This window comes from Streptomyces sp. NPDC008313 (genome assembly GCF_042956125.1).
GTDB lineage: Bacteria > Actinomycetota > Actinomycetes > Streptomycetales > Streptomycetaceae > Streptomyces.
Window position 1 is genome coordinate 1 of record NZ_JBIBFR010000031.1, and the last position, 85,518, is coordinate 85,518.

Annotated in this window: 63 protein-coding genes, 4 tRNA genes and 5 pseudogenes; 36 read left to right on the plus strand and 36 right to left on the minus strand. The window is 71.0% G+C overall.

The features are described 5' to 3' along the window. Positions 1-163 precede the first annotated feature (163 nt). The 3 genes from ACFY93_RS30805 to ACFY93_RS30815 all read right to left on the minus strand — a co-directional run bounded on the left by ACFY93_RS30805 (position 164) and on the right by ACFY93_RS30815 (position 3,888). Positions 164-565 (minus strand): helix-turn-helix domain-containing protein, encoded by a 402-nt coding sequence (locus ACFY93_RS30805; RefSeq protein WP_391365103.1) that lies wholly within the window; start codon positions 563-565, stop codon positions 164-166. Positions 566-1,134: 569 nt separating this feature from the next. Further along, positions 1,135-2,571 (minus strand): insulinase family protein, encoded by a 1,437-nt coding sequence (locus ACFY93_RS30810; RefSeq protein ID WP_391365105.1) that lies wholly within the window; start codon positions 2,569-2,571, stop codon positions 1,135-1,137. A 3-nt stretch (positions 2,572-2,574) separates the two neighbouring features. Continuing rightward, positions 2,575-3,888 (minus strand): insulinase family protein, encoded by a 1,314-nt coding sequence (locus ACFY93_RS30815; RefSeq protein ID WP_391365108.1) that lies wholly within the window; start codon positions 3,886-3,888, stop codon positions 2,575-2,577. A 193-nt stretch (positions 3,889-4,081) separates the two neighbouring features. Here ACFY93_RS30815 and lxmK point away from each other — a divergent pair, with 193 nt between their 5' ends. From lxmK to ACFY93_RS30840, 5 genes are all read left to right on the plus strand, one after another. Beyond that, entirely contained in the window at positions 4,082-5,218 is a 1,137-nt protein-coding gene (gene lxmK / locus ACFY93_RS30820) for a class V lanthionine synthetase subunit LxmK (protein WP_391365110.1), read from the plus strand. Next, complete coding sequence (locus tag ACFY93_RS30825; RefSeq protein WP_391365112.1) at positions 5,215-6,189, plus strand: T3SS effector HopA1 family protein; 975 nt, start codon at positions 5,215-5,217, stop codon at positions 6,187-6,189. The genes lxmK and ACFY93_RS30825 overlap by 4 nt, the downstream gene beginning before the upstream one ends. An 18-nt stretch (positions 6,190-6,207) precedes the next feature. Beyond that, complete coding sequence (locus tag ACFY93_RS30830) at positions 6,208-6,540, plus strand: hypothetical protein (RefSeq protein ID WP_391365114.1); 333 nt, start codon at positions 6,208-6,210, stop codon at positions 6,538-6,540. A gap of 268 nt (positions 6,541-6,808) precedes the next feature. Then, positions 6,809-6,997, plus strand: coding sequence for an LxmA leader domain family RiPP (locus tag ACFY93_RS30835; protein ID WP_391365116.1), 189 nt, complete (start codon positions 6,809-6,811; stop codon positions 6,995-6,997). 288 nt (positions 6,998-7,285) lie between these two features. Then, positions 7,286-7,486, plus strand: coding sequence for an LxmA leader domain family RiPP (locus ACFY93_RS30840; RefSeq protein WP_391365118.1), 201 nt, complete (start codon positions 7,286-7,288; stop codon positions 7,484-7,486). A 68-nt stretch (positions 7,487-7,554) separates the two neighbouring features. On the opposite strand, the gene ACFY93_RS30845 is transcribed toward ACFY93_RS30840, so the two are convergent. The 3 genes from ACFY93_RS30845 to ACFY93_RS30855 all read right to left on the minus strand — a co-directional run bounded on the left by ACFY93_RS30845 (position 7,555) and on the right by ACFY93_RS30855 (position 8,926). Continuing rightward, on the minus strand, positions 7,555-7,938 hold the full coding sequence (locus tag ACFY93_RS30845) for a transcriptional regulator (protein ID WP_391365120.1): 384 nt from the start codon (positions 7,936-7,938) through the stop codon (positions 7,555-7,557). Beyond that, complete coding sequence (locus ACFY93_RS30850) at positions 7,935-8,405, minus strand: hypothetical protein (protein ID WP_391365122.1); 471 nt, start codon at positions 8,403-8,405, stop codon at positions 7,935-7,937. Before ACFY93_RS30850 ends, ACFY93_RS30845 begins: the two co-directional genes overlap by 4 nt. A gap of 200 nt (positions 8,406-8,605) precedes the next feature. Beyond that, a complete protein-coding gene (locus ACFY93_RS30855; RefSeq protein ID WP_391365124.1) occupies positions 8,606-8,926 on the minus strand; it encodes a hypothetical protein in 321 nt (106 codons plus the stop codon). A 538-nt stretch (positions 8,927-9,464) separates the two neighbouring features. Between ACFY93_RS30855 and ACFY93_RS30860 the strand changes: the two genes are divergently transcribed. The 5 genes from ACFY93_RS30860 (at position 9,465) to ACFY93_RS30880 (ending at position 15,189) form a co-directional block, all read left to right on the plus strand. Then, positions 9,465-11,183, plus strand: a complete 1,719-nt coding sequence (locus tag ACFY93_RS30860) for an ABC transporter transmembrane domain-containing protein (protein WP_391365126.1) — start codon at positions 9,465-9,467, stop codon at positions 11,181-11,183. 377 nt (positions 11,184-11,560) lie between these two features. After that, on the plus strand, positions 11,561-12,478 hold the full coding sequence (locus ACFY93_RS30865) for a hypothetical protein (protein WP_391365129.1): 918 nt from the start codon (positions 11,561-11,563) through the stop codon (positions 12,476-12,478). Between the two features lie 129 nt (positions 12,479-12,607). After that, entirely contained in the window at positions 12,608-13,387 is a 780-nt protein-coding gene (locus ACFY93_RS30870; RefSeq protein ID WP_391365131.1) for an HAD-IIA family hydrolase, read from the plus strand. Positions 13,388-13,605: 218 nt separating this feature from the next. Next, positions 13,606-13,971 carry a hypothetical protein gene (locus tag ACFY93_RS30875; RefSeq protein WP_391365133.1) on the plus strand — a complete coding sequence of 122 codons (366 nt, stop codon included), beginning with the start codon at positions 13,606-13,608 and terminating at the stop codon, positions 13,969-13,971. Positions 13,972-14,172: 201 nt separating this feature from the next. Next, positions 14,173-15,189 carry a glycoside hydrolase family 6 protein gene (locus tag ACFY93_RS30880; RefSeq protein WP_391365135.1) on the plus strand — a complete coding sequence of 339 codons (1,017 nt, stop codon included), beginning with the start codon at positions 14,173-14,175 and terminating at the stop codon, positions 15,187-15,189. 76 nt (positions 15,190-15,265) lie between these two features. On the opposite strand, the gene ACFY93_RS30885 is transcribed toward ACFY93_RS30880, so the two are convergent. The 3 genes from ACFY93_RS30885 to ACFY93_RS30895 all read right to left on the minus strand — a co-directional run bounded on the left by ACFY93_RS30885 (position 15,266) and on the right by ACFY93_RS30895 (position 19,911). Next, entirely contained in the window at positions 15,266-17,203 is a 1,938-nt protein-coding gene (locus ACFY93_RS30885; protein ID WP_391365137.1) for a galactose oxidase-like domain-containing protein, read from the minus strand. Further along, a complete protein-coding gene (locus tag ACFY93_RS30890; RefSeq protein WP_391365139.1) occupies positions 17,200-19,191 on the minus strand; it encodes a glycosyltransferase in 1,992 nt (663 codons plus the stop codon). The genes ACFY93_RS30885 and ACFY93_RS30890 overlap by 4 nt, the downstream gene beginning before the upstream one ends. Before the next feature lie 646 nt (positions 19,192-19,837). After that, positions 19,838-19,911: transfer RNA gene (locus ACFY93_RS30895), tRNA-Lys, on the minus strand. A gap of 203 nt (positions 19,912-20,114) precedes the next feature. Between ACFY93_RS30895 and ACFY93_RS30900 the strand changes: the two genes are divergently transcribed. Continuing rightward, on the plus strand, positions 20,115-21,374 hold the full coding sequence (locus ACFY93_RS30900) for an SPFH domain-containing protein (RefSeq protein WP_391365141.1): 1,260 nt from the start codon (positions 20,115-20,117) through the stop codon (positions 21,372-21,374). Between the two features lie 216 nt (positions 21,375-21,590). Continuing rightward, entirely contained in the window at positions 21,591-22,205 is a 615-nt protein-coding gene (locus tag ACFY93_RS30905) for a lytic polysaccharide monooxygenase (protein WP_391365143.1), read from the plus strand. A gap of 151 nt (positions 22,206-22,356) precedes the next feature. On the opposite strand, the gene ACFY93_RS30910 is transcribed toward ACFY93_RS30905, so the two are convergent. The 6 genes from ACFY93_RS30910 to ehuB all read right to left on the minus strand — a co-directional run bounded on the left by ACFY93_RS30910 (position 22,357) and on the right by ehuB (position 26,803). Further along, positions 22,357-22,430, minus strand: a tRNA-Lys gene (locus tag ACFY93_RS30910). A 128-nt stretch (positions 22,431-22,558) separates the two neighbouring features. Continuing rightward, positions 22,559-23,311: an IclR family transcriptional regulator C-terminal domain-containing protein gene (locus tag ACFY93_RS30915; RefSeq protein WP_391365145.1), complete on the minus strand. Its 753-nt coding sequence runs from the start codon at positions 23,309-23,311 to the stop codon at positions 22,559-22,561. 343 nt (positions 23,312-23,654) lie between these two features. Beyond that, entirely contained in the window at positions 23,655-24,425 is a 771-nt protein-coding gene (gene ehuA, locus ACFY93_RS30920; protein WP_391365224.1) for an ectoine/hydroxyectoine ABC transporter ATP-binding protein EhuA, read from the minus strand. A gap of 52 nt (positions 24,426-24,477) precedes the next feature. Then, complete coding sequence (gene ehuD, locus ACFY93_RS30925; protein ID WP_391365147.1) at positions 24,478-25,128, minus strand: ectoine/hydroxyectoine ABC transporter permease subunit EhuD; 651 nt, start codon at positions 25,126-25,128, stop codon at positions 24,478-24,480. Continuing rightward, positions 25,125-25,892, minus strand: coding sequence for an ectoine/hydroxyectoine ABC transporter permease subunit EhuC (gene ehuC, locus ACFY93_RS30930; protein ID WP_391365149.1), 768 nt, complete (start codon positions 25,890-25,892; stop codon positions 25,125-25,127). Before ehuC ends, ehuD begins: the two co-directional genes overlap by 4 nt. Continuing rightward, complete coding sequence (gene ehuB, locus ACFY93_RS30935) at positions 25,889-26,803, minus strand: ectoine/hydroxyectoine ABC transporter substrate-binding protein EhuB (RefSeq protein ID WP_391365151.1); 915 nt, start codon at positions 26,801-26,803, stop codon at positions 25,889-25,891. Before ehuB ends, ehuC begins: the two co-directional genes overlap by 4 nt. 128 nt (positions 26,804-26,931) lie before the next feature. Between ehuB and ACFY93_RS30940 the strand changes: the two genes are divergently transcribed. From ACFY93_RS30940 to ACFY93_RS30955, 4 genes and pseudogenes are all read left to right on the plus strand, one after another. Further along, complete coding sequence (locus ACFY93_RS30940; RefSeq protein ID WP_391365153.1) at positions 26,932-27,426, plus strand: DUF3830 family protein; 495 nt, start codon at positions 26,932-26,934, stop codon at positions 27,424-27,426. A 191-nt stretch (positions 27,427-27,617) separates the two neighbouring features. Continuing rightward, positions 27,618-31,873 (plus strand): annotated as a pseudogene (locus ACFY93_RS30945) (LamG-like jellyroll fold domain-containing protein). A gap of 192 nt (positions 31,874-32,065) precedes the next feature. Continuing rightward, positions 32,066-38,761, plus strand: coding sequence for a polymorphic toxin-type HINT domain-containing protein (locus tag ACFY93_RS30950; RefSeq protein ID WP_391365226.1), 6,696 nt, complete (start codon positions 32,066-32,068; stop codon positions 38,759-38,761). After that, positions 38,761-39,225, plus strand: a complete 465-nt coding sequence (locus tag ACFY93_RS30955) for a DUF4304 domain-containing protein (RefSeq protein WP_391365155.1) — start codon at positions 38,761-38,763, stop codon at positions 39,223-39,225. The genes ACFY93_RS30950 and ACFY93_RS30955 overlap by 1 nt, the downstream gene beginning before the upstream one ends. Before the next feature lie 162 nt (positions 39,226-39,387). Here the strand turns inward: ACFY93_RS30955 and ACFY93_RS30960 are convergent. After that, positions 39,388-40,158, minus strand: a pseudogene (locus ACFY93_RS30960) (tyrosine-type recombinase/integrase); the annotation flags it as partial. A gap of 666 nt (positions 40,159-40,824) precedes the next feature. On the opposite strand from ACFY93_RS30960, the gene ACFY93_RS30965 reads away from it, so the two are divergent. The 4 genes and pseudogenes from ACFY93_RS30965 (at position 40,825) to ACFY93_RS30980 (ending at position 42,452) form a co-directional block, all read left to right on the plus strand. Further along, entirely contained in the window at positions 40,825-41,181 is a 357-nt protein-coding gene (locus ACFY93_RS30965; RefSeq protein WP_391365157.1) for a type II toxin-antitoxin system RelE/ParE family toxin, read from the plus strand. Positions 41,182-41,353: 172 nt separating this feature from the next. After that, entirely contained in the window at positions 41,354-41,515 is a 162-nt protein-coding gene (locus ACFY93_RS30970) for a hypothetical protein (protein ID WP_391365159.1), read from the plus strand. Positions 41,516-41,550: 35 nt separating this feature from the next. Continuing rightward, positions 41,551-41,766: pseudogene (locus ACFY93_RS30975) on the plus strand (helix-turn-helix domain-containing protein); the annotation flags it as partial. A 356-nt stretch (positions 41,767-42,122) separates the two neighbouring features. Then, on the plus strand, positions 42,123-42,452 hold the full coding sequence (locus ACFY93_RS30980; RefSeq protein WP_391365160.1) for a hypothetical protein: 330 nt from the start codon (positions 42,123-42,125) through the stop codon (positions 42,450-42,452). A 271-nt stretch (positions 42,453-42,723) separates the two neighbouring features. Here the strand turns inward: ACFY93_RS30980 and ACFY93_RS30985 are convergent. Further along, positions 42,724-43,126 (minus strand): annotated as a pseudogene (locus tag ACFY93_RS30985) (amidase family protein); the annotation flags it as partial. 134 nt (positions 43,127-43,260) lie between these two features. Then, on the minus strand, positions 43,261-44,226 hold the full coding sequence (locus ACFY93_RS30990; protein ID WP_391365162.1) for an NAD(P)-dependent oxidoreductase: 966 nt from the start codon (positions 44,224-44,226) through the stop codon (positions 43,261-43,263). Between the two features lie 538 nt (positions 44,227-44,764). Here ACFY93_RS30990 and ACFY93_RS30995 point away from each other — a divergent pair. Beyond that, entirely contained in the window at positions 44,765-45,496 is a 732-nt protein-coding gene (locus tag ACFY93_RS30995; protein ID WP_391365164.1) for a decarboxylase, read from the plus strand. Between the two features lie 235 nt (positions 45,497-45,731). After that, positions 45,732-46,826, plus strand: coding sequence for an MsnO8 family LLM class oxidoreductase (locus ACFY93_RS31000; protein ID WP_391365167.1), 1,095 nt, complete (start codon positions 45,732-45,734; stop codon positions 46,824-46,826). Between the two features lie 45 nt (positions 46,827-46,871). Here ACFY93_RS31000 and ACFY93_RS31005 read toward each other — a convergent pair whose 3' ends face one another. Beyond that, positions 46,872-48,953, minus strand: coding sequence for an EAL domain-containing protein (locus ACFY93_RS31005; protein WP_391365169.1), 2,082 nt, complete (start codon positions 48,951-48,953; stop codon positions 46,872-46,874). 357 nt (positions 48,954-49,310) lie between these two features. Between ACFY93_RS31005 and ACFY93_RS31010 the strand changes: the two genes are divergently transcribed. After that, positions 49,311-51,020, plus strand: coding sequence for a M6 family metalloprotease domain-containing protein (locus ACFY93_RS31010; RefSeq protein ID WP_391365171.1), 1,710 nt, complete (start codon positions 49,311-49,313; stop codon positions 51,018-51,020). 133 nt (positions 51,021-51,153) lie between these two features. On the opposite strand, the gene ACFY93_RS31015 is transcribed toward ACFY93_RS31010, so the two are convergent. The 7 genes from ACFY93_RS31015 to ACFY93_RS31045 all read right to left on the minus strand — a co-directional run bounded on the left by ACFY93_RS31015 (position 51,154) and on the right by ACFY93_RS31045 (position 58,298). Further along, positions 51,154-51,227 (minus strand) — tRNA-Lys (locus ACFY93_RS31015). Next, the gene (locus ACFY93_RS31020; protein WP_391365173.1) at positions 51,218-52,039 is read right to left on the minus strand and encodes a bifunctional DNA primase/polymerase; all 822 of its coding nucleotides are present in this window, start codon (positions 52,037-52,039) and stop codon (positions 51,218-51,220) included. The genes ACFY93_RS31015 and ACFY93_RS31020 overlap by 10 nt, the downstream gene beginning before the upstream one ends. 229 nt (positions 52,040-52,268) lie before the next feature. After that, complete coding sequence (locus tag ACFY93_RS31025; protein ID WP_391365175.1) at positions 52,269-52,652, minus strand: hypothetical protein; 384 nt, start codon at positions 52,650-52,652, stop codon at positions 52,269-52,271. A 358-nt stretch (positions 52,653-53,010) separates the two neighbouring features. Then, a complete protein-coding gene (locus ACFY93_RS31030; RefSeq protein ID WP_391365228.1) occupies positions 53,011-54,294 on the minus strand; it encodes an AAA domain-containing protein in 1,284 nt (427 codons plus the stop codon). A gap of 101 nt (positions 54,295-54,395) precedes the next feature. Further along, positions 54,396-55,991, minus strand: coding sequence for a hypothetical protein (locus tag ACFY93_RS31035; RefSeq protein WP_391365177.1), 1,596 nt, complete (start codon positions 55,989-55,991; stop codon positions 54,396-54,398). Further along, the gene (locus tag ACFY93_RS31040) at positions 55,982-57,346 is read right to left on the minus strand and encodes a hypothetical protein (protein ID WP_391365179.1); all 1,365 of its coding nucleotides are present in this window, start codon (positions 57,344-57,346) and stop codon (positions 55,982-55,984) included. Before ACFY93_RS31040 ends, ACFY93_RS31035 begins: the two co-directional genes overlap by 10 nt. Next, positions 57,258-58,298, minus strand: coding sequence for a phosphatase PAP2 family protein (locus ACFY93_RS31045; protein WP_391365181.1), 1,041 nt, complete (start codon positions 58,296-58,298; stop codon positions 57,258-57,260). The genes ACFY93_RS31040 and ACFY93_RS31045 overlap by 89 nt, the downstream gene beginning before the upstream one ends. A gap of 230 nt (positions 58,299-58,528) precedes the next feature. Here ACFY93_RS31045 and ACFY93_RS31050 point away from each other — a divergent pair, with 230 nt between their 5' ends. Continuing rightward, positions 58,529-59,125 carry a histidine phosphatase family protein gene (locus ACFY93_RS31050; RefSeq protein ID WP_391365183.1) on the plus strand — a complete coding sequence of 199 codons (597 nt, stop codon included), beginning with the start codon at positions 58,529-58,531 and terminating at the stop codon, positions 59,123-59,125. A gap of 45 nt (positions 59,126-59,170) precedes the next feature. On the opposite strand, the gene ACFY93_RS31055 is transcribed toward ACFY93_RS31050, so the two are convergent. Further along, positions 59,171-60,850 carry a hypothetical protein gene (locus ACFY93_RS31055; RefSeq protein ID WP_391365185.1) on the minus strand — a complete coding sequence of 560 codons (1,680 nt, stop codon included), beginning with the start codon at positions 60,848-60,850 and terminating at the stop codon, positions 59,171-59,173. A 276-nt stretch (positions 60,851-61,126) separates the two neighbouring features. Here ACFY93_RS31055 and ACFY93_RS31060 point away from each other — a divergent pair, with 276 nt between their 5' ends. Beyond that, positions 61,127-61,552, plus strand: a complete 426-nt coding sequence (locus ACFY93_RS31060) for a hypothetical protein (RefSeq protein ID WP_391365187.1) — start codon at positions 61,127-61,129, stop codon at positions 61,550-61,552. 159 nt (positions 61,553-61,711) lie between these two features. Beyond that, positions 61,712-62,668: a fused MFS/spermidine synthase gene (locus tag ACFY93_RS31065; protein ID WP_391365189.1), complete on the plus strand. Its 957-nt coding sequence runs from the start codon at positions 61,712-61,714 to the stop codon at positions 62,666-62,668. A 102-nt stretch (positions 62,669-62,770) separates the two neighbouring features. Here the strand turns inward: ACFY93_RS31065 and ACFY93_RS31070 are convergent, their stop codons facing one another. Further along, positions 62,771-63,334, minus strand: a complete 564-nt coding sequence (locus ACFY93_RS31070) for a hypothetical protein (RefSeq protein WP_391365230.1) — start codon at positions 63,332-63,334, stop codon at positions 62,771-62,773. Positions 63,335-63,503: 169 nt separating this feature from the next. Between ACFY93_RS31070 and ACFY93_RS31075 the strand changes: the two genes are divergently transcribed. The 3 genes from ACFY93_RS31075 (at position 63,504) to ACFY93_RS31085 (ending at position 67,752) form a co-directional block, all read left to right on the plus strand. Next, positions 63,504-64,208, plus strand: coding sequence for a response regulator (locus tag ACFY93_RS31075; protein WP_391365191.1), 705 nt, complete (start codon positions 63,504-63,506; stop codon positions 64,206-64,208). Next, positions 64,205-65,638 (plus strand): ATP-binding protein, encoded by a 1,434-nt coding sequence (locus tag ACFY93_RS31080; RefSeq protein ID WP_391365193.1) that lies wholly within the window; start codon positions 64,205-64,207, stop codon positions 65,636-65,638. Before ACFY93_RS31075 ends, ACFY93_RS31080 begins: the two co-directional genes overlap by 4 nt. A 647-nt stretch (positions 65,639-66,285) precedes the next feature. Beyond that, positions 66,286-67,752 carry a cellulose binding domain-containing protein gene (locus ACFY93_RS31085; RefSeq protein WP_391365195.1) on the plus strand — a complete coding sequence of 489 codons (1,467 nt, stop codon included), beginning with the start codon at positions 66,286-66,288 and terminating at the stop codon, positions 67,750-67,752. Between the two features lie 232 nt (positions 67,753-67,984). Here the strand turns inward: ACFY93_RS31085 and ACFY93_RS31090 are convergent, their stop codons facing one another. Continuing rightward, positions 67,985-69,412: a GH1 family beta-glucosidase gene (locus ACFY93_RS31090; protein ID WP_391365197.1), complete on the minus strand. Its 1,428-nt coding sequence runs from the start codon at positions 69,410-69,412 to the stop codon at positions 67,985-67,987. 204 nt (positions 69,413-69,616) lie between these two features. Then, a complete protein-coding gene (locus ACFY93_RS31095) occupies positions 69,617-70,657 on the minus strand; it encodes a substrate-binding domain-containing protein (RefSeq protein WP_391365199.1) in 1,041 nt (346 codons plus the stop codon). A 496-nt stretch (positions 70,658-71,153) separates the two neighbouring features. On the opposite strand from ACFY93_RS31095, the gene ACFY93_RS31100 reads away from it, so the two are divergent. The 5 genes from ACFY93_RS31100 to ACFY93_RS31120 all read left to right on the plus strand — a co-directional run bounded on the left by ACFY93_RS31100 (position 71,154) and on the right by ACFY93_RS31120 (position 78,083). After that, positions 71,154-72,473: an extracellular solute-binding protein gene (locus tag ACFY93_RS31100; protein ID WP_391365201.1), complete on the plus strand. Its 1,320-nt coding sequence runs from the start codon at positions 71,154-71,156 to the stop codon at positions 72,471-72,473. A gap of 643 nt (positions 72,474-73,116) precedes the next feature. Then, complete coding sequence (locus ACFY93_RS31105) at positions 73,117-74,103, plus strand: ABC transporter permease subunit (protein ID WP_391365203.1); 987 nt, start codon at positions 73,117-73,119, stop codon at positions 74,101-74,103. Between the two features lie 14 nt (positions 74,104-74,117). Next, positions 74,118-75,047: an ABC transporter permease subunit gene (locus tag ACFY93_RS31110; protein WP_391365205.1), complete on the plus strand. Its 930-nt coding sequence runs from the start codon at positions 74,118-74,120 to the stop codon at positions 75,045-75,047. A gap of 350 nt (positions 75,048-75,397) precedes the next feature. Then, positions 75,398-76,867, plus strand: coding sequence for a GH1 family beta-glucosidase (locus ACFY93_RS31115; RefSeq protein WP_391365207.1), 1,470 nt, complete (start codon positions 75,398-75,400; stop codon positions 76,865-76,867). Positions 76,868-77,027: 160 nt separating this feature from the next. Next, positions 77,028-78,083 carry a substrate-binding domain-containing protein gene (locus tag ACFY93_RS31120; protein ID WP_391365209.1) on the plus strand — a complete coding sequence of 352 codons (1,056 nt, stop codon included), beginning with the start codon at positions 77,028-77,030 and terminating at the stop codon, positions 78,081-78,083. Positions 78,084-78,240: 157 nt separating this feature from the next. Here the strand turns inward: ACFY93_RS31120 and ACFY93_RS31125 are convergent. The 3 genes from ACFY93_RS31125 to ACFY93_RS31135 form a co-directional block, all read right to left on the minus strand. Then, positions 78,241-78,313: transfer RNA gene (locus ACFY93_RS31125), tRNA-His, on the minus strand. A 119-nt stretch (positions 78,314-78,432) separates the two neighbouring features. Further along, complete coding sequence (gene orn / locus ACFY93_RS31130) at positions 78,433-79,035, minus strand: oligoribonuclease (protein WP_391365211.1); 603 nt, start codon at positions 79,033-79,035, stop codon at positions 78,433-78,435. Positions 79,036-79,190: 155 nt separating this feature from the next. Next, complete coding sequence (locus ACFY93_RS31135) at positions 79,191-80,435, minus strand: helix-turn-helix domain-containing protein (protein WP_391365213.1); 1,245 nt, start codon at positions 80,433-80,435, stop codon at positions 79,191-79,193. Positions 80,436-81,678: 1,243 nt separating this feature from the next. On the opposite strand from ACFY93_RS31135, the gene ACFY93_RS31140 reads away from it, so the two are divergent. Then, on the plus strand, positions 81,679-82,206 hold the full coding sequence (locus ACFY93_RS31140) for a universal stress protein (RefSeq protein WP_391365216.1): 528 nt from the start codon (positions 81,679-81,681) through the stop codon (positions 82,204-82,206). Positions 82,207-82,588: 382 nt separating this feature from the next. Here ACFY93_RS31140 and glmS read toward each other — a convergent pair whose 3' ends face one another. Further along, entirely contained in the window at positions 82,589-84,406 is a 1,818-nt protein-coding gene (gene glmS / locus ACFY93_RS31145) for a glutamine--fructose-6-phosphate transaminase (isomerizing) (protein ID WP_391365218.1), read from the minus strand. A 96-nt stretch (positions 84,407-84,502) separates the two neighbouring features. Then, positions 84,503-84,760, minus strand: coding sequence for a hypothetical protein (locus tag ACFY93_RS31150; RefSeq protein ID WP_391365220.1), 258 nt, complete (start codon positions 84,758-84,760; stop codon positions 84,503-84,505). Positions 84,761-84,948: 188 nt separating this feature from the next. Here ACFY93_RS31150 and ACFY93_RS31155 point away from each other — a divergent pair. Further along, positions 84,949-85,173: pseudogene (locus tag ACFY93_RS31155) on the plus strand (IS5/IS1182 family transposase); the annotation flags it as partial. A gap of 165 nt (positions 85,174-85,338) precedes the next feature. On the opposite strand, the gene ACFY93_RS31160 reads toward ACFY93_RS31155, so the two are convergent. Continuing rightward, positions 85,339-85,518, minus strand: a 180-nt coding sequence (locus ACFY93_RS31160; protein WP_391365222.1) for an integrase core domain-containing protein, incomplete at its 5' end; no start/stop codon positions are given.

The following is an 85,518-nucleotide window of genomic DNA, read 5'->3' on the forward strand; positions in this document are numbered from 1 at the left end:
CACCCCCCAGGTCATTCCTTCGACAGGGGGACACAGTCATGCCGAGCCCGGAGGCCAGCGGCCCCGTTGCAGGACCGCGAAAAAGATAACGGGGGCACGGGTCATCCGCGGGCCGGACGGGCCTCACCCGTGTCGGGCTGAGCCGGCCGGCCGGCGGCGTGTTTCATCTTCCAGCGCGTGTAGGTGCGCCGAGGGATTCCCAGGATCTGGCAGTACCTCGAGACGTTGATCCTTGCGTCCTCCCTGATGGCCTCGAGGTCTGAAAAGGGACCGAGCGGTACTCACCCGATTTCCGTCGCACACGCAGCTGGACGTAGGCCTCTCCGAGTGCGGTCTTCAGTTCCGTGATCTCCGAAAGGAGGTCGCGCTCCCGCTGGGCATTGCGCGACGACCCCCCTTCGAGACCGGCCCGCCCGCCGTCGAGGAACTGTCTTTTCCAGTTTCCGATGGACTGCTCGGAAACGTTCGCGCGTCGGGCGGCCTCTGCGATCGTCCGGGACCCGGACAACACCTCGAGGACGATCTTCAGTTTTTCTGCAGCAGGCATTACCGGAGGGCGTGCCATCGCCTTTGGTCTCCCATGTGTATTACGCGCGGGACGGCAACAGGCCGCTCGTCCCGCGGTGGATCGGGGTGCCGACGGAGCGGCGGTCAGTCCGTTCCGTCGGTCTGGCTCCGCGTGAGCTGCGGCACCTGTGGGTCAGGGTCCAGGCCGGTCGCCTGAAGACCCGACTCAAACAGGGCTGGGGCAGTTCACGATGATGCGTGGGACTCCGCATCCCGGCGACGAACGATGTCCGCGCGGGCGCATACCGATCTGGTTCTTGACAGTTCCATGTGGTTCCCCCTAGGAAAGACGGGTCAGGTCTTTCTTGTGAACTCGCAGTGATCCCGCCATTCCGCGGCAGCGGTGAGGCGTCGCGACCGGACCGTGAATTCCGCACAGCCCGGCGAATGCCTGCGATATGAAGATCATATCCCTGGCTCATTGCACAGGGCAACTAGCTTGGGCCGCATTTGAGGTTGCGCATTGCGGACACATGGGAACGTAGTGCATGGGATGTTCCCGGCCCCGTTTCTGTCGTGAACCCGTGGCTGGAAACCGTCGGTGTGCCGGAGCCGGCTGACGGCCGGTCACACCCGCACAGCGCCGTCCGTGACCTCGCCGTCCGCGATCTCGACCCCGCCGACCGCACGCAGCCCCGAGGCCAGACGGTCCGCGTCCCCGACGACGACTCCGCTGAACGCGTCGGGATCGAAGAACTCGCGGGCCGCCCGGGCGACCTGGTCACGGGTGACGCCCCGCAGCAGCTCGGGGAAGGCCGTCACCCGCTCCGGCTCGTGACCCAGACACACCGCCGTGGCCACGCTGCCGGCGAAACCGGCCTGGGACGCGAGGGTGAGCATCGTCATGCCGACGGTGTACTCGCGCGCCGCGTCCACCTCCGCCGCGGACGGTGGCACCGTCGCCAGGCGTCCCAACTCGGCCCGGATCTCCCGGTAGGCGGTCGCCGTCACCTGCGTGGCCGTGTCGGCGTCGACGGTGAGCACGAGCCGGTCCAGATGGTCCTCGAACCCCGCCTCCGCCCGGTAGGCCAGCCCTTTCTCCTCCCGGATGCCGGTCACCAGCCGGGAGGAGAAGTACCCCCCGAACACCAGCGTGGCCAGACTCAGAGCCGGGAAGCGGTCATCGGTGCGCGCCACCACCGGCCGCACGAGCTTGATCTGCGACTGCACCGCGTCGGCCCGTGGCACCAGAGCCACCCGCCCGGCGTGCGGCGGCGGCAGCGTCGCGGGCGCCGGCGACGGTCCGCCCGCGTCCCAGGAGCGGGTGGCCGCGGCCACCGCCTCCACCGCCCGCTCCGGATCGAGGTCCCCGACCAGCACCAGCACCGTCCCCCCCGGGCGCAGCCGCTCGTGGTGCAGGGCCCGGACCGCCGCGCCGGTGACCGCGGCGACCGGCGCGGGGAAGGGCACCTCCTGCAGCGCGGGCAGTTCGCCGTAGCAGTGCGCCACCAGGGCCTCCTGCGCGATCACCTGTGGCTGCGCGCGGATCAACGCGATCTGGCGCGCCATCCGGTCCCGTACCGGCCCGATCTCCGCCTCGTCCGCGCTCACGTCGGTGACCGCGTCGGCCAGCGCGCCCACCAGGGTGCCGAGCGCGTGGCCGGGCGCGGAGCCCGACACCTGAAGCCAGCGCGAGGAACGGTGCGCGGACAGCGTGACGCCCTGTCTGGCCATACGGGCTTCCCGGCCCGCTCCCTCGTTGTGCCCGCGCCGGAACAGGAGAGTGGCCAGGACCTCAGCCGTGGCCGCGTGCGCGAAGGTGGTGCCGGCGAAGGGCACCGACATCCGCAGTTCGACCATCGGGGTGGACGGCTGGCGGGCCGCGATCACCCGCAGCCCGTTGGGCAGCACCGTGTCGGCCGTCGCGGGCAGGCGATGACCGCGGCGGGCCTCCAGGGGCGGCAGCGGGCGTGCTCCGGCCGCGGTGCGGCCGATCTCCGCGGCGCTGCGATGGGTACGGGCGGGTTCCCCGGCGGGGGAGGGGACCAACGAGGTTGCGGTCACGGGTCAGCTTCCTGACGGGATCGTGGAGAGGGACGGTGACGCGGCGGGGCGCAGCCTCAGCACGGCGCGCGCGTCCGGCCGCAGGGACGCGGCAGCCCGTGCCACGTCCTGTGCGCTCACGCGGGCGAGCCGGCCGGGCAGTTCACCGACGAGCTCGGCCTTGCCGAAGAGCACCTCCTGGGCCCCCAGGGCACGGGTGCGGGCCAGCAGCATGTCGTACTTGCGGTGCGTTCCCACGCTGCTGAGAGCCGTGGCCCGGGCCAGCTCCTCCTCGGTCGGGCCCTGCACGGCCAGCGCCGCGAGCTCCTGGTCCAGCACCTCGAGCAAGCGGTCCGTGGAGGTCTGGGGCTGATGCGTCGCCACGCACAGGAACGTCTCGGGATCCCTGGCCTCCAGCGCGCCGAAAAGACCGCAGCCGGTGCTCACGTCGGTCACCAGGGGAGAGGGGCCGTGGATCATCCGCCCCCGGAGCCTCGACGACTCGCCCGCACCGGTGAGCACCACGCACAGCACCATGTGCGCCAGGTAGGCGTCCAGGTCGCTGTTCGGGTCCGGCATGCGGTAGCCGACCGCGGTGGCCGGCATCGGCGCGTGCGGGTCGGCGTGGTCGCCGCGCAGCTCGCACCCGGGAGCCGGTTCGCTCAGGTCGAGCGGGACCGGCGGGCGCCGTGCCGGGACGTCGTGGAAGTGCCGGTCGACCAGTTCGGCCGTCCGGTCCACGTCGATGTCGCCCGCGACGGTCAGCACCGCGTTGCCCGGCGCGTAGTAGCGGTCGAAGAACGCGGCGCATTCCTCGACCGTGGCCTGTTCCAGGTCGGTGAAATCGCCGTAGCCGTTGTGTGCGTTGGGATAGGTGCTGAAGAGCAGCCCGGGCAGCACGGTCCAGGGAAAGCCGCCGTACGGTTTGTTCATGACGTTGAGGCGGATTTCCTCCTTGACCACGTTCACCTGGGTCCGCAGGTTGTCCTCGGTCAGTTTCGGGGCGCGCATCCGGTCGGCTTCCAGGAAGAGGACGCGTTCCAGCGCCCCGGACGGAACCACCTGGTAGAAATCCGTGTAGTCCTGGTGCGTCGACCCGTTGGCGGTACCGCCGGCCGCCTGCACACGAGCGAAGTGCTCGGTCCTGGCCACGCTTTCGCTGCCCTGGAACATCAGATGCTCGAAGAGATGGGCGAAACCGGAACGTCCCTGGGGCTCGGACCGGAAACCGACGTCGTAATGCACGCTGACACCCACCGCCGGGACGGCGGATATCGGGTACAGAACGACCCGCAGGCCGTTGGGCAGCGTGAAACGGTGCAGGTTCGCAGGGGGCATGCCCGGTACCTTAGGGGACCGGGACGGCGCCAAGAAGGCCGCAGTTAACCGATTACTTGGGTGGGGAAAGCCCCGCCCGCCCGGCCGCCGACGGCACGTCTCCCCGAAGTCCCGGTCCGCCCCCACCTAAGAATCCCGCGATAGTGAGCCATCTGTTGTCGGCGCCCGCGGACGCTTCCTACGCTCCGTGACCGTGATTACAGATCAAGAATCGAAGTCTCACCCGACTCGCGTCCGCTTCGATCCGGTCCACCTGGGCAAGGCTCCCGAAGTGGAGGCGTTCCTCGGCCGGCTCGGGCTGGGTTCCTTCGACTCGGACACCGTCGTCGCACACATCGGCCGCAACGACAACTGGGCCGGCACCACCACGACCGGTGCCAAGGTTTTCGTCAAGCGGGTCGGCGGCGGCGACCCGGACGACGTTCTGCGGCGCTACCACCGCATCCTGGCGTTCGAGACGATCGCGTCACGCCTGAGCGGCAGCGAACTGCGCGGTCCTCAACTCCTCGGCCACGACGAGGAACACCGACTGGTGGCCTTCACACGCCTGGAAGACGCGCAGTCGGGATTCGAGCTCTCGACCGACGACGCCTTCGACGACGCCCTGTGCCACCGGGCCGGCCGCATCCTCGGCATCCTGCACACCCTGCCGCTCGAACGCGGCACCCTGGACGAGGACCCCCACCCGTCCCCGGCGATGGACCACTTCGACGCCCTGGCGCTGCCCGTCTTCGTGCATTCGGCCTTCGCCGAGATCGAATCGTGGTCCCTGCTCCAGTCCGACGCCGAACTGGCGCCCGCCCTGCACGAGTTGCGGCGTCTCGAAGCCGCCGCGCCCCGGGTGCCGGCACACGGCGACATCCGCCTCGACCAGTACCTCCTGTCCGGTGACGACCTCTACCTCACCGACTGGGAGGAACTGCGCTTCGGCGACGCCGCCCGCGACATCGGCGGATTCGTCGGCGAGTGGCTCTACCGGGTGATCCAGGGCATCCCCAAGGCGATCAACGAGGACCCCGGCCACGCCTTCGGCCACGAGGCGACGCACGAGGACATCCTCGCCCACGGCGCACGGGAGATCGACCGTCTGCGCCCGCGCATCGAAGCCTTCTGGGCCGGCTACCGCGAGGAGCGCCCCACCCTGGACGACGGCTTCACCAGCCGTGTCGCCGCCTTCAGCGGCTGGCACATGATCGACCGCATGCTCGCCGGCGCCAAGTTCGGCACCCGGCTGTCGGCCGGCGACCGCGCGGCCGCCGGCATCGGACGCACCGTCCTGCTGGCCCCGCAGAACTTCACCGCCGTACTCGGTCTGGAAGGCACCTCATGACCACCGCCCTGGGCATCGTCGCCCCCGCGATCTCGACAGCACTGGCCACGACCGAGGTCGCCGCTGACGGCCTCACCGCCACCGCGGGTGACAGGGAACTGGACGCCCAGACCCCCGGAGCCCTCGCCAAGCGGCTCGGCGACCTCTTCTACCAGGACCTGCACGCCGGCATGACGGACCAGGACGACACCGTCCGGCAACGCAGCCTGCGTGACGACGCGTTCGACCGGCGGCTGTTCGCCGCGATGCCGCACCGCACCAGCCTCGTCCCGGCCGTCGTGCTCGGCGACGGCTCCGCTCCGGACACCGTGATCGTCCGACTCGACGGCGTACGCGTACGGGTCCCGCGCGACAGCATCACCGACGGGCCGGACGCCGCCTCGCGGGTCACCCTGCGCATACCCTCACCGCGCCCCTCCCTGTCCACCGGGTTCTTCCTGACCGACGGCTCCCGCGGACGGGTCGGCGGATCTCCGATGCTGCGCCTGTACTTCCATGTGACCGACGCCGAGGCGGCACCCGAGGCCTGGCACACGGTGCTGTCCCGGCTGGAGGAGCTGCGGCTGCGCTACCGCGCCAAGGTCAGCTCCTCGCTGAAGCACTTCCCGCGCCGTGACGCGCTGGTGGTGTACCTCGGCTCCGACGCCTGGCACGCGGCCGCCGACATCGCCGACTCGGTCCGCGGCCTGCCCGGACTGGGCGAGGCCACCTCGCCGTTCGTCCACCGGATCGCCGACGGAGTGGGCGCGGCCTGGGAGCCGGACGACCCGCGTTCGGGCAAGGGCGGACTCAGCTTCGGGGAGCACCGCTGCCAGATGCTGGCCGAGGCGCTGGTGAGGCATGCCGTGCGGGGTGACGGCGGTTCCCGTGAGGCCCTCATCGCCGAGGCGTACCTCAACGCCAACGTGGACCCGCTGCTGCCCGCCCGGAACCTGGACTCTCCCCTCATGCCGGGAATCGGCCTGGTATGACCACGAGTCGGTGAGCCGATGAACCACACTCCGCCCCCCGACCCGCCGGAGCTGACCTCCGAGGACAAGGCCGGCATCGTCCTCAGCGTGCTGTCCGGCCGCGAGACCGTCGGGGAGGCCGCCGGTCGGCACGCCCACGTCTCCGAACGCTCCCTGCTCGACTGGCGTGAGGCGTTCATCGAGGGCGGGCTGCGCGAACTCCAGGGGAGCGCGGCCCACCGGACGCCGCCGCGCGAGACCCTGCTCGAGGCCGAGGCGGCCGAACTGAAGAGCGCTCTGGGCGAGGTCTGCCTCGAACTGAACGTATGGCAGGCACTCGGGGCCTGCCGGCAGCGCCGTCCGGAGCCCTGACGACCGCCGTCCGCGCATCCTGGCCCGGGAACCCACACGTCACGGTGGGCTCCCGGGCCAGAACAATTTCCTGCGGGCGGGCCGTCCCAAATTTTACGGCGCGGAAGTGTGAGCCAATTCCTGTGGATCGGCCCGGCATTCCCCAGGTGGCGCGGGTTCCGGCAAAGTCTCCGATAATTTTCTCGTAGCGCGGGCGACGGAATGTGCGGTCGAATGGACTCAGAGCGGGAAATGCCTCGCTCCTCATTCCACTCAGCGAAGGAACGTCATGAACACCGCAGACCAGCTCCTGACCGGCTACACCGCGTACACCAGCGCCCAGGAGTTCGGCGCCAGCGCGGAGGCCGAGGCCCCGGCGACGACGCCCACCGTCACCGTTTCCTCCCCCGAGTGCGTCTACTTCTCGCTCGGTGCCTCCGCCGGCAGCATCGCCAGCACCAAGGCCTGGGGCTGCTGACCCAGCGTCACTGATCCACCGAGCGGGTGTCCGTCTGACAACAGGCGGGCACCCGCTTCCGTGTTGGTGCGGAACCGGGCGACGACGGCCGTGAAATCGCGGCCCCCAACTTTGCCGCGGCAATCCGTGCGCAACGAGGTTGGGTTCTTCCGCGGAAAGCACAGGTCACGGGGTCGGCGATACCAATGATGCGTAAGATTTCCGTGGTCGCGCCGACGTGAATGTGATCGAATGGATTTCGGGCAGGGAAGATCCGGCCCGTCTCGTTGAATTCAGTGAAGGAATCTCATGAACACTGCAGACCAGCTCCTCGCCGGCTACACCGCCTACACCAACGCTGAGGAGTTCGGCGCCAGCGCCTCGGCCGAGGCCCCCGCCACCACCCCGAGCATCCTCAGCTTCATCGGTGGTTCCAGCGGCGGCTGCGGCGCGGCTGTCAGCGCCATCTCCGGTGCCGGCGTCTCCGCCACGGCGCACTGGGGCTGCTGAACCGCCTGCCTGCCCGCAGGCAGTGCTCACCGCTGGGCGCCTGTGCCTTCAGGCGCCCAGCGGCACTTCTATGTCCGCTCCCCGCCGCCGCCACCGGAGCCGGGCACCTCGGCCCCCGGCATCTCCGCCGCCGGCATCTCCGCTCCGGCCCGGCGGGCGGCCCCGGCCAGCGCCTCCAGAGCGGCCAAATGCCCGGCGAGGGCCTTGCGGCCGGGCAGGGTGAGCGCCAGCCAGGTGCGGGGACGCTTGCCGAAGTAGCCCTTGCGGACGCTCACATAGCCGGCCTTCTCCAGCGCGGCGACCGTCTTGCTCAGTACGGAGTCGGTGACCCCGCAGTAGTCCCGCACCGTGCTGAACTCGGCCTCCGCGCAGCTCGAGAGGAACGCGGCCACCGTCAGCCGGGTGGGGTGGTGGATCTCCTTGTCCAGGCCGGGCGGGCCCGCGTCGGTCACGACGCCTCCCGGGCACCGGCACGAGCGCGGCCGGCCCGCAGCCAGGACACCGCGCCGGCCACCACGCCGAATCCCACGAACGCTCCGGCCGTACCCCACAGGAGGGCCGCCACCAGGCCCGCGGCGAAGGGAAGCAGGGGCAGGACGCACGCACCCCACGCGGTGCCGCGCTCGCGCCCGGCGAACCACGGTGCGGCTCCCGACGCGTGCTGAACCCTCCAGGTCACGGCGAGGAAGGCGCCCGCGCAGAGCAGCGCGGCCGCGAGGATCCAGCCCTCCCGGCCGGGCCATTCCCGCACCAGGCCGAAGCCGCTCATTGCCGCGGCGAGCAGCAGGCCGTGGGTGGCGGGAAACCAGGCGGGGACCGCGTGTGCCGACTGCCGTGCCGCGCTCTCGGCGGCCCGCGCGGTGCGCAGTGCCGCGGCGGCGGAATCGGCACTGGGCCGCATCGCTCCTGAAGTGGTCATGGGTTCTCCGGCTTCCGTACGACGGGTGCGCTTACTCATGCCAGACTGGCATCTACTTTCCAACTTGGCAAGTACTTTCTGCCTCGTCGTCTCCGGGTGCACGTGAGCCCCGCCGGAAACGGGTCCCGGCGGGGCTCACGTGCACCCAAGTGCGCTGCGATGACGTCGGCCTGAGGACGCGTCACCCCCGGCCACGGGCGTCATGCCTGCTGGGCGAGCTTCGCCTCCCGTGCCAGCTCGGTGGCGGCTACAAGGCCCAGCCCCGGCAGTTCCTGGCGCAGGGCCCGTATCGCCGCCACCTCGTGGGTGACGGGGTCCACGCCGTCGCGCTCCAGGATTCCCCGGGCCCACCGCACCCGCGGCTCACCGCCCCGCTCCGCCAGTTCGTCCAGGATCCGCGCGGCCCGCCGCAGTCCGGCGGCCTCGTCGGCGGGAGCGTCGGACAGGGCCTGGCGCACCGCATCACGCGCTTCGCCGAGATCGCTCAGCGCGACGAGGTGCACTTCCTTCTTGTTGAACATTCTTGTTCCTTCTCTCCCCGGCCGTCCGAGATCGCCGCCCGGAGAAGTGCCGGACGGACCAACTCCCGTCCACGCTACAGGTTCTCGGAAGCGCCCCCTCCGCCGCGCGGACAATGGCCTTCCTGGGCGCAAACTTTGGGATGCCGCTACCTGCGCCAGATCATGTGAAGGCTTACGGAACACGGCAGTCGGCCCCGGCGGGCCAAGGATAGGAGTTACTTTGCCGGGCGCGCGTGTGGTGGACTGGCCCAGGCTGGAGCGCGGAGGACGGAAACGGTTTCTCCGGCGGCATCGCGGAGGAATCCGCCTGCCATAAAGCGGTCTCCGGCTGCCGAAAGTACCGGCGTGAAAGGCGGTTACTTTTCACGCCTTCGCTGCGACAGTGAGCGCCCATCGCTGACTTCCGTCATAAGTCCCGAACGGCGAACTCCAGGACACCACGCCGCTGAACACGATCTCTTCTCATATGAGGTGGAACAAGCGCATGTCAGCCGCCCGCGACACAACCGCCCCCCGCCTGAGACTGGGCGCTGACCTCATGAGCGGATCCCGCCTGCCGTTGGCCGTCGCAGCCCTGCTGGCGCTGATATCCGCTGCCGCGACGCTCGTTGTGCCGCTCATCGTCAGAGACCTCGTCAAAGCCCTTGCCGGTACCGACGAACTACTCCGGCCGGTCCTGCTGATGATCGCCGTCGCCCTCGCCGGTGCTCTGGCCGCCACCGTCTCGGGATACCTGCTCGCCCGGATCGGCGAGAAAATGATCCTGCGCCTGCGCTCCCGCGTCATGGAGCACGCCATGCGCCTTCCGCTGCACGAAGTGCGGACGCAGGGACCCGGCAACCTCGTCGCACGCGTCACCTCCGACGCCATGATGCTCCGCTCCGTCATCGATGTCGGGGCGGTCCAACTCCCGCTGTCCGCCATCACCGTGATGGCCACCCTCGTCGTCATGGGCATCCTGGACTGGGTGCTCGTGCTGATCACCATCGGGTCCTTCGCGCTGGCCGGCACCGTCATCGGCCTGGTCATCGTCCGGGTGCGGCGCAGCATCAACGCCCAGCAGACGGCCCTGGGCGAGCTCGCCCAGCGTTTCACCGCCACGCTCGCGTCCCTGCCCACGATCAAGGCCTGCCGCGCGGAAACCCACACCGCCCTCGGCCTGGAGCGGGACGCGTCCGACCTGACCGACTCCACGCTCCACAGCGCCCGCCTGCAGTCCCTCATCGGCCCGGTGATGGGCCTGGGGCAGCAGATCGCCCTGGTCAGCATCATTCTCGGCGGCGGCGCCCGCATGGCCTCCGGCGACCTGACCATGCCGGACTTCATCGCCTTCCTGCTCTTCCTGCTCCAGCTCGTCGCCCCGGTCGCCGTCGTCGCCTCCAGCATCAGCCAGCTCCAGGCCGGTCTCGCCGCACGCGCACGCTTCGACGACCTGCTCTTCCTGCCGCAGGAGGCCGCCGGCACGGCGACCACCGAGCCGGCCCCCGTTCAGGACGCCCCCGGAGTCGAGTTCACCGGCGTGGCCTTCGCGTACGGCGACGAACCTGTCCTGAGGGACCTCACCTTCGCCGCCCCCCGCCGCGGTCTCACCGCCCTCGTCGGGCACTCCGGGGCCGGCAAGTCGACCGTCCTGACCCTGGTCGAGCGCTTCATGCACCCCGACCAGGGCTCGATCCGCGTCCTGGGCCACGACGTGGACGACTGGCCGCTGGACGCCCTGCGCCGCCGCGTGACGTACGTCGACCAGGCCTTCACCCTGCTGGAAGGCACCGTCCGCGAAAACCTGCTGCTGGGCGGTGACACCCTTCCAGGCGACGACGCTCTCCTGGACGCCCTTGACGCCGTGGCCCTGCGCGACGAGGTCCTGCGACTCCCGGACGGCCTCGACACCACCCTCGGACGCGCCACCGACCTCTCCGGCGGCCAGCGCCAGCGTCTCGCCCTGGCCCGCGCCCTGCTCACCGACGCCGACGTGGTCCTCCTGGACGAACCGACGTCCCAACTGGACAGCATCAACGAGCAGCGGCTGCGCGATCTGGTCACCCGGCTGGCCCAGGACCGGGCCGTGGTCGTCGTCGCCCACCGGCTCTCCACCGTCCAGCACGCCGACCACGTACTCGTCATGGATTCCGGCCGCGCCCTGGACGCCGGGACGCACCCGGAACTGCTCGCCCGCTGCCCGCAGTACCAGGACCTGGTCCGCAACCAGCAGTGGTCGGCGGAGGCCGACACCGTCCCGCAGGTCGTTCCCGCCTAGCCGCGCTCCGTCGGGCTCGGCCTCCGAAGTGGTCCGAGCGCGCGCCGTGCCGGTCGGCAGGGGTGGGCCGTACGAGGGGACTTCGGGGGCCGGGCGGGGGACTTCCGGGGCGTGGTGACCGCGGGGCGGGCCGGGCGTGGGAGGTACATCGCGCGTGCACAAGACGCACCGCGCGTCGGAGGTACACCCAGCCTGACGCTTCCGATCCCGTCCGCCCTCGATCGGTAAGGCCCCTGATGCGACCGGCACTGCGACCGCCCTCACCTCCGTCCTCGCGCCGGCGCACGCGACGGCCACGTCCGCCCCGGCGACCGTCCCCCTCCCCGTCGCTGCCCCTGCTCCACCTGGCGCTGCTGCGTTCGGCGGCCCCGCTCGCCGTGTCCGCGCTGGCAGCCGTACCGTCCGCGCCGGGCCTCGTGTCCACGGCGGCGCCCGCAGCCCACGCGTCGGCCGCCGTACGGGCACCCGCCGCCCCCGCCTGCGCCGCCTCCCACGCCGGGGACTTCCCCGTCCGGACCCGTATCCACGGCGGCCCCGACGTCTACGAGGCCGGCGGCGAGGCCCGGACCTGGTACATCGACCTCACCAACACCACCGCCGGCGTCTGCACCGGCATCCACCCGGTCGTCGTGTTCGTCGACGAACAGCGGGCGCTCCGCCCCGAGCAGGCGGAGCTGGAGTTCTACGAGGACCGGCGCGCGCACCCGGTCACCTTCCAGCGCACCGACGAGGACGAGATCGTAGGGGCGTTCGACGACGGGTTCCGGGGCTTCACCGTGGCGCCCGGCCGGACGCTCACCGTGAAGGTCCGCCTCGCCCTGGCCCCCGGCGCCCACGCACCCAACGACGTCATGGCCAACGCGGCCGTGGTGCAGCGGCACGAGGACGACGGCGACTGGGTGGGCCAGTCGAACGACTACCGGTTCCGTGTCGACGCTGGCTCCGAGGACGAGGACGAGGGCGCCGCCGACCCCGACGACGGCTCGTACGAGGCCGGAGGCGACACTGACAGCGGCACCGGGACCGACCACGGCACCGGCCACCACGCCGACCAGGACGCCGGTCAGGACACCGGCACCGCTCCGGGCGACCCTCCCGGCGCGTCCGGGCACGGCGACGCCGACCGCCCGCGACAGCCGCTGCTCGCCGACGAGCTGGCCGGGACCGGACAGCGCCCCTCGCACCACCGGCTGGCCCTGGTCGCCGGGATCGCCGCGAGCCTGTCCCTCACGACCGGCGGCCTGCTGCTCCTGGTGGCCCGGCGGGTGGCCCACGGGCGGCGCCGCCGCGGCTGAGGCGGAGGCGGCGGCGCCGGCACGGCGGGCCGGTCCGCACCGGATCGCATCCTGGAACGGAGGACCGCGTCCGAACGGTTGATCGCTAGGCTGGGGCTCACGCAGCACCGCGCAGGGCAGGAGACCCACATGGCAGAGCGCAGGCCCATCGAGTCGTGGCTCACCGACATGGACGGTGTACTCATCCACGAGGGCGTCCCGATCCCCGGCGCCAACGCCTTCGTCAAGAGGCTGCGGGACTCGGGCAAGCCGTTCCTGGTGCTGACGAACAACTCGATCTACACCGCGCGCGACCTGCACGCCCGGCTGCGCCGCATGGACCTGGACGTGCCGGTCGGCAACATCTGGACGTCCGCGCTGGCGACCGCCAAGTTCCTGGAGGACCAGCGTCCCGGCGGCACGGCGTACGTGATCGGCGAGGCCGGTCTCACCACGGCCCTGCACGACATCGGGTACGTCCTGACCGACCACGAGCCGGACTACGTGGTCCTCGGCGAGACCCGTACGTACTCCTTCGAGGCCATGACCAAGGCGGTCCGGCTGATCAACGACGGGGCCCGTTTCATCTGCACCAACCCCGACGAGACCGGCCCCTCCGCCGAGGGTCCGCTGCCCGCGACGGGCGCGGTGGCCGCGCTCATCACCAAGGCGACCGGGAAGAAGCCGTACTTCGCGGGCAAGCCGAACCCCCTGATGATGCGGACCGGCCTCAACGCGATCGGCGCGCACTCGGAGTCCAGCGCGATGATCGGCGACCGGATGGACACGGACGTCCTCGCCGGGCTGGAGGCGGGGATGCAGACGTTCCTGGTGCTGACCGGGCTGACCACGCCCGCGGAGATCGAGCGGTACCCGTTCCGCCCGTCGGAGGTCGTCGACTCGATCGCGGACCTCGTCGACCGCGTCTGACCCGACCCCGTACGGCCGACCCGCACGACCGACCCGCACGACCGACCCGCACGACCGCCCGGCGCGGCCGACCCGCACGACCGGGCCGCGCACGCGGGGAACGCCGGGGAACGCCGGGGCCGAAACCCGGTACCGCCCGGATGGAGCAGTGCCGGGCGTGCCGGAGATGCGACGGCCGTCCTCCCGGGGGAGCCTCCAGGTAGTACTGGAGGTTCACGATGGGTTCAGCGCGTATCACTCTGTGCACCCTGGGAGCGGGAGTCGTGATCGCCACCGCGGTCACGCCGGCGCTCCTGCCCACCGCGTACGCGGGTGCCCCCGGCGTGTCCACGGCGTCGGCGTCCCCCGGCCCGCGCCACGTCCTCGCCCCCGGCATGTACGGCACGGCCCCCGCCCGCGCCGAGTCGGCCTCCGTGGCCCCGGCGGGCGCCCGCGGAAGCGGCACAGCGGCGGACCACGCGTCGGTGGAGACCCATGAGGACGGGCCCGGCACCTGGCAGACCGTGGTGGGCCTCGTGCTCGCGGCCGTCGCTGCGATCGCCGTGGCCGTCCGCAGCGTGCGCCGCGGCCGCGGCGACGACTGAGGCGCCCGGAGACCGCGCCGGGGCAAGGGGCCCCGCGCTCACCCCGGGTTCTCCCCTGCTGACGCCAAGTCCCCTTCCTGTGGCCCCGCTTGAGTACGCGGGCGCCGTAACAGCTCTCCGACAAGGGTCGTACGCCGCCGTGGCCGACCCGTCACGTATGCCAGGATTGATCCTTCGGACGGTGTACCGAGGGGGAGTCGGATGTGCGGCAGCAGGCGGGCCGGGTCGAGGGCGTCCGTGGCGGTGGCGGGGGCGGCACTGCTGCTCGCGGGGTGCTTCTCCTCCGGGGGCGACGAGGGCAAGGACGGCGCCGGTGCCGAGGTGACCCAGCAGCCCAAGGGCACGGACCCGTTCTGGGTCGACCCGGACGGGAAGGCGGCCGAGCAGCTCGCCGCGTACGAGAAGGCGGGCAAGGAGGACCAGGCCGAGCAGATCCGCAAGATCGCCCGGCAGCCCGCCGGCCAGTGGATCGGCCCGGAGAACCCGGAGCGGGAGGCGCGCGGTTTCACCGAGGCCGCCGAGAAGGCCGGCCGGGACGCCGTTCTCGTCCTCTACAACATCCCCCACCGGGACTGCGGCCAGTTCTCGCAGGGGGGCGCGGCCGACGGCGACGCCTACCGCGGCTGGATCGACGGGGTCGCCCGGGGCATCGGGGACCGGCCCGCGACGGTGATCCTGGAGCCGGACGCCGTGCTGCACCTGGTCGACCGGTGCACACCCGCGGAGTTCCACGAGGAGCGCTACGACCTCCTCAAGGGTGCCGTCGGCACACTCGCGGCCCTGAAGAACACCAAGGTCTACCTGGACGCGGGCAACGCGGGCTGGGGTCACCCGGACCAGATCTACGAGCCGCTGAAGCGGGCGGGCGCCGAGCAGGCCGACGGCTTCGCGGTCAACGTCTCCAACTTCTATACGACCGAGGACTCCGTCGCGTACGGCAAGCAGCTGTCCGCGAAGGTCGGCGGCAAGCCCTTCGTCGTCGACACCAGCCGCAACGGCAACGGCCCGTACACCGGGGGCGAGGCCGACGAGAACTGGTGCAATCCGCCGGGACGCGCGCTCGGCGAGACGCCGACCACCAAGACCGGCGACCCGCTCGTCGACGCGTATCTGTGGGTCAAGCGCCCGGGGGAGTCCGACGGAACCTGCAAGGGCGGCCCGAAGGCCGGCCAGTGGTGGGCCGCGTACGCACTCGGACTGGCCAGGGCGAGCGAGTAGGTCAGGACCGTCCACGCGCCCGAGGGCGCCCGCCGCCTCCAAGGGCGCCCCCGGTCACGTCAGTGCGCCGCCGGGATCAGGGCACCCTGACCCACCGCGCCGTGCTCGGTGTCCCCTGGCCGTCCGTCACGAACAGCATGTACCAGCCCGACTCGACCAGGTTGCGGTTGGACGGGACCGTGATCTCGATGCCGCCGTCCTTCTTCCTCAGGTCCAGGGCGATGGACCGCTGGTCGACGTCGGTGACGTGCGTCGACGCGCTCGGCCGGATGAGGCGGGCCGACCTGATCGACGAGGGGCGGGCCGTCCTGTACGTCGCCGAGCCGCCGCGCGCGATCGTCCTCGGGCCCCCGGTGAGCGAGGGGCGCTCGCCGTGGAAGAGGTACGGCGGCGTGTAGATCTCCACGCGCTGCTCGAACGTACCGGGCTCGGTGTCGGCCTCGTCCGCGTAGAGCGAGTCGGAGCCGAAGAACATCACCCGGCCGTCCGGCAGCAGGATCGAGCCCGAGTGGTAGTTGCGGCCCACCAGCGGGTCGGCGACGCGCTCGAACCGGTTGCTCCCCGCGTCGTAGATCCGCGCCTGGAGGATGTTGGAGTCGCCGCGTCCCCGGTAGTCCTCGGAGCCGCCCGAGACCAGCACCGTGTCGTCGGGCAGGATCGAGGACTGCGGGTAGCGGGTGCCCTTCTCCAGCGCGGGGCCGTCCACGAAGTGCGGGTCGTCCGCCTTCAGGTCGACGATCCGGGTCTTCCTGCTGGACTTGGTGGACTCGCCGACCCCGCCCCCGCCGACGACCATGTACTTCTCGTCCTGCGCGGGCGGCAGCAGCACCGTCCCGGAGGTCTCCAGCATGTCCGGGTCGCTCATGCCGGGGACCCTGGTGAACTTGTTCGTCTCCATGTCCCAGACGCCGGGCTCGCGGCCGACGTCGTCGGGGCCGTAGCCCGCGTTCGAACCGGAGTAGAAGAGCTTGCCGTTCCGCATCAGGGAGATCGCCGGATAGGTCGGGAACTGCCGGACGCCCTTGGTGTACGTCCACTTCCGGGTCTTCGGGTCGAAGACCTCGTTCTTGCCCGGGACCAGCTGGCCGATCTCGTCCAGGCCGGACAGGCTGAGGACCTTGCCGTCGCCGAGCGTGGTCAGCGTCGGGTACCAGCGGGCCTCGTTCATCGGGTCGACCTTGATGTACTTCTCGGCGACCGGATCGAACTCGTAGGCGTCACGGATTCCCTGGAAGTCCTTCTTGTCCAGGGCGAGTTTCTGCGCGATGCCGTACGTGTTGCGGGCGTCCGAGCCGGACAGGCCCCGCACCCGGTAGTTGTCCTGGGTGCCCGTCTCGTACCTGGCGCCGCTCCTCTGCGCCTCGACGTAGATGCGGCCGAGCCCCGGGTCGTTGCGGACGAAGGCGCCGGTCCGCTTGTCGAAGACCTTCTTGGCTCGCGGGACGAGCACCGGGTCCTTGGAGACGAACGTCTTGTGGTTCTTCCTACCGGTGAACTTCGTGCCGGCGGGCAGTGTGATCGGCGTGTCCGGGTTCTCGTTGTGCACCACCATCAGGCCACCGGCCTTGGTGATGTCGCCCTTCAGCTTCTCGTACCGCTTGGTGCCGCCGGCGATCAGCAGATTGCCGTTGGCCAGCTGGGTGTGGCCGGTGCAGAACAGGTCGTTCGGCGTGGGGATCTTCTTGATGGTCCCCTTCACCGGGTCCCAGATCCGGGTGTCGAACTTCTTCGCGTCGAAATTGTCCTGGTTGTTTCCCGAACCGGCGATCATGAGAATCCTGCCGGTGTGCAGCAGAGCGGCGTGAATGGTGTTCAGCCGGTATTTCTCCGGGAACCGGACTATCTCCCATTTTCCGTTCGCGGCCTTGTACTCGGGCTTGTCGATCTTGTACTGGTGGTATTTCTCCGTCCCGAAGCGGTAGAGCCACGGTCCGTTCATCCCGGCCAGTGCGAGAACCGCCGCCGCGCCTATTGCGAGGCGACGGGCACGACGACGTCCGGCACGGTCTTTCATTTCTTACGTCCCCCGAGAGCGATCCGCATGGTCTGTTCGTCTCCCCCGCCGCCGACCTCGCCGACCTCGCCGACCTCGCCGGCCCCGGCCCGCGCGGGGACCGGGGCGTCGGCGGGCGCCGGGCGTGACGGGTCCGGGCCGGCGGGTGCCTCGCGTGTGCTGGGTGCGCCGGGTGCGCTGGGCTGCCGCGCGGGCGCGCGCCTCTTATTCTCCTGGCGCAGCGACCAGCGCCACGCGAGGATCGGCGACGCGGTGACCAGCAGGGCGAACGTCGCCCAGGTGATCATCGCGGGATGGTGGTGGCCGAGGGCGAAGGAGGCGGCGATCGACCCGGCGAAGACCACGATGAAGAAGAGGTGGATCCGGAACGTTCCGAACAGCGTGTCCGGGCTCGCCGAATCGCCCTTGGGGGTCACCACGAACGTGCTCTTGCGGCGCAGCACGGCGTCCATCAGCGAGCGTGCGTAGACCGGCGCCGACAGCGCGGACATCACCATGCCGGCGACCCCGCCCGAACCCTCGGGCTCGTGCGGCGAGACGTTGTGCCGGCGGTTCCAGACGTACAGGCCGATCTGCAGCGCCGAGGCGTTGCCGTACAGCATCAGCCAGACCGTCGGGTCGATGTTCACACCCGAGGCGCCCAGACCCAGGAACAGCGTGCAACTCAGCGCCGCCAGGATCCAGTTCAGGGCCGACATGGGGTAGAAGATGATCATCATCGTGTAGTTGAGGAGCTTGCCCGGCGGCAGCGAGTACCAGCCCTTCCAGTACTGCTTGAGGATCGTCTCGTACGTCCCCCGCGACCAGCGCAGCTGCTGGGTGAAGAAGTCCGTCCAGGCGTTGGGGCCCTCGCCGACGGCGAGCACGTCGGGCGTGTAGACCGAGCGCCACGTGCGGCCGGTCGCCGGATTGCGGTGACGGTGGATCTCGAAGCCCGTCGCCATGTCCTCGGTGATCGAGTCGTACAGCCCGCCGATCTGCTTCAGCGCGCTGATGCGTACGGCGTTGGACGTACCCACGAACATCGGTGCGCCGTAGGCGTTCCCGGCCCGCTGGACCAGGGCGTGGAAGAGGAACTGCTGCGACTCGGCCGCCTTGGTGATGGGATTGTCGTAGTTGCCGTAGACCTGCGGGCCGATGACGAAACCGACGTCGGGGTCGCGGAAGTAACCGAGCATCCGCTCCAGGTAGTTGGGCAGCGGCACATGGTCGGTGTCGACCGAGGCGAAGAAGTCGTACGCGTCACCGTGGGCGGCCAGCCAGGCGTTGTAGTTGCCGTGCTTGGTCCTGGCGCGGTGCGGGCCCTTGGGCCGGTTCCACTCGGCGACGCCCTTGCGGGAGAAGTGACGCACGCCCAGGCGCTCGCAGACCGCCTTCACGTCGGCGTCGTCGCCCTCGTCGAGCAGCCAGACGTGCACCGGGCCCCGGTGGCGGATCCTGACGGCCGCCTCCAGGGTCTTCGTCACCATCTCCAGCGGCTCCTTGCCGGGCACGAAGGAGGTGAGGAAGGCGACTCGCGTGCCGGTCTCGGGCACCACCGGGACCGGATCGCGGGCGACCAGCGTGGCGTGCGCGTTCGACAGCACGTTCATGCAGCGGAAGAACTTGATCAGACCGATCGAGATCAGCATCACGACGTCGAGCGCGGGCAGGAAGCCGTAGGCGGGGTGGTCCCGTTCGGTCCAGTGCCCGGGCTGCAGGAGCCAGGCCAGCAGGATCAGGGACAGCAGGGGCGTCGCGCCCAGCATGAGCGCGGCCCGTACGCGGTGCGGCTCCTGCGAGAGCAGCGAGCGGTACCGCACGGTGTACGGCTTCCCGGGGTCCGGCTCGGTGAGCGGGCCCGCGAGCCGGCTGTAGTGCTCGTAGTCGTATCGGGGCAGCGGCCCCGCGAGCCGCGGAAGTCCGCCGGTCCGGTGTGACGGCGGCCTGATCCGGGTGGTCTGTGAAGGGTCGAATTCCTGTCGGGCGCCCGTCGGCGTCGACGTCATGAGTCATCCCCCCGCACGCAGAGAACTGCGTGGTCGTCGGTCCAGTCGCCCGCTGGGGAGCCCTCGGCCTTCGCGGACGGTCAATGGCAGGCAGGGCCCCCACGCCACCCACGCCATATGGACATGGAATACCGCCCTCCCAGTCGCATGATGCCCCCCTCGGCATCTCTTTCGTGAACGGATTTCCATTCCCGTCACGCATACGGCGGCCGGCTGATATCCCGAGCTCCGTCTGCCGCAAAAAGCATGCAACAGCGGCCCTTCGACGATCAGGGTTCTACCCTTTCCGTCGTGATCGCAAGACTCGAAAGGAGGCATTTACCGGTCAAAGCGCCCCAGCGGAGCGAGAGTTGATGGAGATTGGTGCTGTTGAGTCACTCCGTGTACGGAAGTTGTCGAAGTGCTCCCGTATGGCCCACCGCGCCCATGCGTCGCCCGTGCCCGGTCCCGGCCGTGTCCGGACCGAATCCCCGGAGTGCGCGGTTCGCCAAGGAGAACGTAAAAGGAACGTTCCGGTGGAGTGGCGGGGGTGGCGTGAAACAGGCGGTCGGCCCGGCCGTACCCGCGCGTCGCGCGCCCTTCGGTGCCCCGGGTTCCGGACATGCCAAAAAGGCCCCCTCTGTCAAGAGGAGGCCTTTTCACCAGGTGCGCCGCCAGGGACTCGAACCCCGGACCCGCTGATTAAGAGTCAGCTGCTCTAACCAACTGAGCTAGCGGCGCCTGCTGACCAGAGAACTCTACCCGACCGATCGGGGTGCTCCCGCCGCGCGCGCCACCCCCGCACCGCCGCGCGCCCTTCCGGAGGATCCCGGGCATTCCCGTACATCATTCGGACCGTCAGCATGCGCCGGCCGGTGTCAGTTGAGAAGCTGGCGAATATGCAGAAACACGGGCATTTCCGGCTGGAGTGTGAGGGGAACCGTATGGACGCTCCGGTGTTCGAAGGATCGGACGGGGCGTCCTCGCGGCCCCGGCGGGCGGACGGCGCACCGGACGGCGGCACCCGGCCCGCCCCGGCCCGGGTGATCCACACCGAGGCGACCACCGAGATCCCCGTCCACCTGCTCTTCCGGGACGAGGCCGGACCCGTCCGGGTGCCGGCGGCACCCGCCGTCGTGGGGCGCCGGCGGGGTACGGGGGAGCAGCCGAGGGTGGCCGGGCCAGCCCCCGTGCGGCAGGGCACGGCGGCCGGGCCCGGCGTGGAGCTGGTGGAGCGGCCCGCGCGGGTGCTGCCCGGGGCGGCCGGGGTGGCGGCCGGGGCCTGCGGTGTGGCCGGGTGCGCGCTCGCGTCCTGGTGGGCGGGGGTGCTGCCCGCCGCCCTGACGCAGGCGCTCGCGCTGCCGGGACCGGCCGTCGGTGCCGCGCTCGGCCCCGCCCAGTGGGCCGCGTACGCCGGAGCGGCGGTGCTCGGGCTGGCCGGCTTCGGCGGGCTCGCCCGGGGCCGGACCGGGCGGGCGTGGGTCCTCGACCTCTTCGGCCGCTACCGGGGCACCGTGCGGCGCACCGGGCTGATGTGGGTCAACCCGCTGCTGCTGCGCCGCCGGGTGGACGTGCGGCCGCGGCACTGGCGCAGCGAGCCGCTGGCGGTGTGCGACGCGAACGGGATCGCGCTGCGGGTGGTCGTGCTCGTCGCCTGGCGGGTGAAGGACACCGCGCGGGCCGTGCTCGGGGTCGAGGATCACGAGGGGTATCTGCGCGCGTGTGTGGAGGCGGCGCTCTCCCGGGTGTTCTCCCGGCTGCCCGCCGACGTGCCGCAGGGCGTGGACGGACGGGCCCGCGCCGGCCGCCCGGGCTTCGCCGCCCGCACCGGTCTCGGTTCCGCGGCGGGCGGACGGGCCGCCTCGCTGCGGGACGCGGAGGCGGTCGGCGACGCGCTCACCCGGCAGGTGGCGGCGGACGCGGCGACGGCCGGACTCGAGGTGCTCTCGGCGCAGCCGATCTCCCTCGACTACGCGCCGGAGGTCGCCACCGTCATGCGGCGCCGCAGGGCCGCCGCGCTGGACGCCCAGCACCGCGACACCGTGCTCGCCTCGGTCGTCGACTCGGTCGAGGACACGGTGACCCGGCTGACCACGCGCGGCCTGGTCGCCCTCGACGACAGCGAACGCAGGGCGCTGGTGCGGGACCTGACGGTGGCGTTCTACGCGGGACGCGGGGGAGAGGCGGTACGGGACGAGGGGTGAGCCGCCCCGGAGCGCGAGGAGGGGGCCGCCCCCGAGGGCGAGGGATGAGCCGCCCCGGAGGCGGGGGGCCGGTGACCGGGTGCGCCGAAGCCGGTGCCGCGATTGGTATGGACATGTTCAACAGTCAGCAATAATCTGGAACTTGGTCTAGACCTGAACATCGCGCGCTCGGCTCTCCGGAAACTCCCCCACGTATCCGTCCTCCAGGAGCGGCACATGCGAATACGGACGACCAGAAAAGCCAAGTGGTACGCGGCCGTGCTCGGCCTGACCACCGCCGGGGCCTTCGCCTTCTCGGCCGGTGGCGCGAGCGGCCACGGCTACACCGACCTCCCCGTCAGCCGGCAGAAGCTCTGTGCCAACGGCACGGTCAGCGGCTGCGGCGCCATCCAGTGGGAGCCGCAGAGCGTCGAGGGGCCCAAGGGCTTCCCGGCGGCGGGCCCCGCCGACGGCCACATCTGCTCGGCGAACCACGGGAACTTCGGCGCCCTCGACAGTCCCACCGCACCCTCGGGCGGCGCCTGGCCCACGACCCGCGTCACCGGCGGACAGAGCTACACCTTCCGGTGGCAGTTCACCGCACGGCACTCCACGACCGACTTCAGGTACTACATCACCCGCAACGGCTGGAACCAGAACCACGCACTGACCCGCGCGGACCTCGAGACCGCGCCGTTCCTGACCGTCCCCTACCGCGGGCAGCCGCCCGCGACGCTCTCCCACTCCGGCACCCTGCCGTCGGGGAAGAGCGGGCACCACGTCATCCTCGCGGTGTGGACGATCGCGGACACGGGCAACGCGTTCTACGCCTGCTCGGACGTCACGTTCTGAGACCGGGTGACCTGAACCGGCGGGCGCTCCGGGCGACCGGCCCCGGCCAGGCACTCCGGGTGATCGCATCCGGCGGCCACTCGGGGTGACCGGATCCGTTCCCGGTCCGGAAACGCGGAAGGCCTCCGCTCGCGCGGAGGCCTTCCTTCTGTGCGCCGCCAGGGACTCGAACCCCGGACCCGCTGATTAAGAGTCAGCTGCTCTAACCAACTGAGCTAGCGGCGCATGACTCCCGCCTCCCGCTTCCGCGGTCGGCGACAGAGAAAATACTACCTGGTCCGAGGGGGTGCTTCCGACCACCCGAGGGGACACGCGCGGTGATCGCCGGCTCACCGGTCCGGTGGCCGGAGCGGTCAGATCGCCAGGGACAGCAGCACCGGGGCCGCACCCCGGTTCAGGGTGTCCGCGGCGCGGCGCAGCCGGTGCGCGTGCTCGACCGGGAGGGAGAGGGCGAGGCAGCCGACGGAGGCGCCCGCGGTGACCGGGACGGCCGCGCACACCGTGCCGACCGCGTACTCCTGGAGGTCGAGCACCGGCACCGTGGGCGGCTGGGCGGCGAGCCGGGACAGCAGCAGCCGCTCGTCGGTGATCGTCCGCGAGGTGAGACGGGCCATCTTGTGGCGGGCGAGATGGTCGCGGCGGCCGTTGAGGTCGAGCTGGCCCAGCAGGCTCTTGCCGACGGCGCTGGCGTGCGCGGAGTGCCGGAAGTCGACCCACTCGTTGACCGCGGGAGCCGAAGGGCCCTGGGCGCACTGGGTGACGTGCACCTCGCCGTCGATGTAGCGGCTGAGGTAGACCGCGGCGCCCACCGAGTCCCGCAGCCGGTCGAGGGTGTGCTGCAGCTTCTCGCGCAGCGCCTGGTCGCGGCCGTGCGCCGAGGCGAGCCGGCCGAGGGTGGCCCCGGCGACGTACGCCCCGTCGGCGACCTGCTCGACGTACCCCTCCCGGCGGAGCATCCGCAACAGCGGGGTCAGCCGCTCGGACCGCAGGCCGGTGCTGCGGGTGAGCTCGGCCCCGGTCACGCCCGAGGGGTGCCGTGCCACCGTCTCCAGGGCGCGCAGGGCGTCCTGCGCCGAGTGGTACGGCGCGGTCGGTTCGAGCCTCACAGCAACTCACCTCGCAGTGGTGCACCGGGTACGCCCGCAGGTGCCGCCCACGGCCGGGCCGGGACGCGCGCGGACGCGCGCACGCGGCGCTGCCTGAAGGCGCTCTCCACGATAGACCTCAACAGGTCTGTGACAAGCGCGTGTTGGTGAACTCGGGGGGCGCGTTCCACGCCTCTCAGCAGGAACGCGCCACCCTGGCATATGCCTCTGTCATGACCCGGGCGCCGGACCTCGTACGTCATCCGCGGCACCGCACCAGCGCCGGTCGTCCGGCCACCGGGCCTGCCGCGGTGCGGCCACCGACCCGGTCACCGGGCCTCCTGCGGTGCCTCCACCGTCCCGGTCACAGCACCGCGCTGAGGAACTCCCGGGTCCGCTCGTGCTCGGGCTCGTTGAAGATCTTCTCGGGGGAGCCCGCCTCCAGGACGCGGCCCGAGTCGAACATCAGCACCTGGTCCGAGATGTCCCGGGCGAAGTTCATCTCGTGGGTCACACACAGCATCGTGATGTCGGTGGTGCGCGCGATGTCCCGCAGCACGTCCAGCACCCCGGCGACCAGCTCGGGGTCGAGCGCCGACGTCACCTCGTCGAGGAGCAGGACCTGCGGACGCATCGCCAGCGCCCGCGCGATCGCCACCCGCTGCTGCTGCCCGCCGGACAGCTGTGTCGGGTACGCGTCGCACTTGTCGGCGAGGCCCACCAGCTCCAGCAGCTCGCGTGCCCGCTGCTCCGCCTCGTCCTTCGACAGCCCGAGGACGGTGACCGGCGCCTCCGTGATGTTGCGCAGCACCTTCATGTTCGGGAAGAGGTTGAACTGCTGGAACACCATCCCGATGTTCTTGCGGACCTCGCGTATGTGCTTCTCGCCGGCCGGGACCAGCTTCCCGTTGCGCTCCTCGTGGGTCAGATACTCGCCGCCCACCCTGATCGTGCCCTCGTCGGGCTTGGCCAGGGTCATCAGCAGACGCAGGATCGTCGTCTTGCCGGAACCCGACGGGCCGATCAGCGTCACGTGCTTGCCGGAGTCGACGGAGAAGTCGAGCCCGTCCAGGACCGTGTTGTCCCCGAAGCGCTTGGTGACCTTGTCGAAGCGGATCAGCTCGCTGCCGTCCACCTTCGGGTTGGCGTTCGCGTCGGGATCCTTCGTCAGAGGGGTGTCAGGGGTGTCAGCGGACAAGACGACGCTCCAGGGCTCGCATGAGGAGGGAAGCCGGATAGGAAATGAGGATGAAGGCCACGCCGATGACCGTGAGGGGCTCGGTGAACTGGAAGTGCTGCTGCGAGAACAGCCGCGCCTCCCCGAGCATCTCCAGGACGGTGATCGCCATCAGCAGAGGCGTGTCCTTGAGCATCGAGATGACGTAGTTGCCCAGCGCGGGCACCACCCGGCGGATCGCCTGCGGCAGGATCACCGCGGTCCAGGTGTGCCGCACGGGCAGGTTCAGTGCCGTGGCCGCTTCCCACTGGCCGACGGGCACGCCCTCGATGCCGGCCCGGTAGACCTGCATCGTGTACGTCGAGTAGTGCAGACCGATCGCGACGACACCGGTCGTCAGCGCGGAGAACGTGATGTCCCACTCGGGCAGCACGTAGAAGAGGAAGAACAACTGCACCAGCAGCGGGGTGTTGCGGATGAACTCCGTGACCACCCCGACCGGCCAGCGCACCCAGCGGGTCGGCGTGCGCATCAGCAGCGCCCACACCAGACCGAGGGCGAAGGAGATCAGCGAACCGAGCACCAGCGCCTGGAGGGTGACCACCAGGCCGTCCCAGAAGTGCGGCATGAAGTCACCGACCGCGTCCCAGTCCCACGTCATGAGGCACCTCCGCCCACCGCGCCGACTCCCGTACTCCCCGTACTCCCGGCGGTCAGCGGCTCCTGCCGGGGGACACCGCCCGAGGCGCCCTTGCCGGACCGCGCCTTACCGGGGCCGCCCTTGCCGACCCCTGCCTTGAGCCGCTTCTCCAGGCCGCGCATGAGCCGCGTCAGCAGGAAGGCGATCACGAAGTAGATCAGCAGGATGTACGTGTAGATCTCGTCGCTCTCCTGCAGCGCGAGGCGCACCAGCTTGCCGCTGAACGTCAGGTCGCCCATGCCCATGATGGACACCAGGGCCGTGCCCTTGAGCAGCTCGATCAGCAGGTTCGAGAACGGCGGGATCATCTCCGGCACCGCCTGCGGCAGCAGGATCAGCCGCAGCCGCTGCCACGGCGTGAAGCTGAGCGCGACCCCGGCCTCCCGCTGCGCCGGGTCCACCGCGTTCAGGGCGCCGCGCACGACCTCGGAGCCGTACGCCCCGTACGTCAGGCCGAGCGCCAGCGTGCCCGCCCACATCGGGACGAGCTGCCAGCCGAAGGCCACGGGCAGCACGAAGTACACCCAGAAGATCATGATCAGCGCGGAGGTACCGCGGAACACCTCGGTGTAGAAGCCCGCGAGGAAGCGGACGATCCACAGCCGGGAGGTACGCGCCACACCCACGGCGAAGGAGACCGCGCCGCCGAGCAGCGCGCTGAAGAACAGCAGCTGGAGGGTGACCCAGATGCCCTTCAGTACGAGTTCCCAGAGTCCCGAGGTCATCCGCGGCAGAGCTCCTTCGCGGTCATGTCGGTCATCTCGTTCTCGGTGAAGCCGAACGGCCGCAGGATGCGGAACAGCTCGCCGCTGTCCTTCATCTTCCGCAGCTCGCGGTTGAACCCGTCCCGGAGGTTCGTCTCGTTCGGGCGGAACGCGAAACCGCCGCCGTCCACGTGCTTCTCGCCGTCCACGATCGGCGCGAACGGCTCGGTGGCCTCGGCCTTGCGGGACTTCTTGACGACCTCGCGGGCGGTCAGCGCCGTCCCCGCGAAGACGTCGGCGCGGCCCGCCTCGACGGCGTTCAGCCCGGCCACCTGGTCCGGCACGATCAGGATGTCGCTCTGCTTGTACCCGGCGTCGACGGCGTACTGGATCTCCGCGTAGCCGGTGCCCGTGGCGAACTTGGCCTTCGCCTTGACGACGTCCTCGTAGTTGCGCAGGTTCTTCGGGTTGCCCTTGCGCACGATGAACGCGTCGAGCATCTGGTAGTCCGGGTCGGAGAAGATGACCTGTTCGCAGCGCTCCGGGTTGATGTACATCCCGGCGGAGACGACGTCGAACTGCTGGGAGTTGAGCCCCGGAATCAGGGAACCGAACTCTGTGGGCACCGCCTGCACGCGGTCGACGCCCAGACGCTTGAAGATGACCTTCGCGAGCTCCGGCGCCTCACCGGTCAGCTCGCCGTCCTTGTCGATGTAGCCGAAGGGGATCTCGCCGGCTATGCCCAGCCGCGCGACGCCCTGCGCCCTGAGCCGGTCGAGGAGTTCACCGCCCTCGGTGTCCGACGCCGTGGCCACCCGGCTGCACCCGGCCGCGCCCAGCGCTCCCACGGCACCGAGCGCCGAGGCACCCGCGAGCAGCGCCCGTCTGCCGATTCGGCGTTTCTCTGCGTTGTTCCCATGTGGTGGAGCCATGGGCGCGCGGCTACCCGAGACGATGCAAATCATTCGGATTAATTTCAGCCCCTCGTTCGCCCCTCCTCCCCACCCCTCCCCGACCTGTCGGCCCAGGCGCTCTTGACCGCGGCGGGACCATGGAGTGCATGGCTGATCGCTACATCGAGGTGTCCCTGGTCAAGCGGGGCGTCACCTGCACGGCGAAGCTGCTCGACGACAAGGCCCCGATCACCTGCGCGGCGGTGTGGGACGCGCTGCCCCTCGGCGGCGACGTCTACCACGCGAAATACGCCCGCAACGAGATCTACGCCCTCTTCCCCCCGTTCGCCGCATCCGAGCCACCCCTGGAGAACCCGACCGTAACGCCCATCCCGGGCGACCTGTGCTATTTCTCCTTCGCGGGAACGGAACTGGCCACCGGGGCCTACGGCTACGACACCGAGGTCCGCCCCGGCACCACCCTCGTCGACCTCGCCCTCTTCTACGAGCGCAACAACCTCCTCCTCAACGGAGACGTCGGCTGGGTCCCCGGCATCGTCTGGGGCCAGGTCGTCGACGGCCTCGACACCATGGCCGAGGCCTGCAACGACCTGTGGCGCGCGGGGGCGCTGGGGGAGACGCTGCGGTTCCGGCGGGGTTAGGGGGTACGAAGACACGCCTGTGACGCACGTCACCTGATGTGCCACGGTGGTTATGGGTGGGGTGGAGCGCAATGTCCACCCGGGTGGTCTGGACCGCCAACCGAGCACCGTCTTACTCTCCCGTTCACGATCTGTGGAGGATCGATCACGTTCGGGCAGAGTCTGGGGAGACTCTGTGGGGAGGGTGTGTCATGTCTGGGGGCAGACGGTTGTGCGCCGCGTCGGCGGCGTTGTCGGCCGCAGTGGCGTTATGTGTGCTTGGCCCTGCGAGTGCGACCGAAGCTGTTCGCAGCGAAGCGGCGACAGGTACAGCATCGGCTGCGGGGAAACCCGGGGGCAGCTCGACAGTGACGGAGTCCGAGGCGCTCGCCAAAGCCAAGCGCACGGGTGAATCCGTTGAGGTGACCTCCTTGCGGAGTGAGACCTCGGATGTCTTCGCGACAGCGGACGGCAACCTGGAGGCACGCGAGTATCTGCGCCCGGTGCGGGCCCGCGTCGACGGCGCATGGAAGGCCATCGACACAGATCTCGCCAAGTCCGAGGACGGCATGGTGGCACCGAAGGCCACGACCGTCGGGCTGGAATTCTCGGGTGGCGGAGAGGCCCCCATGGTGCGTATGGCCAAGGCCGGACGGGTGCTGGAACTCGGTTGGCCAGGCCGGTTACCGACTCCTGAACTGACCGGCGACACAGCGACGTACCCGGACGTCCTGCCCGGAGTCGACCTGAGGTTGGGCGCTCAGGAGGACGGGTTCACGCAGTTGTTGGTGGTGAAAACCGCTGAAGCCGCCGCCGGCAAGGAACTGGCAGAACTACGCCTGCGGCTGGACGCCGAGGGCATGAAGGTCGAGGAAACGTCATCAGGCGGCCTTGAGGCGGTCGACACAGGTGCCGACGGCACCGTGTTCGAGGCGCAGCAGCCGATGATGTGGGACTCGAGTCCCGAGACACAGCAGCCGACGCCTTCGCAATCCGTCACTGGAGTTGGAGCTGGAGCCCGAGTCGCGGGTGCGGAAGGCGAACCGAGCCTTGCGGAGTCGGGCAATCGGGCTCCGGTCGCTGTCGAGCTACCGTCCGGGCAGGACGAGTTGGTGCTGAGGCCCGACGCCGACCTCCTGAAGGGACAGAACACCGTCTACCCGGTGTTCATCGACCCTCAGTGGCACTCGCCGCAGGCAACGGCGTGGAGATGGCGTCGGAATACTGGGCCTCTTCGCCGCAGTGGAAGTTCAACGGCGATTCCGACGCGGGCATGGGCTACTGCGGCTGGTACTACTGCAAGCCCTACGACACCAAGCGTCTCTTCTACCGGATCTCGGTCTCGAAGTTCGCGGGTAAGCATGTGATGTCGGCGGAGTTCGTGGTCCGCAACACATGGTCCGCGTCGTGCAGCGCGCGAGGCGTGCAACTGTGGCGTACGAAGGGCATCTCCTCGTCGACGACCTGGAACACTCAGAAGTCGTCGGATTTCTGGATCGACCACCTGACGACGGATTCGTTCGCACACGGCTACGACGGTTGCGCCGCCAAGGACGCCGAATTCGATGTGAGATCGGCAGTGCAGCAGGCCGCGGACAAGAAGTGGTCGACGATGACGTTCGGCCTGCGGGCCTCCAACGAGTCGGACGCGTACGGCTGGAAACGGTTCTCGGACGACGCGTTCCTGCGGGTCCAGTACAACCGGCCGCCTGCTCAGGCCAAGATGTCGCAGCTGACCATGGAGTACGGCGGCACCTGCAAGAAGTCCTCCGGCACGGCCCACGTCCGAACGCTGGGGAAGATCTACGCGAACGACATCACGGACCCGGACGGTGACAGCCTCTCCGTTCAGTTCCAGGCCAAGTGGGACGGTGGCTCGTGGAGCCCGTCGCGGACCACGTTCAAGAAGTCTGGGTCCACGTTCGCGATCAGCCTGCCGTCGTCCATCCCTCCGGACAAACAGGTGAACTGGTACGTGCGCGCCTATGACGGGGTGCAGTACTCGCCGTGGTCGTACGCCGGTGATCCGACCGCTTGCTACTTCGTCTACGACACCAAGGTGCCCAAAGCGCCCGCGGTCACTTCGGGCGACTATCCCGCCTCCGATCCCAGCGACCCGAACGACCCTTGGTTCGACGGAGTGGGCCGGTACGGGTCGTTCCAGATGAAGGCGGCCGACACCGATGTGATCACGTACTGGTACGGCGTCAACGGTGATCCCAGCTCCAAGAACAAGATCACGACGTCGGGTGGAGCGGCTCAGATCGCCAAGGTGCTGCCGGCCAGGTCCGGGGTGAATTTCTTCACCGCCCAGGCATTCGACTCGGCCGGCAACAACAGTGAGATACGCACATACCAGTACCGGGTGAAGGCGGGCCAACCCGAGCGGGCGACGTGGCAGCTGAACGAGGCCGCCGGTGCGAGTGAGGCAAAGGGCTCGACTCCACCACGCACGTTGTCCATGACCGGAGGCGTCACACCCGGTGTGACAGGGGTGCAGGGCACGGCGGTGGAGTTCAACGGCACGGACGGGTACGCCTCCACGGACCTCCCGGCGGTCGACACCAGCAGAGGATTCGCGGTGTCGGCGTGGGTGAAGCTGACGAAGATGCCCGACGACGCGGCGGTGGTGGCCACCCAGCCGGGCAACAACGCACCCGGCTTCGAGCTGTATTACTCCAAGACGTACGACCGATGGGCGTTCAACCAGTACAAGGCCGACAGCGCGGACGCCGGCATCGCACGGGCGATGCCCGCCCAGGCCGGGGGAGTGAGCACCGGGGTCTGGACGCATCTGGTGGGTTCGTACTCGTCGACCAATGATTTGCTGCAACTGTTCGTCGACGGCGAGCTGGTGGGCGAGGTTTCCTACGACGCACCGTGGGAGTCCCGGCGCGGCCTGCAGATCGGCGGCAAGAACTACACGGGCAGCCCCATCGCGCTGCTCCCCGGAGCCGTCGACGATCTGCAACTCTTCGACAAGCCGCTGGCCCAGCACGAGGTCGACGCCTTGCACGCGCGGCAGAGCGTCGGTGATCCGGGGCGCCCGGCCGTGGCCGTCTTCGACCTGGACGAGGCGGTAGACGCCACCGAGATCACCGGTCACGGAGGAGTGCTGCCCGCCAAGTACAACGGCACGGTGACCACGGGCGTGGAAGGGGTGGCGGGCAAGGCCGCTCGCTTCGACGGCACCAGCGGCTACGCGAAGATAGGCCAGACCAGCGGGCCTCACGTCAACACCTCGCGGAGTTTCACCGTTTCCGCCTGGGCGAAGCTGGACAAGAAGCCCACGTCTGCCGCCGTGATCGCGGCACAGGCGGGCAAGGACCGGCCGGGCTTCGAGTTGTACTACTCGGCCGCCTACGACAGGTGGGCGGTGAACCAGTACTCCGCCGATGCGGTGGACGCCGCCCCGATACGGGCCACGCAGGCCGACGGCACGAGCGCTCGTGCGGGCGAGTGGGTGCATCTGGTGGGGGTGCATGACACCGTGGCCGACACCCTCACCCTGTACGTCAACGGCGCCAAGGCCGGAACTACCAGGCTGGCCGGTGCGTTCTACGCCGATCAGTCGATGTACATCGGAGCCGGCAACTACAGCGGCGCCATGGGCAGCTACTTCCCCGGAAAGATCGACGACGTACGTCTCCTGGACCGACCGGTGTCGGCCGAGGAAGTCCAGCAGATCTTCCGCCAACGACCGTTGGTCAAGGGACGGTGGAAGTTCGAGACGGCCTCGGGGACTCCGCCGGTGACGCCGGACGCTTCCGCGTCGGGCAACAACATGACACTCAACAACGGTGCGGAGATCGGCTCCGGCTGGGTGGACGGCGGCGTGACGCTCGACGGCGTCGACGACTACGCGGTGACGTCGGCTGCTCCGCTGGACACCAGCACCAGCTTCACCGTCTCCGCATGGGCGCAGGCCGCGGCCGTCCCACGGAGTGGGGTGGCCCTGCTCAGTGCACCTGGCACTGCGCAGAACGCCTTCACGGTCCGCTACGAGCCCAGTGCGACGCCGGACACGGATCCAGGCCGTTGGCGGATAGCCATGGCCGCCGAGGACAGCACTTCAAGCGCCGTCTCCCACGTCGACAACGGGTGGTTCTCCGGTCCCACCGACTGGACACACCTGGCAGTTGTCTACGACGGCTTCGCCAAACAGCTCTCGCTGTACGTGAACGGTGAGCTGGAGCAAGTCGCCTGCGCGGATGACGACGGTGACGGCGCTGCAGACGATACGGCCTGCACGGACAAACTCTCGTGGGCGGACGACGTACTCGCCTTCAAGTCGACGCAGCCGATGCAACTCGGCCGGGCCAGGACCGGGACCGGCACCTGGGGTGAGTACTGGCCGGGCGCCGTCTCCGACGTTTGGACCTTCCAAGGCGCGCTGACTGACACCCAGATCGAGACGCTGGCCATCGGATGGCCCGGTATGCCCACCGATGTGCCCGGCGCCGGCTGAACAGCCCAGCGGGCTCTGTTCGCAGGGCCAACCGCTCTCCTTTTCAAATCTGTTGCCCACACTCCCGCCCCACCGCGTGCTCGGCACGCACGCGGAGCATCGCAGCGAAGGACGAAGGACACGATGAACGGCAGATCGAGCAGGCGATTCGTGAGCCTCCGGCGACGCCTCGCACTGGCCTCGGCCGCGGTCATGGTCGGTACGCTTCTGCAGGCGGGAGCCCAGCCGGCGCTCGCCGCGGACGACGGTACGGGCCGGCCCGCCCTTCCCAGCGCCGAGCGTCCGGTTCCCGGCACGACGGGCAAGGTCAAGCCCCGCAAGGTGATGAAGGGGCCGCGCACACCCAAGGAAGCCCCCGCCACCGCATGGCCGAAAGCGGCGAGCACGGTGATGCACATGCCCGCTGCCGACTCGGAGAGCCGCACGACATCTGTCCGTGCCGAGGGCCTACCCCTGACGCTCGACACACAGGGGAAGACGAAGAGTAAGCCCCTTCACGGGGATGTCGAGGCACGCCTTCTGAGCCACAAGGCAGCGCAGGAGGCTGGAGTCGACGGCCTGCTGTTCACGCTGAAGCCCAAGACGGAAGCGAGGGGCGGAGAGCCCGGCCGCGTTCGGGCCCGGCTCGACTACTCCGGCTTCGCCGACGCCTACGGCGGTGGCTACGCCTCCCGCCTCACCATGGTCCGGCTCCCCGCCTGCGCGCTCACGACGCCTGACAAGGCGGCCTGCCGGTCCAGCACGCCAGTGGCAACCGTCAATGACACGGACAAGCAGACCCTGACCGTGAAGAACGTGAGTCTGAGCACCGGCGTTGCCACGGTGCTCGCGGCGGTGGCCGCCACAGAAGGCGCCCAGAGCGACTACAAGGCGACTTCTCTCTCCCCTTCTGCGACGTGGAAGACGAACCTCAACACGGGCGACTTCGCCTGGTCCTACGACATGCCGGTGCCCGAGGTCCCTGGAGGGATGGCCCCGAAGGTAGGCCTGTCCTATTCCTCAGGATCGGTCGACGGACGTACGGCCAACACCAACAACCAGGCATCCTGGGCGGGCGACGGCTTCGACCTGTGGTCGGGCTATATCGAGCGCCGCTACAAATCCTGTGCCGAGGACGGTGTCAAGAACGCCGACGGCAGCAAGCCGGGCGACCTGTGCTGGGGCTACGACAACGCCTTCATCACGTTCAACGGCAAGGGCGGAGAGCTCGTCCCCGACGGTGACGACTCCTGGAGGCTGAAGGACGACGACGGAACCAAGATCGACCGCCTGACCTCGAGCAATCGCGGCAACGGTGACAACGACGGCGAGTACTGGCGGCTGACCGCGCCCGACGGCGCCCGTTACTACTTCGGTTACCACCGCCTGCCCGGCTGGGCGGACGGCAAGGAGACCACGGACTCCACCTGGACGGTTCCCGTCTTCGGCGACGACACCGGCGAGGACTGCCACGCTTCCACTTTCGCCGACTCCTGGTGCAAGCAGGCCTGGCGATGGAACCTCGACTACGCGGTCGACGCGCACGGCAACGCCTTGGCCTACTACTACAACCAGGAGACCAACTCCTACGGTCGCAACCTCAAGGCCAAGGACAACACCCGTTACGTGCGTGGCGGCACCCTCGACCGCATCGAGTACGGGCTGAAGTCTTCCGCCATGTACGGGACCAAGGCACTGGCGAAGGTCGACTTCAGCAACAGCGAACGCTGCCTGCCCGACTCCAGCACCACCTGCTCGGACATCGGCACCGACGCCGCCTACTGGTACGACACCCCCTGGGACTTGAACTGCGACACGAGTGAGGACTGCGACGAGGGCCGGCTGTCCCCCGCCTTCTTCACCCGGAAGCGACTCACAAGCGTCACCACGCAGGTGTACGACGGAACCACGTACCGTGACGTCGACTCCTGGAATCTGACCCACCGCTGGGGTATGGCGGACACCGACTACCAGCTGCTGCTCGACTCGGTCCAGCACACCGGGCACACGGCCGAGCCGGCGGTCACCCTGCCGAAAACCACCTTCGCCTACACGCAACTGGCCAACCGGTTGGACAAGACCGGCGACGGCTATCCGCCCTTCATCAAGGCCCGCCTGTCCACGGTCTCCGACGAGTCCGGCGGCCAGATCGACGTGAACTACTCCGCACCCGCATGCGACTGGGGGACGCTGCCGACTCCCGAGACCAACACGACCCGTTGCTTCCCGCAGTACATCGGAGGCAGCTCGTCGGACGACCCTGAGCGGCAATGGTTCAACAAGTACGTGGTCACGTCGGTGACGGCCAGCGACCGCACGGGCGGGTCCCCCGACCAGGTAACCGCCTACGACTATCTCGGCGGTGCCGCCTGGCACTATGACGACGACAACGGTCTGACCAAGGAGAAGTTCAAGACCTGGTCCCAGTGGCGCGGCTACGGTCACGTCCGGGTCAGGGAAGGGGGTCAGGGCGGGGCCGCCGCCATGAAGTCGCAGGAGGACACGTACTTCCTGCGCGGTATGGACGGCGATCGAAAGGATGCCGGCGGTGGCACCAAGTCCGTCGTCGTCACCCTGGACGACGGCGAGGGCGACCCGATCACCGACCACGAGTCGGCAGCCGGTTTCGCGTACCGGACGACCGCCTACTCAGGACCCGACGGCAAGGTCCTGACCAAGTCCGTCGACCGCCCCTGGCACCATGAGACGGCGAAGAAGGTCCGGGACTGGGGCACCATCACCGCCAACTTCACCGGGACGTCCCACACCAAGACCTGGACATCCCTGGACGACGGCGCCGGTACCTCCTGGCGCGTCACCTCCAAGGCCACGAAGTACGACACCGTCGCGGGACGCGTCACAGAGACCGACGACTTCGGTGACAGCGGCACATCGGCCGACAACAAGTGCAGCCGGTTCACCTACGCCACCAATGCGACCATCCTCCCTCTCCTGTCGAGGACCGAGACGGTCTCGGGGTCATGCTCCGACGCCGTCAGCAGGCCCGACGACGTGATCTCCGACGTACGTACGGCCTACGACAGCGGTGCCTATGGCGCAGCGCCCACGGAGGGAGACCAGACAGCCACCGCGACGCTCAAGCGGTACAGCGGCACGACCGCCCAGTACCTCGAGTCGGGAATCACATACGACTCCTACGGGCGCCAGAGGACCAGCACCGACCTGACCGCTGACGTCTCCGTGACCGCGGACGGCACGGTCACGAGGACGGAGCGCGGCGACGGCCGCACCACCACGACAGCCCCGGAGCCTGCCACGGGCTTCCCGGCCAAGGTCACGGTCACCACTCCTCCGGCCAAGGACGGTGACGCGGCTACAGCGCAAACAACGACCACGACCCATGACAGCCTGCGCGGCCAGCCCCTGACGATCACCGACACCAACGGCAAGGTCACCCAGCTCGCCTACGACGCGTTGGGCCGAAACTCGAAGGTGTGGCTGGCCGACCGCCTGACCGGTCAGACACCCACCTACGAGTTCACCTACACGGTCAACGATCACGATCCGGTCGCCGTCGGAACCAAAACCATCGGCAACAACGGCGCGCAGCGTGTCTCCTACATCCTTTACGACGGCCTTCTGCGTCCGCGCCAGACACAGGGCCCCGGCCCGGACGGTGGACGTCTGCTGAGCGACACCTTCTACGACGCACGCGGCCTGGTCGCCAAGGAGTTCGCGACCTACTACGCGAGCGGCGCTCCGGCCACCACCCTCTTCAAGCCCGAAGACGCCTTGAGCGTCGAGACCCAGAACCGCTATACGTACGACGGCCTCGGCAGGAAGACCGAGGCCAAGCAGATCGCCGGCAACGGCGACGGCGGCAAGGTCCTGTCCACCACCACAACCATCTACGGCGGCGACCGTACGACCGTCATCCCGCCCGCCGGCGGCACCGCCACCACCACGGTGGTCGACGCACAGGGCCAGACCACAGAGTTGCGCCAGCTCCACGCACGTAACGCGGGTGCGGCCTATGACACCACGGCTTACGCCTACACCCCGCGCGGTGAGCTGAAGAAGCTCACAGACCCGGCGGGCAGCACCTGGACGTACACCTACGACCTCCTCGGCCGGCAGACCAAGACCACCGACCCGGACAAGGGCACCACCCTCAGCGGCTACGACGACCGAGGCCTGCTGACCACCACCGACGACGCCCGCTCCGACACGCCCGCCTTGTGGTACGGCTACGACGGCCTCGGTCGCAAGACGGAGGTGAGAGAGAAGTCCTCCGACGGCACGCTACGCGCCCGGTGGGTGTACGACACCATCAGCGGCGCCAAGGGCCAGCTCGCCGAGTCTGTCCGTTACGACAACGGAAACGCCTACACGACCAAGGTGGTCGCCTACGACCGTCGGTACCGGCCGCTGCGCACATCCATCACCATCCCCTCCTCCGAGGGCGCTCTGGCCGGCACTTACCTGTCTGGCACCACGTACAACGCGTCGGGCACAGTTCAGGGTGTCGGCTATCCCAAGGCCGGATCCCTGTCCGCGGAGACAGCGGTCTATACCTACGAGGACGCCACCTTGCGCCCCGTCGCGATAAGCGGCGGCCAGGGGCTCAAAGCCACCACCAGCTACAGCCTCACCGGTAAGCCTCTGCAGTACGAGCTGTCGAACGACGACGGCAAGAAGACCTGGGCGACCAACACCTATGAGTGGGGCACTCAGCGCCTGGCCACGTCCCGTGTGGACCGCGAAGACGTGGCCGGCGTCGACCAGAACAGCACCTACCACTACGACGAGGCAGGCAACGTCCTGTCCGTGTCGGACGTCTCCCGCGACGGCACCGACAACCAGTGCTACACCCACGACTACCTGGGCCGTCTGACCGAGGTCTGGACCCAGAGCACCACCGACTGCGCGAGCGCGCCGAGTGGCAGCGTGCTGGGCGGTCCGGCACCGTACTGGCAGTCGTACACCTACGACCTGGTGGGCAACCGCAAGACGGAGACGATCCACGATCCTGCGGGCGACTCGGCGAAGAACACCAAGAGGACCTACGCCTACCCCGCTCCGGACGCAGCGCACCCGCACGGCGTGTCGTCGGTGACGACCTCCGGCCCCTCAGGCATCGCGAAGGACGACTACGCATACGACGCGACCGGCAACACCACCGCTCGCACGCGTGGGGCCACCGACCAGGCCCTGGCATGGGACGCCGAAGGTCACCTGGCCAAGGTGACCGAAGGCAGCCGCACGACCGAGTACGTGTATGACGCCGACGGTAACCGCCTGATCAGCCGAACCCCCACCGAGACGACCGTCGACCTCGGCGCGACCGAGATCACCCTCGCCAAGGGTTCCAGCGCCCCCAGGGCCACCCGGTACTTCGACATCGGAGGCGGGCATCAGGCCGTCCAGCAGGACGACGGCAAGGTCTCCTTCACCCTCGCCGACCATCACGGAACCGCCCAGCTTGCCGTCGACGCCGGCACCCAGAAGCTCACCCAGCGCCGCACGCTGCCCTTCGGTGGCACAAGGGGCGCGGAGCCGAGCGGCTGGCCCGGCACGAAGAGCTTCGTCGGCGGCACCGACGACCTGAAGACGACCGGCCTCGTTCACCTGGGCGCCCGCGAATACGACCCGGCCACCGGCCGCTTCGTCAGCGTCGACCCGATCCTTGACCCCGCCAACCCGCAGGGCCTCAACGGCTACGCCTACTCCGACAACAATCCGGTCACCCTCAGCGACCCGGACGGCCTCAGGCCAGTCACTGCGTGCGAAAGAGGCTGCGACGATGACGGCGACACCTACCGGGACAGGTTGAGGCATAACCGGGACGGGACATGGACTTACCGCGCCAGGAACTATCACTACGTCTATGACGGTTCAGGCGATCTGCACAGCGTCATCGTCAGGGGTGACGACGTGTCGTCGCCTTATGGTCAGAAAGTCGTGCACAAGCCATACAACCTGGGACCTCAAAAGACAGTCGCCAAGACTCTCTACTCATTGGCAGTGCCTGACCCCACCAATTGGTGGGACTGCATGTCCGGCGGCGGCGCGTCAAGCTGCTTCGAGTCCGCAATGGATCTTCCCTGGGCCAAGGTCCTGAAGTTTGTCCCTGACTCGGTGAAGAGGAAGGGAGCCGAAGCCATTGAAAAATGGGTGCAGAAGGCGTTCAAGCACTGTAAGTGCTTCCTCGCCGGCACCGACGTCCTGATGGCGGACGGCAAGACCAAGAATATTGAGGACGTCAGGGTAGGAGACAAGGTTCTCGCTACCGATCCCGAAACTGGTAAGACAGTTCTTAAAAAGGTGACCCGTCTTATACGGACGGATGGAGACAAGTACTTCAACAGGCTCTCCATTGCCACCAAGGACGGCATAGATCACCTCACCGCGACGCGTGAACACCCGTTCTGGTCACCGTCCGAGAAGAAGTGGGTAGAGGCCAGCGCCCTCACACCTGGCATGACCCTCCGCAGCGACGATGGCAGCACGGTCATCGTCGTAGGCAACAAGGGCTTCACCAAGCACGCCCGCACCTACAACCTGACGGTCGAGGGCCTGCACACGTACTATGTGCTGGCGGGCGAAACGCCGGTGCTCGTTCACAACAGCAATGGATGTGGCGTTGCCCGTAACGAGAAGGGGCAGTTCACCTCTGGGGAGAATGCGGACGCGGCCCGTGGCCGTCAGACACACTTGAACTACAAGAATGCCCTGGGGGCTGGGTACGACTTCGAAGTCAGGCTTCCGAGCGGGCTCCGGCCTGATGCGGTCGACTGGAAGAACCGTGTCGTGCGTGAGTTGAAGTCGGATGCGGCGAGCAGTCAGGCGACGGGACGGCGACAGTTGCAGAAGTACGTCGCCGAGTTGGAGGATATGACCGGTCAGAGCTGGACTGGCCATCTCGACACGTATAAGAGGTTCGGCTGATGGTTAACTCGATTCTCCTGAAGGCTCTCAATGAGGTCTTCAAGCCGCTGGGTTTTCGAAAGAAGTCGGCGAGCTGGTACAGAGTTTCTGGCGATCTCTACTGTGTAGTTGCCGTCCAGGAGTCCAGCTGGGATGAGTCGTGCTACGTAAACGTCGGATTCGCGCCAGCGGTCAATGTTAAGGCGGGGTGGCTCCCGGAGGCGAAATGTCTCGTCAGGTTCAGGGCGGACGCAATCAGCTCCATTTCTCGCGAAGATCTCGACCTCCTATCTGGACAAGCAGCGGAGGCGCGTGGTGAGGATTCCCTTCGAATGGGCCTTGTCGAAAAGATTGCGACTCCAGTAGCGCGGGCGGTCAATCCGGTTGAGAGCATTCAGGGCTTGAAGTCCCTGCTGCGTACGAGCGTTAGCGATCAGGTGTTCATTCATCGTGAAATCAGGGGTGAATTGCTTGAAGAGGGGTGACGCAGCGTCCTTGGTTCCGAGCCGACAGCTTCACTTCCGTGACTCCGGACTTCTCGGAGTGCCGGTTTTGTCGGGATTGATCGGTGCTGACGGCAGTAATTGACGGCAACGGCGGCGAACACCAGGGGTGTTCGCCGCCGTTGCCGTCCGTGGTCAGGGACGGTCGAGGGAGTTGCCGAGTGCGGTCAGGGCGTCGCGTTGGAGGCGGAGCCTTACGTGGGCGTAGACAGTTGCGATGACGCCGATGTGGGCGTGGCCGAGGAGTTCCTTGATGACGACGAGTTCGACGCCCTGTTCCAGGAGCAGGGTGGCGGTCGAGTGGCGGAGGTCGTGAAAGCGGATGCGGCGGAGGCCAGCACTGCGGAGGAGCGTGAGGAAGGCGCGGGTGAGGTTGGTGGGGTCGATCGCACTGCCCTGCGCAGTGGTGAACACGTGCCCGCTGTCCTGCCACGCCGTGCCTGCGGCCTCCCGCTCGCGCTGCTGCTGCTCACGGTGGAACTTCAGCGACTGGACACAGCGGGCGGGGAGGACGATGCGGCGCTCGGAGGCTCGCGTCTTGGTGGGCAGCGTGGTGAGACCGCCGGCAATGGTGCGCTGGAGTGTGCGGCGGATGGCGGCGGTGCCTGCGTCGAGGTCGAGGTCTCGCCCGTGGAGGCCGAGGAGTTCGCCCTTGCGGAGTCCGGTGTGCAAGGCGAGTTCGAACAGGGCATGCAGCCGGTGGCCTTGGGCTGTGGTGAGGAGCTGACGGGCTTCGTCGGCTGTGAGGGGTTCGAAGCGCCGGGGCCGTGGGGTGCCGGTGCGGACGTTGCGGGCGACGTTGCGCGGGACCTCTTCCTCGCGTACGGCGTGCTCCAAGGCGGACTTGAGGACGGAGTGCACGTGGGTGAGGGGCAGGGGCGGTAGACGCTTGGAGCAGCACTTTCCGGCGGCGCAGTAGATGGCGGAGCGACCGAACTGGTGGCGGGCCATGACCTGGGGGACGGTGAGGAGTTCTGTGCAGGCGGTCACGCGGCGGCCCCCGCCCGGACGGTGCTGGTCAGCGGATCAGTGGGGTGACCGACCGAGTGACCGGCGCATTCACCGGGGCTGTACGAGCATCGGGTTCGGGTCGTTCGCTCGGCTCGGGAGTGTCGGCGGGCTGCCGGTCCCCGGCGTGAGCAGGGCTCAACCTGGCACCGCCGGTAGCAAGTTGTGGGTGTGAGCACGTGCGTTCCGCACAGCAAGTGGTCGCCTACGACCGTCCTATGGCCGGATCGTACGCACAGGGGCTGGCCAGGGGGCCGTTCCTCAATGTCTGTCGCCGGTCTCACCGAGGGCGGTGGTCGACGTTGCCTCCGGCGAGGAGTGAAGCTCCCGGCCGACCGTCGGGGGCCGACTCCTCCTCCCCGGCCCCGCGCCGCCGGGCTGGGCGGCGCACCAGCCCGGCCGTACGCTTGCCTATCCCGCTCGCCCCGCTGGTTTGCGGGCTGAGCCGTGGCGTCAGGACGAAGGGGGGAGTACGGGGGTGTGCGACCTGGAGGAGCTGCGATCGCGGCGACGGCACACGACCTGATCTACGAAGTCGCGCTCTCGCACCCCGTGCCATATATCATCGGTGCTATGGACAGCGGGCGGTACTCGATCGAGATCGAGCCGGAGGTGCGGCTGTGGCTGGAGAACATTTCCGCCCATCACTACAAGCAGGTCGAACGCGTTGCCGACCTGCTCGCCGAGCAGCCCACCACGCTCGACGAAGCGCACTCCCGCCACCTCGGCGGCAAGCTCCGCGAGCAGCGGATCACCTACTGGCTGGCGCCCGGCCGACGTGTCGTGCTGCTCACCGTGTTCCGCAAGACCAAGATGCGCGAGCAGGCCGAAGTGGACCGCGCCCACGCCGCACAGCGATTGTGCGAGGCAGTGCATGAGGCCGCCGCCGAGCATGACCTCTACAGCCGCAACCTGAAGGAGCACCGATGAACCACAGCGAATGGAGGACCCGTCGCCACCGCCGGCTGCTGGGCGAGCGCCTGGACGCTGACCCCGAGTACGACCGTGTCTACGAAGAGGCCGGTCTCGCCATGACGTTGGGCAAGGCCGTCTACAACCGGCGTAAGCAGCTGGGCCTGAGCGAGGCCGACTCGCCGAGCGCATGCACGTCGACGTCGATGACATCGAAGGCATCGAGACGGCCACCGAGCTGCCGCCCATCGCGGTCATCATGCGCCTGGCCCGCGCACTGGACCTCACGGTGGACGTGCACCTCGCCGGCGGAGACGAGCCCACCGTCACCATCGTCGCCCCAGCGGCCTGAGGCGGGGAGGAACCATGCAGGACCCGCCTTCCGCGCTCGGACGTGAGCTCGGGCAACTCGTCCACGACCGGCGCATCGAGCTCGGGCTGTCCCAGGCCGAGCTGGCCGAGCGGTGCGGGATGAAGCAGCCGCAGATCTCCCGCTTCGAAGGCGGTGGGACCGTGCCCACGCTTCCCCTCCTGCGCCGCCTGGCGCGTGCTCTCGGCGCCGACCTGACCATCAGCCTCACCCCGCATGACGAAGCCGCTTGACACGCGTTCGGAATTCCTGGAATTCCCCAGGCGGTGCAGACCGCTGACGGCAGTAGTGACGGGCAACACCAGCAGACTCCAGGGGTGTGTCCAGCGCACGAGCACGAACATCCGGCGGCTATCGAATCTCCCGCTGACCGGCAGACTTGCAGGTAGGAGCGGCCTGGCCTGCACACGTACCGTGTGCTGGCGGGTAAAGCCGCGGTCGCTGAGCATGATTTTCAATGGGGAGTGCAGAGCGGGTGCGTTGAATGCAGATTCGCCGTTGATGGATCGAGTTGAAGGCAGAACTTCTCATGTCCGCGATAAGTGAGACCGATCCCGACTTTCGAGTGTGCCGGATTAGTTTTGACGCGTTGCTCGAGATCCAGTTTGAGGCGGAAGAGCGAGACTGGGGGACTCGGTGGAGCTCGGCGCATGCGCTCCGCAGCCAGGTCGCGGAGGAAGACGCTGTCCTGCAGTCGCTGATGCGTGAAGAGTGGGGTGGAGTTGTGCGGGCCTATCGGTGCCTTCTCCTGTTCTCGGCCGTGGATGGCGGGGGTTCTGGCGGCGTGACCACGATCGATCTTGAACCCGCGAGGTACCAGTCGTTGCAGCGGATCGATCGAGACCCTGAGGTGCGGAAGGCGCTGGTGCGTATGTTCTCCCTTGCGATGGGTGGCATTGGTGTGGTCGCAAAGAAGTAGGGGGAGTCCACTGGCCTGTGGTTCGGTATGGCCTTCGGTGCGTGGAGCGTGTTTCGCTAGGGAATCGGCAGTTTTGGGTCACTTGAAGAGGTTGGAAGCCTTGGTGTTCGGCTATCTGTGGTGGCCCGGATCTGCCAATCTCAGGGTTGCTATCAGTGCTCCGACTGCCAGGTCAGCTCGGGCATGTCTCGGCCTTCAGGTGTCACGAGCGATGCGCTGGATGAGGTCGCGGGATGTAACCGGGTCAAGAGTGGCCTCCTCCATGCGGTCCAGTCCGGCCGACGAACACCGCCCCGTTTCCCCGCAGCCTGGCCACGGACGGGGGCGTCCTCGTCCCACCGGCCCGCCGCCGGGTCGACGGTCCTCGACCCGCGCAGGGTCGGGCCGCCGCGCAGCAGCAGGATGTCCTTCACCGTGACCGGCACACCGTCCACCAGCCCCGCCGGTTCCCCGCGCCGCCAGCGCTCCGCCGACTCCCGCGCACGCCTCAGGGCGTCCCCCGCCTCGATCCGGACGAACGCGTTCACCGCCGGCTGGACCCGCTCGGCCTGCTCCAGGACCGCCCGCGTCACATCGACGGGACTGATCTCGCCCTTGCGATAGCCGGCGACGAGCCGCACCGCCGTGAGAGCGGTGAGATCCGTGGGAGTGGTGTGGTCCGTGGGGTCGGTCATCCGTCGCCTCCAGGGAGTCGGTCGGGGCGGTCGTCGGTCGTGGCGGTCGTCGGTGGTGTCGGCTCCGTGTCGTGTCCCGGCGTGTCCTTGCGTGCCCTGCAGCGCGTGTCGCGCCGTGCCGTGTACGTCCCCGGTCAGTGACCGGGGACGTATCCGCGTTCCTTGTCGACCACGTTCCGCAGGGGCTCGCCCGCCTCCCACGCCTCGTACAACTCGACGAACTGCGCGCCCAGTTCGTCGCGCCAGCCCACCGTGTCCCCGCTCATGTGCGGCGACACGATCAGCCCCGGCACCTCCCACAACGGGCTGTCCGGTCCCAGGGGTTCGTCCGCGAAGACGTCCAGCGCCGCGCCCGCGATCCACCGCTTGCGCAGCGCCTCGGCGAGCGCGTCCTCCACGACGAGCTGCCCCCGCCCGACGTTCAGGAAGCGCGCCGACGGCTGCATCGTCCCGAAGCGCCGCGCGTCGAACATCCCGTACGTGTCCGGGGTGAGCGGCGCCGCGCACACCACCCAGTCGGCGCGCGCCATCAGGCGGTCCAGGTCCTCCGGGCCGTGCACGCCGGCGCGGGAGGTGCGGCCCACCAGGGCCGTCGTGACGCCGAGCGCCTTCAGGGTCCGCTGGATCGCCCGCCCGATCGGCCCGGAACCCACCACGCACGCGCGCGTGCCCGCCACCCGCTGCGACTCCCGGTGCCGCCACTCCCGCTCCCGCTGCAGTTCCCAGGTGCGCGGCAGGTCCTTGGCCATCGCGAGGACGAGCGCGGCCACGTACTCGGCGATCGGCTGGTCGAAGATCCCGCGCGCGTTGGTCACGACGGTGTCCGACGCGGCGAGCTCGGGGCACATCAGATGGTCCACACCGGCGCTCGCGGTGTGCACCCAGCGCGGCCGGGGCGCCTCGCCGGGCCAGGCGTGCCGCACGGCGTGCGAGGTGAAGTCCCAGACCAGCAGGACGTCCGCCGACGGCAGCCGCTCGGCGAGCGTGGACTCGTCGGCGTACGCGATCCGCACCCGCCCGGTGAGCCGGCCGAGACGCGGACGCGGCTCCGTGCCCAGGACGAGCAGGGTCGTACGGGACTTCTCTGATTTCCTGGACATTGAGGGGGAATCGTTTCGCAATGCGCGTCCGCTCTCCTGAGGGCTGATCGTTTCCAGGCCCTGAGCGCCGTCCGTGCTGGTCGCCGGGTCCGGCCGACCGGCCACAGGGACAGACCACGGGGACCGGCCGGACGGTACCCATGCTGATTCGTGAACCGTCTTACAGGGCGCGGACCTACCACGCTCGCCGCTCGCACCCGACCTATCTATCTCGACAACCTACCTTTGTCGACGCGGGCCACCTGGGTACCCATGCCGTGGGGTCGTACCAGGCGCTGCTGGACGAGTCCGCCCGGCAGCTGCCCGTTCTCCCGGCGAACACCGCGTTCCCCGTCGAGGGGCAGGGGCAGGAGGGGCTGGCCTGAAGGCTCACGGGCCCGGCGCGGTTCGGGCACGGCGCGGTTCGGGCGCGGCACGACTCGAGCGCGGCACGACTCGAGCACGGCGCGGTTCGGGCACGGCGCCGGTTCAGGCGGCGTGCTCCGGGAACCCGTGTCCTGGAGCCACCCCCGTTTCCGGAGTGACAGGAAGGCTGGGCATGACCGCACTCGGAATCCTCTACCCGGGCCACTCGGCAGAGGACGACTATCCGCGCATGGAACAGCTCCTGGGCAGCGACATCCGCCTCCCGCTGGTCCACACCGACATCGGCGAGGACGCCCACCGCGTGGACGCGCTGCTGGAGATGGGCTCGGCGGCCCGGCTCGCCGCAGGTATCGAGGAGCTGCGCCTCTCCGGCGCCGAGGCGGTGGTGTGGGCGTGCACCAGCGGCAGCTTCGTGTACGGCTGGGAGGGCGCCCACGACCAGGTCCGCGCCCTGGCCCGCACGGCAGGGCTCCCCGCCTCCTCCACGTCCTTCGCCTTCGCGCACGCCGCCCGCGAGCTGCGCGTCCGGCGGGTCGCCGTCGCCGCGACCTACCCGGACGACGTGGCCGGACTCTTCGCCGGATTCCTCACCGACGCCGGCCTGGAGGTGGTCTCGGTGTCCGGCGCGGGCATCGTCACCGCCGCCGAGGCGGGCACCTGGGGCGAGGCCGAGGTGCTCGCGCTCGCCCGTGAGGGCGACCATCCCGACGCGGAGGCCGTCCTGATCCCCGGCACCGCCCTCCACACCGTCTCCCACATCCCGGCCCTGGAGCAGGCCCTGGGCAAGCCGGTCCTCACCGCCAACCAGGTCAGCGTCTGGGAGGCACTGCGCCTCGCCGACCGCAGGGTCAACGCGCCCGACCTGGGCGCCCTCTTCACGAAGGAGCCGATCGTCCAGGTGTGAGGGTGGGGGCCGTGTGAGGCGTCAGGGTCGTGAGGGGTGGCTCGGGGCCCCGTCGTGGGGCGTCAGGGTCGTGAGGGGTGGCTCGGGGCCCGGTCGTGAGGCGCCGGACGGCGGCCCGTGCCGAGGGGCCGCCGGGAATACGCGGGGACAGTCTCCTGTTGCCAGTCGCCGGAGCGTGAACGTGAAGGTGAGCGCGAGCGCGACGCGATCAAGGCGAGCAACAGGAGGCACCACCGTGGCGGCAGGCGAGATCCGAGGCAAGGCAGAGGGCACCGCCCCGGCCCCCCTGTCCGTACTGGACCTGGTGACCGTGGGCGCGGGCCGCACCGCGACCGACGCCCTGCGCACCAGCGTGGACATCGCCCGCCTCGCGGAGTCCCGCGGCTTCCACCGCTACTGGGTCGCCGAGCACCACTCCATGCCCGGCGTGGCCTCGTCCTCCCCGGCGGTGATCCTGGCCCACCTCGCCGCCCACACGGACCGCATCCGGCTCGGCTCCGGCGGCGTGATGCTCCCGAACCACGCCCCGCTCGTCATCGCCGAGCAGTTCGGCACCCTGGAGGCGATGGCCCCCGGCCGCGTCGACCTGGGCCTGGGCCGCGCCCCCGGCACCGACGGCGCCACGGCCGCCGCCCTGCGCCGCACCGACCGGCTGAACGAGGGCGCCGACGACTTCCCCCAGCAGCTTGCCGAGCTGACCCGCTTCCTGGACGACGACTTCCCGGACGGCCACCCCTACGCCCGTATCCACGCCGTCCCCGGCCCGGTCCAGGCGACCTCGCCCGGCGGCGTCCAGTCCCCGCACCGGCCGCCCCTCTGGCTGCTGGGCTCCTCCGGCTTCAGCGCCCGCCTGGCCGGCGTCCTCGGGCTGCCCTTCGCCTTCGCGCACCACTTCTCGGCGCAGAACACCGTCCCGGCCCTCGACCTCTACCGCGAGTCCTTCCAGCCGAGCGCGGTCCTGGACGCCCCGTACGCCCTGATCGGCGTCTCCGCCCTCGCCACGGACGACGAGAAGGAGGCCCGCCGCCAGGTCATGGCCGCCGCCCTGAACATGGTCCGGCTGCGCACCGGCCGCCCCGGCCTCGTCCCCACACCGGAGGAGGCGGAGGCGTACGAGTTCAGTCCGCTGGAGCGCGAGTTCGTCGACTCCTGGAACACCAACGTCATCCACGGCACCGCCGACGAGGTCCGCGCTGGCCTCGACGACCTGCAGAAGCGCACCGGCGCCGACGAGCTGATGATCACCGCCAACGCCCACAGCGGCGACATCCGGCTGCGGTCGTACGAACTCGTCGCCGACGCGTACGGTCTGCCGCGCGAGCAGAGCTGACCACCGGCCCGGGCGGACGGTCGACCCGGTTGCGCGGTCTCGGTCTCAGGCGCTCCCGCAGGCCGCCGCGTCCAGAAGCGTGGAGATACGGTCCGGCGCCACCGGGCGGGAGTACAGCCAGCCCTGACCGGTGTCGCAGCCGATGCGGCGCAGCCGGTACGCCTGGTCGGCGGTCTCCACGCACTCGGCGGTGACCGTGAGACCCAGCCGGTGGGCGAGCTGGATCATGGCCTCGACGATCATCTCGTCGGGTTCGGTACGGGACTCGGACCGGGGGTCGGATGGAGACCCGGACCGGGGGTCGGTCCCGGGGTCGGATGGAGACCCGGACCGGGGGTCGGACCGGGCCTCGGTGGGGGTGCCGGGAGCACCGGACGCCGGCGGTTTCGCGGGTACGGCGGTCCCAGCGGGCCCGTGCTGGAAGCCGCGGACGAAGGAACCGTCCAGCTTCAGCGCGGAGACCGGCAACCGGCTCAGGTAGGCGAGGTTCGAGTAGCCGGTGCCGAAGTCGTCGATGGCGATGCGTACGCCCATCTCCCTGAGCGCCCGCAGGGTCTGGAGCGGGCGGCCCGCCGAGCCCATCACGGCCGACTCGGTGAGCTCCAGCTGGAGCAGCCCCGGCGGCAGCCCGGTCTCGGCCAGGATCTCCGCCACGTCCGCGACCAGATCGGAGTCCCAGACCTGGCGCACCGCCACGTTCACGCTCACGAAGATCGGCGGCGCGGCCGGGTGGTCGAGCTGCCAGCGGCGGGCCTGACGGCAGGCCGTGGCCAGCACCCAGCGGCCGAGCTGGACGATCGAGCCGTCCTCCTCCGCCAGTCCGATGAACCGATTCGGCGTCAGCGTGCCGAACCGCGGATGCCTCCAGCGCACCAGCGCCTCGACCCCGTGCACACCGCCGTCCTCCATACCGACCAGCGGCTGGTACTCCAGGGTGAACTCGCCGCGGTCGATGGCGGCGCGGAGGGTGGAGGACAGGGCCTGCCGGGTCATGCGGTGGGCGTTGCGCTCCGGGTCGAAGAGCGTCCAGCGGCCCTTGCCGTCCGCCTTCGCCCAGTACAGGGTCGTGTCCGCGGCCTGCATGAGACAGGTCGCCGTGGTCCCGGCGGCGCGCCGCTCGACGACACCGATGGACGCCGAGACGGACAGCCGCTGTCCCGACAGGTCGAAGGGGTCCTCCAGGGCCCTGAGCACGGACTCGGCCAGTTCGGCGAGCTGGTCCGTGCCCTCGGAGTCCTCGACGAGCAGGGCGAACTCGTCGCCTCCGAGCCGGGCGACCAGCGGAGTGACGGCGTGAGTGTCACCGGCCTCGTCGGCGCAGCGCGTCAGCCGTTCGGCCACGGCCGCGAGGAGCTGGTCGCCGACGCGGTGGCCGAGGGTGTCGTTGACCGCCTTGAAGCCGTCCAGGTCGAGGTAGCAGAGCCCGATCCGGCCGGTGCCCACGCCGCCGGGGGCGCGGGCGCCGCTCTCCTCGTACGCCGACGCCGACGCCGACGCCTTCGCCTCCGTTTCCGCCTTCGCCTCCGTGTCCGTCTCCGCCGACTGGGCCTCCAGGGCGGCCGAGAGGCGTTCGAAGAACAGGGTGCGGTTGGGTAGCCGGGTCACCGGGTCGTGCATCTGCAAGTGCCGTAGGCGGGCATGGAGTTCACGCCGGACGCTGATGTCGGCGGCGGACAGCAGCACCGACGGCTCACCGGGGCGGCGCAGACGGGTGGCGGTGACCTGGACCCAGAGCGAGTGGCCGTCGGCGTGCTTGACCCGGCGGGTGCAGCGCAGCCGGGCCTGTCGCCCGTGCAGCACCTCGCGGTAGGCGTGCCGGGTGCGCGCGTCCGACGCCAGGTCCAGCAGATCGGCGGCGACGCGTCCCTCCGGGCCGTCCGCGCCGGTGCCGAGCAGGGCGCCCATCGCCTCGTTGGCCGTGACGACCAGTCCGTCCCGGTCGACGAGGGCCATCGCCAGCGGGGCGGTGGCGAAGGCGGCGTGCAGGTCGTCGGAGGAGGCCGCGCCGTGGGCGCCGTCGCTGCCGGGGGGTTCGGGCGCACGGGACGGCGCAGCTCTGTGACCCTCCGTGACAGCCGACCGGATGGAGTCTGCCGCTGGTGCCGGCCCTTCGGACGTTCCGTTCACCGCTCGCTCCACAGTGCAGTCGATCTTCGTATGGGTCCCGCGGATGTCCGGCCGGTGGAGGAGAGCCGTACATGCCGTGTCCGTGCAGGAAAGTGTGCCGATCATAGAGGCTGTCCGCAGGGCCTTCCAGCGATCGTCCGCCCTCCTTGAGGCGGCCGCCACCTCCGGACGATCGTTTCTGCGCGCTCCTGGGCGGGTTTCTGCGCGAGTCGATCACTTGTGACGTTCCGTGAGCGCACGGGGTGTCGGCGCTCGGCGCCCGCCCCCCTCACTCGTCCGGTGCAGGTAAACAGGGCGCTCTATGACAAACACACACAGGCTGGGTGCGGTGTCCGAAATCCGCGTCCGGAGGTCGATGTGCCGCGTCCGCTTTCCCCGAAGGGGCTCACCCGTGGGACCCTCCGGAGCCTGACGAGCGGCGCTCTGCGGAGCCTGAGCCTCGACGGCGCTCCCCGCCTGCGCAGCACCGCCGCCGTCTTCACGTCGATGACGGCGCTGGCCGCGACCTCGCTGGTGACGGGACCGGCGCTCGCCGAACCCCTCCCGTCCCCGTGCGCCCTGAAGCGGACCTCCGCCCATCACTCCGAGGGCCTCGACACCTGGAACGCCTCCTACCCGCGCCCCACCCGCCCCCTCGACGCGGTGATGGTCTTCCTCTCCTTTCCGGACGCCGAGCCGATGACCACGCCCGCCGAACTGGCCGCCGACCACTTCCCGGCCACCAGCACCTTCTTCAGCCGGGCCTCGTACGGGAGGTTCACGCTGCGCCCCCACCCGCTGCGGGAGTGGATCCGGATGCCGCACTCCTCCACCTCGTACGCCATAAGGCGTGACTGGAGCTCCTCGCACCGCGCCGCCTATCTGCGCGACGCGCTGACGGCGGCCGACCGGCGGGTCGACTTCTCGCGGTACGACGTCGTCTACTTCGTGGCCGACCCGGACGCCCCCGGTGTCGACTCGGACGCGACGAAGGTCGTCAACCTCGACACCCCGCTGCACGCCGACGGCAAGAGCATCCGGCGGGTGGTCACCGTCTTCGAGAAGCACCCACCGGACCGCCTCGTCCTCGCCCACGAGACCGGCCATGCCTTCGACCTGCCCGATCTCTACCACCGTCCCTCCGACGGCAAGGGCGACTGGGACACCTTCGTCGGCGACTGGGACCTCATGGGCAGCCAGTTCGGGCTGGCCCCGGATCTGTTCGGCTGGCACAAGTGGAAGCTGGGGTGGCTCGACCCCCGCCAGGTGGTCTGCGTCCAGAGGCCGGGCAGCACCCGGCTGACCCTGGAGCCACTGGGGGCGGGGCCGGCGGAGGGCGAGGGTGTGGTGCAGGCGTCGGACGGGGTGGCGGGGGAGGGGGCCGGGGCGGCGACGCCTTCGGAGCCGGTCGCGGAGCCGGTAGCGGGGCCGGGGGCGCGGGCCTCGGGGAATTACGGAGGGCCGGTCTCGGACGCCGAGGTGCCGGCATCGGGGCCCGGGGCGCCCGGAACGGAGGGCTCCGAGCCGGCGGGCGCGGGGCCCGGCGGACCGGTTCCCGGGTCAGCCGTCTCCGTGCGGGCGTCGGAGGGGCCGGACTCCGGGGGCGCGGCGGGCGCGGGACCGGACGCCCCGATGGCCGAGGGCGCGGCGGCGACCGGGCCGGACCCGGCCGGGGAGCCGGGCGCCGGGCGTTTTGGGGGTGCCGCACAGGGCGCACCGTCGGCAGGCGCGAGGGCACAGACGTTCGGAACAGGGCGGGGGACCAAGCTCGCCGTGATCCGTACCGGGATCGGCAGCGCGCTCGCCCTCGAGGCCCGCGACGCGGTCGGCAACGACAGCTCCACCTGTACGCGGGGGATCCTCGTCTACCGGGTGCGCAGCGGGGCGGCGTCCGGCGGTGGGCCCGTCGAGGTGATCGACGCGCACCCCCGTACCGAGGCCTGCTGGCAGGACTCGGTCTATCCGCCGCTCGCCGACGCCCCGGTGGCGCTCGGCGAGACCTTCACGGTGCCCGGCGAGGACGTACGGATCACGGTCGAGGACCGGACGGCCTCGGGGGCGTGGACGGTGACGGTCTCCCTCGACTGACGCGGTCTCCCTCGACTGACGCGAGTGGCCGACCCCGCTCCGCGAGGGGAAAGAAGGGGGCGGAGACACCGTGCAGAACAACGTTGGCGAGGCACGCTCGTGTTTCCACGAACCTGCCTCGCCAACGACAACGTGCGCCGCCAGGGACTCGAACCCCGGACCCGCTGATTAAGAGTCAGCTGCTCTAACCAACTGAGCTAGCGGCGCCTGCTGACGTCGTAGACCTTAGCATCCTGATCGGCGGGAGGAAAAATCGATATCCGCACCGTGGCGGAGGCCGCGTCGCAGCTCGCACGCACCGCCGCCCACATCATCGTCTCCGCTCCGGGCAGCCACGGCTGCCGGGTGTCCGGGGCGACGAGCCAGCGGGATTCCCTGCGGGACTCGGACCCCGTGCCACCGGATCCGGGGTGCGCCGGGGCGGCTCCGGCGCACCCAGGTCCGGGCCCCAGGACCGGGTTCAGGGCGGGGACGGTGACCGCGTCGCCGCGGCCGTGGCAGAGCAGTGGTGGTACGGCGCCGTCGCCTCCGCGGCCGGCGGTCCCGGAGCCGCCCGAGTCGCCCTCCTCCCACCGCAGCAGCGCCGGCAGCCGCTGCGCCGTGCCGGGCGCGGCGAACAGCAGCATCCGCCCGCGGTGCGTCGCCACGGGACCCGAGCCGGGGCCCTCTTCCCACAGCCGGTCGAGCATCCGCCGGCCGAAGACCGCCGGGGCGCTGAGCACGTCGAAGGCGGTGCCGCAGGGCAGGACGAGCGGGGCGGCGGGCCGGTCCTGCCAGAGCGCGAGCGTGCTGCGCGGATACGTCTCCGCGGAGGACAGCCAGGCGGCTCCCGCCGAGGTGACGCCCGCCGGGGTGACGCCCGCCGGGGTGACGCCCGCGGGGGTGACGCCCGCCGCGTCGAACCGCTCGCACCGCTCGGGCGAGTGCCCGTGTGCCCCGAGCACGCCGGGGCCGGGTCCGCCGCCGGAGTCCGGGACGGGCGGGCCCGGGGGTCTGCGCGTACCGCTGATGCCGCTCATGGGGTCCATGTCTACCCCGAGTGAGCGTCCGGTCCCGGTGAGTTGCACGAAACCGGGACAGGTGTCGGGGCCGCCGGGTACTTTGCCCCGCGCCGACGGCCCGTGCCGGACGATCGTGCCACCGGTGCCCCCTGAGTCCCCGGAGCCCTGAGTCCCCGCCGCCCTGGGCCCCCCGAGCCATGAGTCCCGTGCCCCCCGTCTCGGCCGGGCGTGCCCGGCCCGCCCCGGATCAGACGGGGTCGCCGACTCCGTGCCCGTGGCCGCCGCCGGTCCCCTCGGCGCCCCGCAGCAGGTCGCGCCCGTACTCGACCATCCGCGTCGCGTAGTCCTCGGTCCACTCCGCGCGCTCCGCGATGGCGGCCGTGGTGAGCCGGTCGAAGCGGCGCGGGTCGGCGAGCTGGGCCGCGGCGATGGCCTGGAACTCCACGGCACGGTCGGTCGCGGCCCGGAACGCGAGCGTCAGCTCCGTGGCACGGGCGAGCAGCGCCCGGGGGTCGTCGATGGATTCCAGGTCGAAGAAACGCTCCGGGTCCGCGGCCGCCTGAGCGGGCTCGAAGAGCAGGGGCGCGGGGCGTAGCCGCGGTTCGTTGCGATGCGGCGTGGGCTCCGCCATGTCTTCTCCTCCTCGTACGGTTCGATGGCCCCGTCCTCGCGGCGGACCATCGTCCATTGTCCCCCGGCCGCGCAAGTGCACGGGGGAAACGCCTCGGGCCTACCCGCCCGCGCACCGGGGCACGCCCCATCAAGGCCACGGGCGGCGGCCCGCGGACGCACGCGCCGGTGCGCGGCGGCCCCCGCGTCCGCCGTCACGGGCGCCGGGTCACGCGGTGTTCGGCGAGGTGGGCGAGGACCGCGTGGTTGGCCTCCCAGCCGTCCGGGGCTGTCCGCGCGGCGGTCTCCGACGGCGTGCCGGGCTCCGCCCGGTGGGAGGGTGGGCGCGGTGACCGTGGGCACGGACAGCGCGTCCGCCGTCACGGGCGCCAGGTCACGCGGTGTTCGGCGAGGTGGGCGAGGACCGCGTGGTTGGCCTCCCAGCCGTCCGGGAACTTCACGGTGACGCCCAGCTGGACGGGCTCCGTGGAGGGGTGGTCGTCCAGGAGGTCGGTGACACCGGCCCGGCAGACGACGACGCACGCGTGCCGGTGGCGGGAGGCGAGGACGCACAGGCGGCCGGTCTCCAGGTGGAACGCCGTCGCGTCCGGGCGGCCCGACAGAGGGTGCAGGACCACCGTCACGTCGAACTCACGTCCTTGGAGTCGGTTCGCCGTGTCCACGGTGACGTCCGTGACACCGAGGTCGGCCAGGGCCGCGCGGACGGCGGCCGCCTGGTCGCGGTGCGCCGTGCCGACCGCGATCCGGTCGGCGGTCAGCGGTACCGGCTCCGCCGACCGCTCGGAGCGGGCCGCCCCGCCCCGGTCCAGCAGACGGCGCACGACGAGGGCCACCGCGCGGACCGCCTCCGGGTCGGTGCGCGGCGTGTGCCGGGCGGGCAGCTCCAGCAGGCCCCAGCCCGTCTCGGCCGCCTCGTCGATCACCCGGTCCGGGCCCGAGCCGTCCGACGGGACGCCGAAGTCGAGGCCGCGGTCGCCGTGCCCCGTGCCGCTGCGGAACGGGGTGTAGGGGTAGAAGGCGTCCGAGACCAGCGGCGCCGCCGACGCGGGCAGCCGCCAGGACACCGGCAGCCGGTGCTGCGGCAGGTGCGGGTTGTGGGCCAGCAGCGTCGTCACCGCGGACGCCGACGGGTCGTACGACAGCCCCGCCCACTGCTCCGAACCGACGATCGCGAACGGGTCCAACTGCCCCGGGTCGCCCACGAACAGCGCCCGCTCGAACAGGTTCGCCACGGCGAGCAGCGCGTCGGAGCGCATCTGGTACGCCTCGTCGACGATCGCGTGCCGCCACGGCTCGACGCCCTTGACGTGGGCCCACTTGGCGGCCGTCGAGATCACCACGTCCAGTCCGGCCAGGTCCCCGGCCTTCGCGGACTTCCGTACGTTCGCCAGGCCGTCGAGGGCCTTGTCGTACGGGTCGGGGTCGCTGCTGTGCAGGCGGCCCACGGGCAGGGAGGGGTTCTTCTCGGCGAGTCGCAGCACCAGGTCGTCGACCTGGGCGTTGGTCTGCGCGATGACCATCAGAGGTCTCCCGGCCGCGGCCAGTTCGAGCGCGGCCCGGACGACCAGGGTGGACTTGCCCGCGCCCGGCGGGGAGTCGACGACGACTCCGCGTGCCGTGCCGTGCAGGGTGTCCCGCAGGATCGCGTCGGTGGCGCGGGTGGCCTCGGCGCCGGGGTCGAAGGGCCCGGGGGAGGGGAGCGCGGCGGAGCGGGTGGCCGCGGTGGCGGCGGGGCCGGTGGCGGTCACAGTACGTCCTCCTCGGTCACCGGGTCCGGGACGGGGAGCGCGTCGGGCTCGCCCGGCGGCCCGCCGTGCGTCCACGGGGTCTCGTCCGGGTCGGGCAGCTTCGCGCCGCCCCGCTGCTCGTGCTCGAAGAGCGTGAAGCAGACCCGGTCGCCCTTCTCCGGCACGGACTGAGGCTCGGGCTCCTTGCCGCGCCCCATCTTGTCCACGATCCGCAGCACGATCAGCGCCCCGTCGTCCTCCTGGCCCACGTACTGGGCGGCCTGCGGCTTGCCGCCCAGGGACCGGTACACCTTCCCCCGCTCCCCGAGATGCGGCCGGTCGTCCGTGCGGACGGTCACCAGCGGGCGGGGGCTGGGCCGCTTGCCGTCGCTGTACGCCATGACGACGTCCGTGACCTCGCCCGCGAAGGCCTCGCCCGCGAGCCGCCGGCCGGCCATGACCAGCGGGTCGTCGAGGGCCTCCTGGGCCTCCAGGCGGGCCTGCTCGCGCTCACGGGTCGCGAGCTTGTTCGCCGCGGTGACCGCGTCGTCGTGGCGCGGCTGCGGCGGCTCACCGGCGACGATCCGGTCCCGGTGGCCGGTGAACGACCAGCGGTCGCGGGTCCACCGGTCGGTGGCGTGCGCGCCTTCGGGGAGCGTCCGCAGCAGGTCGAGGCCGTGCCAGACGGCGTCCCAGGTGGGGCGCGTACGACTCTCGACGAGGGCGCGGATCTCCCGCTCGGCGCCGGTGAGCGCACCGAGCCGGTCGTCCGCCTCGACGCCGTCCTCGGCGGCGGCCAGCGCGGTGCGCGCGCGGTCGTAGCGCTCGATGGCGGGGGCGAGCAGCCGGTTGTCGAAGGCCGGGTCGGTGGCCGGCCCGGCGGGCGGGCACAGCAGCTGCCCCCGCCCGTCGCGTCCGAGCTCGGCCCGGTGCGCCGCCTCGGCCCCCGACAGGCCGTCCGGCGGGTCGATCCAGGCCAGCAGGGCCCCGAGGTGCTGGTCCTCCAGGCTGCTCTGGCCGGTCGCCCAGTGCCGGGACAGCAGGTCGGTGAGGGCGAGCAGGAGCGAGGAACCGGGGACGCGGGCCCGCTCCCCGAAGTGCGTGAACCACCGGCCGAGCAGGGGCACGCGCGGTGGCGCCGGGTGCGGGGCCTCCGGTTCCTGCTCGGCGGTGCGGCGGAAACGCATGGAGCGTCCGAGCAGCCTGACGAACTCGACGCCGGCCCGGCTCGGCACGATCAGCTGCGGGGCGTCCACGCACAGGTCGACCTCGACCTTGACCCGCTTGCCGGTCTCCGGGTCGGTCTCGCTGCGCTCGGCGGCCTCGACGGCGTCCCCGTACGCGTCGACGTACGGCAGGACGACGTCCGCGAGCTCGGCGAGGAACGCGAACCGCAGGTCACGGTCGCGCGGCTGCGGTACGGCCAGCAGCCGGGGAGCGTCCCGATCGGTGCCCACGAGCGCCCCGAGCGGAGCGCCCGCCTCTCCCGCGGTGGTCAGGGGCACGAGGACGAGCGGCCTCTCGGACAGGTGCCGGTGCCGCACGGTGGCCGTCGCGGTGGCCCGGCCCCGGCTGACGGCTTCGAGCCGCGCGAGATCGGTGATCAGTGACATGAGGCGGCGACCCCCTGCCCGGCCGTGACGCCGGGATCGCACTCGGCCAGGACCTCCGCGCGGAGCCGGGCCGCTCTGCGGAGGGCGGCGACGGCCGGGTCGTCCGGGTCGCCCGCCTCGCCGCGGGCCGCGGCGAGGACCTCCTCGACGGTCGTGAGGCCGCCCAGCTCCGCCCGCAGGGAGCGGCCCAGGGAGGTCACCGCGCCCTCGGCGCGGGAGCGGCCGCGGCAGTGGAAGGCCAGCTCGCAGGCGGCGAGGCACTCCGGCGCGTACGTCGCCGGGACGGACTCGACGGCGGCCGTCAGCTCCTCGGACGGCAGCTCGGGGCTGAAGCAGGTGCCGTCCGGGAGGAGGTCCGCGATGTCCTGGACGCGCGTCAGCCGGTCGAGCTGGCGGCGGGTCACGGCGCGCTGCTTGCGGACGTCGACGGCCGAGGCGGTCGCCAGGTTGGAGAAGTCCTTCGGGCAGACCAGCAGGACGCGGTGACGGACGACGCGCGTGGGGGCCGGCGCAGCGGGGGCAGCGGCCCCGGGAGGCGTCGTGCCGGGGGCCGTGGGTGCGGAGGCCGTGGGCGCGGGGACCGTGGCCTGCGGGTCTGCGGCCTGCGGGTCTGCGGCCTGCGGGTTCGTGGCCTGCGGGTCGGTGGCCTGCGGGTCGGTGGGCCCGGGGGCGGACAGGCGCGAGGCGACGCGCTCCAGCGCCAGGACGTAGACCGCCGACTGGCGCGCCGCCGCCCCGACCTTCGCCGGGTCCGCCGAGCCGTCGAGCATCGGGAAGGACTTGATCTCGACGACCGTCCAGGTGCCGTCGGGGTGCACCACCACCGCGTCCGGCTCCAGGAACACCGGGGAACCGGCGACGTCGAGCACCAGCAGAGGATGGTCGAGCAGCGTCCACGTCCCCGCGCCGGTGGCCTCGCGCAAGGCGAGCGACGTACGGGCGGCGCGGCCCTCGGGACCCACCGCCGTCAGGTCGGGGACCCGTGCGCCGGACGGCGGCTCGGCGCCCGGGTCGAGCTTCTCGTGGACCAGCCGCAGCAGCTCCGCGCCGCCGTCGGCCTTGACCCGCCTCTCGAACGCGTTGCCCCGCGTGAGGGCGAACTGCGACTGGCCGAAGGCGGACGGAGACCCCAGCGCGCTCGCGAGCGCGGCCTTGTCGACCCCGGCGCCGTCGAGGATCGCCCGCCGGTCGCACCCCGGGTTGGCGGCCAGCGCCGCGAGGGCCCGGGCGTCCAGCGCCTTCGGCGGGACGCCGGGGCCGCGCAGCTCAGCGAGCCTTCCCCAGGCTCTCGGCCTCGCCGGAGGTGGGGACGCCCCATCCGGAATCGCCGCCTCCCGCGTCCGCGGGGGTGGCACCCGGTTCGGCTCCCGGCCCGGTGGGGGACTCGCGCTGTCGGGGGAATCGCTCACCCGGGGAAGTCTGGCATCCCGCACTGACAACGGAGGAACCCGCGTCGCGTGAGGCGGACGCGACCGGTGCGGGAACCGCGTCCGCGCCCGCCGCCCAGCGCGTGCCCGGTCCCGCGGGCGTCCGCGCCGCGAGCCACGCCTTCGCCACGTCCGCGTAACGCATCACGAGCGGGGCGAGCAGGAGGCCGACCCCCATCACGAGGGCTCCGCCGACCGCGTCGAGGAAGTAGTGGTTGGCGGTGCCCATGACCACGATCGTGGTGAGCAACGGGTAGGCGACGCCCGCGGCCTTCGCCGTCCGGGTACCGCCGTGCCGCCACAGCATCACTCCGCACCACAGCGCCCAGCCGACGTGCAGGCTCGGCATCGCCGCGTACTGGTTCGTCATGCCGCCCATGCCGCGGGGCGCGCTCGCCTCGCCGCCCCACCAGCCGTAGTCGCTGTACCGGGCCATCGTGTCGACGAAGCCGTGCCCGGAGGAGAGCAGCCGGGGCGGGCAGGTCGGCAGCAGCGTGAAGCCGATCAGGCCGATGAACGTCGACGTCATCAGCCAGGTGCGGGCTGCCCGGTAGCGCACCGTGCGGGACCGGAACAGCCAGACGAGTATCGCGGGCGTCACCAGGTAGTGCAGGGACGCGTACCAGAAGTCGGCGGGCACGCCGAGCCAGGCCTCGCGGGTGAAGAGACGGTTCAGCGGATGCTCGGCGTTGAGGTACAGGGCCTTCTCGATCCGCAGGATCCCCAGCCCGTGGTCGACGGCCCCCGACACGTCGCCGCGGACCAGCAGCCGGCCTCCCGAGTACGCCGCGTACACCAATACGATCAACGGCAGCTCGGTCCACCAGCGCAGCCGGGCACGTGGTGCCGTCCCGGTGCGTGCCGCATCGGTCCGCAGCATCCGATCGCCCTCCCCCATCTGCTTTCCACTGGTCCTTGTGGTTCCGGTGTCCGCGAGAGCATAGCTTCCGGTGGAACCGCTGGTGGCACGACCGATCACGGTGTGCGCGAACGCCGTCGCGGGGCGCCCCCGGTCGTCAAAGACGCGGAGATCGCCCGGCGGGTTGCCCCGGAAAGCGGTGCGCGATGATGGAGTGACCCACCCCTCACTCGTCCCGGAAAGGCCCCTTCATGGCACCGCGCATCCTGCTGGCCCGGCACGGACAGACGGAATGGTCCCTGCTCGGGAAGCACACCGGCAGGACCGACGTCCCCCTCCTCGAGGAGGGCCGGCGCGGCGCGAAGCTGCTCGGCGAGCGCCTGCACCGCGCCCCCCTCGACGGACTCCCCGACGCCGAGGTGCGCACCAGTCCGCTGGTACGCGCGCGTGAGACGTGCGCACTCGCCGGGTTCGGCGACCGCGCGACGGAGTGGGACGCGCTCATGGAGTGGGACTACGGGGCGTACGAGGGCATGACGCCCGACGAGATCCAGGCGGTCCGGCCCGGCTGGCTCATCTGGCGCGACGGCGTTCCCGGAGGGGAGACCCTGGAGCAGGTCACCGCGCGCGTGGACGAGGTCGTCGCCTGGGCCCGTGCCGAGGACCGCGACGTGCTGGTCTTCGCGCACGGCCACGTCCTCCGCTCCCTCGGCGCCCGCTGGCTCGGCCTTCCCCTCGGCTTCGCCGCCCGTATCCGCCTGAACCCGACCTCCCTGTCGGTCCTCGGCTGGGCCTACGGCGAGCCCGCGATCGAGACCTGGAACGACCTCGGGCATCTGGGAGGGTAGCCGCCGGGCGCGGAGTCCGGGCTTCACGGAGTCGGCGCGGGGCGGTCAGGCCGTGCGGGGGAGGCTCGCGTGCCGATCCAGGAACGCGGAGACGCCCGAGGCCGCCCGGTGCGGCAGGAGCACCCGGGCCGTGCCGGCCAGCATCGTCTGGACGCGCGAGGACTGCACCTCGTCGAGCAGGTCGAGGACCCGCATCCCGGCCGACGCCGCCTCGTCGGGACGCCCGCCGCGCGCCAGGTCGTCGGCCAGCTCCGCCGTGTACAGGGCGATGTTGCGGGTGAAGTGCGGGTCCTGCAGCCGCGCAGCCCGCCGCGCGTGACGTGCCGCGCGCGGCCAGTCGCCGAGCGTCGACCAGCACTGCGCCTCCAGCCCCTCCAGCTCGGCCTCCCCGTAGAAGCTCATCCACTCGGGGTCGTCGGGGGAGGGCCCGCGTTCGAACAGGGCCTGTGCCCGGGCGAGCGCGCGCTCGCAGCCGGTCCGGTCGGCGAGGCCCGCCCAGCCGCCCGCCTCACGCAGCGCGAGCAGCGACATCAGCCGCGGTGAGCCCAGCGGCCGTGCGACGCGCTGCGCGGCCTGCGCCGCCCGCACCGCCTCCCGCGGGCGCCCCGTGTCGCGCGCGAGGAACGCCGTGTTGCAGAACGCGTGCGCCTCCAGGCCCGCGTCGCCGGACATCCGGGCGGTGGCGAGCGCCTCGGCGTAGTGCGAACGCGCGTCGTCGAAGCGCCCCGAGTCGTGCGCCAGCCACCCGACGGAGATCGCGAGTTCGCCCGCGCCCGCGTAGAGCCGGTCGCTGATCCGGCGGCGGAGGGTGCCCGCGTCGAGCAGTTCGTAGGCGGTCCGCAGCGGGGCCGCCGCCCGCCGGTAGAGGCCGTCGGCGCCGTGCCGGTCGTCGAGCAGCCGGATCTTGCGCACGGCGTCCTCCAGGGCGTCCGTCTCGGACGCGCCGGCGCGGTGGACGGGACGGTCCGCGGCCCCGGCGGTCGCGCCCGACGCGAGGGCGAAGGCGCCGAGCGAGGCGGCCGCCACCGTGAGGGTGCCGCCGGTCATGAATGCGCGACGCTGCACGTCGCTCTCCTCGTGGTTCTGATCGTGGATCTCGTGCGGGTGGTACAGGTCACACGGGTCGGACGGGTCGGACGGGTCGGACGGGTAGTACGGGGCGATGGGGGCGTTCAGGTCGTGCGGGTCCGTCGGGGCGGCCGCGGCGTACGGGTCGGTCGGGTCGTTCGGGAGACACGGCTTGTGCGGGTTGCCGGAGTCGGAGCGGTCGTGCGGTTCGGGTCGGTCGTGCGGGGTGGGTGGTGGCGGTGTGGGGTGCGCGGGGGCTTCGGTCTCCCGCATCCCATACGGCTCGCCCGCCCCCTCCGTCTCATACGCGGCGCGGGAAAGGCTCGTGGTGTGCGGGAGGGGCGCCTCCTCCGTTTCGCGCGCCCCTCGTCCACGTACCGATGAGCGGGGCGCGAAGCCCAGGTCGGTCAGGGTCCGGCCGGGAAACATGTGCAAGAACACCCGTTCGTACGCGTAGTTGGGGCAGCGGATCTCGCCCGCCTCGACGCGCCCGATGTACCGCGCGTCGCAGCTGACCCGCTCACCGATCTCCAGCGCCGCCCGCCGCACCGCCGCGGCGAACTCGGACGGTGAGCGCCGCCCGCGCAGTCGCCGGAAGGCGAGGTTCGGCCGTGATGGCCGGGAAGACGGGGACGAGGTCACCCTTGACGACGTCATGGCCGGGCCCTCTCTCGCGAACCGTCGAACCATCGCCGGGGTCGTGACGAGACGGCTTCCGGCGGTGCAAGAACGTACCGGTTGCGCTCGCGCCGTCACGCTCGGTTTGGCTACAAACCGGATATCTCATGCACGATCTGCCATGAACTGCCATCCTTTGCGGCGCACTTCCGCCGTAGCCGTTGACGGGTCCACGCGTTGAACCCGTGGACCGGGAGCCACCCGAACTCCCGACCCACTCGCTCAGAGGAGGGGTTTTCCGTGAGGGAAGCCGGGATGGACAGCACCGAGATTCGTACGGCACTGCCGGCAGCGGTGTACACGACGGCCGCCCCGTGCGGTACGCGAGCGGAGCCGGCCGCATGCGACCTGGTGCGCGTGCCGACCCGGCAGGGTCTCGAGGCGGTCGACATCCTGCGCCGCGGCGCGGGCGACGGCGTCGGACCGGTGCTGCACGACGGCGACTGCGACACCCTCGGCTTCCTGGTGCCGCCCGGCACCGCGGACGCCTGGGACGTGCCGGGCAGCACCTGTACGCAGACCGGGGGCCGGGGCCTCGGCCTCAGCCCCGAGCCGCCGGGCCTCGACTCCGGCTGGCTGCTGCCGCCCGACCAGTCGGACCCGGCCACCGACCCCACCGAACTGCGCGCGGCGCTGGACGAGGCGGCCCGGCTCATCGAGGCCGCGGACAACTGCAGCTGAACGACGCGCGGATCGCCGTGGATTCGAGGTGGTGGCCAGGGCCCCGGCAGTCCGGGGCGGCGAGAGGATCCGCGGCGGCCCGGAGTGACGCACGCGCTCCCGGGACCGGCGGCGGCCGGCTGTTGGGCCGAGCCGCTTCCACGCGCCGATAATGGCGGCATGGCGAGGGCGAGGGCGAAGGCCGGGAACAAGCAGTCCGGGAAGAAGCAGTCCGGGGACGAGCGACCCGAGGACGGGCGGTCCGGGGACGGAAGGGGCACCCGGCGGGGGCGTGGACGCGGGGCGGCCGAGCCCGTCGTCGAACCCGTCGACGGAGGGCTCGCCGAGCTGATACCCGACCGGGACCGGGCACGCGCCTGGACCCTGCTGATCGACGGCGCCCCCCAGTCCCACGTCGACCTCGACGACCCCGGGTACCTGGACTTCGAGTACCAGCGCAGGCTCGGCCACGTCATCGACCTCGTCGCCCCGCACGGCCGGCCCGTGCACGTCGTGCACCTCGGCGGAGGCGCCTTCGGCCTCGCCCGCTACACGGCCGCCACCCGCCCCCGCTCCACCCAGCAGGTCGTCGAGCGCGACGCGGCCCTCGTCCGGCTGGTCCGCCGCGAACTCCCACTCGACCCGAACGCCCGGATACGGGTGCGCTCGCTGGACGCCCGTGAAGGGCTCGCCAAGGTGCCGGACGGCTGGGCGGACCTGGTGATCGCGGACGTGTTCAGCGGGGCGCGCACCCCCGCGCACCTGACCTCGGGCGAGTTCCTCACCGACGTGCGCCGGGTCGTCAAACCCGGTGGCCTCTACGCCGCCAACCTCGCCGACGGCCCGCCGCTCGCCCATCTGCGCGGCCAGATCGCCACCGCCGCGGGGGTCTTCCCCGAGCTGGCACTGGTCGCCGACCCGGCGGTGCTGCGCGGCAAGCGGTTCGGGAACGCGGTGCTCGTCTGCTCCGACCGGCCGCTTCCGGTGGCCGAACTGACCCGCCGGGCGGCCACGGACCCGCACCCCGGCCGCGTCGAACACGGCAAGGGGCTGGCCGACTTCACCGGCGGTGCGGCGCCCGTCACCGACGTCTCGGCGGTCGCTTCCCCCGCACCGCCGCCGTCGGTGTTCCGGTGACGCGGTCCGTGTTCCGGTGAGGGAAGGCAGGGGCGGGCGGGGACGGGGCGGCGGGCCGGAGCGCGCGCTGCGCTGCCGGGCGCCCGGCGCGGCCGCACTCAGTCAGTAGGTGTTGATGTCCACCCGGGGCGCCGAGTCGTGCCAGGTGCAGAAGACCGACACCCGGTCGGCGCCCGAGCCGAACTCCACCCGGATCCACGTCTCCGTCTTCCAGACCTGCATCGACCAGCCGGCCGCCGGGGTCGCGGTGACCAGGGTCGCCGACGTGTCCCCGAGGTCGAAGACCGCGCGCCCGCCCCGGGTGTCGTAGCTCTTGACCTGGCCGGAGCCCGGATCCGAACTCCCGTCCTGCTTGCCGGACGCGGCGTCCCCGGACCCCCTCGGCGGGCCGGACGCGTCGGACGACGTGGAGGGTGAGGCGGTCGCGGTGGGCCGGCCGCTCTTCGGCGGTCCGCCGTCCGTGCTCGTCGACGGCTCGGGGCGGCTGGTCGCGGAGGAGAGCGCCTTCGAGGCCTGCTCGGTGGCGTCGCCCGCCAGGACCGGCAGGGCGCGCGGCGGGTCGTAGGCCGTGCCCGCCATCACCGTGTGGACACCCCACCACGACAACGTGACCGCCGCGCCCGTGGCGAGCGACCAAGCCAGTACGTGTACGAGTCCTCTGCGCATGTGCGGGCCATACTGCACCACGAGTCCCACGGATGTCTCCTCCGCGAACTGCCGCTCACCCCGGCTCCAGGCGCATCGTCCGGAGTCGTCCACAGGTTCCTGACCCGCACCGCCCGGGTTGTCCACAGGCGTCGGACCCCCGCCGCCCGTATGGCGTACGGTGCCGCCCATGGCACGTGTACTCGTGGTCGAGGACGACCAGTTCGTACGCTCGGCCCTCATCCGGCACCTGACCGACGCCTCGCACACCGTGCGCAGCGTCGGTACCGCCCTCGAGGCGTTGCGCGAGGTCGCCCACTTCTCCTTCGACGTCGTCATCCTCGACCTGGGACTGCCCGACCTGGACGGGTCCGAGGCGCTCAAGATGCTGCGCGGGATCACCGACGTACCGGTGATCATCGCGACCGCGCGGGACGACGAGACGGAGATCGTCCGGCTGCTCAACGACGGGGCGGACGACTATCTGACGAAGCCGTTCTCCGTCGAGCACCTGTCGGCCAGGATGGCGGCGGTGCTGCGGCGTTCGCGGGCTGCGGCCGGTGAGGCGCCCCCCTCGCGGACCATCCGGGTCGGCGGCCTGGCCATCGACCCGCTGCGCCGCCAGGCCGAGCTGGACGGCACCCCACTGGATCTGACCCGCCGCGAGTTCGACCTGCTCACCTTCCTCGCCGGGCGCCCGGGCGTGGTCGTGCCGCGCAGGGAACTGCTCGCCGAGGTCTGGCAGCAGTCGTACGGCGACGACCAGACGATAGACGTCCATCTGTCCTGGCTGCGCCGCAAGTTGGGCGAGACGGCGGCCCGCCCGCGCTACCTGCACACCCTGCGGGGCGTCGGGGTGAAGCTGGAACCGCCGAGGGCGGAGCAGCTGCCATGAGGTGGGCGCTGGTCAAGGTGTGCGTCGCCGTCACCACGATGGTCATGGTGGCCTTCGCGATCCCGCTCGGTCTCGTCATCAAGGAGATGGCCAGGGACCGGGCGTTCTCGAACGCCGAGCGGCAGGCCGCGGCCATCGCGCCCGCGCTCTCCATCACCGTCGACCGGGACCAGCTGGAGCGGGTCGTGGCCTCGGCCGGTTCGGACGCGGGCATGGCCGTGCACATACCCGCCGCCGAGGACTCGCCGCCCGTCGAGATCGGCGAACAGCGCGCCGCCGACGAGGACATCGCCATGACGCGAAAGCTGGGCCGCGCCTCCACCACGGAGGTGCCCGGCGGCTCCACGCTGCTCCAGCCGACCGCGCTGAGCTCCGGTGAGATCGCGGTCGTCGAGGTGTACGTCCCCGAGGCCGAGACGAGCAACGGCGTGGGCACGGCCTGGGCGGTGCTCGCCCTGGTCGGTGTCGCCCTCGTCGTCGGCTCGGTCGCCGTCGCCGACCGGCTCGGGGCGCGGATGGTGAAGCCCGCGCAGCGGCTGGCCGAGGGGGCGCACGACCTGGGGGACGGCAAGCTGGGCTCCCGGGTGCCGGAGGAGGGGCCCTCCGAGCTGCGGCTCGCGGCGGCGGCCTTCAACTCCATGGCCGACCAGGTGGTGCAACTGCTCGCCAACGAGCGGGAGCTGGCCGCCGACCTGTCCCACCGGCTGCGTACGCCGCTGACGGTGCTGCGGCTCAACACGGCCTCGCTCGGCGACGGGCCCGCCGCCGAGCAGACGCGCGCCGCGGTCGAGCAGCTGGAGCGGGAGGTCGACACCATCATCCGTACGGCCCGGGAGGCGAAGCCGCAGACGACGGCGCCCCTGGCCGGGGCGGGGTGCGACGCGTCCGAGGTCGTGCGGGAGCGGATGGACTTCTGGTCCGCGCTCGCGGAGGACGAGGGCCGCAAGGTGCGGGTCGCGGGCGTCGACCGGCCCGTACGGATACCGGTGGCCCGCGGCGATCTCGTGGCCGCGCTCGACGCGCTGCTGGGGAACGTCTTCCGGCACACCCCCGAGGGGACGGCCTTCGCGGTCGACCTGCACAACAGCGACGACGCGGTGATCGTCCTCGTCTCCGACGCGGGCCCCGGGATCGCGGATCCCGAGTCGGCCATGGCCCGCGGGCGGGGATCCGGCAGCGACGGGTCCACGGGGCTCGGGCTCGACATCGTGCGGCGGCTGGCGGAGGCGACCGGAGGCGACGTCCGCATCGGCTCGTCCGTGCTCGGCGGCACCGAGGTCCGCATCTGGATCCAGCTCGACGAACGGGCCCCGGTCGGACGAGGCCACCGGGGCTCCGTACGCCGCCGTCGCCGCGGCCCGGGACCGGGAGCCGGTGCGGGAGCGGGCGCGGGCGCGACGGCGAGCCGTCCCACGTCCGGTAACCCCTGACGCGTCGTCCCACGGCCGGTACTCCTTGACGCCCGTCCCCGGCCGGTGCTCTCTGACGCCCCGTCCCCGGGCCCCGCCCCCGGCCGGCACCCCCTGGCGCCCCGTCCCCGGCCGGTGCTCCTTGACGCGCCGTCCCCCGGCCGGTGCTCCTTGGCGCCCGTCCCCCGACTAGTACTTTCTGACGCCCCGTCCAACGGCCCGTGCTCCGTGACGCCCCGTCCAACGGCCCGTGCTCCGTGACGCCCGTCCCCGGCCCGTGCTCCGTGACGCCCCGTCCCCGGCCGGTGCTCTCTGCCGCCCGTCCCCGGCCGGTGCTCTCTGACGCCCCGTCCCCGGGCCCCGCCCCCGGCCGGCACCCCCTGACGCCCCGTCCCCGGCCGGTGCTCCCGGCGCCCTCGTGGCTCGGCCGGACGGCTTGGCAGCGTGCCCGACGGCCCTCCGGTGGTCTCGACCTTTAACCGTCCCCGATGCCTTCCTTAAGCGGACCCTAAGATCCCCAACCTCCGTCCGAATCAGGCCGAATACCCGATTCCGGATCGCTAGCGTGCTGCCGCACCCACCCTCCAGGGCCCGGCTCCGCAGCCGCCTCGTGCCCTGCGGACCAGGCAGCCCCCGAGACTCCCGTGAACAGCGAAGGCAGGCACGCGATGAGCAGTACCCATCGGCGCAAGGTCAGCGGTCGGAACAAGGCCATCGGCGGCGTCGTCGCCGCGGCCGTCGCGGGTGGCGGTGCCCTCCTGTTCACCGGCACCGCGCACGCCGCCGGAGTCGGCGCCGTGTACACCAGGACCAGTGACTGGTCGACCGGTTACACCGCGCAGTACGTCGTCAAGAACGACACCGGCCAGGCCAGGGGCGACTGGACGCTGGAGTTCGACCTGCCGTCCGGCGCCACGCTCAGCTCGCTGTGGAACGCCACGTCGAAGGTGAGCGGCGGGCACGTCACCGTGACGCCGCCGTCCTGGGACAAGGACGGGCTGGCCGCCGGTGAGTCCGTCACCGTCGGCTTCGTCGTGAACGGCACCACCGACCCGAAGGCCTGCCTCATCGACGGCGCCAAGTGCTCCGCCGACGACGGGGCCACGCCCGAGCCCAGCGGACGCCCCACCGAGACCGGCACGCCCGAGCCCGGTGCCACCCCCTCGCAGAGCGCCGACCCGACCCCGTCCCCCACCGGGAGCACCGGCGGCGGTGGCACCGACCCGGGCAGCGGCACCACCACCGGAGCCGGCTTCTCGCCCTACGTCGACACCTCGCTCTACCCGGCGTTCGACCTCGTGGGGACCGCCGCGGCCACCGGCGTCAAGGAGTACAACCTCGCCTTCATCACCGACGGCGGCGGCTGCACCCCGAAGTGGGGCGGCGTCAGCGACCTCGGCGCCGACGCGGTCGCCGCGCAGATCGGCGACCTCCGCGCCAAGGGCGGCGACGTCCGGGTCTCCTTCGGCGGCGCCTCCGGCTCGGAGCTCGCGACCACCTGCTCCTCGGCCGACGCCCTGGCCGCCGCGTACGGCAAGGCCGTGGACGCCTACAAGCTCACCAAGGTCGACTTCGACATCGAAGGCGGCGCGCTGCCGAACGCCGCCGCCAACACCCGCCGTGCCCAGGCCATCGCCAAGCTCCAGAAGGAGCACCCGAAGCTGGACGTCTCCTTCACGCTCCCGGTGATGCCCGAGGGGCTCACCCAGGACGGGGTGAACCTGCTGTCCAACGCCAAGTCCAACGGCGTCTCCGTCGACACGGTCAACATCATGGCGATGGACTACGGCGGCTCGTACAGCGGTGACATGGGTACCTACGCCGAGCAGGCCGCCACGGCGACCCAGGCGCAGATCAAGGGCGTCCTCGGGCTCTCGGACAGCGCGGCCTGGAAGGCGGTCGCCGTCACCCCGATGATCGGTGTCAACGACGTCGCCAGCGAGGTCTTCAAGGTGGAGGACGCCACGCAGCTGGTGAACTTCGCCAAGTCGAAGGGGCTCGGCTGGCTCTCGATGTGGTCCGCGACCCGCGACAAGCAGTGCGCCGGCGGCGCCAAGCCGTCCGCCGACGCCACGTGCAGCTCCATCGTCCAGGGCGCGAACGCCTTCTCCAAGGCCTTCGGCGTCTACAAGTAGGACCCGGCACCGTCACAAGGACATCCGGACGCCCCCACGCACCCCCACAGGAAGCGGGGCGCGGCACCCCCCTCGGGAGCCGCGCCCCGCATCCTTTTCCCCGTTCCCCGTTCCCCGTTCCCCGTTCCCCGTTCCCCCGTTCCCCCGTTTTCCCCGTTCCCCCGGCTCGATGGGTCCGGCCGACGGTCCGTCTGTCCCGCCCCGCCGGCGGCCGGCCGGCCGCGAACAGGCGCTACCCGGCCTCGGTCAACGGCGCGAGCGTCCCCGTCTTGGCCGCCTGGCCGTACCACTGGGCGCTGGACTTGGGGGTGCGCTTCTGGGTCGCGTAGTCGACGTACACCGCGCCGAAACGCTTGCCGTAGCCGTACGCCCACTCGAAGTTGTCCATCAGGGACCAGAGGTAGTAGCCCCGGACGTCCACGCCGTCACCGATCGCGCGGCGCACCGCCGAGAGGTGGCCGTGCAGGTAGGCGATCCGCTCCGGGTCGTGGACGCGGCCCTCCGCGTCGGGCTTGTCGTCGCAGGCGGCGCCGTTCTCCGTGATGTACAGCGGGAGGCCGGGGGCCTCGCGCGCGTACCGCGTGATCAGCTCGTGCAGGCCCGTCGGGTCGATGGTCCAGCCCATCTCGGTCCGGTCGCCGGGCGTCTGGTGGAACGCCACGTCCTCGGAGCCCGGCCACGGCGAGTACGCGCTGTCCCCGTGCCCGTCCGCGCGCTGCCCCTCGGGGGCGGTCTCGGCGGACGACACCAGCGCGGGCGTGTAGTAGTTGAGGCCGAGGGCGTCCAGCGGCTGGTGGATCGCGTCGAGGTCACCGTCGAGCACGTACGACCAGTCGGTGACCGACGCGGTCTGTTCGAACAGCCCCTCGGGGTACGCGCCGTGCAGCATGGGCCCGTGGAAGACGCCGTTGGCCAGGTTGTCGATGCGCCGTACGGCGGCCAGGTCCCGGGGGTCCTGCGACAGCGGCCTGACGGCCGAGGAGTTGAGGCTCACCGCGACCGTGTCGCGGGCGGGCAGCACGGACCGCAGTGCCGAAGTACCGAGCCCGTGCGCCAGGTTGAGGTGGTGTGCGGCGCGCAGGGCGGCCGCCGGCTCCGTGCGCCCGGGGGCGTGGACTCCGGAGCCGTACCCCAGAAAGGCGCTGCACCAGGGCTCGTTGAGCGTGATCCACTGCTCGACCCGGTCGCCGAGAGCCTCACCCACGAGGTGCGCGTACTCGGCGAAGCGCAGCGCGGTCTCGCGCTCGGGCCAGCCGCCCGCGTCCTCCAGCTCCTGCGGGAGGTCCCAGTGGTAGAGGGTGACCGCCGGCTTGATGCCGTGCGAGAGCAGCTCGTCGACGAGCCGCCGGTAGAAGTCGAGACCGCGCTGCACGGCGGGTCCGCGGCCGGTGGGCTGCACCCGGGGCCAGGAGACGGAGAAGCGGTACGCGGTCAGGCCGAGGTCGGCCATCATCGCGACGTCCTCGCGGTAGCGGTGGTAGTGGTCGACGGCCACGTCGCCGGTGTCGCCGCCCGCGGTCCTGCCCGGCGTGTGGCTGAAGGTGTCCCAGATGGAGGGCGTGCGGCCGTCCTCCTGGACCGCCCCCTCGATCTGGTAGGCGGACGTGGCGGCGCCCCAGAGGAAGTCGCGAGGGAAGGACACGGTCTTCTGGTCGGGCATGGAATCGCTCCCACGAGTCGGGTGGGCCCCCATTATGCTTGGGAGCGCTCCCACGTCAAAGCGGGTCCGCGGAAACTCTCACGTAAACAGGTGGGAAAGCGCGTTCGGAGAGCTCTCCTGCGGTGTGACGCGGGACCGCGCCGCGGAGGTGCCCCGGCGCGGCCCCGGGGTCTCGCCGCCGGTCGGTGCGGGAGCCGGCCACGGTCAGGCCGACTGCCGTACCACCAGCTCGGTCGGCAGGACCACTTCGCGCAGGCCGGTGCCCCGGTCGGCGATCTCGTCCAGCAGCAGCCTCGCCATCGTGCGGCCCATCTCCTCCAGCGGCTGGCGGACGCTCGTCAGCGGGGGATCGATGTGCCGGGCCACCACCGAGTCGTCGAAGCCGATGACGGCGACGTCCCCGGGCACCCGCCGGCCCGACTCGCGCAGCTCCAGCACGGCCCCCGAGGCCGTCACGTCCGAGGCGGCGAAGACGGCGTCGAGGCCGGGCCGGCGGCGCAGCAGCTCGCGCATCGCCGCGCGGCCGCCTTCCTCGGTGAAGTCGCCGGGGGCGATCAGCTGCTCGTCGACGCCGATGCCCGCACCCTCCAGCGCCTCGCGGTAGCCCGCCAGGCGGGCCTGGGCGACGTCCATGTCCAGCGGTCCCGTGATGGTGGCGACGGTCCGGCGGCCGCCGTCCAGCAGATGCCGGACGGCGCTGCGCGCGCCCCCTCCGTTGTCGGCGCGGACGTGCCCCAGCGGCTCCCGGTCGCTGCGCCGGCCCGCCAGCACGACCGGCAGGGCGAGCTCGTGCAGCCGGTCCGGCAGGGTGTCGTCGCCGTGCACCGCGACCATCAGTACGCCGTCCACCCGCTGCGCCGAGAGGTAGGTGGCGAGCCGCGCGTACTCCCTCGCGTCGCGGGCCAGGACGAGCAGCAACTGCATTCCCGCGTCGGCGAGTTTGCTGGAGACGCCGCGGATGATCCCGGAGAAGTACGGCTCGGAGAACAGCCGGGTCTCCGCCTCGGGGACGACCAGGGCCACCGCGTCCGTGCGGCGGCTGGCCAGGGAGCGGGCGGCGCGGTTGGGGACGTAGCCGAGTTCGGCGATGGCCTGTTCCACGGCCGAACGGGAGCGTGCGCTCACCTTGGGGGAGTCGTTGATCACGCGGGACACCGTGCCGCGGCCCACGCCGGCGAGGGCGGCCACGGCGTTCAGGGTCGGGCGGCGGCCGTGGGGGCCCGGCAGCTGTTCGGCGGCGCTCATCGTTCACCTTCCGGCCTTCGGTGGGGGGCTCGCCTCATTCTGGCCCAGAAAAACCGGCCACCACCCACGCGGACGGGGCGGAGGCCGGGATTCAGTGACCATACCCCCGATGACCTGCGTGAATCCTGTGCGGGGCCCAGGGGTGTCCGGTTGGTTACACGTGCTCTTACGACACATCCACGTGACGCGCGGAACACGCTTGCGCAACGACGCCGTTTTCAAGTCTTGACACCGGGCCCGCCAGGAAGGAGTCTTCGGGGCAAGCCGCGTGGGAGCGGTCCCACGGGTTCACCGGTGGTCTCTCCCGTGTGGATCAACGAACCAAGGGCCCTTCCCTCTACCTCACACCGCACCACCATTGACCAGCATCTTTACACCGTGCACCCTGTGCGGTGGACAGGCCGCTGCTCGAAGCGAGAGGGCAGGTCCGGGCCGCCGAAACCCCGGCGGCCTGATTCCTGAGACCCCGTTCCCCACTGGAACAAGGAGTAGTGGAATGCGCATCACCCGTACCGGCGGCGGTCGAGGCCGCAGAGCGGCGGCCTTGACCACCTCGGTCCTGACGGCCTCCGCCCTGCTGCTGACCGGCTGCAGCGACGACGGCGACTCGGACGCCTCGGATTCCAACGGGAACATCACTCTCAAGGTGGCCGACTTCGGGCAGTTCGGCTACAAGGAAGCCGGCCTGTTCGCCAAGTACCACAAGCTGCACCCGAACATCACGGTCAAGGAAGAGACGACCGCCAACGAGCAGGACTACTACCCGAAGCTGCTCCAGCAGCTGAACTCGGGCAGCGGTCTCGCGGACGTCACGGGTATCGAGGTCGGCCGCATCAAGGAGGTCGTCGACACCCAGGCGGGCAAGTTCGTCGACCTGAGCAAGTCGATCAACGTGAGCGACTGGGTGTCCTGGAAGGAGAAGCAGGCCACCGCCAAGGACGGCACGGTCATCGGCGCCGGTACGGACATCGGCCCGATGTCGCTCTGCTACCGCAAGGACCTCTTCGAGAAGGCCGGACTGCCGTCCGACCGCGAGGAAGTCGCCAAGGCGGTCGCCGGCGGCTGGGAGGACTACATCAAGCTCGGTGAGCAGTACAAGAAGAAGGCCCCCTCCGGGACCTACTTCATGGACTCCTCCAGCGCGATGTTCAACGCGGTCGTCAGCTCCTCGGCGAAGCAGTACTACGACGCCGACGGCAAGGCGATATACAAGGACAGCCCCGCCGTGCAGCAGGGCTGGGACCTGGCCGCCGAGGCCGCGTCGAAGAAGCTGACCCAGGGCCTGGCCCAGTTCCAGGACCCGTGGAACGCGGCGCTGCGCAAGGGCACCGTGGCCACCGTGGCCTGCCCCGCCTGGATGGCCGGCCAGATCTCCATCCACTCCGGCGACAGCTTCAAGGGCAAGTGGGACATCTCCCGCGCGCCCGGTGAGACCGCGGCCAACTGGGGCGGCTCCTTCCTGTCCGTGCCCAAGAGCGGCGCGCACGTCAAGGAGGCCACCGAGCTCGTCAAGTGGCTGACCGCTCCCGAGCAGCAGGCCGAGGTGTTCAAGGCCATCGGCGTCTTCCCGTCGAACCAGGGCGCCTACAAGCTCGCCAGCGTGAAGAACGCGAAGCTCCCGTACTTCAACGACGCCCCGATCGGCCAGATCTACGCCGACGAGGCCAAGTCCATCCCCGAGGCGGTCCTCGGCCCGAAGGACGGCGTGATCAAGGACGCGATCTCGCGTCAGATCAACAACATCGAACAGCGCGGCACCTCGCCCGACAAGGCGTGGAAGGCCGCGACCGACGAGATCGACAAGGCGATCGGCTGACACCCGTAGGTGCGGGCGGCCCGACGGCCGCCCGCACCACGTCCGCGCGCGGGGCCAGGCTCCCGCCGCGGGCACCGGGGCCGTCCGCACGAGGCCGGTCCGTCGTCCGATCCGCCGAGTCCGTCCGGCACTCCTGCCGTGCGGGCTCCGGCCCACATCCATTCCCCGCTCCAGGGCCGGAGCCCGGCACGACGGAAGTGCCGGACGGGAGCGGCACTTGGTACGAAGAGGATCTCGATGACGCCACGGCGCCGTCCCGGAGGGTGACGGGGTGAGTCCGCCGAGAGGAACCGGGCCGAGTGCCGGAACCGATCGGAACGGAACGCCCCGTCGCCCGCCGTGGCGGCACCTGGGTGTCGCGGCGTCCGCCGGGCAGCGGCCGGCGGACGTACGCGCCGGGTCCGTACCGGCGCGCACCGCGTCCGGCGGGACCGCCCCGCATCGCAGCACCACGGCCGGCACCCGGCCGGCGGGGACCGGACCCCGCCGGCGGAGCCCACCGGTCACGCCCGACCACCGCACGCCAGGCCGCACGCGGGCGGCTCGACACCGCACCGACCCCGCAGGGAGCGGCGGGACCGGCACCCGGCCCACAACCTCCGCCTCCTACCGGCCGCAGACCTCCCAGGGAAGGACTCCCTCCGTGGCAACGACAACCCCCACACGGGGCGCCTACACTCCGCCACCCGGCGGCGCAGCGTCGAACGGACGCAGCAAGTGGCGCGCCCGGCTGTGGCGCTTCGACGACAAGGCTTCGCCGTACGCGTACATCGCGCCCTTCTTCCTCATCTTCGGCGCCTTCGGGCTCTACCCGCTCCTCTACACCGGCTGGATCGCCCTGCACCGGGTGGAGATGACGGGGCTCGACCAGTCCGAATGGGTCGGCTGGGACAACTTCGCCACGATCCTCCAGGACTCCGAGTTCTGGACGGCCGTCACCAACACGTTCATCATCGGCGTCATCTCGACCGTCCCGCAGCTGCTCGTGGCGCTGGGCCTCGCCCACCTGCTCAACTACAAGCTGCGCGCCAGCACCTTCTGGCGGACGGTCATCCTCACCCCGTACGCCACCTCGGTGGCGACCGCCGCCCTCGTCTTCGCCCTGGTCTTCCGGCCCGACGGCGGCCTGCTCAACTGGGTGCTGCACTTCTTCGGGTCCGGTGACATCGACTGGGGCAACGGCGAGTGGACGTCGAAGATCGCCATCTCGGTCATCGTGATCTGGCGCTGGACCGGCTACAACGCCCTGATCTACCTCGCGGCCATGCAGGCCGTGCCGAGCGACCTGTACGAGGCGGCCTCGATCGACGGGGCGACCCGCTGGCAGCAGTTCCGCAAGGTGACGATCCCCTCGCTGCGGCCGACGATCCTGTTCACCATCGTCATCTCGACCATCGGCTCCATGCAGCTGTTCGGTGAGCCGCTGCTGCTGCAGGGCGGCACCCTCGGCTCCGTCGGCGGCAGCGAGCACCAGTACGAGACGCTCAGCATCTACCTCTTCAACTACGGCTGGAAGCTGGGGCACCTCGGTCCGGCCGCGGCGGTGGCCTGGGCCATGCTCGTCCTGCTGCTGCTCATCGCCCTGATCAACTGGATCGTCGGCCGGTTCGTGCGCAAGAGCGCGGTCTGACGGGAGCGATATCGATGACTACGACCAGTCCCACCAAGACCGCCGGGCCGATCCTCGACCCCGCGCACTCCGCCACCACCTCCTCCCCGGCCCCCGGCCGCGGCCGGTTCAAGATCGGGGCGGGCCAGCAGCTCAAGGGCGGCCCGTTCACCTACATCGCGCTGATCGTCGTCGGCCTCGGCTCGGTCTTCCCGCTGTACTGGACGCTGGTCGCCGCCTCGCACGACCAGCAGCGCGTCCTCGACAGCCCGCCGCCGCTGATCCCGGGCGGCGAGCTGTGGCACAACCTCCAGACCGCCTGGGACCAGGCCCACCTGGGCAAGGCCATCGTCAACAGCGTCATCGTGTCCAGCTGCATCACCGCGGCGACGCTGCTGTTCTGCACCCTCGCCGGCTACGCCTTCGCCAAGATGCGCTTCCGCGGCCGGGGCGCCCTGATGACCGCGGTCATCGCCACCCTGACGATCCCGCCGCAGCTCAGCGTCGTCCCGCTGTTCATGATGATGTCGGACATCGGCTGGGGCGGACAGCTCGAGTCGGTCATCTTCCCGACCCTGGTCGGGGCGTTCGGCGTGTTCTTCATGCGCCAGTACCTGCTGGAGGCCCTGCCCTACGAGCTCATCGAGGCGGCCAAGGTGGACGGGGCGAGCAACATCCGCATCGTCTGGAGCGTGGTCCTGCCCGCGGCCCGGCCCGCGATGATGGTGCTCGGCATGCTCACCTTCGTCCAGGCGTGGAACGACTTCTTCTGGCCCTTCCTCGCCCTGAGCCAGGAGAACCCGACCCTCCAGGTGGCGCTCGGCCAGCTCAGCGCCTCCTACACCCCGGACCAGAGCATCGTCATGGCCGGAGCGCTGATCAGCACGCTGCCGCTGCTGCTGGTCTTCGTCGTCTTCGGCAAGCAGATCGTCGGAGGCATCATGGCGGGCGCCGTGAAGGGCTGACGCCCGGCACCGCGGGGACGCCGCGCCGCAGGCCGGCGCCCCCGCCCCGCCCACCACCACGCCACGGCTGCCGGACACCGTCCGTCACCGCCCACCACCCACCGGCGTCCGGTGCGGTCCGCCCGCACGCGGGCCGCACCCGGCCGAAGCCCACGGCCCCCGGGCCCTTCCCGGCCCCGCCCGGCACGCGGGCACCGGGACCGGACCGTCCACCGGGCCGAAAACGCCGGGGCCCGCCCCGCACGCGGGCCGCACCGGACGGGATGCCCCCCCCGCGCCCCGTCCGTCCTCGCCGCCGCCGGAATCACTGTCCGGCGCCCTCCACACGCCACTTTGGGAGCGTTCTCACCATGACCGCCGTACGACCCGAGACCACTGCCCGGTCGGCATCGGACACCTCCTTCTCCTTCCCCACGGGCTTCGTCTGGGGCGCGGCCACCGCCGCCTACCAGGTGGAGGGCGCCGCCGCCGAGGACGGCCGCACGCCGTCCATCTGGGACACCTTCAGCCACACCCCCGGGAAGGTGCGCAACGGCGACACCGGCGACATCGCCGCCGACCACTTCCACCTCTACCGCGACGACGTGGCCCTGATGAAGGACCTCGGCCTGAAGGCGTACCGCTTCTCCGTCTCCTGGTCGCGCGTCCAGCCCACCGGCCGCGGCCCCGCCGTCGAGCGCGGCCTGGACTTCTACCGCCGGCTCACCGACGAGCTTCTGGAGGCGGGCATCACCCCCGTCGCCACCCTCTACCACTGGGACCTGCCGCAGGAGCTGGAGGACGCGGGCGGCTGGCCCCAGCGCGACACCGCCGACCGCTTCGCCGACTACGCCGACATCATGGGCCGCGCCCTCGGCGACCGCGTCGGCGTGTGGACCACCCTGAACGAGCCCTGGTGCTCGGCCTTCCTCGGCTACGGCTCCGGCGTGCACGCCCCCGGCCGCACCGACCCGGCCGCCACCCTGCGCGCCGCCCACCACCTCAACCTCGCCCACGGCCGCGCCGTCGGCGTGCTGCGCTCGGTCCTCCCGGCGACCGCGCAGACCTCCATCACCCTCAACCTGCACCAGGTGCGGCCGCTCACCGACAAGCCCGAGGACGTCGAGGCCGCCCGTCGTATCGACGCGGTCGGCAACCGGATCTTCACCGGCCCGATCCTCGACGGCGCCTACCCCCAGGACCTGATCGCCGACACCGCGCACCTCGTCGACTGGGGACAGCTGGTGAAGGACGGCGACCTCGCCGAGATCTCCCGCCCCATCGACGTACTCGGCGTCAACTACTACGCGCCGACCGTGGTCTCCCACCCCACCGAGGGCGCCGGCACCACGAAGAACGACGGACACGGCGCCAGCGACCACTCCCCGTGGACCGGCTCCGACCACGTCGCCTTCCACCTCGCCAACGACGACCTCACGGCGATGAACTGGGCCATCGACGCGAACGGCCTGCACACCCTGCTGACCGATCTCGCGAAGTCACACCCGGGACTGCCGCTCATGGTCACCGAGAACGGCGCGGCCTTCGACGACTACATCTCCCCGGAGGGCCAGGTCAACGATCCCCAGCGGATCGCCTACCTGCACTCCCACCTGGAGGCCGTCCGCCGGGCCGTCGCCGACGGAGCGGACGTGCGCGGCTACTTCCTGTGGTCCCTGCTGGACAACTTCGAGTGGTCCTACGGCTACTCGAAGCGCTTCGGCGCCGTCTACGTCGACTACTCCACCCAGCGCCGCATCCCCAAGGCGAGCGCCCACTGGTACGCCGACGTGATCCGCGGCAACGCCCTGCCGGCCTCCGGCGCCCAGGGCCGGGCCTGACACCCGCACCGATCGCGAGGGGCGCCGCCGGGACACCGGCGGCGCCCCTCGCACGGCCCGCTGGGGCACACCCCCGTCCACGAGAGAGGATGGGGTCAGGTGCGGCACGACCAGGCTGTTACATTCCTGGCCTGACGGCTGCGAACGGGAGGCGGCGACCATGGCGGTCAACGGTGGGCGGGGCCGGGGCGGCCGGCGGCCGACCCTGGAAGAGGTGGCCGCCCGGGCCGGCGTGGGCCGCGGGACGGTCTCCCGGGTGATCAACGGATCGCCCCGGGTGAGCGACGCCACCCGCGCGGCCGTCGAGGCGGCGGTCGCGGAACTCGGCTTCGTCCCCAACACCGCCGCGCGCGCCCTGGCGGCGAACCGCACGGACGCGATCGCCCTGGTCGTCCCCGAGCCCGAGACCCGGTTCTTCGCCGAGCCGTACTTCTCGGACATGCTGCGCGGCGTCGGCGCCCAACTGTCCGACACCGAGATGCAGTTGCTGCTGATCTTCGCGGGCGGCGACCGGGAGCGCCGCCGCCTCGCCCAGTACCTGGCCGCGCACCGCGTGGACGGCGTGCTGCTGGTCTCGGTCCACGCGGACGACCCGCTGCCGGACCTGCTCGCCCAGCTGGAGATCCCGGCCGTGATCAGCGGCCGCCGCTCGGTGGACGAGACCCTGCCCTCCGTCGACTCCGACAACTTCGGCGGCGGCCGCGCCGCCGTGGAACACCTGCTGGCCCGCGGCCGCCGCACCGTGGCCCACGTCGCGGGACGCCTCGACGTCTTCGGCGCCCAGCGCCGCGTCGACGGCTACCGGGCCGCGCTCAGCGACGCGGGACTCGAGGTGGACGACGCTCTCATCGTCCCCGGCGACTTCACCGAGGAGGGCGGCCGCCGGGCCATGAAGGAGCTCCTGGAACGCCGTCCCGACCTGGACGCGGTCTTCGCGGGCTCCGACGTGATGGCGGCGGGCGCCCGCCAGGTGCTGCGCGAGGAGGGCCGCCGCATACCGGACGACGTGGCGCTCGTCGGCTACGACGACTCCGCCATCGCCCGCCACATGGATCCGCCCATGACGAGCGTGCGCCAGCCCATCGAGGAGATGGGCCGCGCGATGACCGACCTCCTGATCGCCGAGATCGCCGGCCGCCGCCCCTCCTCCCCCCGCGAGCCGGAACGCCGCCAGGTGGTCCTCCCCACGGAACTGATCCAGCGCCGGTCGTCCTGACCCCACGGCGGGCGGCTGTCCACCGGGGCCCGCTGTCCGCCGTGGCGGGCGAAGGGACCCCGGGAACGGAGCGGCCCCGGGACAGGGGCGTGGGTCAGGGCGCGGGAACGCGATCAGCCGGTGACCCGCTTTCGCGGATCACCGGCTGATCTTTCAGGGTGAGTGACGGGACTTGAACCCGCGGCATCCTGGACCACAACCAGGTGCTCTACCAGCTGAGCTACACCCACCATGGGCCGGTGGTTCTTCCGAAGCGGTCTCTCCGACCGGCCGAGAAAAAGTGTACAGGGTCCGAAGGGGTGCTCGCGCACGAGTTTCTCCGGGGCCCTCCGAGTGGGCTCGGAGCGGGCTACTCCGCGGGCAGGACGTGCTTCGCCGCGATCGTCCGCGCGGTCTCCGAGTCGGGTCCGGGCTGGGGGACGAAGACGGCCTCGCGGTAGTAGCGCAGTTCCGCGATGGACTCGCGGATGTCGGCCAGCGCGCGGTGGTTGCCGTTCTTCTCGGGACTGTTGAAGTAGGCCCTCGGGTACCAGCGGCGGGCCAGCTCCTTGATGGAGGAGACGTCCACGATCCGGTAGTGGAGGTAGTCCTCCAGCGTCGGCATGTCACGCAGCAGGAAGCCGCGGTCCGTGCCGACGGAGTTGCCGCACAGCGGGGCCTTGCCCGGCTCCTTGACGTGCTCCCGTACGTAGGCGAGGACCTGCTCCTCGGCCGCCGCCAGCGTCGTGCCGCCGGCCAGCTCGTCGAGCAGGCCCGAGGCGGTGTGCATCCGCCGCACCACGTCCGGCATCGTCTCCAGCGCCTCGTCCGGCGGGCGGATGACGATGTCCACCCCTTCACCGAGCACGTTCAGTTCGGAGTCCGTGACGAGCGCGGCCACCTCGATGAGCGCGTCGTCCGACAGCGAGAGACCGGTCATCTCGCAGTCGATCCACACCATGCGATCGTTCATGTGTCTCACCCTAAGGCCCGCCCCCGCGCTCCGACCCGCTCGTGCGCCGGGCGGTCGGGCCCGGTCCCGCGGGGACGCCCCGTGGGGGCCCTGCGGGGCCCGGTCTCCGTACGCCGCCGGGGCGGCCCCGGTGACGTACGGAGGCCGGGGCCGCCTCAGGCGTGCGGTGCGCTGCGCTGCCCCGGGAGGCCGGCGCGGGCCGCCGCGTACAGGTCCTGCATCTGCTTGCCCTGGTCCGTGGTCAGGGACGCGGGCGCGCCGAGCGCTCCGGCGGTCGCCGCCGTGCGCCGGGTCTGCATCGGGACGGGGGCGTCGGGGTGCAGGGACGGCGGCGGTCCGGCCTGCATCGGGACGCCGTCCGGCTCGGCGGGCCGGTCGGCCTGCGGCCTGCGGGCGCGGTACGCGGCCCGGTAGGCGGCGGGCGACGAGCCGAGCTGGCGCCGGAAGTGCCCGCGCAGCGCGACCGGAGAGCGGAACCCGCAGCGGCCCGCGACCTCGTCGACCGAGTAGTCGGAGGTCTCCAGGAGCCGCTGCGCCTGCAGTACGCGCTGGGTGATCAGCCACTGCAGGGGAGCGCTTCCGGTGAGCGACCGGAAACGGCGGTCGAACGTCCGCCGGCTCATGTAAGCGCGCGCGGCGAGCGTCTCCACGTCGAACTGCTCGTGAAGGTGCTCCAGCGCCCAGGCGACGACCTCCGCGAGGGGGTCGGCGCCGATCTCCTCGGGTAAAGATCTGTCGAGGTAGCGCTCCTGACCGCCGCTGCGGCGCGGTGGGACCACGAGCCTGCGGGCGAGCGCGCCGGCCGCCTCGTTCCCGTGGTCCGTCCGCACGATGTGCAGGCACAGGTCGATGCCCGCCGCTGTGCCCGCCGACGTCAGTACGTCCCCGTCGTCCACGAACAGCTCGCGCGGATCGACGTGGACGGACGGATAGCGCTTGGCCAGCGTCGGCGCGTACATCCAGTGCGTGGTCGCCGGGCGGCCGTCCAGCAGTCCGGCGGCGGCGAGCACGAAGGCACCGGTGCACAGCCCGACGATGCGGGCGCCCTCCTCGTGCGCGCGGCGCAGCGCGTCGAGCGCCTCCTCCGGCGGCGGCGAGGTGATCGACCGCCAGGCGGGCACGACGACGGTGCCCGCCCGCGAGATCGCCTCCAAACCGTGCGGCGCGGTGAGTTCGAGGCCCCCTGTGGTCCGCAGCGGGCCCTCCTCGCCGGCTGCCACCAGAAGGCGGTAGCGCGGTACGCCGGCGTCCTGGCGGTCGATCCCGAACACCGACAAGGGTATGGAACTCTCGAAGATGGGGCCGCCGCTGAACAGCAGCACCGCGACGATTTCCTTGCGGCGTCGCCCGGAAAGCTTCCGGGACGTGGCCTCCGGCGCGGCAGTGGAGTCGTGGCTCATGCTGCTAAGCCCCCCTCGGTGGTCGCGGCGCCCTCTACCCTTCGGGTCTGTCGCTCCAACACGTTTCCCCTCGGTCCTGCACGAGTCCCCCGCCGTAAAGACAGTCAAGATCGAATCTACTGTGTCCCTCGGTACCGGCGTGACCAGTTCACCACTCGACATATTGTCGACATGGCAACTTGGCGTAAAGCATTCGATCACGAAGCGTTGCACTCGTCAGCCGCGCAGGGAAGTGCGCCTCGTCCCCGTGGCCAATCCACGTAGGGTGCGCGCGTCCCGGAAGACCCTTTCGGTGCAGGTCGAACGGGGCGTGGGGGGTCATCAGGACAAGGGAGGCGCGCTATCCGGAAGTTGGCTGAAAACATGCGAGGACGTGCATACAAACCGGTCAGTCGACCGGCGTATTCTCCCCTGCCGTACGGCCCCCTCCGGGTGCCCCGGGGCCACCGGGGCCACGCATACCGGCCAGCCCGTGCGGCCCGTTCCCGCCATGCCGCCCACCACGCGGCGCGTGGCCCTCGCCACCGTGCCCGGCAGTGCCCCGCCCGGCCCCGTCCCTTCCCGACTGCGACGGTGACGGCGAGGGCGACGGAGCGGGTGTCCGCGACCGTGACGGCGGGTGTGTCCGCGACCGTGACGGCGCGGGTGCCGACGGCCGCGACGGCGTGCCGGTCCGTGACTGCGCGCGCAGTCCTGCCGCGACCCGCTCGGACCGCCGCAGCAGCACCCGGCAGGCACCGGTCACGGCCGCCAGTCCCAGCGCGGTGCCGGCCGCCCCGGCGAGCGAGGTGCCGTACCAGAGGAGCACCACGGGTACGAGCACGCAACTGAACGCCGCCCAGCGCACCACGTCGCCCGCCGTGTCCGGCGCGGGCCGCGGGTGCGGACGGCGGCCCGGGGGCGGCTGGGGGGCGTTCGGGGATGCGGGCACGGAGGAACTCCCTGTGGCGGTGGCTTACCGGGGTTCAACGCGCGTTCGACCACCCGGTCACTGGCCGCGGTCCGTGATCCCAGGGTTAACCCTGTGCAAACCGTTTGTACAGGACAGCAACCATTGCGTTACGGGCGTCTCCTCGTGCATGCTCCGGGAGACGCCGTCCGCGACGTGCGGGATGTGGGCAGAGCAGGCGTACCGCCGTACCCTTGCGGGTATGGGGTTGGGAAGATGATTCCCGGACACGGCCCGGACACAGAACTGCCGCACTTGTCGTCCCACCCAGAGGATCCAGACGCCGAGATACCCATGGCCGGACACGAATATTTCGATCCCGCGGACCGCAAGCGCCCGCTCGCCGATCCCACGGCGCGCGAGCCGATGGCGGCGGATGCGGACCGCCATCCGTGCGATCCCGCGTTCCTGCACGGAGTCGTCGTCGGCTTCGACGGTTCGATGTCCAGTGAGCGTGCTCTGGCGTACGCCATCGGCATGGCCCACCGTTCCGGCTCGGGCCTGATCATCGTCCATGTCGCCAACCGGCTGCCCACCACGGTGTGGGCCGGCTGCGAGCCGCCGGTCTTCGTCGACGTGCCCGACCACCGCACCGAGGTCCTCGGACTCGAACTGGCCTGCGCCGACTATCTGGCCGAGGTGCCGTGGATCCTCGTCGAGCGCGGCGGGGACATCTGCCACGAACTCGAAGAGGTGGGCCAGGAGTACGAGGCGGACGCGATCGTCGTCGGCTCGACCCACGGCCTCGTCGGACGCCTCTTCGGCTCGGTCGCCGGCCGGCTCGCGAAGCGCGCGCGGCGCCCGGTCGTCGTCATCCCGTGACGCGGCGCCCGGTCGTCGTCATCCCGTGACGCGGCGCCCGGTCGTCGTCATTCCGTGACGCGGCGCCCGACGGCCCGTCACCACCCTTGTACCGCAGGCGATCCGGCGGTGCGCGCAGGTTGCTTGTGCCCTTGTGAAGGGTACGTATCCCTCATCGGCCCCTGAGAGCCGCGGAGTCGGGGCCGACCGCGAGGACGCGCCGCCGGCCGGGGTGTGACGGCCATCGGCCGTGGTGTGCGCACGGGCCGGAGACGGACAGGTCCCCTCGGCTCCTCGGAGAGCCGGGGGAGGGCGGATCCGGCCCCGGAGGAACGGTCCCCCGCGCAAGGCGGCGCGTGCGGGGGACCGTTCACGTCCGGAGGCGGGCCCGGACGGGGCGGTCCTACTCGACCGTCACCGACTTGGCGAGGTTGCGGGGCTTGTCGATGTCCCGGCCCAGCGCCAGCGCCGTGTGGTAGGCGAGAAGCTGGAGCGGGATGCCCATGAGGATCGGGTCCAGCTCGTCCTCGTTCTTCGGGACGACGATCGTCTGGTCGGCCTTCTCCTGCTCCCGGTGCGCGACCGCGAGGATCTTGCCGCTGCGGGCCTTGATCTCCTCCAGGGCGGCGCGGTTCTTCTCCAGCAGGTCGTCGTCCGGGACGATCGCGACCGTCGGCAGGGCGGGCTCGATGAGCGCCAGCGGGCCGTGCTTCAGCTCGGAGGCGGGGTAGGCCTCGGCGTGGATGTACGAGACCTCCTTGAGCTTCAGCGAGGCTTCACGGGCGACCGGGTAGCCCCGCACGCGGCCGATGAAGAGCATCGAGCGGGCCTCGGCGTACTGCTCGGCCAGCTTCTTGATCTCCGCCTCCTGCTCCAGGATCTCGGAGATCTGGGCGGGCAGCCTGCGCAGGCCCTCGATGATCCGCTTGCCGTCGCGCACCGACAGGTCACGGGTGCGGCCCAGGTGCAGCGCGAGCAGCGCGAAGGCGACCGTGGTGTTGGTGAAGCACTTGGTGGAGACGACGCAGACCTCGGGGCCCGCGTGCACGTACATGCCGCCGTCGGCCTCGCGGGCGATGGCGCTGCCCACCACGTTCACCACGCCCAGCACCCGGGCGCCCTTGCGCTTGAGCTCCTGGACGGCCGCCAGCACGTCGTACGTCTCACCGGACTGCGAGACGGCGATGTACAGCGTGTCGGGGTCGACGACCGCGTTGCGGTAGCGGAACTCGGAGGCCGGCTCGGCGTCGGCGGGAATGCGGGCCAGCTCCTCGATCATCTGGGCGCCGATCATGCCCGCGTGGTACGAGGTGCCGCAGCCGAGGATCTTCACGCGGCGCACGGCCCGCGCGTCCCGGGCGTCCAGGTTCAGGCCGCCGAGGTGCACCGTGGAGAACCGGTCGTCGATGCGGCCGCGCAGCACGCGGTCCACGGCGTCGGCCTGCTCGTGGATCTCCTTGTGCATGTACGTGTCGTGGCCGCCCATGTCGTACGACTCGGCCTCCCACTCGACGGTGGTCGGCTCGGCGGTCGTCCGGGTGCCCTCGGTGGTGTACGTGCGGAAGTCGTCGGCCTTCAGCGTGGCCATCTCGCCGTCGTCGAGGGTGACGATCTGGCGGGTGTGGGCGACGAGCGCGGCGACGTCCGAGGCGACGAACATCTCCTTCTCGCCGATGCCGAGCACGACGGGGGAGCCGTTGCGGGCCACCACGATGCGGTCGGAGAAGTCGGCGTGCATCACCGCGATGCCGTACGTGCCCTCGATGACGCGCAGCGCGTCGCGGACCTTGTCCTCCAGCTTCTCGTGCCGGGAGCGCGCGATCAGATGGGTGAGGACCTCGGTGTCGGTCTCGGAGAGGAACTCGACGCCGTCGGCCTGGAGCTTCTTGCGCAGGTCGGCCGCGTTGTCGATGATCCCGTTGTGGACGACGGCCACCTTGTCGTCCGCCGACATGTGCGGGTGGGCGTTCACGTCGGACGGGGCGCCGTGGGTGGCCCAGCGGGTGTGGGCGATGCCCGTGGTGCCCTTGAAGCGCGCCGGGACCTTGGCCTCCAGGTCACGGACGCGGCCCTTGGCCTTGACCATCCGCAGGCCCGCCGACTTCGGGGCGCTCACGACGATGCCGGCCGAGTCGTACCCCCGGTACTCCAGGCGCTGAAGGCCCTCGAGCAGCAGCGGCGCCACGTCACGCCTGCCGATGTATCCCACGATTCCGCACATGTAAGAAGTCCCTTGTCCCCTCGGTTGAAGCAGGTGAAGCAGGTGAAGCAGGTGAAGCAGGTGAAGCGGTGCCGGCCGGTGTGAAGCGGTGTCCGGTCAGCCGTAGACGATGCGACGGAGCTGCCTGAGGGAGAGTCCGGGCGGTGCCACCGCCCGGTACTTCAGCTCCCCCTCGATCCGCTCGAAGATCTCCGCGTTCACCAGCCCCTGCCCCTGCAGTTCGCGGTGGCGGCGGCGGACGAACTCCTCGGCCGTCTCGTCGAAGTACGCGAGCACGTCCTGGATCACCCGCAGAGCCTCGCCCCGGTTCAGGGGCGTACTACGCGTCAGGTGATCAACAAGGTCGTCGTGCACCCGTTGATCCTGGGGCACAAGGCGCCGCTTCGCAAGAATCCTGCCCGATATCGGGCAGGGGGTCATTGTCGGCGTGCCTTCGTCGTCCTATCCCAGGCCGACCGCCCAGGCCGGGGCCCCTGCCGGGCGCCCGGTGGGGCGAGGGTGCGGCGTTACCACGGACCTCGTGGGCATCACCGTCCGACATCACCGGCCTGGTCATCCCGCACCGCCGCGAACCCGGCCAGGCCGGATTCCCCCACGGGAAAGAGGAACACAACGCCTCCCACCGCGAAGTCCGCGCCCGCGTCGAGCACGCCTTAGCCCGCATGAAGACCTGGAAGATCCTGCGTGACTGCCGCCTCAAGGGCGACGGCGTCCACCACGCCATGCTCGGCATCGCCCACCTGCGCAACCTCACCTTTGCCGGATGACGGCGGAACAGGCAGGCCATCCAGCTCACCCAAGATCATTCACGGTCTCAACGCTTATCCCGCTACCTCCGCCCGGGGAACCGGTCGCAGGTCCATCAGGCGGACGCTCGCTTCGTCACATGGGCGACCTCGGATCTCTGAACCGCCCCGGGTTCGGTAGAGATCTCAGATTGTGGTGATGAACTGGGGTTTCGTGAGTTCGGTGTAGTAGTTGGCTTCGTATTCGACGGGCGGGATGTGGCCTATCTCGCCGTGGAGTCTTCGGTGGTTGTACCAGTCGATCCACTCGGCGGTGGCCAACTCGACCTGAGAGAGCGTCTTCCATGGCCGCTGGGGTTTGATCAA

What these genes read in the sequence shown, in the direction of transcription:
- ACFY93_RS30880 (WP_391365135.1), top strand. Translation starts at nt 14,173, where the DNA reads ATGTGCGGCAGCAGGCGGGCCGGGTCGAGGGCGTCCGTGGCGGTGGCG.
- ACFY93_RS31090 (WP_391365197.1), bottom strand. Translation starts at nt 69,412, where the DNA reads ATGCCCGACCAGAAGACCGTGTCCTTCCCTCGCGACTTCCTCTGGGGC.
- ACFY93_RS31115 (WP_391365207.1), top strand. Translation starts at nt 75,398, where the DNA reads ATGACCGCCGTACGACCCGAGACCACTGCCCGGTCGGCATCGGACACC.
- ACFY93_RS31050 (WP_391365183.1), top strand. Translation starts at nt 58,529, where the DNA reads ATGGCACCGCGCATCCTGCTGGCCCGGCACGGACAGACGGAATGGTCC.
- ACFY93_RS30805 (WP_391365103.1), bottom strand. Translation starts at nt 565, where the DNA reads ATGGCACGCCCTCCGGTAATGCCTGCTGCAGAAAAACTGAAGATCGTC.
- ACFY93_RS31060 (WP_391365187.1), top strand. Translation starts at nt 61,127, where the DNA reads ATGGACAGCACCGAGATTCGTACGGCACTGCCGGCAGCGGTGTACACG.
- ACFY93_RS31075 (WP_391365191.1), top strand. Translation starts at nt 63,504, where the DNA reads ATGGCACGTGTACTCGTGGTCGAGGACGACCAGTTCGTACGCTCGGCC.
- ACFY93_RS30940 (WP_391365153.1), top strand. Translation starts at nt 26,932, where the DNA reads ATGGCTGATCGCTACATCGAGGTGTCCCTGGTCAAGCGGGGCGTCACC.
- ACFY93_RS30850 (WP_391365122.1), bottom strand. Translation starts at nt 8,405, where the DNA reads ATGACCACTTCAGGAGCGATGCGGCCCAGTGCCGATTCCGCCGCCGCG.
- orn (WP_391365211.1), bottom strand. Translation starts at nt 79,035, where the DNA reads ATGAACGATCGCATGGTGTGGATCGACTGCGAGATGACCGGTCTCTCG.
- ACFY93_RS30825 (WP_391365112.1), top strand. Translation starts at nt 5,215, where the DNA reads ATGACCACCGCCCTGGGCATCGTCGCCCCCGCGATCTCGACAGCACTG.
- ACFY93_RS30840 (WP_391365118.1), top strand. Translation starts at nt 7,286, where the DNA reads ATGAACACTGCAGACCAGCTCCTCGCCGGCTACACCGCCTACACCAAC.
- ACFY93_RS30955 (WP_391365155.1), top strand. Translation starts at nt 38,761, where the DNA reads ATGGTTAACTCGATTCTCCTGAAGGCTCTCAATGAGGTCTTCAAGCCG.
- ACFY93_RS31110 (WP_391365205.1), top strand. Translation starts at nt 74,118, where the DNA reads ATGACTACGACCAGTCCCACCAAGACCGCCGGGCCGATCCTCGACCCC.
- ACFY93_RS31100 (WP_391365201.1), top strand. Translation starts at nt 71,154, where the DNA reads ATGCGCATCACCCGTACCGGCGGCGGTCGAGGCCGCAGAGCGGCGGCC.
- ACFY93_RS31085 (WP_391365195.1), top strand. Translation starts at nt 66,286, where the DNA reads ATGAGCAGTACCCATCGGCGCAAGGTCAGCGGTCGGAACAAGGCCATC.
- ACFY93_RS31080 (WP_391365193.1), top strand. Translation starts at nt 64,205, where the DNA reads ATGAGGTGGGCGCTGGTCAAGGTGTGCGTCGCCGTCACCACGATGGTC.
- ACFY93_RS30970 (WP_391365159.1), top strand. Translation starts at nt 41,354, where the DNA reads ATGCACGTCGACGTCGATGACATCGAAGGCATCGAGACGGCCACCGAG.
- ACFY93_RS31055 (WP_391365185.1), bottom strand. Translation starts at nt 60,850, where the DNA reads ATGACGTCGTCAAGGGTGACCTCGTCCCCGTCTTCCCGGCCATCACGG.
- ACFY93_RS30870 (WP_391365131.1), top strand. Translation starts at nt 12,608, where the DNA reads ATGGCAGAGCGCAGGCCCATCGAGTCGTGGCTCACCGACATGGACGGT.
- ACFY93_RS30815 (WP_391365108.1), bottom strand. Translation starts at nt 3,888, where the DNA reads ATGCCCCCTGCGAACCTGCACCGTTTCACGCTGCCCAACGGCCTGCGG.
- ACFY93_RS31045 (WP_391365181.1), bottom strand. Translation starts at nt 58,298, where the DNA reads ATGCTGCGGACCGATGCGGCACGCACCGGGACGGCACCACGTGCCCGG.
- ACFY93_RS31140 (WP_391365216.1), top strand. Translation starts at nt 81,679, where the DNA reads ATGGCCGGACACGAATATTTCGATCCCGCGGACCGCAAGCGCCCGCTC.
- ACFY93_RS31120 (WP_391365209.1), top strand. Translation starts at nt 77,028, where the DNA reads ATGGCGGTCAACGGTGGGCGGGGCCGGGGCGGCCGGCGGCCGACCCTG.
- ACFY93_RS31070 (WP_391365230.1), bottom strand. Translation starts at nt 63,334, where the DNA reads ATGCGCAGAGGACTCGTACACGTACTGGCTTGGTCGCTCGCCACGGGC.
- ACFY93_RS31020 (WP_391365173.1), bottom strand. Translation starts at nt 52,039, where the DNA reads ATGAGCGGCATCAGCGGTACGCGCAGACCCCCGGGCCCGCCCGTCCCG.
- ACFY93_RS31035 (WP_391365177.1), bottom strand. Translation starts at nt 55,991, where the DNA reads ATGTCACTGATCACCGATCTCGCGCGGCTCGAAGCCGTCAGCCGGGGC.
- ACFY93_RS30875 (WP_391365133.1), top strand. Translation starts at nt 13,606, where the DNA reads ATGGGTTCAGCGCGTATCACTCTGTGCACCCTGGGAGCGGGAGTCGTG.
- ACFY93_RS30900 (WP_391365141.1), top strand. Translation starts at nt 20,115, where the DNA reads ATGGACGCTCCGGTGTTCGAAGGATCGGACGGGGCGTCCTCGCGGCCC.
- ACFY93_RS31135 (WP_391365213.1), bottom strand. Translation starts at nt 80,435, where the DNA reads ATGAGCCACGACTCCACTGCCGCGCCGGAGGCCACGTCCCGGAAGCTT.
- ACFY93_RS30885 (WP_391365137.1), bottom strand. Translation starts at nt 17,203, where the DNA reads ATGAAAGACCGTGCCGGACGTCGTCGTGCCCGTCGCCTCGCAATAGGC.
- ACFY93_RS31025 (WP_391365175.1), bottom strand. Translation starts at nt 52,652, where the DNA reads ATGGCGGAGCCCACGCCGCATCGCAACGAACCGCGGCTACGCCCCGCG.
- ACFY93_RS30855 (WP_391365124.1), bottom strand. Translation starts at nt 8,926, where the DNA reads ATGTTCAACAAGAAGGAAGTGCACCTCGTCGCGCTGAGCGATCTCGGC.
- ACFY93_RS30890 (WP_391365139.1), bottom strand. Translation starts at nt 19,191, where the DNA reads ATGACGTCGACGCCGACGGGCGCCCGACAGGAATTCGACCCTTCACAG.
- ACFY93_RS30990 (WP_391365162.1), bottom strand. Translation starts at nt 44,226, where the DNA reads ATGTCCAGGAAATCAGAGAAGTCCCGTACGACCCTGCTCGTCCTGGGC.
- ACFY93_RS30905 (WP_391365143.1), top strand. Translation starts at nt 21,591, where the DNA reads ATGCGAATACGGACGACCAGAAAAGCCAAGTGGTACGCGGCCGTGCTC.
- glmS (WP_391365218.1), bottom strand. Translation starts at nt 84,406, where the DNA reads ATGTGCGGAATCGTGGGATACATCGGCAGGCGTGACGTGGCGCCGCTG.
- ACFY93_RS30995 (WP_391365164.1), top strand. Translation starts at nt 44,765, where the DNA reads ATGACCGCACTCGGAATCCTCTACCCGGGCCACTCGGCAGAGGACGAC.
- ehuB (WP_391365151.1), bottom strand. Translation starts at nt 26,803, where the DNA reads ATGGCTCCACCACATGGGAACAACGCAGAGAAACGCCGAATCGGCAGA.
- ACFY93_RS30965 (WP_391365157.1), top strand. Translation starts at nt 40,825, where the DNA reads ATGGACAGCGGGCGGTACTCGATCGAGATCGAGCCGGAGGTGCGGCTG.
- ACFY93_RS31065 (WP_391365189.1), top strand. Translation starts at nt 61,712, where the DNA reads ATGGCGAGGGCGAGGGCGAAGGCCGGGAACAAGCAGTCCGGGAAGAAG.
- ACFY93_RS30835 (WP_391365116.1), top strand. Translation starts at nt 6,809, where the DNA reads ATGAACACCGCAGACCAGCTCCTGACCGGCTACACCGCGTACACCAGC.
- ehuC (WP_391365149.1), bottom strand. Translation starts at nt 25,892, where the DNA reads ATGACCTCGGGACTCTGGGAACTCGTACTGAAGGGCATCTGGGTCACC.
- ACFY93_RS30860 (WP_391365126.1), top strand. Translation starts at nt 9,465, where the DNA reads ATGAGCGGATCCCGCCTGCCGTTGGCCGTCGCAGCCCTGCTGGCGCTG.
- ACFY93_RS30830 (WP_391365114.1), top strand. Translation starts at nt 6,208, where the DNA reads ATGAACCACACTCCGCCCCCCGACCCGCCGGAGCTGACCTCCGAGGAC.
- ehuD (WP_391365147.1), bottom strand. Translation starts at nt 25,128, where the DNA reads ATGACGTGGGACTGGGACGCGGTCGGTGACTTCATGCCGCACTTCTGG.
- ACFY93_RS31095 (WP_391365199.1), bottom strand. Translation starts at nt 70,657, where the DNA reads ATGAGCGCCGCCGAACAGCTGCCGGGCCCCCACGGCCGCCGCCCGACC.
- ACFY93_RS30950 (WP_391365226.1), top strand. Translation starts at nt 32,066, where the DNA reads ATGGTCGGTACGCTTCTGCAGGCGGGAGCCCAGCCGGCGCTCGCCGCG.